Origin of the sequence: Desulfosarcina alkanivorans (assembly GCF_009688945.1) — a bacterium.
In the GTDB taxonomy this organism is placed as follows: domain Bacteria; phylum Desulfobacterota; class Desulfobacteria; order Desulfobacterales; family Desulfosarcinaceae; genus Desulfosarcina; species Desulfosarcina alkanivorans.
On record NZ_AP021874.1, the window covers coordinates 3,051,376 to 3,164,819 of the forward strand.

105 protein-coding genes, 1 tRNA gene and 1 pseudogene (2 of these 107 only partly in view) are annotated in these 113,444 nt (G+C 58.5%); 56 read left to right on the top strand and 51 right to left on the bottom strand.

Annotated elements, in window-relative coordinates; translation table 11 throughout:
* Positions 1-121: the 5' end (the start) of a hypothetical protein gene (locus DSCA_RS13450; RefSeq protein WP_155316915.1), read on the bottom strand. The gene continues 599 nt to the left of window position 1, outside the view; the window shows 121 of its 720 coding nt (coding positions 1-121); the start codon lies at positions 119-121; its stop codon lies beyond the left edge, outside the window.
* A gap of 213 nt (positions 122-334) precedes the next feature.
* On the opposite strand from DSCA_RS13450, the gene DSCA_RS13455 reads away from it, so the two are divergent.
* Complete coding sequence (locus tag DSCA_RS13455) at positions 335-742, top strand: NFACT RNA binding domain-containing protein (protein ID WP_179955322.1); 408 nt, start codon at positions 335-337, stop codon at positions 740-742.
* Positions 743-828: 86 nt separating this feature from the next.
* Entirely contained in the window at positions 829-1,353 is a 525-nt protein-coding gene (locus DSCA_RS13460; RefSeq protein WP_155316917.1) for a gamma carbonic anhydrase family protein, read from the top strand.
* 38 nt (positions 1,354-1,391) lie between these two features.
* Here DSCA_RS13460 and DSCA_RS13465 read toward each other — a convergent pair whose 3' ends face one another.
* A complete protein-coding gene (locus DSCA_RS13465; protein ID WP_155316918.1) occupies positions 1,392-1,676 on the bottom strand; it encodes a hypothetical protein in 285 nt (94 codons plus the stop codon).
* A gap of 529 nt (positions 1,677-2,205) precedes the next feature.
* On the opposite strand from DSCA_RS13465, the gene DSCA_RS13470 reads away from it, so the two are divergent.
* The 5 genes from DSCA_RS13470 (at position 2,206) to DSCA_RS13490 (ending at position 8,456) form a co-directional block, all read left to right on the top strand.
* The gene (locus DSCA_RS13470) at positions 2,206-4,074 is read left to right on the top strand and encodes a DUF342 domain-containing protein (RefSeq protein WP_167527763.1); all 1,869 of its coding nucleotides are present in this window, start codon (positions 2,206-2,208) and stop codon (positions 4,072-4,074) included.
* Positions 4,075-4,288: 214 nt separating this feature from the next.
* Positions 4,289-4,558: an HU family DNA-binding protein gene (locus tag DSCA_RS13475; RefSeq protein ID WP_155316920.1), complete on the top strand. Its 270-nt coding sequence runs from the start codon at positions 4,289-4,291 to the stop codon at positions 4,556-4,558.
* 254 nt (positions 4,559-4,812) lie between these two features.
* Complete coding sequence (locus DSCA_RS13480) at positions 4,813-6,732, top strand: ribonuclease catalytic domain-containing protein (RefSeq protein ID WP_231716481.1); 1,920 nt, start codon at positions 4,813-4,815, stop codon at positions 6,730-6,732.
* Between the two features lie 270 nt (positions 6,733-7,002).
* Entirely contained in the window at positions 7,003-7,638 is a 636-nt protein-coding gene (locus DSCA_RS13485) for a TetR/AcrR family transcriptional regulator (protein WP_155316922.1), read from the top strand.
* Between the two features lie 131 nt (positions 7,639-7,769).
* Complete coding sequence (locus tag DSCA_RS13490; RefSeq protein ID WP_155316923.1) at positions 7,770-8,456, top strand: DUF554 domain-containing protein; 687 nt, start codon at positions 7,770-7,772, stop codon at positions 8,454-8,456.
* A 77-nt stretch (positions 8,457-8,533) separates the two neighbouring features.
* Here the strand turns inward: DSCA_RS13490 and DSCA_RS31975 are convergent, their stop codons facing one another.
* Positions 8,534-9,010 carry a cytochrome c3 family protein gene (locus DSCA_RS31975; protein WP_167527764.1) on the bottom strand — a complete coding sequence of 159 codons (477 nt, stop codon included), beginning with the start codon at positions 9,008-9,010 and terminating at the stop codon, positions 8,534-8,536.
* Between the two features lie 169 nt (positions 9,011-9,179).
* Positions 9,180-11,762 (bottom strand): Lcl domain-containing protein, encoded by a 2,583-nt coding sequence (locus DSCA_RS13500; protein WP_155316925.1) that lies wholly within the window; start codon positions 11,760-11,762, stop codon positions 9,180-9,182.
* Positions 11,763-12,203: 441 nt separating this feature from the next.
* On the opposite strand from DSCA_RS13500, the gene sbtA reads away from it, so the two are divergent.
* From sbtA to DSCA_RS13530, 6 genes are all read left to right on the top strand, one after another.
* Entirely contained in the window at positions 12,204-12,419 is a 216-nt protein-coding gene (gene sbtA / locus DSCA_RS32570; protein ID WP_155316926.1) for an SbtA family thio(seleno)oxazole RiPP natural product precursor, read from the top strand.
* Positions 12,420-12,509: 90 nt separating this feature from the next.
* Positions 12,510-14,120, top strand: a complete 1,611-nt coding sequence (gene sbtM / locus DSCA_RS13510) for a thio(seleno)oxazole modification radical SAM maturase SbtM (RefSeq protein ID WP_155316927.1) — start codon at positions 12,510-12,512, stop codon at positions 14,118-14,120.
* A 420-nt stretch (positions 14,121-14,540) separates the two neighbouring features.
* Positions 14,541-15,563, top strand: coding sequence for a type II asparaginase (locus DSCA_RS13515; RefSeq protein ID WP_155316928.1), 1,023 nt, complete (start codon positions 14,541-14,543; stop codon positions 15,561-15,563).
* A gap of 75 nt (positions 15,564-15,638) precedes the next feature.
* Positions 15,639-16,745 (top strand): DmpA family aminopeptidase, encoded by a 1,107-nt coding sequence (locus DSCA_RS13520; protein ID WP_197904788.1) that lies wholly within the window; start codon positions 15,639-15,641, stop codon positions 16,743-16,745.
* Position 16,746: 1 nt separating this feature from the next.
* On the top strand, positions 16,747-17,181 hold the full coding sequence (locus DSCA_RS13525) for a GNAT family acetyltransferase (RefSeq protein ID WP_155316929.1): 435 nt from the start codon (positions 16,747-16,749) through the stop codon (positions 17,179-17,181).
* Positions 17,182-17,262: 81 nt separating this feature from the next.
* Positions 17,263-17,478 (top strand): hypothetical protein, encoded by a 216-nt coding sequence (locus DSCA_RS13530; RefSeq protein WP_155316930.1) that lies wholly within the window; start codon positions 17,263-17,265, stop codon positions 17,476-17,478.
* A gap of 160 nt (positions 17,479-17,638) precedes the next feature.
* On the opposite strand, the gene DSCA_RS13535 is transcribed toward DSCA_RS13530, so the two are convergent.
* The 3 genes from DSCA_RS13535 to DSCA_RS13545 form a co-directional block, all read right to left on the bottom strand.
* Positions 17,639-18,295 (bottom strand): GntR family transcriptional regulator, encoded by a 657-nt coding sequence (locus DSCA_RS13535; RefSeq protein WP_155316931.1) that lies wholly within the window; start codon positions 18,293-18,295, stop codon positions 17,639-17,641.
* Positions 18,296-18,374: 79 nt separating this feature from the next.
* Positions 18,375-19,292 carry a glycyl-radical enzyme activating protein gene (locus DSCA_RS13540; protein ID WP_155316932.1) on the bottom strand — a complete coding sequence of 306 codons (918 nt, stop codon included), beginning with the start codon at positions 19,290-19,292 and terminating at the stop codon, positions 18,375-18,377.
* 99 nt (positions 19,293-19,391) lie between these two features.
* Complete coding sequence (locus DSCA_RS13545; protein ID WP_155316933.1) at positions 19,392-21,809, bottom strand: glycyl radical protein; 2,418 nt, start codon at positions 21,807-21,809, stop codon at positions 19,392-19,394.
* 265 nt (positions 21,810-22,074) lie between these two features.
* Here DSCA_RS13545 and DSCA_RS13550 point away from each other — a divergent pair, with 265 nt between their 5' ends.
* Complete coding sequence (locus DSCA_RS13550) at positions 22,075-23,238, top strand: 4Fe-4S binding protein (RefSeq protein WP_155316934.1); 1,164 nt, start codon at positions 22,075-22,077, stop codon at positions 23,236-23,238.
* Positions 23,239-23,288: 50 nt separating this feature from the next.
* On the opposite strand, the gene DSCA_RS13555 is transcribed toward DSCA_RS13550, so the two are convergent.
* Positions 23,289-23,768, bottom strand: coding sequence for a hypothetical protein (locus tag DSCA_RS13555; RefSeq protein WP_155316935.1), 480 nt, complete (start codon positions 23,766-23,768; stop codon positions 23,289-23,291).
* A 378-nt stretch (positions 23,769-24,146) separates the two neighbouring features.
* Between DSCA_RS13555 and DSCA_RS13560 the strand changes: the two genes are divergently transcribed.
* Positions 24,147-24,992, top strand: coding sequence for a S1 family peptidase (locus DSCA_RS13560; RefSeq protein ID WP_155316936.1), 846 nt, complete (start codon positions 24,147-24,149; stop codon positions 24,990-24,992).
* Positions 24,993-25,387: 395 nt separating this feature from the next.
* Positions 25,388-26,545, top strand: coding sequence for a peptidoglycan-binding domain-containing protein (locus tag DSCA_RS13565; protein ID WP_155316937.1), 1,158 nt, complete (start codon positions 25,388-25,390; stop codon positions 26,543-26,545).
* Positions 26,546-26,672: 127 nt separating this feature from the next.
* On the opposite strand, the gene DSCA_RS13570 is transcribed toward DSCA_RS13565, so the two are convergent.
* Together DSCA_RS13570 and DSCA_RS13575 are read right to left on the bottom strand one after the other, a co-directional pair.
* The gene (locus tag DSCA_RS13570) at positions 26,673-27,950 is read right to left on the bottom strand and encodes a peptidoglycan -binding protein (RefSeq protein WP_155316938.1); all 1,278 of its coding nucleotides are present in this window, start codon (positions 27,948-27,950) and stop codon (positions 26,673-26,675) included.
* 3 nt (positions 27,951-27,953) lie between these two features.
* Positions 27,954-28,841 (bottom strand): biopolymer transporter ExbB, encoded by an 888-nt coding sequence (locus DSCA_RS13575; protein ID WP_197904789.1) that lies wholly within the window; start codon positions 28,839-28,841, stop codon positions 27,954-27,956.
* Positions 28,842-29,168: 327 nt separating this feature from the next.
* On the opposite strand from DSCA_RS13575, the gene DSCA_RS13580 reads away from it, so the two are divergent.
* Positions 29,169-29,516, top strand: a complete 348-nt coding sequence (locus DSCA_RS13580) for a hypothetical protein (protein WP_155316939.1) — start codon at positions 29,169-29,171, stop codon at positions 29,514-29,516.
* A gap of 174 nt (positions 29,517-29,690) precedes the next feature.
* On the opposite strand, the gene DSCA_RS13585 is transcribed toward DSCA_RS13580, so the two are convergent.
* From DSCA_RS13585 to cooS (DSCA_RS13600), 4 genes are all read right to left on the bottom strand, one after another.
* The gene (locus DSCA_RS13585; protein WP_167527766.1) at positions 29,691-32,930 is read right to left on the bottom strand and encodes an InlB B-repeat-containing protein; all 3,240 of its coding nucleotides are present in this window, start codon (positions 32,928-32,930) and stop codon (positions 29,691-29,693) included.
* An 844-nt stretch (positions 32,931-33,774) separates the two neighbouring features.
* Entirely contained in the window at positions 33,775-35,025 is a 1,251-nt protein-coding gene (locus tag DSCA_RS13590; protein ID WP_155316941.1) for an NAD(P)/FAD-dependent oxidoreductase, read from the bottom strand.
* A 1-nt stretch (position 35,026) separates the two neighbouring features.
* The gene (locus DSCA_RS13595) at positions 35,027-35,533 is read right to left on the bottom strand and encodes a 4Fe-4S dicluster domain-containing protein (protein ID WP_155316942.1); all 507 of its coding nucleotides are present in this window, start codon (positions 35,531-35,533) and stop codon (positions 35,027-35,029) included.
* A gap of 18 nt (positions 35,534-35,551) precedes the next feature.
* Complete coding sequence (gene cooS / locus DSCA_RS13600; RefSeq protein ID WP_155316943.1) at positions 35,552-37,432, bottom strand: anaerobic carbon-monoxide dehydrogenase catalytic subunit; 1,881 nt, start codon at positions 37,430-37,432, stop codon at positions 35,552-35,554.
* 699 nt (positions 37,433-38,131) lie between these two features.
* Between cooS (DSCA_RS13600) and DSCA_RS13605 the strand changes: the two genes are divergently transcribed.
* Together DSCA_RS13605 and DSCA_RS13610 are read left to right on the top strand one after the other, a co-directional pair.
* Positions 38,132-39,142, top strand: coding sequence for a beta-ketoacyl-ACP synthase III (locus DSCA_RS13605; protein ID WP_331457163.1), 1,011 nt, complete (start codon positions 38,132-38,134; stop codon positions 39,140-39,142).
* Between the two features lie 123 nt (positions 39,143-39,265).
* Entirely contained in the window at positions 39,266-40,126 is an 861-nt protein-coding gene (locus tag DSCA_RS13610) for an urea carboxylase-associated family protein (protein WP_155316944.1), read from the top strand.
* A gap of 170 nt (positions 40,127-40,296) precedes the next feature.
* Here DSCA_RS13610 and DSCA_RS13615 read toward each other — a convergent pair whose 3' ends face one another.
* Positions 40,297-40,497, bottom strand: coding sequence for a cold-shock protein (locus DSCA_RS13615; protein ID WP_155316945.1), 201 nt, complete (start codon positions 40,495-40,497; stop codon positions 40,297-40,299).
* A gap of 751 nt (positions 40,498-41,248) precedes the next feature.
* Here DSCA_RS13615 and DSCA_RS13620 point away from each other — a divergent pair.
* Both DSCA_RS13620 and DSCA_RS13625 read left to right on the top strand, forming a co-directional pair.
* Positions 41,249-41,662 (top strand): hypothetical protein, encoded by a 414-nt coding sequence (locus tag DSCA_RS13620; protein WP_155316946.1) that lies wholly within the window; start codon positions 41,249-41,251, stop codon positions 41,660-41,662.
* A gap of 235 nt (positions 41,663-41,897) precedes the next feature.
* A complete protein-coding gene (locus tag DSCA_RS13625; protein ID WP_231716483.1) occupies positions 41,898-43,193 on the top strand; it encodes an N-acetylmuramoyl-L-alanine amidase in 1,296 nt (431 codons plus the stop codon).
* Positions 43,194-43,302: 109 nt separating this feature from the next.
* Here the strand turns inward: DSCA_RS13625 and DSCA_RS13630 are convergent, their stop codons facing one another.
* From DSCA_RS13630 to DSCA_RS13640, 3 genes are all read right to left on the bottom strand, one after another.
* Complete coding sequence (locus DSCA_RS13630; protein ID WP_155316947.1) at positions 43,303-43,794, bottom strand: GFA family protein; 492 nt, start codon at positions 43,792-43,794, stop codon at positions 43,303-43,305.
* Between the two features lie 23 nt (positions 43,795-43,817).
* Positions 43,818-44,069 carry a hypothetical protein gene (locus DSCA_RS13635; RefSeq protein WP_155316948.1) on the bottom strand — a complete coding sequence of 84 codons (252 nt, stop codon included), beginning with the start codon at positions 44,067-44,069 and terminating at the stop codon, positions 43,818-43,820.
* Between the two features lie 1,121 nt (positions 44,070-45,190).
* The gene (locus DSCA_RS13640; protein ID WP_155316949.1) at positions 45,191-45,730 is read right to left on the bottom strand and encodes a hypothetical protein; all 540 of its coding nucleotides are present in this window, start codon (positions 45,728-45,730) and stop codon (positions 45,191-45,193) included.
* A 678-nt stretch (positions 45,731-46,408) separates the two neighbouring features.
* On the opposite strand from DSCA_RS13640, the gene DSCA_RS13645 reads away from it, so the two are divergent.
* From DSCA_RS13645 to DSCA_RS13655, 3 genes are all read left to right on the top strand, one after another.
* Positions 46,409-46,693: an integration host factor subunit alpha gene (locus tag DSCA_RS13645; RefSeq protein ID WP_155316950.1), complete on the top strand. Its 285-nt coding sequence runs from the start codon at positions 46,409-46,411 to the stop codon at positions 46,691-46,693.
* Between the two features lie 248 nt (positions 46,694-46,941).
* A complete protein-coding gene (locus tag DSCA_RS33205; RefSeq protein ID WP_155316951.1) occupies positions 46,942-47,259 on the top strand; it encodes a PilZ domain-containing protein in 318 nt (105 codons plus the stop codon).
* Positions 47,260-47,736: 477 nt separating this feature from the next.
* Entirely contained in the window at positions 47,737-47,934 is a 198-nt protein-coding gene (locus DSCA_RS13655) for a putative quorum-sensing-regulated virulence factor (protein WP_155316952.1), read from the top strand.
* Between the two features lie 8 nt (positions 47,935-47,942).
* Here the strand turns inward: DSCA_RS13655 and DSCA_RS13660 are convergent, their stop codons facing one another.
* From DSCA_RS13660 to tnpC, 4 genes and pseudogenes are all read right to left on the bottom strand, one after another.
* Positions 47,943-48,365 (bottom strand): hypothetical protein, encoded by a 423-nt coding sequence (locus DSCA_RS13660; RefSeq protein WP_155316953.1) that lies wholly within the window; start codon positions 48,363-48,365, stop codon positions 47,943-47,945.
* Positions 48,366-48,657: 292 nt separating this feature from the next.
* The gene (locus DSCA_RS13665; RefSeq protein ID WP_231716594.1) at positions 48,658-49,335 is read right to left on the bottom strand and encodes a transposase; all 678 of its coding nucleotides are present in this window, start codon (positions 49,333-49,335) and stop codon (positions 48,658-48,660) included.
* A 33-nt stretch (positions 49,336-49,368) separates the two neighbouring features.
* Positions 49,369-49,671: pseudogene (locus DSCA_RS32575) on the bottom strand (transposase); the annotation flags it as partial.
* A 186-nt stretch (positions 49,672-49,857) separates the two neighbouring features.
* Positions 49,858-51,249, bottom strand: coding sequence for an IS66 family transposase (gene tnpC / locus DSCA_RS13670; protein ID WP_155314961.1), 1,392 nt, complete (start codon positions 51,247-51,249; stop codon positions 49,858-49,860).
* Between the two features lie 461 nt (positions 51,250-51,710).
* Here tnpC and DSCA_RS13675 point away from each other — a divergent pair, with 461 nt between their 5' ends.
* A complete protein-coding gene (locus DSCA_RS13675) occupies positions 51,711-52,247 on the top strand; it encodes a peptidase associated/transthyretin-like domain-containing protein (protein WP_155316955.1) in 537 nt (178 codons plus the stop codon).
* Complete coding sequence (locus DSCA_RS13680; RefSeq protein WP_155316956.1) at positions 52,213-52,818, top strand: hypothetical protein; 606 nt, start codon at positions 52,213-52,215, stop codon at positions 52,816-52,818. Before DSCA_RS13675 ends, DSCA_RS13680 begins: the two co-directional genes overlap by 35 nt.
* Before the next feature lie 225 nt (positions 52,819-53,043).
* Here the strand turns inward: DSCA_RS13680 and DSCA_RS13685 are convergent.
* The 4 genes from DSCA_RS13685 to DSCA_RS13700 form a co-directional block, all read right to left on the bottom strand.
* Positions 53,044-53,119: transfer RNA gene (locus tag DSCA_RS13685), tRNA-Glu, on the bottom strand.
* Between the two features lie 170 nt (positions 53,120-53,289).
* A complete protein-coding gene (locus DSCA_RS13690; RefSeq protein ID WP_155316957.1) occupies positions 53,290-53,508 on the bottom strand; it encodes a PLDc N-terminal domain-containing protein in 219 nt (72 codons plus the stop codon).
* A gap of 6 nt (positions 53,509-53,514) precedes the next feature.
* The gene (locus DSCA_RS13695; RefSeq protein ID WP_167527767.1) at positions 53,515-54,408 is read right to left on the bottom strand and encodes a lytic murein transglycosylase; all 894 of its coding nucleotides are present in this window, start codon (positions 54,406-54,408) and stop codon (positions 53,515-53,517) included.
* 38 nt (positions 54,409-54,446) lie between these two features.
* Positions 54,447-55,235, bottom strand: a complete 789-nt coding sequence (locus DSCA_RS13700) for a histidinol-phosphatase HisJ family protein (RefSeq protein WP_155316959.1) — start codon at positions 55,233-55,235, stop codon at positions 54,447-54,449.
* A 280-nt stretch (positions 55,236-55,515) separates the two neighbouring features.
* Between DSCA_RS13700 and radA the strand changes: the two genes are divergently transcribed.
* From radA to DSCA_RS13715, 3 genes are all read left to right on the top strand, one after another.
* The gene (gene radA / locus DSCA_RS13705; RefSeq protein WP_155316960.1) at positions 55,516-56,880 is read left to right on the top strand and encodes a DNA repair protein RadA; all 1,365 of its coding nucleotides are present in this window, start codon (positions 55,516-55,518) and stop codon (positions 56,878-56,880) included.
* A 75-nt stretch (positions 56,881-56,955) separates the two neighbouring features.
* Positions 56,956-57,558 carry an RlmE family RNA methyltransferase gene (locus DSCA_RS13710; protein ID WP_155316961.1) on the top strand — a complete coding sequence of 201 codons (603 nt, stop codon included), beginning with the start codon at positions 56,956-56,958 and terminating at the stop codon, positions 57,556-57,558.
* A 166-nt stretch (positions 57,559-57,724) separates the two neighbouring features.
* Positions 57,725-58,468, top strand: a complete 744-nt coding sequence (locus DSCA_RS13715; RefSeq protein WP_155316962.1) for a YebC/PmpR family DNA-binding transcriptional regulator — start codon at positions 57,725-57,727, stop codon at positions 58,466-58,468.
* Between the two features lie 188 nt (positions 58,469-58,656).
* Here DSCA_RS13715 and nadA read toward each other — a convergent pair whose 3' ends face one another.
* From nadA to DSCA_RS13750, 7 genes are all read right to left on the bottom strand, one after another.
* On the bottom strand, positions 58,657-59,553 hold the full coding sequence (gene nadA, locus DSCA_RS13720; protein WP_155316963.1) for a quinolinate synthase NadA: 897 nt from the start codon (positions 59,551-59,553) through the stop codon (positions 58,657-58,659).
* Between the two features lie 59 nt (positions 59,554-59,612).
* Entirely contained in the window at positions 59,613-60,299 is a 687-nt protein-coding gene (locus tag DSCA_RS13725) for a LolA family protein (RefSeq protein WP_167527768.1), read from the bottom strand.
* Positions 60,300-60,414: 115 nt separating this feature from the next.
* Positions 60,415-61,332, bottom strand: a complete 918-nt coding sequence (locus tag DSCA_RS13730) for a hypothetical protein (protein ID WP_155316965.1) — start codon at positions 61,330-61,332, stop codon at positions 60,415-60,417.
* A gap of 215 nt (positions 61,333-61,547) precedes the next feature.
* Positions 61,548-61,865 (bottom strand): Hpt domain-containing protein, encoded by a 318-nt coding sequence (locus DSCA_RS13735; RefSeq protein ID WP_155316966.1) that lies wholly within the window; start codon positions 61,863-61,865, stop codon positions 61,548-61,550.
* Positions 61,862-63,934, bottom strand: coding sequence for a PAS domain-containing hybrid sensor histidine kinase/response regulator (locus DSCA_RS13740; RefSeq protein WP_167527769.1), 2,073 nt, complete (start codon positions 63,932-63,934; stop codon positions 61,862-61,864). The genes DSCA_RS13735 and DSCA_RS13740 overlap by 4 nt, the downstream gene beginning before the upstream one ends.
* Before the next feature lie 251 nt (positions 63,935-64,185).
* On the bottom strand, positions 64,186-65,568 hold the full coding sequence (locus tag DSCA_RS13745) for a sigma-54-dependent transcriptional regulator (protein ID WP_331457164.1): 1,383 nt from the start codon (positions 65,566-65,568) through the stop codon (positions 64,186-64,188).
* Positions 65,565-67,355 carry a two-component system sensor histidine kinase NtrB gene (locus DSCA_RS13750; protein ID WP_155316969.1) on the bottom strand — a complete coding sequence of 597 codons (1,791 nt, stop codon included), beginning with the start codon at positions 67,353-67,355 and terminating at the stop codon, positions 65,565-65,567. Before DSCA_RS13750 ends, DSCA_RS13745 begins: the two co-directional genes overlap by 4 nt.
* Before the next feature lie 298 nt (positions 67,356-67,653).
* Here DSCA_RS13750 and DSCA_RS13755 point away from each other — a divergent pair, with 298 nt between their 5' ends.
* Positions 67,654-68,166, top strand: coding sequence for a Spy/CpxP family protein refolding chaperone (locus DSCA_RS13755; RefSeq protein ID WP_155316970.1), 513 nt, complete (start codon positions 67,654-67,656; stop codon positions 68,164-68,166).
* Between the two features lie 202 nt (positions 68,167-68,368).
* Positions 68,369-68,815 carry a YkgJ family cysteine cluster protein gene (locus DSCA_RS13760; protein WP_155316971.1) on the top strand — a complete coding sequence of 149 codons (447 nt, stop codon included), beginning with the start codon at positions 68,369-68,371 and terminating at the stop codon, positions 68,813-68,815.
* Between the two features lie 49 nt (positions 68,816-68,864).
* Here DSCA_RS13760 and DSCA_RS13765 read toward each other — a convergent pair whose 3' ends face one another.
* Complete coding sequence (locus DSCA_RS13765; RefSeq protein ID WP_155316972.1) at positions 68,865-70,559, bottom strand: acyl-CoA dehydrogenase; 1,695 nt, start codon at positions 70,557-70,559, stop codon at positions 68,865-68,867.
* Positions 70,560-70,761: 202 nt separating this feature from the next.
* Here DSCA_RS13765 and sfsA point away from each other — a divergent pair, with 202 nt between their 5' ends.
* Both sfsA and DSCA_RS13775 read left to right on the top strand, forming a co-directional pair.
* On the top strand, positions 70,762-71,505 hold the full coding sequence (sfsA, locus tag DSCA_RS13770) for a DNA/RNA nuclease SfsA (RefSeq protein ID WP_155316973.1): 744 nt from the start codon (positions 70,762-70,764) through the stop codon (positions 71,503-71,505).
* A gap of 255 nt (positions 71,506-71,760) precedes the next feature.
* The gene (locus DSCA_RS13775) at positions 71,761-72,189 is read left to right on the top strand and encodes a response regulator (RefSeq protein ID WP_155316974.1); all 429 of its coding nucleotides are present in this window, start codon (positions 71,761-71,763) and stop codon (positions 72,187-72,189) included.
* 97 nt (positions 72,190-72,286) lie between these two features.
* Here the strand turns inward: DSCA_RS13775 and ahbA are convergent, their stop codons facing one another.
* From ahbA to resB, 3 genes are all read right to left on the bottom strand, one after another.
* Positions 72,287-72,745 (bottom strand): siroheme decarboxylase subunit alpha, encoded by a 459-nt coding sequence (gene ahbA, locus DSCA_RS13780; RefSeq protein WP_197904790.1) that lies wholly within the window; start codon positions 72,743-72,745, stop codon positions 72,287-72,289.
* Between the two features lie 192 nt (positions 72,746-72,937).
* Positions 72,938-73,777: a c-type cytochrome biogenesis protein CcsB gene (gene ccsB / locus DSCA_RS13785; protein ID WP_155316975.1), complete on the bottom strand. Its 840-nt coding sequence runs from the start codon at positions 73,775-73,777 to the stop codon at positions 72,938-72,940.
* A 25-nt stretch (positions 73,778-73,802) separates the two neighbouring features.
* A complete protein-coding gene (gene resB / locus DSCA_RS13790) occupies positions 73,803-75,227 on the bottom strand; it encodes a cytochrome c biogenesis protein ResB (RefSeq protein ID WP_167527770.1) in 1,425 nt (474 codons plus the stop codon).
* A gap of 585 nt (positions 75,228-75,812) precedes the next feature.
* Here resB and DSCA_RS13795 point away from each other — a divergent pair.
* From DSCA_RS13795 to DSCA_RS13820, 6 genes are all read left to right on the top strand, one after another.
* On the top strand, positions 75,813-76,424 hold the full coding sequence (locus DSCA_RS13795; protein ID WP_155316977.1) for an FmdE family protein: 612 nt from the start codon (positions 75,813-75,815) through the stop codon (positions 76,422-76,424).
* A gap of 29 nt (positions 76,425-76,453) precedes the next feature.
* Positions 76,454-77,524: a molybdopterin-binding protein gene (locus DSCA_RS13800; protein WP_231716484.1), complete on the top strand. Its 1,071-nt coding sequence runs from the start codon at positions 76,454-76,456 to the stop codon at positions 77,522-77,524.
* Positions 77,525-78,286, top strand: coding sequence for a DUF364 domain-containing protein (locus DSCA_RS13805; RefSeq protein ID WP_155316978.1), 762 nt, complete (start codon positions 77,525-77,527; stop codon positions 78,284-78,286). It begins immediately after the preceding gene.
* Positions 78,287-78,573: 287 nt separating this feature from the next.
* A complete protein-coding gene (locus tag DSCA_RS13810; RefSeq protein WP_155316979.1) occupies positions 78,574-79,374 on the top strand; it encodes a 4Fe-4S binding protein in 801 nt (266 codons plus the stop codon).
* Positions 79,362-80,174 (top strand): TIGR02757 family protein, encoded by an 813-nt coding sequence (locus DSCA_RS13815; RefSeq protein WP_155316980.1) that lies wholly within the window; start codon positions 79,362-79,364, stop codon positions 80,172-80,174. Before DSCA_RS13810 ends, DSCA_RS13815 begins: the two co-directional genes overlap by 13 nt.
* Before the next feature lie 201 nt (positions 80,175-80,375).
* A complete protein-coding gene (locus DSCA_RS13820; protein WP_155316981.1) occupies positions 80,376-81,725 on the top strand; it encodes a sigma-54 interaction domain-containing protein in 1,350 nt (449 codons plus the stop codon).
* 190 nt (positions 81,726-81,915) lie between these two features.
* Here DSCA_RS13820 and cooS (DSCA_RS13825) read toward each other — a convergent pair whose 3' ends face one another.
* On the bottom strand, positions 81,916-83,889 hold the full coding sequence (gene cooS / locus DSCA_RS13825) for an anaerobic carbon-monoxide dehydrogenase catalytic subunit (protein ID WP_155316982.1): 1,974 nt from the start codon (positions 83,887-83,889) through the stop codon (positions 81,916-81,918).
* Between the two features lie 200 nt (positions 83,890-84,089).
* Entirely contained in the window at positions 84,090-84,341 is a 252-nt protein-coding gene (locus tag DSCA_RS13830; protein ID WP_155316983.1) for a hypothetical protein, read from the bottom strand.
* A 122-nt stretch (positions 84,342-84,463) separates the two neighbouring features.
* Here DSCA_RS13830 and DSCA_RS13835 point away from each other — a divergent pair, with 122 nt between their 5' ends.
* A complete protein-coding gene (locus tag DSCA_RS13835) occupies positions 84,464-84,718 on the top strand; it encodes a glutaredoxin family protein (RefSeq protein WP_155316984.1) in 255 nt (84 codons plus the stop codon).
* Positions 84,718-85,050 carry a ferredoxin-thioredoxin reductase catalytic domain-containing protein gene (locus tag DSCA_RS13840; protein WP_155316985.1) on the top strand — a complete coding sequence of 111 codons (333 nt, stop codon included), beginning with the start codon at positions 84,718-84,720 and terminating at the stop codon, positions 85,048-85,050. The genes DSCA_RS13835 and DSCA_RS13840 overlap by 1 nt, the downstream gene beginning before the upstream one ends.
* A gap of 25 nt (positions 85,051-85,075) precedes the next feature.
* On the opposite strand, the gene DSCA_RS13845 is transcribed toward DSCA_RS13840, so the two are convergent.
* The gene (locus DSCA_RS13845) at positions 85,076-85,738 is read right to left on the bottom strand and encodes a TetR/AcrR family transcriptional regulator (RefSeq protein ID WP_155316986.1); all 663 of its coding nucleotides are present in this window, start codon (positions 85,736-85,738) and stop codon (positions 85,076-85,078) included.
* A 274-nt stretch (positions 85,739-86,012) separates the two neighbouring features.
* Here DSCA_RS13845 and DSCA_RS13850 point away from each other — a divergent pair, with 274 nt between their 5' ends.
* From DSCA_RS13850 to DSCA_RS13860, 3 genes are all read left to right on the top strand, one after another.
* The gene (locus DSCA_RS13850) at positions 86,013-87,233 is read left to right on the top strand and encodes an alanine racemase (RefSeq protein WP_155316987.1); all 1,221 of its coding nucleotides are present in this window, start codon (positions 86,013-86,015) and stop codon (positions 87,231-87,233) included.
* Positions 87,234-87,320: 87 nt separating this feature from the next.
* Complete coding sequence (locus tag DSCA_RS13855) at positions 87,321-88,733, top strand: GMC family oxidoreductase N-terminal domain-containing protein (RefSeq protein WP_197904791.1); 1,413 nt, start codon at positions 87,321-87,323, stop codon at positions 88,731-88,733.
* On the top strand, positions 88,730-90,673 hold the full coding sequence (locus DSCA_RS13860; protein WP_197904792.1) for an aldehyde dehydrogenase family protein: 1,944 nt from the start codon (positions 88,730-88,732) through the stop codon (positions 90,671-90,673). Before DSCA_RS13855 ends, DSCA_RS13860 begins: the two co-directional genes overlap by 4 nt.
* Positions 90,674-90,737: 64 nt before the next feature.
* On the opposite strand, the gene nqrF is transcribed toward DSCA_RS13860, so the two are convergent.
* The 6 genes from nqrF to DSCA_RS13890 form a co-directional block, all read right to left on the bottom strand.
* Positions 90,738-91,964 (bottom strand): NADH:ubiquinone reductase (Na(+)-transporting) subunit F, encoded by a 1,227-nt coding sequence (gene nqrF / locus DSCA_RS13865; RefSeq protein WP_155316988.1) that lies wholly within the window; start codon positions 91,962-91,964, stop codon positions 90,738-90,740.
* A 160-nt stretch (positions 91,965-92,124) separates the two neighbouring features.
* Entirely contained in the window at positions 92,125-92,733 is a 609-nt protein-coding gene (gene nqrE, locus DSCA_RS13870; protein ID WP_155316989.1) for an NADH:ubiquinone reductase (Na(+)-transporting) subunit E, read from the bottom strand.
* A gap of 111 nt (positions 92,734-92,844) precedes the next feature.
* Positions 92,845-93,462, bottom strand: a complete 618-nt coding sequence (locus tag DSCA_RS13875) for an NADH:ubiquinone reductase (Na(+)-transporting) subunit D (RefSeq protein WP_155316990.1) — start codon at positions 93,460-93,462, stop codon at positions 92,845-92,847.
* Positions 93,463-93,556: 94 nt separating this feature from the next.
* Entirely contained in the window at positions 93,557-94,267 is a 711-nt protein-coding gene (locus DSCA_RS13880; RefSeq protein ID WP_155316991.1) for an FMN-binding protein, read from the bottom strand.
* Positions 94,260-95,453: an NADH:ubiquinone reductase (Na(+)-transporting) subunit B gene (locus tag DSCA_RS13885; RefSeq protein ID WP_155316992.1), complete on the bottom strand. Its 1,194-nt coding sequence runs from the start codon at positions 95,451-95,453 to the stop codon at positions 94,260-94,262. Before DSCA_RS13885 ends, DSCA_RS13880 begins: the two co-directional genes overlap by 8 nt.
* A gap of 219 nt (positions 95,454-95,672) precedes the next feature.
* Entirely contained in the window at positions 95,673-97,016 is a 1,344-nt protein-coding gene (locus tag DSCA_RS13890) for a 4Fe-4S dicluster domain-containing protein (protein ID WP_155316993.1), read from the bottom strand.
* A 406-nt stretch (positions 97,017-97,422) separates the two neighbouring features.
* Between DSCA_RS13890 and DSCA_RS13895 the strand changes: the two genes are divergently transcribed.
* The 6 genes from DSCA_RS13895 (at position 97,423) to DSCA_RS13920 (ending at position 103,543) form a co-directional block, all read left to right on the top strand.
* The gene (locus tag DSCA_RS13895; protein WP_407924246.1) at positions 97,423-97,848 is read left to right on the top strand and encodes a Fur family transcriptional regulator; all 426 of its coding nucleotides are present in this window, start codon (positions 97,423-97,425) and stop codon (positions 97,846-97,848) included.
* Positions 97,849-98,265: 417 nt separating this feature from the next.
* Positions 98,266-99,447, top strand: coding sequence for a citrate/2-methylcitrate synthase (locus DSCA_RS13900; protein WP_155316994.1), 1,182 nt, complete (start codon positions 98,266-98,268; stop codon positions 99,445-99,447).
* A 45-nt stretch (positions 99,448-99,492) separates the two neighbouring features.
* A complete protein-coding gene (locus DSCA_RS13905; protein WP_155316995.1) occupies positions 99,493-100,170 on the top strand; it encodes a rubredoxin-like domain-containing protein in 678 nt (225 codons plus the stop codon).
* A 213-nt stretch (positions 100,171-100,383) separates the two neighbouring features.
* Positions 100,384-101,994: an FAD-dependent oxidoreductase gene (locus DSCA_RS13910; RefSeq protein ID WP_155316996.1), complete on the top strand. Its 1,611-nt coding sequence runs from the start codon at positions 100,384-100,386 to the stop codon at positions 101,992-101,994.
* Positions 101,991-102,533 (top strand): acyl-CoA thioesterase, encoded by a 543-nt coding sequence (locus tag DSCA_RS13915; protein ID WP_155316997.1) that lies wholly within the window; start codon positions 101,991-101,993, stop codon positions 102,531-102,533. The genes DSCA_RS13910 and DSCA_RS13915 overlap by 4 nt, the downstream gene beginning before the upstream one ends.
* A gap of 47 nt (positions 102,534-102,580) precedes the next feature.
* Positions 102,581-103,543 carry an aminoglycoside phosphotransferase family protein gene (locus DSCA_RS13920; protein ID WP_155316998.1) on the top strand — a complete coding sequence of 321 codons (963 nt, stop codon included), beginning with the start codon at positions 102,581-102,583 and terminating at the stop codon, positions 103,541-103,543.
* Here DSCA_RS13920 and DSCA_RS13925 read toward each other — a convergent pair.
* Positions 103,521-104,015, bottom strand: a complete 495-nt coding sequence (locus DSCA_RS13925) for a universal stress protein (RefSeq protein ID WP_231716486.1) — start codon at positions 104,013-104,015, stop codon at positions 103,521-103,523. The genes DSCA_RS13920 and DSCA_RS13925 overlap by 23 nt on opposite strands.
* Before the next feature lie 102 nt (positions 104,016-104,117).
* On the opposite strand from DSCA_RS13925, the gene DSCA_RS13930 reads away from it, so the two are divergent.
* Positions 104,118-104,330, top strand: coding sequence for a hypothetical protein (locus tag DSCA_RS13930; RefSeq protein WP_155316999.1), 213 nt, complete (start codon positions 104,118-104,120; stop codon positions 104,328-104,330).
* 82 nt (positions 104,331-104,412) lie between these two features.
* Here the strand turns inward: DSCA_RS13930 and DSCA_RS13935 are convergent, their stop codons facing one another.
* The gene (locus DSCA_RS13935) at positions 104,413-104,874 is read right to left on the bottom strand and encodes a ferritin-like domain-containing protein (RefSeq protein ID WP_155317000.1); all 462 of its coding nucleotides are present in this window, start codon (positions 104,872-104,874) and stop codon (positions 104,413-104,415) included.
* 267 nt (positions 104,875-105,141) lie between these two features.
* On the opposite strand from DSCA_RS13935, the gene DSCA_RS13940 reads away from it, so the two are divergent.
* Positions 105,142-105,345 (top strand): YgaP family membrane protein, encoded by a 204-nt coding sequence (locus DSCA_RS13940; RefSeq protein WP_155317001.1) that lies wholly within the window; start codon positions 105,142-105,144, stop codon positions 105,343-105,345.
* Positions 105,346-105,712: 367 nt separating this feature from the next.
* Here the strand turns inward: DSCA_RS13940 and DSCA_RS13945 are convergent, their stop codons facing one another.
* Positions 105,713-106,072 (bottom strand): DVU0772 family protein, encoded by a 360-nt coding sequence (locus tag DSCA_RS13945; RefSeq protein WP_155317002.1) that lies wholly within the window; start codon positions 106,070-106,072, stop codon positions 105,713-105,715.
* Positions 106,073-106,592: 520 nt separating this feature from the next.
* Here DSCA_RS13945 and DSCA_RS13950 point away from each other — a divergent pair.
* The 4 genes from DSCA_RS13950 (at position 106,593) to DSCA_RS13965 (ending at position 111,000) form a co-directional block, all read left to right on the top strand.
* Positions 106,593-107,426, top strand: a complete 834-nt coding sequence (locus DSCA_RS13950; protein WP_155317003.1) for an amino acid ABC transporter permease — start codon at positions 106,593-106,595, stop codon at positions 107,424-107,426.
* Positions 107,427-107,524: 98 nt separating this feature from the next.
* Positions 107,525-108,349 carry a transporter substrate-binding domain-containing protein gene (locus tag DSCA_RS13955; RefSeq protein ID WP_155317004.1) on the top strand — a complete coding sequence of 275 codons (825 nt, stop codon included), beginning with the start codon at positions 107,525-107,527 and terminating at the stop codon, positions 108,347-108,349.
* Positions 108,346-109,236 (top strand): amino acid ABC transporter permease, encoded by an 891-nt coding sequence (locus DSCA_RS13960; RefSeq protein WP_155317005.1) that lies wholly within the window; start codon positions 108,346-108,348, stop codon positions 109,234-109,236. The genes DSCA_RS13955 and DSCA_RS13960 overlap by 4 nt, the downstream gene beginning before the upstream one ends.
* A 420-nt stretch (positions 109,237-109,656) precedes the next feature.
* Complete coding sequence (locus tag DSCA_RS13965; protein WP_155317006.1) at positions 109,657-111,000, top strand: L-lactate MFS transporter; 1,344 nt, start codon at positions 109,657-109,659, stop codon at positions 110,998-111,000.
* Positions 111,001-111,216: 216 nt separating this feature from the next.
* On the opposite strand, the gene DSCA_RS13970 is transcribed toward DSCA_RS13965, so the two are convergent.
* Together DSCA_RS13970 and DSCA_RS32580 are read right to left on the bottom strand one after the other, a co-directional pair.
* The gene (locus tag DSCA_RS13970) at positions 111,217-112,389 is read right to left on the bottom strand and encodes an ABC transporter substrate-binding protein (RefSeq protein ID WP_197904793.1); all 1,173 of its coding nucleotides are present in this window, start codon (positions 112,387-112,389) and stop codon (positions 111,217-111,219) included.
* A gap of 220 nt (positions 112,390-112,609) precedes the next feature.
* Positions 112,610-113,444: the final stretch of an ATP-binding cassette domain-containing protein gene (locus DSCA_RS32580; protein WP_155317007.1), read on the bottom strand. 1,271 nt of this gene lie beyond the right edge of the window; 835 of the gene's 2,106 nt are visible here — the last part of the coding sequence; its start codon lies off the right edge, out of view; its stop codon occupies positions 112,610-112,612.

Consider the following 113,444-nt stretch of genomic DNA (forward strand, 5'->3'; position numbering starts at 1 on the left):
TCCAGGCCCGCTGGGTCTGAAACATTTCCCCCGACTTGAGGATCACCATGTCGGCGTCAACCGTGCCGACACCCGTCATCAGGGTGATGGCACAAACCATGTTCAATATTTTTTTATGCATATGTATAAAGGCCAGCCATATTGCCATGCGGCGGTCACTGGCAGAAACAATTAAACCCGTTGGGCATATCAGGATCATTGCCCCGAACACACCGGCCGGATGCCAATCTAACGGTCCGGATGCACCTTGTCAATTCTGGAGGAAAAACCTTTGAATTTCTCATTGCAATGGCATAGCCTTGGGTCGAATTCAGCTTGAATGAAGGAGACGCCATTGACAGACAATCCTGAAAACCGAGGCCATCGGCCTGACCCGCCGCGGGTATGGACCTATACGCTGCCCGGCGGGCACCGGGTCATGGCCGGAAAAACCGATGTGGACAACGACCGCCTCAGCCTTAAAGTGGCCGGTCCCAACGACTGGTGGTTCCACGTGCGCGGTATGCCCGGCAGCCACGTCGTTCTGGTGACCGCCGGGGGCCAGACACCGGACCGGAGCACCCTGAACCAGGCCGCCGCCGTTGCGGCGTATCACAGCAAGGCCAGGACCGGCGGGATCGTGGCGGTGTCCGGCACCCTGGCCCGCCATGTGTCCAAGCCCCGCGGGGCCAAACCCGGCACGGTGCAGATTCGCAAAGAACGGGTTTTCAAGGTCCGGCCGGCCTTGCCTGAACCGGCTTGACCCCTTCTACGGCCGGGTACCGGGATGAAGGGCGACGCAGATTCAGGATTAAAACGAATCAGCCATAATACGGAAAGGAAGCGCAGATGCTCTATCAGTTCGATGGGAAACAGCCGCAGGTGGGAAGCGGCACCTACGTCAGCGAACTGGCCCACGTCATTGGAAATGTCATCATCGGCGACCAGTGTTATATCGGCCACGGCGCCATCATCCGCGGCGATTACGGCCGCATCGTCATCGGCGACGGAACCGCCGTGGAAGAGGGGGTCATCATTCATGCACCGCCAGGCGACACCCAGACCATTGGCCGACGGGTCACCCTGGGGCACGGTGCCATTCTCCACGGCAGGTCCATCGGCGACCGGGCCGTGGTTGGCATGGGGGCGGTGGCCAGTATTTTCAGCCAGGTAGGCGAAGGCAGCATCGTCGCCGAGGGCAGCGTGGTCAAACTCAACAATACCATCCCGGACAGGATGGTGGCGGCAGGCAACCCGGCACGGGTCGTACGCGCGGTCACCGTTCAGGACGAGGAAATGTGGTCCTACGGCAAACAGATCTACATCGACCTGGCCGCCAAATACCTTGAAGAGGGAATGATTCCGGTTGCCTGATCCGTGGAACACCCTGTTCATGCAGGGGTGACGGTTGCCTATTGAATCCAGGGCCTGGACAACCGCCGACCATGGTTGCCGATGAACACCAGGTTCCTGCAACGGCCGCATGCACCGGAAAGGTTGCGAAACAGGACGACCTGGCCAAAAGGGTGGACCGATTTCAACCGGTTGGTGTTGATAAAGACCTGATCCACATCCGGGCCGCAGGCTTTCAGGGTGTTGATCAGTTCATGGGCGGAGGTGCCGTCGAAGTCTCCATCGAGGGTGAGATGGACACTGCTTTTGCTTTTTAGCTGGAAAATCTTGAAATTCATGGCCATCGGTTGCCTTCCTTTCCGCCGCCGTCCGGCGGCATCATCCGTTTGCCAGAACACGAATCCAGCGGTGGACGACAGAAACGTCACACCGGGGAGGGGTGAAGCGGCGGGAAGGTCGGAACAGGCAATTCCATCTCAGAAGAACAACCATCGACAACGCAGTTTCTGCGGGCACAGTAATCAGATTCAAGGTGCCGCTTCACAGCGTGAAGTTACAGCAACGATGGTGCCATCTTTAAGAAATACCGGCCCACTCAATTTATTCCAATTAATATAAGATGGTTAAAACAGACAGGCTTGACTCCGGACAACATTCGCCGGGGTTCAATTAGGAAAAATTATACCTATTGTCCGTGAAAACCAGGTAACATGGAACCCGCACCGGCACGCCAGGCGCCATCCCGATGGGATTATGGGCTAAAGTTTTCGGCGAACCATCCGATGATAGGCCCAGTTGAAGCTGTATTTATGGGCCCCGGCCTTTAACGACAGACCATCTGTGAATGCATCTGCAGCGATGGGAATGGTTTTTATGACCGGAGAACAAGGGATCGATAAAAAGTTTGGTGTTATTGCCGTAGAGTTGAATTTCGTCGGCCAGGAAAAAGTGGACAAAGCCCTGGTGGTCCAAAATCGCATCTTCGAGAAGACGAGTGTGAGCATGCCCATCGGTGAGATTTTGATGGAAATGGGCGTCCTTTCATCCGAGGAAAGAAGCGAAATCCTTCGGGTTCAAAATGAGGTTGAAGGTCAACCCCAGACAGATAAAGAACCCGCGCCGCCTGAAAGGAAAGGCAAGCCCTCCCGGTCCGCCCCAAAAAAAGGCAGCAACCTGGATATCAGCGTTTCCAAGGATAAACTGAAGGCGACGGCCTATATCGAAGGCGAAGTGCCGGCAAGGGAATTCAATGTCAATGATGTCAAGATCATGCTGCATTCGCAAGGCATCCTTTACGGCATCGCCGACGACACCCTCATCGAAGCTTTTTTGAGGGGGGAATTCAGTGTCGGTGAAGGCTGGACCATTGCAACCGGCACCGAACCGGTTCCCGACGCCCCGCCGCAGATTGTTTACCATTTCGACACGGACCCGCTTAAAATAGGCACAATGACCGAAGACGGCCTGATGGACTGGAAAGACCGCGGACGGTTGCCCCAGGTAAAGGAAGGCGACCTGCTCGCCGAAAAAAATCCGGGCCCCAAAGGCAAAGAGGGAATGGATGTATACGGGAAGAAAATTCCCATCCCCAAATCACGGGAGCAGCGGTTCAAGTGCGGGAAAGGCGCCCGGCGGTCTCCGGACGGCATGCAGGTACACGCCGCCTCGTCCGGCATCCCCAAACTGTCATGCAGCGGCGAAATTGCAGTGATGCCGACCCTTCACATTCAAGGGGACATATCACTGGAAACCGGCCATGTGGAATTTGACGGGCATATCGAGGTTGCCGGGGCCGTCGAAAAAGGTTACCGGGTGAAAGGGGGAAGCCTGCATGCCAATGAAATACGCGATGCCCAAATCGATATCGACGGCGACATTTCGGCGATGAATGGAATTTTTGGTGCCACCATAAAAGCCGGCGGGAACCTTAAAGCCGGACATATTCACAATTCCGACATCATCCTGGCCGGAGACATGGCCGTGGAAAAAGAGATTATCGAAGCAACCATCGAAGCCAATGGCCGCTGCCTGATCAACGACGGGATCATTATTTCATCCGCCGTTTCCGCTAAGATGGGAATTACCGCCATGGACATCGGCACGGAGGCCTCCAAATCCAGCGAATTGATCGTGGGAATTGACCGGCAGATGGAAAGAGACGCCGAGGCCATCAAAAATGAAATCCAGGCGGTCAAGACCGAACGCGAAACGCTGCCGACCCGACTCGAAGCCCTGAGAAACCGCTCCGACGAAATCGGCACGCAACTCGGCGAAGTGGCCCAGCATCAGGACAAATGCATGGTGCAGCACCGGCGTCTTCAGGAAAAAATCGAAGCCGGCCTGCTCAAACAGGGCAGTGCCGCTGCGGAAAAGCTTCAAAAAACCATTTCAGAATTGAAGACCAGACAGGATGCCTATGACCTGGAGGTGGCCCAACTCATGGAAGCGGATGAAACCATCGATCAGGAAATCAAGACAACCGAGAAGGCAATCACCGAAAGCGCCGCGACCCTGCAGGAATTAAACACGCGATTGGGCACGATCACCGAAGCCCAGAAGACGAGCGTCGGTCTGGCGGCGGTCAAAATCGGGGGGAACCTCTTTTCGGGAACCCGGATCACCGGTCCACACAGTACCATGGTGGTCCAGGAGAACCTCAAGCGCCTGTCGGTTGTTGAAACGGATAAACCGGACCATGAGGGGGTGAAACGCTGGCGATTCGAGATCAACCCTTTCCGGTAGCCCGCCGGGTACCGCGGATATGCCCCAAGATCAACGCCACAGGGATTTTTCCATCCTGACGGGAACGATAGGGGCTCGGCAGAACAACGTCAGGACCCGGTTTTTCACGGCCCGGCAGGAGGCCGTTTAATCTCTTGACGGAGCATGTATTTGCAGATATAGGTGCCCACTTCAGTGGTCTATGCGTCTATACTTTTAATGGAGGAAAAAGAACATGAATAAAGGTGATTTAATCAACGAAGTGGCCAGACTCGTATCAACCAAAAAACAGGCTCAGGAAATTGTTGACTGTGTTTTTTCCACTGTCACCGACACCCTGAAAAAAAATGAGGCCGTGCAGATTGCCGGTTTCGGCAGCTTCAAAACCACCAAGCGTGAAGCCAGAATCGGCCGCAATCCCCAGACCGGCGCCGAGATAAAGATCGAAGCCAGAATGGTGCCCAAATTCGTACCGGCCAAAGCGCTGAAGGATGCCGTAAAATAAAATCCCCGTTAATTCGTTGCGGTTGAAGGCAGGGCAGGTGGCCCTGCCTTTTTTATTACCGCCACCCTGAGTATCCAACGGATCTTAGCCGTTGTCCCCAGCACGGCAACGGTTCGTTCGTCAACGCCGCAGCGTCTGTTCGCGTCGCGGCTACGCGTTGACTTTCATTATGGGGGTTGCTAATACTGTCGGCTATGGAATCGGGTGAAATTGTAGAATATATTGATGACCAAAAGATAATCTGCGCGGTGGTGATGGAGAGCGGCAACCAGCGATTACGGCTGCTCACCGAGCACAACCGGGAGGTTAAAATCGCCGCGCAACGGTTGTCGCACCGCGGAAAAACGCGCCTGGAACAAAATTCGGGAAGAAACCGGATGGTGGAGTGGCTCCGCGAGTTGTCCATCAAGCGAAACGCCATTGCCGGCGAAGTCCAGGTCGAAGAGCTCTGGGAAATCCTCAACCATGAGCAGGCATGGATCGATTTGAAAACCATGACCGGCCTGTGCTTTCCGGAAGATGCCGACGACGACCATGAATCGGGAGTGATCCGGGCCCTGTTCAAGAGCCGGCGCCATTTCAAATTCAAGCCCGACCGATTCCTGCCCCACACCGAAGCACAGGTGGCCGCCATCCTTGCAATGGATAAAAAAGCGGCCCGACAGGAGCGGCTCGTCGCCGCCGGTGCCGAATGGATCAGATCGGTGCAGGCGGGCTCGACGGTCGAAATGACCCAATGCCACCGGGAGTTGGCGGAAATATTCCAATCCTATTACCTGGCCGAAAAGGAAAGCCCCCATTTCCACACTGCGCGGGCCATAATGAAAAAAGCCGGCCTCACCTCACCGGAAGCCATTTTCAGCCACCTGGTCGCCGTGGGGGTATGGACGCCCGATGAGAATGTGGATCTGATGCGGTATAAAATTCCCACGGACTTCTCGCCGTCGGTGCTCGAACTGGCTCAATCCGTGCCGGCGGCAGACGCGTTCATCGGCAGCGGCCGGGTGGACCTCACCCACCTGAACACCATCACCATCGACGGCCAGTCCACGCTTGATTTTGACGACGCTTTGAGCTTCGAAACCCGGGACGACCACTTTCTCGTGGGGATCCATATTTCCGATGTGGCCCAGTACATTAAAAAGGGCGATCTGCTGGACCGGGAGGCACGGTCGCGGGGCAGTTCCATCTACATGCCGGACAACCGGATTTCCATGGCGCCGCCGCTTCTGGCGGAGCACCGCTTAAGCCTGAAAAAGGACCACATCCGGCCGGCCATCAGCACCATGGTGAAAATCGGCCTGTCCGGCGACATCATCAGCTATGATATTTTTCCATCCATCATCCGGGTTGACCAGCAGCTCAGCTATTTCGAGGCCAACATCAGTGCCGAAGAGGGCCAGGCCATCGCCGCCCTCTACGACATCGCCATCCGGTTCAGGGAAACGCGTCTGAGCCAGGGTGCCATCCAGATCACCCTTCCGGAAATCAACGTCTGGCTGGATGACTCCGGAATGCCCGTGGTCAATCGGGTCAATCGAGAAAGTCCGGGACGAATGCTGATCGCCGAAATGATGATCCTGTCCAACTGGCTGTCCGCACGATTTCTGGCGGAAAACAAAACGCCGGCCATTTTCAGGTCGCAGCCCAAGCCCAAAGACCGCATTCTAAAAAACGGCACCGGCACCCTGTTCCAGAATTGGATGCAGCGCAAACTGCTGAACCGTTTTGTTCTGCGGCCCGGGCCCGAGCACCACTGCGGGCTGGGGCTCGACGCCTACGTCACCGCCACCTCGCCCATCAGGAAATACTTCGACCTGGTCACCCAGCGCCAGCTCCGGGCGGTGCTGGGTCTTGAACGGGCATACACGGAAAAGGAAATCGAGGAAATTATCGGGCAGCTGGCCCAGCCGATGGCCGACGTCGGGCGGATCCAATTTCGCAGAAACCGCTACTGGCTGCTCAAGCACCTGGAAGGCCGGATCGGTGAGAAAGAGGAAGCCATCGTCCTGCAGCGCCGGCGAAATGCCTATGCCATCCTGCTAAAGGCGTACATGATCGAGTGCCCCCTGCCCCAATCCAGCGGTATCGACCTGAAGCCCGAAGACCTGGTGCAGGTGACCATTCAGCATGTCAACGCGCGCAACAACACCCTTTCCGTGTTTATGGGGTAGTCCATCGGAGTTCGTCGTGTTTCCACGCCCGTCATTCCTGCCATCGGGCATTCCCCGCGTCTACCTTGCGCTCTGTTTTTCTCACCTGTTGACTTTTTGGGTTACAGACTTAACTTGAGACGGTTCGTTGCCACGGTCCGCCTTCAGGAAAAGCCTTAAGACTGCATCAGCAGCGCAACGGCGAGATTCGGGACTTTTTCCTTGACCCTCGAAAAATTATTCACTATAGAGACATTTTCAAAATAAATCACATTCAGAAAGCCACTGCTCATGGGAATTCAAGAACGGAAAGAGAGAGAAAAAGAACGGCGTCGGCAGCAGATCATCGTCGCGGCAAAACGGGTGTTTTCGGAAAAAGGGTTCAACAAGGCGACCATGGAGGATATAGCCAAAGAGGCGGAATTGAGCCCGGGCACCCTCTATCTGTACTTTAAGAACAAGGAAGAACTTTACGCATCGTTGTCCCTGCGGATTCTCCAATACCTCCACATCCGGGTCACCCACGTCAACAAGGAGACAAGCCTGTCCCCCGACCAGAAACTGGCCGCCCTCATGGAAGCCATGTACGACGTATACGACTTCGACCCGCTGATCATTATCAACATGTTCCACCTTCAATCCAGCGAAACCCTGAAGAACCTGTCCGAATCGCTGCTGACGGAAATCAAGGAACTGTCCAAGAAATCCATCGGGGCCATCGCCAAGATTTTCGAAGAAGGAATGGACAAAGGAATTTACGTCGATCGTCATCCCGTGGCCCTGGCCGACATCTTCTGGTCCATGTTCTCCGGCGTTGTGCTGTGGGAAGCCAGCAAAAAGATCATCAGCTCGGAAAAGGATTATCTGAAATCCACACTGGCCACGGCATTTGAACTTTTTGAACGGGGGATACGGAAAGCGGACTGAAGCCCCGGGCATTGTTTGCGTCTACCGGGGGATCAATCCACCATGGGCCTTTCAGCCAGGCCGGCACCTCTTGCCGGTCTGAGTGAAAGGCCCATCATTTTTTCAATGGTCAGACAGGAAGTGAGCGCACGATGATCGGCACGCTGGTAAATGCAGCAGCTATAATGGCAGGCGGTACCTTGGGCCTGCTCCTGAAAAAGGGCATCAAAGAACGCTACAAGGCAACCCTCATGCAGGCCATCAGCCTCAGCGTTGTCCTGATCGGTATCCGTTCCGCGCTGAAAGCGACGGACCTTCTCGGCATCATCATCTGTATGGCCATCGGCAGCCTGCTGGGGGAGGCCATGCGGATCGAGGGTCGCCTGGAGGCCCTGGGGGACTATGCCCAGAAACACATCGGCCGGTCTGCCAATGGCGGTTTTTCAAAGGGATTCGTAACGGCCAGCCTGGTTTTTTGTGTGGGATCGATGGCGATCGTGGGGGCACTGGAAAGCGGGCTGGCGGGCAACCATGACACCCTGTTTGCCAAATCGCTGCTGGACGGCATCACATCGGTCGTATTTGCCTCCACGTTCGGAAGCGGGGTGCTTTTCTCCGCCGTACCGGTATTGGTCTACCAGGGCGCCATCACGGCAGGGGCGTCACTGCTCAAGCCCTTTCTCACCGGCGACGTGATCGCCCAGATGTCCGGTGTCGGCGGCCTGCTGATCGCGGCCATCGGCCTCAACATGCTCAAGGTGGCCCGCATCAGGATCGGCAACATGCTGCCGGCCATCTTCCTGCCGTTGATCTATTACATGGTGGCCCAGATTTTTTAGTGGCAATAAAAAACCCCCGCCGGCGGGCGGGGGTTTTTCAGTCTGTCGATATGTCGGCGCGTGCCGGGGCCGTCGCCCTACTCTTTAGGATGGCACCCGATGCAGCCGGTGGGGCCGGTGGCCGGCAATTGGCCGTCGATAGCGGCAAGGGTGTTGGCCATCTCCTGGATTTCCAGCTTCATGGTCTTGTGGCACCCGATGCACTGGCCGTGGTAAGCGTTCTTGTAGTATCGGAAGGCCTGGTCCTTATCGATGATCTTGGACCCTTCTTTCCTTGGCAGGGTATCCAGGTCATGGCAACCGGCGGTCATGCAGCCGGTGATCGGTTCCGTGCCTTCCCAGGTGTGGTGACAGTTGTTGCAGGCAATCACCATGTGAAGGCCATGCTGGAACTCCACGGCGGCCCGCTTGGCCTCGACGGTATCCGGCGGCTCCAGAACGATCGTTCCCATGGTCACACACATCTCTTCATCACCGGCGACGGCAATTCCCAGTGAGGCACAGGCAATCATCCCGATGAGCAACAACACCCCCACAAACGATAGGCTACGCATACGCTTCCCCTCCTGAAGTCTTATCTTGGGCTTTTGTCGTTGAAAAATGAAGCAGATATAAACCCAAATGGAAAATTTTTCAATGAATAAATGCCGGCATGCCCGATCCGCCCGCCCGGGCCTTTCCCGACGGCCCGGTTCCGCAGATCGCACCGGGCAAGGCCGCCGTTTATCTGCGAACAGCGCGGACGGCACCGCAGCTGTCCTCGTTTTCCGAAACCCTCTTGAACTCGGTTTCCGGTACCGACGTGACCACATCGACCACGTGATGATACCCCCGCACGAATGATTCGGAAGTCCAGTACCACGCGGCCCCGGTCCCGGGGAAAAAAGGTTTGTTTTTGTAAAGGGTGGCCAATTCGCCGGCGGTCGGAAGGCGCCAGTCCGAATGGCCGCCGGTGCGCAACTCCGCAACGTATGCGCTGGCTTCTCTGTGGGTGATACATTTTCCGAGGTCCAGGTGGGAATCCAGCAGACACCAGGTGAGCCCGGTGACCCGGTCGGAAAAGGTACCGTTCCGGCGGTCGACGAACCGGCTCGCTACCGGGCTGAGCTGTCTGGCCACCTGAGCCTCGAGCGCTTTGATCCGCCGGGCTTCATTGGCGCGCTTGGCCTGTTCGGCCTGTTGTCTGGCCAACAGGTCACGCCGGGCCGCTTCTTCACGCCGGGCCCGGATGGCGTCCTGTAGTTCCGGTTCGAGCTGCGACCTGAGGTTTCTGGCCCGCACGGCGTAGCGCCCTGCAGGGTGGTTATCCAGGTACATGTCCAGGCGCTTGATCCGGCTGAAAATGTCGTTGACCGGATTCTTGGCATAGGCCGCTGCATTCTCCCAGGCCGCCTGCCTGGCCAGGTCTGCGTCCAGTGCAGCGATCAGCCCGGCGACCGCCTCTTTCTGGGTGGTCGCCGGCCGTTCGGCAAGATAGTCGGTATAGACCTTCCGGGCGCCGGCGATATCGTCAGCCAAAAGGGCCGCCCGGGCCGCCAGCGCCGCCACGTCCTTCTTGTCCTGAAGCACGGTTCGCAACGCCATGACCTTTTCCGCAAAGACATCATTGGAAAAAGCGGACAGGAACCGGTCGCACTGGTCGATGCAATCGTCCCAGTCTTCGCGGTCATCGCAGCCACCGGTCTGCTCCTCAAGCAGGCCGTAATATTCTTTGGCCAGGTCGCCGATCATCCGTTCCACGGCCTCCCGCTCCGTACCGTCGGGAAACTGCGCCAGATATTCCCGATAGGCGGCATAGCGCTCCAGAAAATCAGTGGCGGCAACCTTTTTCAGATCTTCGAAGTAAGCGGTCCCCAGCAGCTGCCGGATGCCGCCAATGGCGTCATTGATCTGGTCGACATAATCGCTTTGCGGATACTTCGATAAAAAGGCCGTATAGAGGGAAAGCGCTTTTTTCTCGAATTTTTCATCGATCGGCAGTCGGTTGACATCCAAAATCGTCTTTTCGTAGTCCCGCTTTTCAATTTCCAGATAGGCCTCGTTCAACCGGCCTTCCAGTTCCGATCGATGGGCATCCTCGGGATACGCTTTGAGGTACTGCATCATCAGTACAATCTGGGCATCCAGGGCTTTGGTGACCGTCAGGTCCGCGATCAGCTGGTCGTAACGGCGGTTGACCTGCCTTTTTCTGAGCAGCTTGCCGCCGCCGGTGACCACGATGGCAAAAACAATCACCACCCCCAGCACAATGAGCAGTTTTAGGGTCCTGCTCATCTGGTCCTGCTTGCCCACCGAATGGTCGGTGGCCTTTTTAAAGGGAACATGGACCAGGGGATCAGGCTGAGGCGGTGGGGCGGCCGCCGGGGGGGCGGACTCCTGCGGAGCCGGCCGGGAAACTTTTTTCACCGGCTTTTTTTTCGACCGGAGCTCCTTTTTCGTTCCGGGCGGTTCGACCGGCGGCGTTTTTTCCGCTTTCTGGGGGGGGGACGGCGCGATACCGGATTCGTCTTTAATTTTCAGACTCTCCATCATCACGTGCATGAGGGGGTCGTGAATCTCTCTGACCCGGTCGGGGTCGGCCGCTTCAATCTGAATGGCGGCATTGTCCCAACTGATGATCCGGTAGGCGGCATCGTTGCCGGTTTGTCCTTCAAACGCCGCCGCGATCAGACTGCCGCCATCGAGATAGAGATGACCGGTGCGCTCGCCGCTGGTCACCTTCAGCGTGTAAGTGGCCTCTTCCATCTCCGACATCTGTAGAAACGAAGGCAGGCTGATGCCATGGATCTGACCGCCCACCCCGGAAACGGTTTCAATCTTTTTTTTACTGATAAACTTTTGAACCAGGGTGCTCAACCGGCTGTAGTCCGCATCGCTCATGCTGGAGGAACAAAACCCCAGAAGGATCTCGGTCTTATCCGCGTCCCGGGTCCAGGGCCACAAGGCGCCGTAAAACGCGCCGGTTTTCAGTTTGTTGAGAAAAAGAACCTGATCCTTGCGAATGCCGCCTAAATATTTCACCGTGGGCTCAAAACGCAGGCTGACGGGGAGGCCTTTGCCCGGCGGCTTGGCCGGCGGACCGAAGAATTCGGAAAGGGTCTCGATCAACTCCTGGATGGAATACCCCGACGCGGTCACCTGGTAAAGGCTTCGCGATTCCTCGTAAAACCGGATAGCCATATCCGGAAGGTCATCGATACCCTTTGCCAGCGTCAGAAACCCGACCAGGGCCGCTTCGTTATTGGCAAGATCCCGGATTTCCTTGCTGTCCCCGGCCAGAAACTCCTTGATCAGCGGTACCCCCATGCGTTATCGCGTCCTCTATCTGTCTGTTGGTATCATACCGATGGCCGGGCATTTACAGCGTACAGCGCCCCGTCCATTGTCCATGAAACGTTGGGAACCAGAGATTCCAAATCATGATGAAAAAGGAAACCCATCCCCGATGGGGTTTATTTTTTCCAATGATCAATAGCAAATGGGAATTAATCTTGTCAAAGCCAAGATCACCGGAACCCGGATTAACCGCTATTTTATTACACTCCCGAAAAAACCGGCCAGGCCACTGCCGGCTGGATGCAATCCCTGGCAATTGACAGCATCGAAACGATCTGATAGTTTTTGATAATTCCCTTCAATAGTTGAATAGACGTTATCAATACCGGCAAATCCTATCGACGATCCGTCTGTCCCAGTTCCGCCCCAGGGGAAAAAGAAGTATCACCCTTAACCTCGGAGGAGGCAACCATGGATGTAGACGACCTGAAAAAAATTCTGGCGGGCTTTTGTGTCGCCGGTCTGATTGCAGGGTCCACCTTCACCCTGAACGGCTGCGCATCCGGCAAAAGCGCCTGAAGTGGCGAAAAGGCTGGAGCCGGTGGCTCCACAAGCGGGTGAAGTGGCGGTTCTTCCGGTGCCGGTGGCACCGACGATGAAAAGAAACCGCCCGCAAAAAGCGGCTGAAGCTGATTGGCATCACGCAGGTTGCGTGACCGATCCGTACAGGCCCGATTCGATTAACGACCCGATTGTTTCAAGATAAACGAACCTTAATTGCATCCCTCACCACTTGCCACATACGAAAATATTTTCTCCACCTGCCGCCGCACCCTCGGCAGTCACACCTGGGGCAGGGTGCTGGCGGCAATGGACGAAGACCTGACAGCTGAGGCCTTTCCCGACACGGTCGCCAGCTTGAGCCCATCCATGGATCTGCCCGGCTACCTCGTCGACCTGGCTCGCCTGGAATGGCTGCTGCACCAGAAACAGATCGCCGCCGATGAGCCCATCCCGCAGGCCAGGACCGTTTCGCCCAATCCCACCCTCACCATCGTCCCCGTCCGCTGGAAGCACCTGGCGGCATTCATCCGGTCGAATGCCCAAGGAGCCCGCCCACACAAGGAAGCGGCGTATGTGATGATCTGGCGACACCCGAAGTCCGGTGAACTGCACTATCGGGAACCGGCGGCCATCGACCTGCTGGCACTCAAACTCGTCGTGGAGCAGATCGACCCCCTGGCGGCGGCCGAAGAAGGCAAGGTGACCCCGGGAGATATCCAGAACGCCATCGATCAGGCCATTGCCCGGGGTGTTCTCCTGGCTCCCGGCACACGCATCCGGCGCACACCGATGCCGGCGGGAAGGATGGATTCATCCCTCGAACCGTTTCTGGCCACCGATGCCTTCACACTCCAGTGGCACGTCACCCAGGCCTGTGACCTGCACTGCAGACACTGCTACGATCGAAGCGACCGAAAACCGATGCCCGCGGAGATGGCCATGGCCATCCTGAATATGTTTTATGACTTCTGCCGCCGGATGCATGTGCGGGGACAGGTGACCTTCACCGGAGGCAACCCCCTGCTCTATCCCCACTTCGACCAGGTCTACCGCAAGGCATCGGACTATGGTTTCGGCATTGCCATCCTGGGCAATCCCACGCCCATCGACCGCATCGGGAAACTGATGGAAATTGCCCCCCCCCTTTACTTTCAGATCAGTCTGGAGGGGCTGGCGGAGCACAACGATTATATTCGCGGCAAGGGCCATTTCAACAGGTCACTGGCCTTTCTGGACGCGCTCCGATCGCTGGGCATCTACACCATGGTGATGCTTACCCTGACCCGGGACAACCTGGACCAGGTGCTGCCCCTGGCTGAACTGCTGCGCAAACGGGCCGACTTTTTCACCTTCAATCGCCTGTCCACCGTCGGGGAAGGCGCCGCGCTCCTGATGCCGGAGACCGGTGCCTTCGAATCTTTTTTGAGACGATACGCGACCGCCGCCGCCCGCAACCCGAAAATGGGACTCAAAGACAACCTGATCAACATCATCCGACGGGAAAACGACCAGGCGCCGTTCGGCGGCTGCACCGGTCACGGCTGCGGCGCCGCCTTCAATTTCATGGCGCTGCTGCCCGATGGCGAGGTACACGCCTGCAGGAAATTTCCTTCGCTGATCGGCAACGTGCTGGAAAACGACCTTTACGACATTTATCACACCCCGCTGGCCCGGCGCTATCGCACCGGCAGCCAGGCCTGTCGGAATTGCGGCCTCAATATCGTGTGTCGCGGCTGCCTGGCCATCACCCACAGCCTGGGACTGGATATCTTCACGGACAAAGACCCCTTCTGCTTCGCCCCCCCATCGATCACGGGCAAATAGAGGGGCCGATACGGGCCCTTTCCCGGGTCCCCCCTGATCAGGTCCAGCCGGATGGGACATTCCGCCTTTCCACTGCATCCAGAAAAAACCGTCCGCTGGCGCCGCTGTCCGGAACAATGGCTGCGGCCTCGATGCGCAAAAAAGATTTTCGATCTCTTTTCACCGCCAAGGGCAAAAGCGGCCTGGACCTGCCCCTCGCGGCCAGGTTCATGGGGGCTCCCGGCGGGAACATGCGGGTGGGTTCCGAAAAAGGGGAGCCCCCCTCAAAATGCACTTTCCTTTGAAAAATGAATGGATTATACTGATGAGAAAAGATGAGATAACGGGGTTGAACGGCATTATGGAAAACAGGCCGTCTGCCCCTGACGATCCGTTTCCCCATGTTGCCGGTCCAGCACCGGCACGCGACAGGCCGGCCCCATGCAAACCCGGAAAAACAGACATCCGCCGAACAAGCGGCCGTGCGTGATGATTCTCGCCACCGGCGGCACCATTGCGGGGTCGGCCGAATCGGGAACCCAGGCCGGATACACCTCCGGCCGGGTGGCCGTCGATACGATGATCGCCGCCGTTCCGGGGTTGCCCGCCATTGCCCGGATCCAGGGTGAGCAAGTGGCCAACGTGGGCTCCCAGGACATGACGTTTGCCATCATGATCGACCTGGCCGACCGGATCAACACCCTGCTGGGGGACGGCGTGGCTGACGGCGTGGTCGTCACCCACGGCACCGACACCATGGAAGAGACGGCCTATTTTCTCAATTTGACGGTTCGCAGCAAAAAGCCGGTGGTCCTGACCGGATCCATGCGCCCTGCCACCGCCGTAAGTGCCGACGGACCGCTGAACCTATACAATGCCGTTGCCGTCGCCGCGGATCCGGATGCCGCCGGGCGCGGGACCCTTGTGGTAATGAACGACCGGATCCATGGCGCCCATTCGCTGACCAAGAGCAACACCACGTCGGTGGAGACCTTCATTTCTCCCATCAACGGACTGATCGGGACGGTCAACTACGGAACAACCGAGTATTTCCGCCGCCCGGTCCGCCGGCACACCTGCCAAAGCGAATTCTCCCTGACCGGCGTCACGTCGCTGCCCCGCGTGGACATCATCTACGCCTGTGCCGACATGCCGGCCGATCTGGTCGACGGCTCGGTGGAAAGAGGGGCCAGGGGGATCGTGATCGCCGGCGACGGCAACGGCAACATGAACGCGGCCACCGTCGAGCGGGCGGCCCGGGCGGCGAAAAAGGGGATACTGATCGTTCGCAGTTCCCGTGTCCCCACCGGAAAAGTGGGCCGCAACGTTGAGATCGACGATGACCACCTGCGGTTTATCGCCTCGGATGAACTCAACCCGGCCAAGGCCAGAATCCTGCTCATGCTGGCCCTGCTGAACAAACGCAGCCGGGAAGAGATTCAGCGGCTTTTTTACGCCTATTGACCGGCTGCCGGCAACGGCAAGGATCCGCAACGCACAGCCATCCGGACCTTGCCCCAACAGCAGGAAAACGACCCGTTGAAATGGCTGCATATGGAATCCGTGAGAAAACGAGCCAGGCAGATGGGGATCGCACCGGGCATTTTGCCGACGGGTCCCCTCAATGCCATCACCGACGTTCACCCCGTCCGGGTGGGCCAGGTGACCCTGATCGAAGGCGGAGGTGTCCGCACCGGGGCCACGGCCGTCCTGCCCCATCCGGACAACGTCTATCAGAACCGGGTGCCCGCGGGCATCGCCGTTGGGAACGGGTACGGCAAGCTGATGGGCAGCACCCAGATCCGGGAACTGGGCGAAATCGAAACCCCCGTCGTTCTGACCAACACCTTGTCGGCGCCCCGGGCGGCCGACGCCATTGTCGACTGGGTGTTGACGCTTCCGGGAAACGAGGCCGTGACGACCGTCAATCCGGTGGTGGGCGAAACCAATGACAGCCGGCTGAACGACATCCGGCGCCGCAGATTGACGGCCGCGATGATCCACCGGGCGATCCGGGAGGCGGCCCCGGGCCCGGTCGCGGAGGGAAGCGTGGGCGCCGGCACCGGAACTATGGCCTTTGGCTGGAAAGGCGGCATCGGCACCAGCTCCCGGGTCGTCCCGAAAAGCCTGGGCGGGTACACGGTCGGCCTCCTGGTGCAATCCAATTTCGGTGGTGTGCTCCAGGTCCTGGGCCGGCCGGTGGGCCGGGCACTGGGCCGGTACTATCTCAAGGACGAGCTGGACGGCGGCGATGCTGACGGCTCGATCATGATGATCCTGGCGACCGACGCCCCCCTGTCGGACCGCAACCTGGCCCGATTGGCCCGGCGCGCCCTGTTCGGCCTGGCGCGCACCGGAGCGTCTTTCGCCAACGGCTCCGGCGACTATGCCATCGCCTTTTCCGTTGCCGATGGCGTGCGCCGCACCCCGACACGGCGGCGGGTCCGGTCCGCCATTGCCGATCTGCCCAACGACCTGCTTTCTCCGCTTTTCCAAGCCGCTATCGAATCGACGGAAGAGGCTATCCTCAACGCCTTGTTCACCGCCACGACCATCAATGGACACAATGGCTCGATCGGTGAAGCCATCCCCCTGGACCGGGTGATGGCGGCGCTGAACGGCCACGGCATCGAAACGCCCCCATGACATGAAAATTCGCAGCTATCATCCCGAAGACAGAGGGGCCGTCATCCGTCTGTGGCGCGACTGCGGCCTCGTCGTTCCCCAAAACGATCCCGGCAAGGACATCGACAGAAAACTGACGGTCAATCCGGAGTGGTTCCTCATCGGCGAACGGGACGGCAGGATCATCGCCACCTGCATGGCCGGCTATGACGGCCACCGGGGCTGGATCAACTACCTGGCGGTGGCGCCCGGCCACCGGCGTCAGGGCGCCGCACGGCGGATCATGCAAGCGGCTGAGGCACGCCTGGGGGCCGCCGGCTGTCCAAAAATCAACCTCCAGGTCAGGGTCTCCAACCGCCGCGCAATGGCCTTCTACCGATCGATCGGGTTCACGGTTGACGAGGTGGTCAGCATGGGCAAACGGCTCGAGCCGGATCATCCCGGGAAGATCGGTTGAAACATTTTACGGCCTTGCCCAAAAACGGCGCGGGAATTGCTTTATCCCTGGTTCATAACTACCGGATTATGGAGAGGACCCATGGGAAAAGGCGACAAACGGTTGCTGGCGCTGGCAATTGCACTGATTTCATTAGCGATGGTATGGTTTGCGCAATTCAGCCAGGCCCAGCAGAATGCCATTTACACCGATTCGATCGTTCAAATCCTTGACGCAACGAAAACGGCGCATGGCGAACCCATGGCGTTGAAAATACCTCCCCCCTCCGCCCGTCGCATTTACGGACTGGGAGGATAATCCCACGATGCCGGCATCCGCGACGTTTCGCGGCTGCGCCCGTGGTATCGCCGCCGGTCGTCTGGGACCGTCACGACATGGCTGCAGCCGCGCCGGGCGGTTGTCCCGCTGCCGGGTGAAACCAAAGGGTGGCATTGAGTGAAAAAACAGCCCGGATGTGTCAGGAAAGAAAAGAAACCAGATTCCCTGACGCCTTGGCGAGATGTCTTTTCAGGACCGAGATTGCCTGTCGGACGTTTTTCTCACGGCAGGCCTCCAGGATTGCCCAGTGTTCGTTTTGCGAGATGCCGGCTGCCGATAGACTGTCCAGGTAGATGATCAGGTAGCGCAGCACATTGTTGTGCAGCCTTTGGATGGCATTCAACAGCAGCGGCATCCGTGCCGCCCGGTACAAAGTGGCATGGAATTCCCAGTTCAGATCTCCCCATTCCGTTTTGTCGGCCCCGCCGTCGATAATTTCCAGAACGCCCCGGGCGCGAATCAGGTCCGCCGGGCGAATCCGTAATATGGCCTTTTCGAGGGCCACCGTCTCCAGGGCGATCCGCATCGTATAGATTTCCTGCACCTCATCGGCCGAAAGTGGCGAGACCACAGCCCCCCGTTTGGGCATGAAGGCCACCAATCCTTCAGCCTTGAGCTGCACCAGGGCCTCGCGCAGGGGAATCTTGCTCACCCCCAGTTGCTCGGCGAGGATATCCTGTCGCAGCGGGTCATTGGCCTTGTACCGGCCCTGTATGATTTTGGAACGCAGGGCATCGGCGATCCAGTCCGCCGTGCTGCCCGTTTTTTCGGGAAGTCTTGAACGTGTCGCGCTCATCGTCGTCTACCTGTCATGAACAGTCATCGTTTCCACCTTCCCCATCGGACCCACGGCTGCCGGGCGTAAAGGCGACGGGTCAACCCGGTTCCGGAGGGCAGAACGGCAGGCCCGGGCATCCGGCCGGCAGGCGGTGGGCCTGCATGCGGGCCAGGATCAATTGGATGGCGCCATGTTCCGGGGCCGTCATGGCCGCGTCGAAGGAAAGGCCCAATCCCTTGTATTTTCCAGCCCCCAGGGGATGATAGGGAAGCAGTTCAATTCCGACCAGGTGCCTGAGGCGCCGGCACAGCCGGATAACGCCGTCGATGTTTTCCCGTGTATCCGTGAGACCGCGGACAAGCGGGATCCGGACCGTCAGCCCGCGCCCCATGGCATCCAGGCGCATGATGGTCTCGATGATGGTGGTATTGGAGACCCCGGTCAGCCGCTTGTGGATGGCATCGTTCGTGTGCTTCAGGTCAATGAAAATGGCATCGATCCAGTCGAAGATGGCCCGGGCGTCCTCAAAAGCAAAAAAACCGCTGGTTTCAACAGCCGTCCGGATGCCGGCAAGGGAACAGCCCCGGGCCAGGCGTCTCAACATCTCCATCTGGGCAAAGGGTTCGCCGCCGGAGAAGGTCACCCCGCCGCCAGAGCTGCGGTAAAACACCGCATCGCGTTCGAGAATCCGGCTGACCGCTTCGACCGTCAGGTCCTGCCCGACGCGTTCCCTGGCATTTTGCGGACAGGCCTTTTCACAGCGGCCGCATGCCACGCAGGCGTCCCGGTCAAACTCGAGGGAGGCCCCGTTCAGGCGGTTGGCGCCCGCCTCACAGACATCGATGCAGGCCCCGCATCCGGAGCACCGTTCTTCCATGAAAAAAAGCTGCGTTTCAAAAGACCAGGACTCGGGATTGCTGCACCATCGGCACCGCAACGGGCACCCTTTGAAAAATACCGTCGTCCGGATGCCCGGCCCGTCGTGAAGGCTCCAGCGCTGGATATTGAATATCATATTTTCAGTCCGGAATCAGGATCCTTTCCGGGCAGGCCCCGCTGACCGCATGCCCCTGCCATGGCGGTTGCACGCCCTCAGGCCGCCAATTCGGTTTACTCACATGGCGGCGTAGGACGTCCGCTGGATAATCGCGTCCTGCACTTCCCTGGACAGGGTCACGAACCGCGCACTGTAACCGGCGACCCTGACCAGCAGATGCCGGTATTGGTCCGGGTGCGCCTGTGCCGCCAGCAAGGTCTTTCGATCAAAGACATTGAACTGGACATGAAAGGCGTCCAGCTCGAAATACCCCCTGATCAGGGCGGCGAGCTGGTTCAGGCCCCCCTGCGTCTTGAGCGTATCCGGAGCGAGCTTGATGTTCAGCAGGGTGCCGCCGGCATGCCGGCCATGGTTGATCTTGGCCGTCGACCGCATGGCGGCGGTGGGGCTGGTCACATCCGTACCCGCATGGGGCGAGCACCCTTCGGTCAGCGGATCCCCGGAGCGCCTGCCGCAGGGCGTGGCGCCCACGGCTTTTCCGGCGGGGATATAATTGGAAATGCCCATGAAGGCGGAGTTGAAGGGACTGCCGTAACGATCTGTATACCGGTTGATCTCCTGATGATAAAAATTGCTGATATCAATGGCGAACCGATCCACATCGTCATCGTCATTGCCGAATTTCGGGCAGGCCAGTGCCTGTCGGCGCAGGTCCTCGAAGCCCTCCCAGTTGCGGTCCAGGGCCTCATCCAGCGTTTTAAGATCGGTCAGCCGCCGGTCGAACACCAGGCGTTTGATCGCCGCCAGGCTATTGACCGTATCGGCGATACCGATGCCGGTCAGGACCGGTCCCACATGATAGCGGGCGCCGCCGTGCACCAGATCGCGGCCGGACTGCATGCAGCCGTCGGTAAATGATGAGAAAAAAGGCCGCGGTGCGCGTTCGGCCTGCACCTGCTGGGCAACCAGGGTGGCGATAACGGCATGTTTGATCATGTGTTTGAGCTGCTCCAGATAGGCGTCCATGACCGCCTCAAAATCCTTCAGCACCGCCGTGCCCCCGGTTGCCACGGCCAGGGATCTGCCATCGCTGCGGCGCCTGCCGTTGGTCAGGACAAATTCGACCCCCGCCGCCAGGTTGATGTTGCAGGCCGATGTCCACTCGCTGATTTTTCGCGAGTGGGGAACCACACAGCCACAATTGCTCCAGTCCATGGCATCTTGGGGGGAAAGCCCCACGCCGGTCAGCATCTGGGTGCCGATGCGGTCGTTGTGGATGGCCGGGAACCCCGTCCCCTCGCGGACCAGTTCGCAGACCCGCATGAGGAACTGGTGGGGACAGCCCGGGTGGACCCGGACACTCAAACCGGGTTGATGCAATTTTACCCGGCCGGTGGCCTGCAGACACATATAGGTGAGATCGTTGGTCCCATCGGTGCCATCGTCTTTTCGGCCGCCGACGGTCAGGTTCTGGAAGGCATTGTAACCGGCAAAATAGCTGGCCGTATTTTTGGACACGAACCAGATCCATTCCGACAGTTTGACCCACAGGCAATCGATCAGCTCCTGGGCCTTTTCCCGGGTGATGCCCCCGGCTTCCATGTCACGGGCGTAAAACGGATGCATGAACTGGTCGAACCGTCCGATATTCAGGGCCACTGCATTCTCGAACAGCGAATTCCCCAGCTGGACGGTCCACAGCATCTGGATGGCCTCCCAGAACGTTTCAGGCGGGTTTCCCGGAACCTGCCGGCAGTTATGGGCGATGGCCAGCAGTTCCTTTTTCCGTCGGCCGTCCGGCTCCTGAAAGGCCATCTGCTCGGCCTGCCGCGCATACCGTTCGTTCAGGTGGATGATGCCGCGGGCGCAGACGATGACGGCATGGTAAAAATTCGACTTCTCGATATCTTCCGGGATCGTCATATCCAGGTCTGCGATCCGCTGCCGCGCATCCGCGATGATGCCGTTGAAGCCTTTAACGAACACAATATCCTGGTAGTCCGGTGTAATCTCACCGACCGCGCATCGCCATTTTGAATCGTTGTCTACAATACCCGTATCCACGGCGATGGCTGCAGTTTCCGCGGGAAGCCTTGCCAGGAAAGCGTCCTCGATGGATTTGCCCTTCCAGAAAGGCAGAATGTCGTCCACCAGTTCCCTGAGGTCTTCCCCGTTGATGGCATAGGGATCCTGGTCTCGCCGGTCGATGCTCCCGATCTCCTCCTCGATCCACTGCCAGGAGATGTCGGGACTCACACCGGCCGACCGTCGAAAGGTTCCTGATGACCCGACGATGAGCTCATGGTCAAAAATAGTCACCGGAATCCGCTTGCAGATGTTGCCGAATGCCCGCGCTTTCTGCAGTATCGCCGGTGCACCGGGATTTTCAGCGTATGATTCGGTAACGGACCGGGCTCGAACGATACAGACGTGCGGGTCCGCCTGGTCGTATGCCTCGCGCAGGCGACCGATGCGGTCGCCCGCCGGGAGAACGGAAGCCTCCCCTGCCTTTTTCTTTTTCGCAACCGACGTCATCACCGGCCCTCCCCTGGGTTGATTATAATATAATCGTATACGATTATGATTCAATTAATGAAATCGGCTGCAATCTGTCAAGCCTTTTTACATGCATGACATGGGGAAAGCGTTGCCAATATATTGATGGTAGACGGCAGCCGTCGAGATGGCTGGCCGGCAGCGATGGCGGGGGAGCCTTGCTTTCATCGGGTGATTCGGATAGGGTGCCCGGCATTGAATCCCACGCCAACCTTGAGTTCAATCACCGAAAGGGAGCGGAGCCATGACACCACTGACATTATCGGAAAAAATCAGGCGCGCCACCGGCGTTATCTGCAGGCAGGGGCTGGTTCAATTTCCGGTCACCGACACGGCCGTCGCCATCATCCGGCAGGTCGTGGGGGACCAAGAAGATGAATTGGACCTGATCGATGCCTTCCGTGAGCGGCCGTCCCAGACCATGGACCAGCTGGTTGCGTCGAGCGGACTTTCGGAGGCGGCCATCACGCGGCTGACCGACAGCCTGGCCGGAAAAGGGCTGGTGTTCAATCAGCCCAGTTCCAGCGGGATCATGGTTTACCGCCTCCTGCCGCTGATGATGGTCGGGCTGATGGAGTACCGGTTCATGGGCGAGCTGACCGGCAGCGACGGGGAAAAAGCCCTCGCCGGACTCTTTGAACGGCTGCTGGCGGAACTGCGGGAGCAGACCCAGGGCAATTACGACGCCCTGATGCCCCTGTTCGCGGCGGCCCCGGCCATCGACCGGACCGTGCCGGCCGACCGGACGGCCGAGGGCCGGAAGATCCGGGTGATCCCGGTGGAAAAGCCCGTCGAGGGGGCCGACGAGGTCATCCTGCCCAGCCAGACGGTCGAAGCCATCATCAACAAGTTCGACGACATCGCCGTGGGCCACTGCTTCTGCCGCCAGCGCCGCAGCCTGCTGGGAGAACCGTGCAGCACCAACGCACCGGTGTTGAACTGTTTTTCATTCGGCAAATCCGCACGCCACACCAGCGCCCAGGGCTTTGCCAAAAAAGTCACCCGCGAAGAAGCCCTCCGGATTCTCAGGGAAGCCCAGCAGGCCGGCCTGATCCACAAGGCCTTTCACCCCGGATCCCGGGAATCCAGCCCGGAAACCAGCATCTGCAACTGCTGCAAGGATTGCTGCGACACCCTGCGGCTCTGGCGGGACGGCAGCCTGCCGATGATCAATTCCACCTACCACCTGTCCGTCATCGACCGCGATGCCTGCAGCGGGTGCGGCACCTGCCTTGAATGGTGCCCCACCGATGCCATCGAGATCGACGAAGACGGTGTGGCCCGGCGGGATGAAAACGCCTGCCTCGGATGCGGGGTCTGCGCCCGGTTCTGCCCGGAATCGGCGATTTCGCTCCAGGAGGGTTTTCGCAAGGTCTTCATCCTGCCGCCCCGGCTGCGCAGCGCGTAAATAGCCCCGCGGGATACGGCCGATGGTTTAAACTGAAGGACCGGTCCGCGTTAGGGTGTCTGGCGATACCCGGTATCGTCGTAATACGTCACCCGTTCCGGCCGGCTGTCCCCATTGCCTTCAATTGCATGGGCCAGCTGATCCTCGCTGTCGTCCGGCTCTGGACGAATCGGGTCGACGGCCTTCAATTCATGGGATTGCGGCGGGGTTGCCGCCACCAGTTTGAATTCGTCGGAGGGTATGAAGGACAGGCTCCCCGGCGCCTTGGGGACGTGCAGCTGATAGGGTTCGGCAATCTCGGCCATGTCCGATTCATTGCCATCCTTGTCGATGGCCGTCACGCCAAACATGACCGGTCCGTCCGACAGGGTGACATCATCGGGAAGGGCGATCTCGGTGACGTTGCCCACCTTGATGAATTTGGAATCGTAACCGACGACGGTGCCCTTTGACCAGTAAAGCTTATAGCCGATGACCGTGTCTGAATCAGAAGCGTCCCAGGATAACTTGTATTTCCGAATCTTAGCCATTGAGCCCCCCTCCCTGCATCAGCGGGTTGAACAATCAGGTGCCGGTGTGATGAAATGCGCATGCGGCCATGTTCTTTGTCTGAGAAGCGACGACACTGGTGTAGTATGCCGTCATCTGCCTGTCAACCATCCACCGCTTCCGGTTCAGTATCGCTGGTACGGATCCGAAAAAAAGGGCCCGAAAAGGACTGCCATGTCATTTTTTCCACCCTTGCTGTGCATGATTGTTGACGATTCTGGAAAGTTCTGTCTGGATGCATTCAACCTTAGCTTTTGTAATCATTAGGTTATTTAGAAATTTCTCCAGGAAGGCCCATTTTGTGCTTTACCATTGGGGACACGACGGTCAATCCCTTTAGGAAAGGATCCATCAAACGAATGCACGTATTTTTCAACCTTTACAATGCCGGGATTTCGCTTCTGGTCTGGTCCCTGATCGTTTCAGGCCTTCATGCCCCCCTGTGCGAGGCGACCCCCCACCACCCCCGGGAAGCGGCGTTTCCAAGCGGCCCTGAAACGAATCCAACGGAAGGCAATGGCCGGGCCCCGGCCGCCGTTGCTGTGGTGTCAGAATCCGTCGGGACCGCGTGGCCGATGGCCTGCGGTTATCTGGTCACCAACAACCATGTGGTTTCGGATGCCGAATCGATCACCCTTATCGATCGGGCCGGCACGGCGTTTATCGCCTGGCCGGTGCTTCAGGATGAAATGCACGACATCGCGTTTTTGGAAGTGGCCGATGAAAAGGCCCTGCCCCCCGCCCTGCCCCTGGCCGGTTCCCCGACGGACCTCGATACCCGCGTGTTTACCGTGGGGTTCCCCGCTGAAGAACAATCGGTTCAGGGCCCCAGGCGATCCCAGGGCCGAATTTGCGGGTTACAGGGCACAGGCGCAGACGATGCCAGCTATCGGACCAGTGTTTCTGTTCGTCATGGCAACAGCGGCGGGCCTCTGATGAATTTGACCGGTGAGGTGGTCGGCGTGGTCAGATCGATGCTGGCCTACCGTGACGCCGCATCCGAACAGGTGCATGTCCTGGAAAACGCGAGCTGTGCCGTAAAGGTCGATGCCGTAAAATCGCTGCTTCAATTCCTTCCGCAAAAAAAACCGGCGCTGAGGCCTATGGCCGATACGGCCGGCGATACGGAGGCGCTCTACGATGCGGTATCGGATTCGGTACTGCGAGTGGTGGCCCGACGCTGGGAGAGTGCTCCCGTCGACTGACGGCCCCACCGGAGCATGAATCAGACCGGACCGCCATCGACAGCGTCTTCGCCCCCCTGCGCGCATCCCCCCGGGCCATCGTTTTAAAAGCGCTCCGGCGGCCCCCCATTCAGCGATTGCAGGCCAGGTTTGACGGTCGACCCAACGGTCGGCCGCTGGCCCGCCACCGGGTGCGCGATATGCTCACCTGCCTGCGCCAAATCCCCCGAGAGGCGCAAACGGCCCCTGCGGGCCGGCATCCTCGAATATTTTTTTTATACATACATTTCAATTGGTTTACTTCGAATACGACCATGGCAGGCGCACCATGGCAAACGATTTGCTCATGGGAAAGGGCGAGGTCTGTTACAGCGCAAACCCAATAAACCCATACGACATCTTTTGGAGGTATCAATATGAAATCGAATGCACACAGGATCTTTGCCGTTTTGCTTCTGGCAACGTTTTCCGTCTGGGTCGGCTGCTCCCATAACGCACCGCCCGAACTGAGCAACCTGCAGAAGGAACTGAACGAAAAAGAAAACGAAATCAACCGCCTGGCCAGCGAAAACAGCAAAAAAGACAGTGAGATAAGCTTGTTGGCCAACGAAAACAGCAAAAAAGACAATCAGCTGAAAGCCTACGAGGAGCGGATTGACCAGCAGGCCAAAAACGCTGCCATGCAGGACGCATCTTCTCCGGAGGCATCCTTGTACCCCCCCGAGGCCAACCCGGGCGAGTGCTTTGCAAGGGTCTTTGTTCCGCCCACCTATGCAACGGCATCCGAACGCGTACTCACACGCAGCGCCTCCGAACGACTGGAGATCGTCCCGGCCCGTTATGAATGGGTGGAGGAAAAAGTGATGGTCAAAGCCGCCTCGGAGCGCATCGAAGTGATTCCCGCCAAATACGGGTGGAAAGAGGAGCAGGTTTTGGTCAAAGCCGCCTCGAGCCGACTGGAGCAGATTCCCGCCAAGTACGAGCGGGTGGAAAGCAAAGTGCTGGCCAAAGAGGCCCATGTGGTGTGGAAAAAAGGACGGGGGCCGATCGAAAAGGTCGACAACACAACCGGAGAAATCATGTGCCTCGTAGAGGTGCCGGCTTCCTACAAGACCGTCAAAAAGACGGTCATGGTCACCCCCCCGGGAACCCGCAAGGTCGATATCCCGGCGGAATTCAAGACCGTCAGGAAGCGGGTGATGCTCGAACCGCCCCAGGAACGCACCATCACCATTCCGGCCGAGTATGAAACGGTCAAGGTCCGCAAGATGGTATCCGGTCCCCAGGAACGCAGAATCCCGGTGGCGGAAGAATACCAGACCGTGACGAAAACCGTAAAAACTGACGACGGCCACATGGAATGGCGCCGCATCATGTGCGAGACCAACGTGACGCCCGACGTCGTCACCAACATTCAGCGGACGCTTCACAATGCCGGGTATGACCCCGGACCGATCGACGGCGTGCTGGGCCGGCAGACAGCGTCCGCACTCAAATCCTACCAGCGGGATCATCGGATGGCGGAAGGCGGTTTGACATACGAAACCGTCAAAAAGCTGGGAATAACGCTGTAATCAAAGGCACCCCGATCACTGATGTGGGACCTGACCGTAACAAGTCCCCCTGGCCGGCGCCGGTCAGGGGGACTTTTTCGTTGCACGGACCGCCAGGGATCCTGTGGCGGGGTCCGCCGAAGCGGATTCAGCGTGCGGTCAACTTGATTTCAATGCGTCGGTTTTTGCGGTAGGCCGCCGGCGTGTCGGCCGGATCGAGGGGGTGGAACTTACTGAAACCGGCCGCGGCCATGTGGGATTCGGGAATGCCCTGGGTAGACAGAAAGCGAACCACCGAGACGGCCCGGCTGGTGGACAGCTCCCAGTTGGAGGGAAACCGGCCGGAAGTCACCGGCACCCGATCGGTGTGGCCGTCAATCCTCAGGATCCAGTCGATCTCCGGCGGAATCCTGCCGGCCAGGTCGTTGAGGGTCGCGGCCAGCTGGGTGAGATGCCGGGTGCCCGCTTCTCCAAGTGCCGCCGAGCCGGATGAAAAGAGCAGTTCGGCCTGGAAGACGAAGCGGTCCCCCTCGATGCGGATGAGGGGGTTGTCACCCAGCACCGTTCTCAGGCGGCCGAAGAATTCCGAGCGATAGGATTCCAGTGTGTTGATCCGGCGGGCCAGCGCCAGGTTGAGGCGTTTGCCCAGATCCTTGATTTCCGTATCCTTGCCGGCGCTCTCGCTGCGGGCCAGGTCCAGGGCGCGACTGATCTTTTCCAGCCGGGCCTTCAGAGCGGCGACGCTCTGGTTCAACCGCGCGATCTGGGCCCTCGCGCTGGCGGACAGGCGGCGCTCCTCACCAAGGGCCTGCTTCTGTTCGCCGATCAGCGCGGTGAGGGCCTGGATGCGGATCTGCTTTTCCTCGATGGTCCGCTGGGCCAGCAGGGTGCGCTCCCGGGCGTCGGCCATACCGGCCTCCAGGGATTTGGAACGGTCCCGCAGGGCCCCGATCTCAGCCCGGCCGGATTGCAGTGCGGTGGACATGCTGCCGATGCGCGCCTCCAGTTCCCGGCGCAGGCGCCGCAGGGCATCGATGTCTTCCTGCAGGCTCCCGATCAACATCAGCTGCTGAGCGATCCGCGCCTGATCCGCCTCGGCACCGGACGCCATCGCCGCGACCCGGTCATCGAGCATCGCTTTGGTGTCGGTGAGCATGCTGACGGTAACGGAAAGTTCGGCCGCATCGGCCGCCAGCCGGCGGTTGCGCTCTTCTTCGAGGCCCAGATGGAAGGTCAGTTCGTCGACCTGGCGCTGCAGGACGGCCAGCTCGCTCTCCTGGCCGGAAAGGACCTGGCTCAACAGGAATTGGGCGACGGAGAAGATCAGAACGAGAAAGATGACCACCATGAGAAGCGCGCTGAGCGCGTCCACATAACCGGGCCAGACATTGAAGGTGCGCGGGGAACGCTTGGCGATGGCGGACATGGCTCAGGCACCCGCCGCCGCAACCGCGCGCTTGCCGGTCGGGCGCACGGCGGGAGACCGGTCCGACAGCACCCGGGCGACCATGCGGTTGTTCTCGCGAAGCTCCCGGGTCATCAGGACCAGCTGGTCCTTGATATCCCCGGAGCCCTCCTGCGACGGCAGCACGCCCAGTCCCGTTGCGCGCCCCTCTGACGTGTCGATCAGATGCGTGACCCCGGAAAGCCACTCCTCGAGTTCATTGAAGAAGCGGTTCTGGGCATGCCCCGCCTGGAGATCGATAAATCCGAGCACCAGCGAACCGCCGAGCCCGAACAGCGAAGAACTGAAGGCCGTCCCCATGCCGCTCAGGGGCCCCTGCAGACCGGCCTTGAGGTTCTCGAACACCGCTGAAAAATCGTTGCGGGCCACCTCCAGCCCCTCGATGACCTGCCAGACCGACGAGATGGTCCCCAGAAGTCCCCAGAAAGTCCCCAACAGGCCCAGGAACACCAGGAGACCGATCATATAGCGGGACACTTCGCGTGATTCGTCCAGGCGCCCGCGGATCCCGTCCAGAACGGTCCGCATGGAAAACGCCGAGAGGGAGAAATGATCCCGGTTGAGCCCTTCCAGCTGTTTGGCCAGGGGCTTCATCAGGCGGGTGGGATCGGAAACCGAAATGCCGATGTTGCCTGTGCGGAACATCTTGATCCAGCGCAGCTCCGGCTCCAGGGCAAACACCTGGCGCATGTTGATGGCGATGCCGGTAACCAGGGCCGCCAGGATCAGCAGGTTGAACCCCCAGTTGGCCATGAAGGCCATTTTCAGGGGGACGAACATCAGCAGGCAGACAACGGCGACAATCGCCAGATAGAGGGTCATCCAAAACAGTTGATGGCGCGGGTGGTTCATCGGGCTCCCTTTGTGTCGGTCCGTGATCGACGTGCACGGTCCGGGTTGCATGTTTTCAATCGGGGCGGGCACCGACCCGCTTGCAGAAATATTATCAAATAGCATGCCACATCCGGGGTCTTAGATTTCACATGGAATATCAAAGCGTTGGAAAAGGGGGCGCCGAAAGTCCGCCGGCGGCTTGACGAGGGGCGTCAGAAAGCGGTCACCATCCCGGAGACGGCGCCTCAATTTTTTGACGAAGAGACCGATATAGGAAACAGGACAAATAAATTTTTCCGCGTCACCCTGCCAGACGGGTACTGCGGAAACAGGAGTGTGTTGGAGATGACCCTGAGATTTACCGTTTTCGTCTTTATCTTTCTGTCGATGGCCGCCATGCCGGCAGCGGCCACGCAGACAGCCGTTATTCCCGCCTATGCATGCGTATCGGCGTCTCCTTCGTCAATGAAAGCCTATCAGCGCTTTATCGACAGCCAGAACAATGCCGCCGCAAAAAAACTGCTTCGTTCCAGAAAAATCTTTCTTTCACCGCGTGACATCAAGGTGGAAGTGGTGGCGGTTGACGATAACATCGCCAAGGTGAGGCTGAGCCGCCTGGATGAAAACGCCCGGCCGGTCACGCTGTATTTCTGGACACCGGCCGAACAGTTGAAATTGATACCACCGCAATAAAGCCGTCCGCCCTGCTTCGGGAATCAACAACGGCACTGCCTCTTACATGGGTCAGAAACGGGACCTGGACATCCAGGGACGGCCGCCACGCTCAAAACATCCCTGCCCCGCAATCGAAAAAAAGGCAGGGTCGAAATCATCGACCCTGCCTCGCCGTCTTCTTTGCAAATAGCCCTAATCCTCCAGTAGCAGCAGGGGCACCCATGGCATGGCTTTCCGGCCGCTTGCGTCGGAAACCCCCGGATCGGTTTCTTCGCTGTCGACCCGGCCATTGTGGTTAGTGTCTTCCTGGCCATCGAGCCAGCCGTCGCTGTCGGAATCATCGTCCAACGGATCGGTTGTCGTTAACGGATCGAGGTCGGCCTGAAAAACACCGGTGTCGGTGTCATCGGTGATGTCCGCCAGCGTATAGCCGGCTTCCGTACCGTCCTGCAGCCCGTCTCCGTCCGTGTCCGCATTGCACGGATCGGTTTCTCCGGCATCCACCGTACCGTTCTGGTTGGCATCCTCGATCGCGTCCGCGATGCCGTCGTCGTCCGTGTCGGCGTCGTCGGGGTCGGTACAGGAGAAGAGAACGGTAACGGTCTGGTTGCTGTCCATGACCACGGTATTGGTTGTGGCGGTGGAATTATCGTCATCGGTCCCGCTCCAGGACATGACGTGATAGCCGGTGTCCGGTGTGGCGGTGAGGGTCACGGTCTCTCCCTCATCGTAGGTGCCGGAGGCGGGCGACACCGTGCCGTTTCCACCGGAAACGGTTGCGGTCAGGTCGTATGTCGTGGCCGGAATGCCTTCAAAGCTGACGGTGACGGTTTTGGGGCCATTCATGACCACGGTATTGGTTGTGGCGGTGGAATTGTCGTCGCTGGTGCCGCTCCAGGCGGCCACCTGGTAGCCGTCATCCGGTTCGGCCGTCAGAAGGACCTCCGTACCGTCATAATAGGTGCCGCCGGTAGGGGTGACCGTACCGAAGCCGCCGAAGACCGTGGCCGTCAGGGTATAGGTCGGCGTGGAAATGAGGGTTTCATAGGCCCCCAGGTCATAGCCCATGCCCTGGGGGCGTTCATTCCCCTCCAGGTCATCGCAGGGGGCCGTCAGACTGTAAGTGGCATAGGATTCGATGCCCACGTCCAGCAGACCCGACTCCGGGCTGAGATGATAGTCGCTGTCGCCACCGGCAAGGGGATCGCCGTCCGGCCCGTTGTAGTCTGTAAAATCGGGGCTGACGGCCATGTTGCCGATCTTTTGCGGGGCGCCGGCATTGTGCCAGCTGGCATCGAGCATCGAAAAATTGTTGTAGAGCAGTTTCAGGTTGTTGAAACTGGAGCCGGCTATCCCGTCGTAATAAACGAATTCAATGTCGCTGTATCCGCCGCCGTCCAGCACATTGCCCATGAAAATCGAGTTCATGACGGCGGCGTAGCTGTTGCGGTAGGCCAGATAGAGCCCGGCACCATGGCTGCTGGCCGTGTTGCCGGCGATGGTGCAGTTGATCATGTCCGTGTCGCTGGCCTCGTCGCTGTAAAGCCCGCCGCCGCTGGCGGCATGATTGTTGGCAATCACGCAATTGGTGATCTCCGGCCGGGCGTAATTGATGCTGCTGTTTTGCCCGCTGTAGATGCCCCCGCCGTTTTTCGACGCGCTGTTCAGGATGATGGTGCAGCCGCTGATGCGGGCATCGTTGCGCTCGTTGTTGTGAATGCCGCCCCCGTGGCCGGCCGTGATGTTGCCGCGGATGGTGCAGCCGGTGATCAGCGGTGAAAAACCGGCGTCGTTGTAGATGCCGCCGCCGCCGCCGTCCGTGCTCCGACTGGTGGTGTTCCCTGAAATCAGGCAGTCGCTGATGGTCGTGCTGTTGCTGGAGATGGTGTAGATGCCGCCGCCGTTTTCGCCGGCCGTATTGTTCAGGATGGTGCAGCCGTTGAGGTTGGTGGTCCGGCTGCAGTATACCCCGCCGCCGCTGCCGGTGGCGCTGCTGTTTTGTATGCTGCTGTTGGCAACGGTGGCCCCATCGGCGGAAACCAGGATCGCGCCGCCATTTACCGCACTGCCATGGGTAAAGGTGAAACCGTCCACCGTGGCGGCGGCATTCATGTTCATGCAGCGAACGGTATCCTGACCGTCGATGACGGTGGGACGGGCCACCCAGTCGCGGCTGTCTCGCTGTATCTCGGTGCCGGCGAAACCGCCGTAGACAAACAGGATCTTGTCCACGTCGACCTCGGCCGACAGCCCGTAGGTGTGCGACCGGACCCAGATCTCGTCATTTTCAGTGGCCGCATCGATGGCCGCCTGCAGGCTGGCCTTGGCCGTGGCCCAGGTGGTGCCGTCATTGCCGTCATCGCCGTCAAGCCCGTCCACATAGAAATCGGCGAAGAACACCTGACTGGGATCGTATTCATCGGCGCCGATATCGACCACTGCAGAGCCGTTGGCATCGCCGTCCAGCTGGCGGGCGTCCCCGTCCACGTCCACGGCCAGCAGGGTCGTCGACGAGGTCCCCTGGTCGATGCAGGAGGAACCGGGGCCGATATGGTAGTTGCCGTTGTCCGGATCGATCAGGAGCGGGTCCGTGTAAACCTGGGCGTCACCGAGATAATAGCCGGCACAACAATTGTTGCTTCCCTCCGGCCCATCTGTCGACGCATATTTTACCTCCACGTCTGGCCGGCTGCCCCCCGTATTTCCCCAAAAAATGCAGTTGTAGAGCGCGTGCTTGGTGCCGGTGTACCCCTGTATGTAGAAGGCACCGCCGGAGTATGCGATGTTGCGGGTAAAGGTGCAGTTGATGAAGCGTGCCGAGCCGTTGTAGGCATTTACCGCGCCTCCGAATGCCAGGGCTGTGTTGTGGGCAAAGACGCAGTTGTTGAAGGTGGGCGTGGCGAACAATACGTAGGCGGCACCACCGCCGTTGTACCCGACACTTGATGTATCGGATTCCGTCGACTGGTTATGGGTGATCATGCAATTTTGAAAGATTGGCGAACCACCGGAAATCCACATGGCTCCGGCTCTGTTGGCACTCCCGTTGGTAATCGTCAGCCCGTCCAGGGTTGCCGAGGCACTGACCTGCAGTATCCTGATGGCTCCGCCGCCGTCCAGGATGGTTTCATTGGCGGCGAAATTCCGCTGGTCGGCATCGGTTTCGTTGCCGGTGAAACCGCCCAGGACGGCAATGGCTTTGCTCAGATAAATCGTCGAAGACGGCAGGTAGCGCCCCGCCTGCACCCAGACATCATCACCGGCTGACGCGGCGGCCACCGCCTCGGCCACACCGGCAAAGGCGCCCTCCCAGCTGGTGCCGTCACCCGACTCGGCGACATCCGAACGCACAAACCAGGTCGCGGCGAAACCGTCGGCACCGGCAGATAAAATGAGGGACACGATCAAGACGGACATAACCGCCGTTTTCACTGCTGCAGCCATCCTCAACCCAGCGTTTCTTTGGTAGCAGACAACTCGACCTGGCATCGCAATCTCCTTTTAGTTTAGGTTGGCGCCGTGGAACCGGCATCAGCCGTCTCAAAAACAGGTTGTGGCCCAGGGTCAACGCACGGCCGGGGTTCAACCCGCGGGCATACGCCAATTTAGCGGGGGCATGAAACCCGCCAACCACGCTGAAATGGTGTCGAAAAACATGTTTGAGACAGCTGTTAAACGAAGGCGATCATGCACAGGGCCACCTCCATGATCGCTGCATATATGTAGGGCTGAGACACCGGCGCGACGGCCATGCCCGCCATTTCAACAGGTATCGGACGCCGGCACGGGCCGGCGGGAAAACAAAGAGAAGAAGGACCTTGTCCACCATCGTCCGGGTGACGGGATGTGCGCACCCCGGCTTGAAACTGAAGATTCGGCCGGTAAGGGAAGGCGCTGGCACAGGGCACCCTGTGTTGGTCGTCTGAAGGCAGGTGACGGGGAACCGCCACCCGGGGGCGGGACATGTGGCAGACACACAGTGGCTACGAGCGCGCGGCAAGGAATGGTCCTGATCGTTTGAGTTGCTGAATTCTGCGAAAACCAGATCGAGAATCCTGAAAAAGCAAAAAACATACCAGGATATCAATATTAATTATATACTGCTATTTCTTATAGTTATCACCCTTCAGAATTTCAGGTAGGTAATAGGGGAAATATTTATTATGAATCCTCGTCAATAATATGAAATTTTTTACCCTTTTGCGCAGGGTCGACCGATGCCATGGACATCCACCACTGTGCGCCCCTTGCGCAGCCGAATCCCCCCAGGCGGGGGTTAGGGCATGAAATGCCCGTAGTGCAGGGTGTGGTCGATGATCTGGCGCTTGACTGCGGTCACGTCCATCCGTTCCCGGATTACGGTGCGGTATAGCCCGGCATTGGTGATGTCGCCCACGAAAACGCCGCCCACCAGCCGGCGGCCGGCCGCATCGAACACCAGCTTGCGGAAGGTGGTCGCCGTGGCCTTGCGGTGAATTTCATAGTCGCCGCCCGCGGTGTGGACCACCCCCATGGCCACGAAGGGTTCGTCGGCCACCTGGGTGGCGTTGAGGATGCCGAAGGTGCCGCCGTAGGCCGTTGGGGTACCCGCCATGTTCAGGCCGGCGCAGCGGCCCATCTCCACCGCATTGGTCCACAGGGCCGTCATCACCGGCGCCCCGGTAACCGGGTCGCGGGTCACGGCGACATCACCGGCGGCGTATGTTCCCGGCAGGCTGGCAGCCGCGTAGCGGTCCGCCACGATGCCTCCCGCCACCCGGACCCCGCTGCCGGCCAGAAATTCCACGTTGGGCCGCACGCCCTTGCCGATGCAGACCATCTGGCAGGCCAGCGTGTGCCCATTGTCCAGGGCCACCCCGGTGACACCGGTGGCGTCGGACACGATCCCGGTGGCCGCCACACCGGTCAGGATGGACAGGCCGGCGGCGTCCAGGGCCTTGCGGATCAGGGTCGCGTCATCGGGCTCCATGAGTTGGCTGAGCACCTCGGGAGAGTAGACCGCCAGGGTCACCTTGACCCCCCGTTCCAGCAGGGCGAAGGCGGCTTTGAGGTTCAGCAGCCCGCCGCCCAGCATCACGGCGTGGTCGGTTCGGTCGATGCGCAGGGCCATGCGGCGCGCGTCGGCCAGGGTCCGCATGGCAAAGACCCCCTCGGCGCGGGTGCCTTCAATGTCAGGCGGCACATGGGGCCGGCTGCCGGTGGCGAAGAGGATCTTTTCATATCCGTGGCGACTGCCGTCTTCCAGTGCGACGCTGCGGCCGGCGGCATCCACCGAGGCCACCCGCGCACCGGTCCGCACGTGGATGTCCGCCCCGGTGTAGGGGCCGCAGCCGGCCAGGGTCATTTCACCGGCCTGTTTTTTTCCAGAGACCAGAAACGGAATCAGGGGACGGAAATAGGGTTCATCCGCTTCTTCTGACAACACTGTGATCACGCCCCGGGGATCCCGCTCACGGATGGCCTGGGCAGCCGCCATACCGGCCGCACTGCCCCCCACGATCACATATCGACTCTGCTGTCGAGCCATATCAGCCCCCTTCCGCCTTGAGCAGTTCCCTGGAGGCGTGCTGGCGAACCGTTTCGGAATAGTCGGGCACCGTTTGATAGACCAGCGCACCGGTGGGGCAGGCGCTGACGCAGGCGGGAATATCCCGGTCCGGGCAGCGGTCGCAGCGATAGGCCTTGTGGGCCTCCAGGTGCCGGCCGATGACCCCGTAGGGGCAGACCATCACACAGGTCCAGCAGCCGATGCACTTGTCCGTGTCGGTGCGCACGACCCCGTCGGCATCGCGGTGAATGGCGCCGCTGATACAGGCATGCATGCACGGCGCGTCCTCGCAGTGCCGGCAGACCAGCGGGACCTTGCGGTCCGGCGCCACCCACTCCACGTATACGCGACTCTTGGGACGCGGGGTTTCCGCGATGGCGCCGAACAGGGTCTTGCTCGCGGAATGTTCCACTGCACATGCCGTTATACAGGAACGGCACCCCACACAGCGATCCGTCCTGACGAATATTTCCTTGGGCTGAGACATGACCTCCTCCTCTTGGTTTTAGATGCCCAGCGCTTTGCGCTTTTCATCCATGTGGGCGATCATCAGGCCGGCGCCTTTCACCGGGTCGGTTTCCACGGCAAAGGCCGCCCCGACCACGTCGTTGGCTGCCTGGGTCAGCACCTCGGTCACCATGGGGCTGCCCAGAACCGGCGGCACCGTTCCCAGAACCGTGAAAATCCCCGATGAGACCACGTAGGCCCCGATGCTGACGGCCTTCTCGCTCATCCACTCGGGCGCCGCCCCGGCCACCGGCAGGTCGCTGATATCCACGCCCAGGGCATTGGCCACGGCGGCACAGACCGTCAGGATGCGGCTGATGTCGACGCACGAGCCCATGTGCAGTACGGGCGGCACACCCAGGGCCTGGCAAACCCCTTTGAGGCCGCTGCCGGCGTCTTCGGCGGCCTCGGGCAGCATCAACCCCACCTTGGCACAGGCTATGGCGTTGCACCCGGTGGTCACCACCAGGACGTCGTTTTTGATCAGCTCGCGCACCAGGCCGACGTGGCCCTCGTCGTGCCTGATCTTGGGGTTGTTGCACCCCACCACCCCGGCAATGCCCCGGATCGCGCCGGACTTGATGGCATCGAGCAGCGGGTCGAGCGTTCCCCCCAGGGCCTTGATGATGGCCTCGGCGCTGAAGCCGACCATGCAGGCGGTTTTCTCGTCGGGGATGAAGACCTTTTCAGGGACCCGGTTGGCGTAGTTGTCCAAGGCCGAGCCCACGATCTCCCGGGCGATGGACAGGGCGTCTTCCTCGTTGAACTGCTTGTGCACGGCCCCCGGAAACTTGGCCTTGGGCGAGGTGGAGATAAACCGGGTGTGGAAACATTCGCACAGGTCGCCCAGGGCCGGCATGATGCACTGCACATCCACGATCATGGCGTCCACGGCCCCGGTGATGATGGCCAGTTCCTGCTGCATGAAATTTCCGGCCATGGGAATGCCGTGGCGCATGATGATCTCGTTGCCCGTGCAGCACATGCCCACCACATTGATGCCTTTGGCGCCGGCGGCTTCGGCCCGGGCCACCAGCGCCGGATCGCCGGCCGCGGCCAGGATCATCTCGGACAGCACCGGTTCGTGCCCGTGGGCCACGATGTTGACGTGGTCCGCTTTGAGCACCCCCAGGTTGGCCTCGGAACGCACCGGTTCCGGTGTGCCGAAGAGCACGTCTGAAATCTCGGTGGCCACCATGGAACCGCCCCAGCCATCGGCAATGGATGCCTTGAGACCCTGCAGGATCAGGTTGACCGCGTCGTTGTCCACGCCGATGTGGGTGCGGTGCATGATCTCAACGATCTCCCGGTCGATGCCCCGCGGATCGATGCCCATTTTGTGCCACTGGTCCACCCGTTGTTGCGGCGCCCGGCGGGTGAACTGCAGGGGCCCCTCCTGTTTTCCGAATTCGGCATACACCGCCCGCGCCAGGTCCAGGGCGATCTCTTCCTTGCTGCGATCCGCGGTAGGGATGCCGTATTCTTCGGCCAGGGCGGCCAGCTTGGTTTCATCCCTGATCTCGTATCCGCCGCTCTTGCCCTCGGCGGTCAGCAACAGGGTGTGGGCCAGGTCGCGGCCGTGATCGGAATGAGCCGCCGCGCCGCCGGCAATCATGCGAATGAGGTTGCGGGCCACGATGATGTCGGCCGTGGCCCCGCAGATGCCCCGCTGGGGCCCTTCGTCTTCGAAGGGGCTGATCCGGCAGGGGCCCATGTTGCAGTTGCGGCAGCAGACCCCCAGTTCTCCGAAGCCACACTCGGGAAGCATTTTCTCATAGCGGTCCCAGACCGTCTCCATGCCGAGTTGGTCGGCCCGGTCGAGCATCTGGTGGACCGCCGGGTCAATACTCTTTTCCAGAATCTTGTCATTGAAAGCCATCGGGTTCCCCTCCTGTATTGATGGAAAAAGCGCCATAAAAAAATTTGTCAGGGCCGTTGCCCTCGGACGGGTGATGCCCGGGACGGAAGCCACCGTTCATCATTCCGATGTCGGATCAGGCCCCCCTGCCACCCGCCATCGGTCAGGAACCGGGCAGCGGGCCCGAAAAAAAAGCCGGCTTTTCCCTGGTCGGGAACACCCGGCTTTTTCTCATCGATGCGATTCGATCGAGTGTCCATAGTCAGAATACAACCTGCCGTTTCAGCCGGCGGCCCGCTTCCCCGTTCGCAGGCAGATCGGATGAAGTGCTTGTTATGGTCTTATTCTCATAATTTATATAGAAAACCCGTCCCCGGTAAGTCAAGTTTAATCTGGCTGCTTGTTCTGGCCGGAGACGGGCTTCGGTGCCTGCTGCGGTCGGCTTGGAAAAAGATGACGCGGCCCCGTCATTGCCCGCCCGAACCGGATCGGCGCTGGAATCTCGGGAAACATCCGACTTGATTGTGCCCTGAGGATCAGGTAGGTGTAGCCGCAGGGTTATCCGTTGAATCCGTCTGGCATCTGTTGCCGCGGCGGCCAGGGGATGAAATGATATATTCTTCCTCACCACCTGCAGTCAATATCAATCCGGCGAAAGGGGCCGGCTGATCCGGCCTGGCCTCGGCATCATGATTTCGCCCGCAACCGTTGGATCTTGCCATGATGAAACAGTCGATAATCAAAAGCACCGGCAGGTACGTACCCGATCGCCACGTGTCCAATGACGATTTGACCGGCCTGATGGACACCTCGGATGAATGGATTCGCCAACGCACGGGGATCGAGGCCAGGTACTGGGTCAACGCGGATGATGCGGTGGGCACGTCGGACCTGGCCCTCGAAGCGTCGAGGATCGCACTGGAAAGAGCCGCCTGGCAACCCGCCGATCTGGATCTGATCGTCTTTGCCACCATGACATCGGATGTCTACGTGCCCGGTTCAGGTGTCATCCTGCAGCACAAACTGGGGGCTGGGAAAGTCCCGGCACTCGACATTCGCCAGCAGTGCACCGGCTTTCTGCATGGACTGGAATTGTGCGATGCATACGTCAAAAGCGGCAAGGCCCAGCGGATCCTGCTGGTCGGGGCCGAAACCCAGAGCCGGTTTCTGGAACTGAACACGCAGAACCGCGATACCGCCGTCATTTTTGCGGACGGTGCCGGCGCGGTCTGCATCCAGGCCCGGGAGGCAGACCAGGCGGCCGGTATTCTGGCCTCGGTCTTTCATGCGGACGGGAAATATGCCGGTGTGCTTCGGGTGGGGGTGCCCTCCCGGAAAAGCGGTCCGGTCATGAATGCCGAGGTCCAGGCCCGGCAGGAGTATTTCCCTTACATGGACGGAAAGACCGTTTTCAAACTGGCGGTCACCCGGCTGCCGAAAGTGGCCCGGGAGCTTCTTGACAGGGCCGGCATGCAACTGGCGGATCTCGACATGGTTGTCCCCCATCAGGCCAACCTGCGGATCAATGAATCCTTCAGGGAGCGCATGAATATCCCTGTGGAGAAAATGTTCAACAACATTCAGCGCTATGGAAATACAACCGCGGCCACGATTCCCATTGCGTTTGACGAACTGATGGAAAAAGGGATGCTCGGGTCCGGGGACAATGTGATGTTCATCGGCCTGGGCGCCGGACTCACCTGGGGCGGCGTGATTTACCGGCTGCCCTGACGTACGAACCCGGCGGTTTAAACCAGGGGACAGGGTCGAAGAAAGGAAAGATGGGAGCCTTCATGTTTCCGCAGGCCGTGCCCCTGGGACGAGTTGCACCGCCCCCGACCTTAGAGGTGACCGATGAAACGCACCCCCCGACACCAGGCCCCGGCCGATGCCGACGACCGCAAGGCGGTCCAGCCCGTGATCTGCTATCCGGTCGAAAGCCTGCCTCCGGCGGACATGGACACCTATGCCGCCGCCCGCCGATCGATGGAATTTGGTGACGCGGTGGTGGTCCCGCCTCGCAGCGCCCGGACGTTTCGCGTACCGGCGGGAAATTTTTTCCGGATCATCAGCGTGGACGGCCCCCAGGTGGGCGACCTGAACCTCTGGGCGGCGGATGACCTGTCGGAACGGTTTTACAGCGGCAAGACCCGCGCCCTGCATGGCACCCACCTGAGCACCGGCGACCGGATGTGGAGCAGCTTTCCCCACATGCGCCCCATGGCGACGATCACCTGTGACACGCTCGACTGGTATGGGTTCGATGCTTTTGGCGCCGGTGTGCATGACGTGATCGGCACCCGCTGCGATCCCTATACGAGCCGGTTGCTGAGCGGCCGGGACTATCACCAGTGCTGCCATTCCAACCTGATCCGTGCCCTGGCCGCCGAAACCGGGCTGCCTCTCGACCAGGCCGAGGCCCACGTGCACGACGTGCTCAACGTCTTCATGTGCACGGGGTTCACCCATGACACCCACCAGTATTTCATGAAGGCAAGTCCCGTTCGTCCCGGCGACTTCCTTGAATTTTTCGCCGAAATCGACCTGTTGGGCGCACTGTCCGCCTGTCCCGGCGGCAATTGCGCAGCGGAGCACTCCAGCGACAGGGCGGCCTGTTACCCGCTGAAGGTCGAGATCTGGCAGCCCGATCCGAAGCGACTGGCTGGATGGGTCCCCCCCGCCCCCTCAGCCTACTCGCGCAGCCACGGGGGATGAGCGATCTTAAGGTACGTGGCCGTCATGCCCGACGGCGGGCAATCCTGCTTTGTCCATGCGGGCATTACAAGGGCTGAAAACGCGACGGGACCGTCATCGGTCGGTGAATAAAAAAAGGGGACCCCTTCAAACCGTTGAAGGGGTCCCCTTTTAAAATGAAAAACGAAGTGTCAGACCACAGTCACGTTGGCTGCGGCAGGACCCTTGGGACCCTGCTCAATGTCAAAGGTGACCCGGTCTCCCTCGTTGAGAGATCTGAATCCGGTGGCGTTGATTGCCGAATGATGAACGAAAACATCCGGTCCGTCTTCCTGCTCGATGAAACCAAAACCTTTGCTGTCATTAAACCACTTCACAATACCAGTTGCCATGCAAACTTCCTCCTACCGATAAAAAAATTAATCATTGCTTCAAACTTCAGGAGTCATGGTGACAAATGGATCAATCCTTTAGCAAGAAACCGGACCGCCAACACCGACGGACCTTCATGATAGCAATGCCATATCACGCAAAAGAAAAAATGCAAGTCAATTTTCATTTTTTAGCATAGATTCAGGACATATCAATCGTATCGGGCGGTGACATGGGGTCATGCTGACGCATATGCGCCACACCCCGCGTGAATTCCCCCGGCGTCCCCATTGGCCCGGCCCCTTCCGATTTTGCGAAAAAGACATTTATGATAATTCTTTTAGACAGTTATACCCTTTCAAAGGTCAATCTGCAAAGGTGGCACGCACTTTGGAAAGAATCACGCAGGACGGGAATGCTGTCGGATTGGAATGACCGTTACTGCACATGGCCACAGCCTCGGTACAGCGCAGCCGCATTTCACGACAGCCCGGTCGCTGCGGGTACGGCAACCAGGCGAGGCAGGGTTAACATTGCTGGAAATAACCGGTAAGGCTCATGACTGCAAAAAGAAGATACGCTATTTCGTCTGCCGCCGGACCGGAGCGGTAATCCTGAACCAGCTGCCGGCGGCCTGCCCGATTCGGGGCGGCCCCCCTTCCGCGTATGTCGAACTGGTCGAATTTGAACCACCCGGCCCGATGGCGACGTGCAGCCCGACCGATGATGTCGCCAAGGTTGGATAAAAAGCCCTCAATATGGAGGTCTGCAATGAAAACAAGAATGATCATTTACACCGCGGTTGTGTTCGCAATGGGCCTGATCTTTTATCAGAATCGCGAATTTTACCTGAGCGAACAGCACCTTTCGCTGAACCTGCTCTTTACCGAATCCGGAAGGGTGTCCATTGCCAATGCCACCCAGGTCCTTTTCTTCTTCCTGGCCGGCATCGTGCTGGCGTCGGTCTCATTTTACCACGACCGGCTCAAGATGCGCCGGGAGATAAACAACCTGAAAACCGCCTTTCAGTCATGCGCGGCGCAGGTGACCGAGATGAAGCCCGCCGAATGCCCCCAGCCCTGGAGTAAACGGATCAAGCTGCCGGCAACGCTTGGCGGCAGGAAGAAAACCGCGGAGAAAGACGAGAGTCCCGTTGACGATGGGCTCGGGCTCATTCCCGGCTGACGGCCGCCTCGGGCGGAACCGGAAGATGCCCCCCAAGGGCAGGGACAAAACGATATCCCATGCCATGGCCGGCCGGCCGATGGTTGCTGACGGCCGGCCGGCGGTCAGGCGGGAGAGGTAAGGCCGAGGGGTTTCACCGTCGAGGGACTGACCGCCGGTTTTTGCCCCCCGATCAACCCGAATTGCGGTTCACCGGTTGACAGCCGGCGTGGCCTCTTCGTATAGATGCCTCGCGATGACAACATTTTTGTTTGGGTGCCATAAACGGATCATGCTGGCGGCGGCGGTCTGCACAGCCCTTTTTTTTATCACGCCGTCCCTGTCCAACGCCTTTTCCCGGACGGAGCGCGACAGGTTTCAGCGTTCCATCGTCGATTACCGCCCGCGGTTGAACCCCGGATTCAACAAGGTCAAACGCAAGAGCACGCGCTACATCATTGTCCACACCTCGGAACTCGGGCTGGAATACACGCTGAGGGTCGTCTCCAAGGGAAAACACTTTCGCAATGGCCGACGCACCTTCGGGGGGCACACCCACTATGTGATTGCCCGCAACGGCCGCACGTATCGCATCATGGACAAGCAATGGGTGGCCGATCATGCCGGCCGCAGCATGTGGAACGGCCAGACCGACCTGAGCCGGATGTCGATTGGCATCGAACTGGTCGGCTATCATTACGCGCCCATCACCGACCGGCAGTATCGGTCGGTGGGCCTGCTGATCGACATTTTAAAGGGTGTTTACCGCCTGGATGACCGGGCCGTGCTGACCCACAGCCAGATTGCCTACGGCCGGCCCAACCGCTGGCATAAACGCGACCATCGCGGACGCAAACGCTGCGCCAAAAACTTTATCCGCGCCAGGGCTGGTCTGGGGCCGACCTGGAGCCATGATCCCGATGTGCGCGCCGGGCGGCTCATGGCCGATGCCCAGTTGGCCAAAGTATTCTACGGCCGCCGGGCAAAGGTTGGCGAAGTCGATGAAGGCAATCTCATTTCCAGGGAAAATACCGCATGGCTGATCGCCGGCGAGGATTTCGACAGCAGGTCAACCGTATACCGGTTTCCTGACGGCCGCCTGTACAGCGGCGATCAGATCACGGCCGGGGTCGGCTGGAACCGGATACCGGCCAAAACGGTGGTCCTGCTCAACCAGACGGCCAGCCTGGACGGACTGAGAAGCGCGGGGCCGGTGAAGACCATTGCGGACGGCAACACGGCATGGTCCCTGGCGGGAAGATCTTACAACCACAGGACGACCATCTATTTTCTCCCCTCAGGCCGGATAAAAAATGGTTCGATGATATCCGATTGGGACGATCTGCCGGCCAAGACCCGATTGATCATCGGCTACCAGGGGCCGTTTCCGGTACGCAAGGACCGATCGGCCTATCGCATCGCCGGCACCGGCTACAAAGACCGGAAAACCCTTTACTTCCTGCCACCCGGGCAGATCCTGAGCGGCAACAAGATAAAAGACTTCAGCCGGCTTCAAGCCGGAACGCTGGTCTTCCTTCCTGCGGCGCTGTGATCCGCCGGCGACCGCTTTGGGCTTGGCGGATCGATCTCCGAAAGAATACTGAGCACAGGCCATCCGGTCGAAACCGATGGCAAGCGCATCGCCCGCCCGGAAGGATCGATCACATGCGGTCTGAGTAATTTTTATGCCCGGACCACTTGGGCAGATTGTCGTTGATGTCGACAACCCGCAGGCCATAGAAGATGTGGCAGGTGGGCTTGAAGGACGCCGGTATCCTGGAGATATGCCCGAAGTCGAAAAGGGATGGAAAGGCGAGCCACATCCGGCGGCCTTCGTCGGCGATCGGCGTTCCACAGCGGCCGCAACTGACTTTGCAAGGCAGGATTCGATCATACTCAAGGCGTTCGCTGTTGAAGAACCGGAGGTGATCGATCCCTGCCGTTATTCTCACGTCCCGCTTGTGAAAAATCGCCGCCCACTGCATGGGCGCCCCGTGCAGTTTCTGGCAGGTCAGGCAGTGGCAGATTTTAGCATCCACGGGATCCGCACACACCTCGTACGCGACCGCACCGCAATGGCAGCGGGCATGGTATTTGGGAATAAACCCCTTATCCCCGACACTGGCGTAATCCGGTCCGAATTCTGTTTTCATGAAATGAGGGACGCTCTCAATATTTAAAGTTTTGTCTGATCAAGCGACAGATTTTCTTCAGCGGCGATCCGCCTGCCGCGTTCCACCGAATGGCTGACAGATGTAATCGACAGGCCTAATTGCCGTGCAAGAGATGACATGCTCACACCCAACAGGTCAACAGACCAGCAACAAAAAAGGCTGCGGGCTTTTACGGTCAACCGGTTTTTTCCGGGCGCCCGGATTCGTTTTTCTTCGATATTTAAAAAGATCGGCAACGTATCGGGCCACGGCATCCGTATCGATTCCCTTGGCCCGTAAAAGCTGTTTGTGATGATAGGCTTCCCGGGCCGTATCAAGCACCTGCGCGACAAAATCGCTATCACCTGAAATCCGTTCGTCGCCCTTCATGTATACGTTGGCCCGTTAAAATACCGCTGGCAACAAAATTCTGATATTTCTGCCTTGCCGCCTTAACCGTATTGCCGGACTGCCTGAGCACATGCGCTGTATTTTGCCATGGACAATCCCTTTGGCCCATTAACGCCCGGTGTCCGCAATAAGGATACTTGGCCAGCCCTGAGGAAATATTTAAAGTCTATATATTGAGAACGTCCCTTATTTACCTGACAGGGGGCGGTGAGTGTCGATGCTGAACAAGTTTTAACTGCAGAAAACAAAGGAAGCCGGCCTTATGGCCGGCCCCTGTCACCACGCGGAGCAACCCTGTTTGGTTTAAAGAAGCGCACCCGTCAACTTTGTTGGACTGAATTGCCCTCCCGTGGCTAAGCCAATTAGCTAAAATATCATGTTAATCCATCCATATAAGACCTTTTGGACAGAAGCAATTGGTATCACTACCCAATTTTAAGGTTGCCCATGGGTAATTCTACCCATACAGCAGTGCGTCCATCACGATGCGGTACCAGGGAATTGAGGATCGGAAAGCTCATGATGGGTTCCTAAAAAAATCCAGCATAGCACAGCTTGCCGATGAGATTTCCTCACTCTCCGGTATGCCTTGAATGTCTGTTGTAGGCGGTCAATATGGAAAAGATGACAAAATGAGAAAGGATGTCATGCCCGGGATCAGGAAGGTTTTACGGGAGACTCACCGGGTGAGATGTTATCAATAGAAAGGGCAGGCCTGTTTCCAGATCTGCCCCAGCGCACCCATTGGATAAACCGATCATGAACCCGCAGTCGGCTTCCACATACAAAATAAGCACCACTTGATCGCTTGCAACTCCAGAAAAATCAATACCGTTAACAGGAGCAGGTATCGCCGGGCGGAGCAACATCATCGTTATCTGAAAGTCAGCCGAATGGGATTTATGTTGAGCCGTGCAAGGCGTTAAAAAATTAAAGATGGCATCGTTCCTGGATTTCCGATCAACTGATTTTCGCCCCCCAGCACCTACTTACCCAGCCACCTCAGAATCCCTCTGAACAAAGACGCACTGTGGCCGATCTGCACATAAGCCTCCTGCCTGGAAATCATCCGGCCCTCCTTTTCCAGTTGGTATCCCAGATTCAGCGACAGATTGGCAATCCTGGCGACCTCCTGGGCAAGATCGTCCTCGGACTGAATAACAATCGGATAAACTTCGATCAGCGGCAACTTGTAAAGGACTTCCCCGTTGATGACAGCGTCGGTGGCAACGTGGTTCCGTTTGTTGTAATCGTTGTACAGCGTATTGTGCAGCGGCTGACTGAGATCCCCGACGTAGTGGGCGCAGAATGCCAGATGGTATTCAGCGTATTTATCCTGTCGTGTCGTGGTCCGGTACTCCCTGATGGCGCCCAGAATCGCACCGTAGAGGTGCCCATTGAGGGCACCGGACCTGTTGTAAAGGCGTACCTGGCTCAGAACCATCCTGGGGGTCACAATGGTCCCCGGTTTGTTGTTCACGTGGTGGTTCCTGTTTTCAATGTTGCCGGCCTTCAGTTTAACCATGTCGGCGCCGGTTGCGTTGTACCACTTTTCGTACCCTGCCGCTTTAGCTATAGCAAGGTGCGTTTCATCGTGCCAGGCCCACGCTTGCATGGAAAAAGCCATCAAAAACAAAACCGGAACCAATGTGATTGATTTTTTCATTCGCCTGGGACCTCGACAGTTGTTTGGTAACTGGCAATCAGCGCCCCGTCCTCACGCCACACCCAGCAGGTATTTCTCACTCGCCCATAGCCATTTTCAGGTAAACGTCCTGGTCACCAGGTTCATGAATCACGGCACTCCATGCCCCTGAAACGGCTGCAGGGGCCAATGCCGTCAACAGTGACAACAGATGGCAGCATCTCCTTCTCCCACCGACCAGATTCTAAAAAGCACTTGACGATTCGGTGCTCGGGTTTGCCAGTCACACCAACCGGTACCACAGGATCTGGTCCCCTGCCACCATTGTAAAAAGCATAATAAGCAGGTGTACCTGGAAGGCCGCAAGTCTGCCTGAAATCTCTCATGGCAGTCCAATGCTGTGTCTTTTATATTTCCGGCAGTGTATCAATCCGGCAGACATTCTGAGACATATCCCTCCACATACCAGATTGTCAAGAATAACCAACCCTTGACAAGGGCTGCGATCTCTGAGATTTTGGTATCATTCCCACCGACCACTTACCCGGAGATCCATTTATGGCATTAACGAAACACACCATCGTCGAACAGATGCAGAATCAACTCGGCTTTCCCAAGAATCAATCCGTTGAAGTCACAGAGACCCTGCTTGAACTGATCAAGGCATCCCTGGAATCTGGTGATGATGTGCTGGTGAGTGGTTTCGGAAAATTCTGTGTCAAGGAAAAAGCGGAACGGAGGGGCCGGAATCCGGCTACCGGTGAGGATAAGATCCTGGCGGCACGAAGGGTGGTGACGTTCAAGTGTTCCGGCAAGTTGCGGGGAAGGATCAACGGCGGATAAATCCCGGAAATGGAACAGCACCCATGGTCTCGGTTCAGGCCTGAAAAATAATTGCATACAGCGTTGGAAAAGGAGGTGCTTGCAAGGGACGTCACCAAGAAGATTGAAACTGGTGGATTATCCAGCAGCATAAGCAGCAGGATCGCTGCCTGGTATTCCATCTTTACCCGGTTCCCAAATATTGTCCATGACAGTTACCATTAAAACTGGAATTGCACGTTTAACCGGATCTGGAAGGAAATAGACAAATGGGCAACAGTCCTAACAGACGTGAATATCAACGGCACACCGCACTATTCAGTGCGAAGTACACCGTTAAGTCCGGAACTTATCGCGATTTAATCGGTAACGTAAGTGCTGGAGGCATTTTCATTTACACGCGGCGGGATATCATCGATGGACAGAGAATAACGCTTCGATTCCCGATTATCGCCTTCGACCAAAAGCCCAGCGTTCTGGGCACTGTGGTTCGGTCCCAGGACAAAGGTTTTGCAGTGAAGTTTGACAGTCCGATTGAAGAAAGGATTCCCAGGGGCAGTCAACGTCTTCAAAGAAACGCCGTTTGAAGTCATTTATGTTGACTTATCCCCACGCAGAAACCATCGGCAGCGGTCCAGACGACAGGCGCTGCCGGATCCCCTTCGAGCCGAAAAATGGCCCAGGCGTCTGCGCACGGTTGAATCCAGGCAAGCCCATCCACCGATGCCATGGACTTTCACCCCCTCACTGAAAAGATGGTGGCGGACAAATCGCCCTTTCTTTAAGTGATGCCCGCGCCAGATTCCGGGAATTTGCCAGCGACATAAATTATATCTTCGCTGCCCATAATGCCCGGTTCGAAATGAACATGCAGGAGAAAAAATTATGCCCGTTTAACCGGTCCGGTCCGCAGAAGGGGGAGGAATAGTGCCGGTAACATTTCCAAGTCTAATCTTCAGTACCTCCGATCCTATCTGGGACTTGAGATCAATGCCACGGCCCATGATGCCCTTGGGGACATCCTGGTCCTGGAATCTGTGTCCTGGAGGATCCATGCTAAGTTCGTGGCAAACGGACTGCGCAACCCGAATCATGAAATGATCAAGATAAGCAACAACCCGATCCTGATACCACGTATGCCCTTCGGTAAGCATAAGGGGATGCCATTTTCTGAGATTCCAAGGGATTATCTGGAATGGCTGTCAGGCACTGAACTGGATGAGGATATGGCCTATACGGTGAAAAAGCATCTGGGGGTTTGACTATTTGATTATCGATTGCTTATCTTGTGAAGGACTTCTGGTTGAAAAGAGCTATTCAAATAGGTTTCCTGCAATGTCCCATTCAGTCTATCTGGCACGTATTTAACGGGAACTGAAAATGGTCCCAGTTCATCTTCAAGACAGGTAAGTGTAAAGTCTTCACAGAGTATAACGCCGTTCTCAAAAACACCAGTAGCTGTAACGACGCCCCTTCCACCTTCACATCCACTATAGAATGTTTCATATCCGACTATTTGAAAGACCCCGTCTTCATTCAACGTTATTGAACGTTGCACCTCAGAGCCATCATCTGGATCGATCCCTTGCCATAATCCAATGAAATAAAAGTTATGGAAAAATGTTTCCGCATGTGCTGCGGTTGTAAAAATAACAAAAAATGCTACGCCAAGGATTACAATCAATCGTTTCATTTCCCCCTCCCCCTTTTTTTACGGCCTTTTTCCCCAGATGCTTATAACGATCTGTCATTCAACACGATTTGGATAGGGTGTGGTGAGTGAACGGTGGCTTTCGTTTGGGCAAGAAATGAATAGGAGCAACAAACAGCTCAACTACGGATATATAATGTTTCAGGTTTATTACAAGCGATGGTATCTTTTCGCGCAACACCCGGGGTCAGGATACCTTCGTTCATTTATGATTGTAAACGAATTTATTTCACAATGGAAGATATGGGGGACGTATGGGGGACGCTCTCAATATTTAAAGTTTTGAGTGATCAAACGATAGGTTTTCTTCAGCGGCGATCCGCCGACCGCGTTCCACGGATTGGCTGACAGATGTAACCGACAGCCCCAATTGCCGTGCAAGCGATGACATGCTTTCGCCTAACTGGTCCACTGACCAGCAGCAAAAAAGACTGCGGGCTTTTACCGTCAACCGATTTTTTCCAGGTGCCCAGATACGTTTTTCATCGATGCTTAAAAGATTGGCAATATATCGGGCGACGGCATACGTATCGATGCACTTGGCCTGTAAAACCTTTTTGCGGTGATAGGCTTCCTGCGCTGTATCGAGAACATGCGCGACAAAATCGCTGTCGCCGAGAATCCGTTCATCGCCTTTCATGTATACGTTGGCTTGCCGTAAAGCTTTAACTGTTTCCCATCCCCCCATCGATCGAACCAGCCCCCCACCGATCAGGTCCGGTCGTTGGCCTGCGGAAATACCGCGGGCGACAAATGCCCGGTACTTCTGCCTGGCATGCTTAACCGTACTTCCGAAAAGTTTGAGTACATGCGCTGTATTTTGCCATGGACATTTCCCTTTGCCCATTAATGCCCGGTGCCCGCTGTAAGAATAGCTGGCCAATTCACGCAAATCGTTGACCAGTTTGGCTCGCAAAGGATTTAGATGAATGTATCGCACCAGTTCCAGCAAGTAGGTATCTTCCTGGCACAAAATGGATTTGTAACGATTTTGAAACAGATGGCCGCTGCGCCGGTGGCGCCGATTGTATGTCGCGGCATGACCGGTCAACAATCGGCGCATGACGGTCGCCACGGGCGCATCACCGGTACGAAGCAGCAGATGGAAATGGTTCGGGATCAGCGCCCAGGCAAAACAGCATGTTTGCGTCTGCGCGATAATGGTTTCCAGGCGTTCAAGGAATTGGTCACGATCATGATCGTCATCGAAGATATTACGGCGACCGATTCCGCGAGCAATTATATGGTGCAGAGCGCCCGGAGCATCGATTCTGGACTGGCGTGGCATGGATTGGTGATACTAAAATCGTGGGAATTTATAAAGTTTAAATAGTGAGAGCGTCCCATATTTTCCAGGCTTGGATTTGCTCTGTGTGCCACCCACCGGTTAATACCGATGGGATAGAATGGAATGATCTCAGCCACTGCTATTATGATCGAAAATGTACGCGTTCACGGGATATTCCCGTATGAATCAAATCCAGGAAAGGTCAGGCATTATATTACGAAAGTAGGAAGCAATACATTCCACGAGAAATGGGAACGTGGGCTTTTCATTTAAACGGCAGGTCTCTTTCAGTGACAAGATCCGCTCGACCCACCGATTACCCTTTTCGCTTTGGGTTCCCAGACTGCGTTTTCGCCACAGCACACCAAAACGTAAGGCCCGCTCAGCGCGATTATTTGTAGGTTCGACGCCATGGTGATCGAGAAAGGTCCACAGACTGTCCATTTCCCGTACGATCTGACGGGCAAGTCTACCAGCATCGGTCTTGTCCTCCTCCCAAAGGGAGACGGTGAACAAGAAGAACGTATAAAAATCCGACCACTGTTTTGAGTCGGGAGGTTCTTTGGCAAACGATACCAGTTGCCTCAGCCAGGCGGCGACGATTTCTCCGAAGCGGCGAAGGTCGGGTTTCTTTCTTTCCGTCAGGGCATCGGCCTTGCGGATCAGGTGAGCCAGGCAGGTTTGGCGGTGCACCCATTTTTGGTATAGGCCGTATCCATCACTGACCAGAATGCCGTTCCAATCCTGGATTAAGTTTTCGAAGGCCTCCTTAGACCGGTGTGGGTCGATACGATAAAATGCCACCCGTTCATTTACCATGGCCCACAGCCAGTGCAGATCATTTTGCTTAAACCAGGATGTTTCGTCGATGTAGTTACACCAAAAGCGTCGGGCGATCTGGCCGATGCGTTCGTAGACTGGCAATAGCGCATTTGAGGTGCGGTCGACAATTTTCTGGATGGTTCCGGTGGCAATGGGAATGTCTAATACAGATTCGCACAACTTTTTGACATCGTTTCGGCTCATGCCCTTGATGCCGCTCAGTTCACCGATAAAGGCGGTAAAACGAGGACCGTAACCGGTGGACATCTCAGGTGGCAGCATGGCTTTGACCACGTTACCGCAGTTAGGGCAATCGCATTGCTGGAGAAGATAGTGATTGACTTGCATTTCGATTTCGGGAAGCTCAATATGTTGATGTACGTAAAACGTTTTCATCTTTTCCTGATCGAAAGCCGAATGCCCGCATGAGCAACGTTGCGGGGTCAACCAATAGCTCTCGGTCGGGTCCAGCACTTGCTGCTGGTGCGGCTTATGGCCTTTCTGACCGCCTTTAGCCTTTTTGCTCTTTTTTTGCTTTCTCTTCTTCCTCGCAAAAGGTGGATCGGAAGACGGTGGCTTGCTGGAGTTGTGAGAATTTTTCCGGGTCCGAACCTCGAGCTTCTCGAGCCGTTTTTCGTGGAGTGCAATCCGCTGTTCCATATCGAAAAGCGTCCGTTCCAGAGCCATGATGTAATGACGCACCGGCTCTGGCGTCAGTTGCCAATCGAGTTCCGAAAAAGGTCTTTTGAGTGCCATGAAAAGCACCCTATCATAGCCAAAAAGAAAAATCTAGATTTATTTTGAATTATTCCAGATGGTTAGGAGCCTTACTTTTGTGTATTGATTTCGGGGACTTGCGAAGCCAATCGGACCATCAAAGTACCCCGTGAATGCTTACTCGAAAATAATGCGGTAAAGCCCAAGCGGTTTCAATACTTCGATCAATCGATATCGGTAAGCATTTGTATCGATATTAATTTTTTTTCTTTATTTTAAGTATGTTTATAATTATCGAATCGCTTAGATATCGATAAAGATTCATCGATGAAATCGTTGTACATCCTAAAGCATCACATATCGATCATCTTTTCGAACTATATATAAAGGGATAAAAACTACTGATCCTTTGAATTGATATAAATGGGCTATGCTATAGTTTAGGTTTTTATTTGGAATAAGTAACCCCTTGGGTGTTCGTGCCCAAGATGCCACCAAGTATGGTGGTCATCTTTATATCGCCATTAATGCTTGCTTCCTGCGGGATGCATTACAACATCAAGGGCAGTGTTATTGATGCTCAAACCAAAAAGCCGGTAGTGGGTGCGGTTATTGCTGTGAAATGGTTCAGATACAAACTTGCTCCCATCGGTTTGCCGACTCCAAAAGAACGATACGGTACCACTGAAGAAATCACTGATAGCCAAGGAAGTTTTAAAATTCCCAACTATCCCTTTGGATCTCATTTCATAGGGATCTACAAAAAAGGATATGTCTGCTGGAGTAGCGATAGTGTTTTCAACCCACATGGAAAAGACGAAGACGAGATGATTGTAAGAAGATGGCTTGATGTCAAGCACGGCATGGTTATTAAGCTTGAGCCAAAAACTGAAGGGTTCCCTGAGGTGGAACATGCGAGTTTCGTCTGCATGGATGTCGATATTAAATTGTCGTCACCAACACCTATGTTTGACAAAGTCACACAGGAAGAATCCGAGACATATGAAAACTACATATACAAAAGAAACACGAAGTAAAGCTAAAGTAGTTTGCCGTCTGTTTGATAGCCGGTATCGTTTGGCCATTTTGGTTCTTATCATATTGCCTTTCCTGCTCGCCTCCTGTGGCCTCAAGCCTTTGTACTATGATGGTATCTATCATGGTAGAGTCATTGACTCAAAAAGCAATGAGCCTATTGAAGGGGCAGTTGTACTTGGTGTTTGGTACAAGGAGTTCTGGACTGCTGGGGGAACAATACGCGAGTTTTATGATACCCGTGAGACTGTTACCGATGAAAACGGAGAGTTCAAGGTATGGGGAATGGGTCCGAGGGTCATGACCTTTCTGGAAGGAATGTATGTTGTTGTTTTAAAGGTGGGCTATGAAAACGTCGGTCTAAGAAGTTGGGAGTCATTAAAAAATTCGATCTATTACAGAGATCGAGTGAAATGGGATGGAGGCAAAGCAGTTATCCCCTTGGACAAGTGGAACATTGAGCAGCGACGAAAAAGATTCAGTGTCCGTGTTGGGGCAATTCCCGATGAGAAACAGCGGCTCCTGCTCGATGAAATTAGTAAGGAGAAAGCAGAGATAAAGAAGCAGCCTTGATTGGTTCGGTTTTACCTCCCCGCATTAAGGAACTAAACATAGCTGTGCCGACCCTAAACCCTGAAAATCGCATTTTACACTCAAAAAAGGGCCGGTGGGCTGGAAATTGGCAGAAACGTCAAAACACCAATACTCGGGCTGTGGGAGGGAAATACGGTGGGAAAATCAAAAAGTTCAAAATAGACAAGGGGTCAGCATTACTACCTAACCCCCTGTTTTTATTGTTGGTGATCCCAGCGGGATTCGAACCCGCGTTACCGGCGTGAGAGGCCGGCGTCCTAAACCACTAGACGATGGGACCATTTGGAAAAACAGCCGTTCAATATAGAAAACACGATGCTTTGTCAAACACTATTTATTCCGGGGCAGCCCACGGGATGGCGTGATCGTTACCAGCAGATCCACTTGGATTCCCGTCTTCACGGGAATGACACCAATGGGCGACCGAGTATAAACCAAACCTGTTCGCAATCAGTCCGCCGGCGCATCGACGGCGGGACGTTTGCCCTTGCGGAAGCCGACAAGGAAATAGACCATGACCCCGATGAAGGGAACCATGGCCACAAGCAGGCCCCACAGGGCTTTCATCTGGATGGAACCGAAGTCCTTGCGGGCGATATCCAGGATGGCCGCACAGGTCAGCAGGAAAAAAAACACGCCGGTAAGAACCACGAACATGCCGGTACTCATGATGGATCAGCCTTTCAATTTTTCCGCAACGTCGAGGATGGTGTTCACGTAATACTTGCTGTGGTTGTAGTGGTAAACCACCTTGAAGGCTTTTTCGCGTGAGATCCCCGGTTTCCAGCCGTAGTGTTTCAGGTAACCGGCAATGCTGGCGATGGCGTCGGCATGCACAAACAGGTCGATGCGGCCGTCGGCGTTGCCGTCTTTGCCGTATGGGGCGATATTGCTGGGCATGAACTGGGAAATCCCCATGGCGCCGGCATAGGACCCCTTGATCGTCGTGGGGTCCATGGATTCTTTTTCCGTATAGGTCAGGAACGCCTTCAACTCCCGGTAGGCCCAGCGGGACTTCTGGTCCGCTTTCTTTTCAAACTTCTGGCGCGACATTCGCCGGTCGTTGTCGGGCAGGCTGTTCCAGATCGTCTCGCGGGGCTTGTCGTCGGCCATGGCCGCCAGGGTGGACAGGGTGTTGATCACCGATCTCTTTCCCGTGTACGTGCCCAGCTTGGTTTCCACCAGGATGATGGCGGTGATCACTTCCTTGTCCACGCCATAAGTCGCCTGGGCGGCATCCAGCGCCGTCTGGTGCGCCTGCATGTATTTCCTGGCCGAGGAGACATTCCAGACGCGGGTGAACTGCTTGTAGTTCAGCTTGGATTCGTTGTGCATAAAATAAGCGCTGACGCCGCCTTTTTCGAAGGAAACATCCGGGCTGGCGAAAATCTCCCTGATGCGCTCACTGTCGAAGCCGTCTGCGATCAGCCGCTTTTCGAGTGTATCAAAGGGCCACGGCGCATCGTCGGAAAAGGCAGGCGCCACCAGTCCGGCCAGCAAGACCATCAGCATGGCAAAACCGGATGAAACCAGGCGGCCGTATCTTCTGTGAAGGGTCGTTTCGGGCATCGGCCTTGCTCTCCTCTTTTTAATTCTGATCATGGGCCTCAGAGCGGAACGATTTCCCGCTCCCGGTGGGAAAACCCGGTCAGATGCCGGTAACCGGCCGCGTTCAGCAGGTCCCGGGCCCGATCGAACTCCCTGCCCACCGATTCGGGCGCGTGGGCATCGGAACCCGTCACCACGGGAATCTCGAGGCGGGCACACCGGCGAAGCAGGTCCGGCGATGGAAAGGCCTCTTTCACGGGATGGTGCAACCCGCTGGTGTTCAACTCCACGGCCAGATGGTTTTCCCGGATCTTTGCCAAAACGCCCTCAAAACCGTCGCGTACAGACGGTGATGGGCGTTGGTTGTACTTTTTGGGCAGATCGAGATGACATACCACATCAAAGTAATCATAATCCAGCATAGATTCCAATACGCCAAGGTACCTGGTGTATACGTCGTCGGCGACCCGTTCCCCGCTGGCCCATGCCGAGCGCCGGGAGACCACATCTTCACCGTCGAGAAAATGGACGCTGCCGCCGACCACATCCAGGTCGAAGGTGTCCACGATTTCCCGGCAGCGGTCCACATGGCGGGGTGAAAAATCGATCTCCAGCCCGACGCGAACGGTGATCCGGTCCCGGTACTGGCGTGCCAGACGGCGTGCCTGATACACATACATGGGCACTTCCCGTGGAAACATGGCGTTGGGACGCCCCGCCTCCTGGAAGGTCAGGTGGTCCAGGAAACAAATGGTGGAAAGGCCCCGGTCAACCGCCGCCCGGACATATTGCTCCATGGTGCCGGCGGCGTGGTTGCAAAGGCTTGTGTGGACGTGGTAGTCGATCATTAAAGTAACGGCTTCGTAAGAGATCCGATATCTGCGTTAGGCTTCATCCCTCGTCATTGCGGAGTACTTTGAAGTACGCCTCATTCCTCGGGACTCGCAAGCCTTGATCTCGAATTTCTTACGAAGCCGTATGGAATGTGTGGTGGTGCCGGTGTATCGTTTCGATGGCGGCACTTTCTTTACGGGTTGATTGACATGGCAGCTCATACCGTGTCAAACCATCGCCTGGCAATGACAACGAAATTGAACGATTCAGCTAATATAAACACGATCGGCTCCCATGGCACGAAAAAGCGCAAAAACTCTCTTTGTCTGCCAGGCCTGCGGGTATGAATCCGCCAAGTGGATGGGCCGCTGTACCGAATGCGGCGGATGGGACACCTTTGCCGAAGAGGTGCGCCGGCCGGCCGCGCCCGGCAACAAGACCATGGCCGTCAAGGGCAACCGCCCGGTGCCCATCAATGCCGTGGAGATCATCGACGAGGAACGCATGTCCACCGGCATGGCCGAGTTCGACCGGGTGCTGGGCGGCGGCCTGGTGGCCGGGACCCTGATCCTGATCGGCGGTGACCCGGGCATCGGCAAATCCACGATCATGCTCCAGGCCCTGCACGGCATCGCCAGCACGGGCCGCAAGGTGCTCTACGTTTCCGGAGAGGAATCGGTTCGCCAGCTGCGCCTGCGCAGCAGACGGCTGAAAACGGTGTCGTCCACCCTGCTGGTGGTATCGGAAATCGATATCGATGCGGTCATGGCCATGGTGGACGCCGAACGGCCGGACGTGCTGGTGGTGGATTCGATCCAGACCGTGTTCAGCCCGGAGATCACATCGGCACCGGGCAGCGTGAGCCAGGTGCGCGAGTCCACCATGCGGCTGATGCTCATGGCCAAGCGAACGGGCATCCCCACCTTTCTGGTGGGCCACGTGACCAAGGAAGGCGCCATAGCCGGGCCGCGGCTGCTCGAACACATGGTCGACACGGTGCTGTATTTCGAAGGCGATCGCAACCACGTGTTCCGCATCCTGCGGGCGGTGAAGAACCGCTTCGGCTCCACCAACGAAATCGGCGTCTTCGAGATGAAGGAAAGCGGCCTGGAGGAGGTGGCCAACCCGTCGGCCGTGTTCCTGTCCGAGCGGCCGGAAAACGCCGCCGGCTCCGTGGTCACGGCCAGCATGGAGGGCACCCGCCCCATCCTGGTGGAACTCCAGGCCCTGGCGTCGAGCACCAGCTTCGGCACGCCCCGGCGGACCATCCTGGGCCTCGACCAGAACCGGGTGGCCCTGCTGGTGGCGGTCATGGAAAAACAGCTGGGCATGCACCTGATGGGCCACGACATCTTCATGAACGTGGCCGGCGGCGTCAAAATCATGGAGCCGGCCGTGGACATGGGCATCGTATCGGCGGTCGCCTCCAGCTTCCTGGACCGGCCCATCCGCAAGGATACCATGGTGCTCGGCGAGGTGGGCCTGGCCGGCGAAGTGCGGGCCGTGGGCAACGTGGACATCCGCATCTCCGAAGCCAGGAAAATGGGCTTCACCCGCTGCGTGGCCCCGGCGGGCAGCCTGAAACGGCTGGGACCCATCGAGGGCATCGCCCTCGAAGGGGTGGCCACCGTAGCTGCCGCCGTGGAGTTGCTTTTCTGACAACACACTCATTATATTGGGTATTGGGTCCACCCCGGGCCGGGGTTTAACTTGACTTGAAATGGTCGAAAAGATATGAAGCGAACAAACAAGAAAAAGAACCCGTGGGCGGACCATTACACCCGCCAGGCCCAGAAGGACCATTTTGCGGCCCGCTCGGTGTACAAACTTCAGGAAATCCAGAAAAAGCACCGCATCCTGAGCCGGCGGGCACGGATTCTGGATCTGGGTTGTGCACCGGGGTCCTGGCTGCAGTTTGCCGCCCGGACGGTCGGCCCCGGCGGCCGGCTGGTGGGCATCGATCTGACACCGGTCACCATCGCGCTGCCCGACAACGTAACCGTGATCACCGGCGATGTGGCCGACCTGGAAGGCCACCTGGCCAAACTGGGTCAGACCCGCTTCGATGTGGTACTCAGCGACATGGCACCGGCCACCTCGGGCAACCGGCACGTGGATGAAGCCCGCTCCGTGGGACTGTGCGAGACGGCATTGTGGGTTGCCGACCAGACCCTGGTGCCCGGCGGCGGCTTCGTCTGCAAGATTTTCCAGGGAAGCGATTTCAAGGCTTTTGCCGATCAAGTCAGACAACGTTTTGACCGGCAGGTGACATTCCGCCCCCAGAGCACGCGTAAAGCCAGCCGGGAAGTGTTCGTCATCGGACTGGGTAAGAAATGACGGTTTCGGAAAAAGCCCGATATCTGCGTTACGCGTCATCCCCCGTCATTGGGACGCACAGCGGGCAGGCCTCATTTGACGGGGTTCGCAGGACTTGATCTCGGCCTTTTTGCGAGACCGTCTGAATAAAACGGGTTACCCGTCGAAAAAATAGAAGGAGAGAAAAATGTCAGGACACAACAAGTGGTCTTCCATCAAGCACCGCAAAGGCGCCCAGGATGCCAAAAGAGGAAAGATCTTCACCAAATTGATCAAGGAAATTACCGTGGCCGCCCGGACGGGTGGAGGCGATCTGGACGCCAACCCGCGCCTGCGCACCGCCGTGGCCGCCGCCAAGGCGGAAAACATGCCCAAGGACAACATCGAACGGGCCATCAAAAAGGGCACCGGGGAACTGGAAGGGGTCAGCTACGAGGAGAGCTCCTATGAAGGCTACGGTCCCGGCGGCGCCGCCATACTCGTGGAATCGCTGACCGACAACAAGAACCGCGCCGTGGCCGAAATCCGCCACATCTTCAACAAGTACGGCGGCAACATGGGCGAGAACGGCTGCGTGGCCTGGATGTTCGACAAGAAGGGCTACTTCAACGTGGACAAGGCCGCGGTGGGCGAAGACAGGCTCATGGAAATCGCCCTGGAGGCCGGCGCCGAAGACGTCCGCGAAGAGGACGATACGTTCGAGGTCATCACCGCACCCGAAGATTTCGATGCCGTCAAGGAGGCCCTCGAGGGCGCGGCCATCCCCTTCAGCGACGAAGAGGTGACCATGCTGCCCCAGAACATGAGCCCCCTGGAGGGCAAAGAGGCCGAACGCATGCTCAAGCTCATGGACGCCATGGACGACTGCGATGACGTCCAGAAGGTCTACACCAACGCCGACATTCCCGACGACATGGTGGATGCCATGTAAACGCCTGGCACCATGCGATCTCCAGAGTTGAAAAGACCGGTACCACCAAATGGGTGGTGACCGGTCTTTTTCTTTTCGCGCTTCTCCGGCAACCGCCGGCCGGCTTCCGATTCAGCCGGCAGGACGGTTAAAATGGTCAACGGATCGGTGTTGCGTTTTAAGTGTTTCAGCCTTCTCGCTGAACCCCTTTAACGCGACAACGCGATCATGCGCGTCACCGCGGACAGGGCCGGGACGCGGACCTCCTCGGGTACCTTCACCTGGCCGGACAGGTTTTCCAGGCAGGCCAGGATATCCCGGGGGGTGATCATTTTCATGTCCGGGCACACCATCTTTTCCGAGGCCGCGTAAAAGGTCTTGGCGGGGAGCTTCTGCCCCAGGGGGTGGAGCAGGCCCACCTCGGTTCCCACGATAAACTCGGTGGCGTCAGACTCGGCGGCAAAGCGGATCATCCCCGATGTGCTCAGGGCCGCATCCGCGATCTCGACCACCTCGGGCCGGCATTCGGGGTGGACCATGAACAGGGCCTCCGGATGGGCGGCCCTGGCGGCCCGGACATCGGCCACCGTCAACCGGTCGTGGATGGGGCAGCACCCGTCCCACAGGTGAATCGTCTTTTCCGTGTGCCGGGCCGTGTTGCGGGCCAGGTTGCGGTCCGGGGTCATGAGCAGTTCATCGGCATCCAGGCTGGCCACCACCTCGGCGGCATTGGCCGAGGTACAGCAGATGGTGGACAGGGCCTTGACTGCGGCCGGAGAGTTCACGTAGGTCACCACCGGCATTTCCGGCATCGTCCGGAGGCGCGCGCTCAATTCCATGGGGGTGATCATGTCGGCCATGGGGCAGCCGGCCTCTGCTCTCGGCAGCAGCACGGTTTTGTCCGGGGAAAGAATCGAGGCCGTCTCGGCCATGAAATGCACCCCGCAGAAAACAATGATCTCCGCATCGGTATCGGCGGCCCGGATGCTCAGCTCGAGCGAGTCCCCGCACAGGTCGGCAAGGTCCTGGATCTCGGGCGGCTGATAGTTGTGGGCCAGCAGAACGGCCTTTTTTTCATCGAGCAGTGCTCTGATTTTCTCTTTCATCGGTTGAGCCTTTCACTGAACGGTCCCGGGGGGTGCGGACGAAGCGGCATCTGCGGTGCTCACGGGTTCATCTGCACCACGTCGGCCCCCTCCGGCACGTCGAAACGAAAAAGCGCCTCCGGCGGCAGGTCGCCGAAGCTGACGTTTTTCAGTTCTATGCGGGTTTCGTCCCCGTATACGTTGAAGGTGGTAATCCGGACCAGGTCGAAGCTGGTTTTATCAATATCCAGGTTGACGGCCATCAGATCCACCGAGGATTTATTGGGCACCAGCCGGAGACGATACAGGCCGGGCGCATCGACCGGTTCCAGGGATATCTGGAAATTCTTGCGGACCGTCTTGATATTGGACAGAAAACCGGCCCCCTTGCCCTCTCCGAAAAAAGAGGGGGCCTTGCCCACCAGCACCTGGTTATCTTCAGGCCGGAACACCCACAGGTCATTGCCGTCGGTGATGATGGTCTGGGGATCCGGCACCAGGTACTCCCAGCGCATTTTTCCCGGCTGCCGGACCATCAGCCTGCCGGAGGCCGTGTCGGTGACCGCCATGGCCTTGAGGATGGATTCCTGGTCGAAATCCGCCGTGAATCCGGGCACGTTGTAGCGCGCCTCCACGCCGGCGATAATCGTGTCGATGGTATGGTCGGCGTCTGACGCCGAGGATGGCGGTACCGGCACGCAAGCGATGGCCAGTATGAAAACAGCCAGGCGGATGAGGTCCATCCCATCAATCTTCAAGCGGTTCATAAGGCCCCTTTCCTTTGCGGTCGTCGATATGTCAGCAGTTCCACGGTGCCCATCGGCGACGATCTGAGTAACCCATTTCTCATGGTTTGTAAACCTGTCCCGGGCAATCATCGAATCATCGCAGCAGGGATTGGACGGCGGCCTCGGGGGTATCCAGATCCGACACCTGCCGGATCGGTTCTACCATGGGCAGTGCTATGGTTTCGGTTTTGCCATACATCTGGAAGCAGGCCCGGTCGATCAGCCGCATCTGGTGCATCAGTTCATCAGGCGACGCGTGGGGGCTGCGAACCCCCTGAAGCATGAGGGTTTCCATGTTGGACCGCTGCAGCAGTTTCTCGAAACGACGGGCCTGCTGAAAACTGCGGAACAGATGCCGCTTGTGCCCGGCCAGCAATTCGTAGGCGTCGTCCCCATCTCCGGCAGTCCCGATCAGGGAGAGCACCAGATCCAGGCAGGCCAGGTAGTCGGGGTCGCTGTCGGCCACGCGTTCGAAAAACCGGGCCAGGAAAGTCCGCAGGCAGGATGTCCAGCGGATGCCGGCATTTCTGAGCCGCACCTTGACCGACCTGCCCGGCACGGCCGACACGCTGCCGTCGATGGCCGCCGCCACCCGGGGATCGATCTGCCAGGCGATGTTCAACCGTTCCAGGTAATGCGCCTTGATAAAATCGGGGACCTGGACGCGGACCACCGGCCTGCCGTCGGGAAGGCCGACCGGGGCGACGATCGCCCGGGCCATCAGACGGTCAAGGCAGACCGCTTCCTCCTCCGGTGAGAACCGCGCCTGCTCCAGCAGCGGCTCCAGGTCAGCCTGAACGTCCTGATCCGGAGAAAAGATCAGGTCCAGCAGGCTGTCCCGATCGCAGTCGGCGTCATCGGTCAAAAAAGCGGCCAGGCTGGCGGGTGTGGGGGAAAACAGGGAGGTTTCGATGTAGGCGAGCACCTCTGTGGTGAGGCGTCCGCCATTTTCTATGCAGGTGCTGATGCGGGCGAGCAGGTCGCCCTGATGGTCATGGATGGGCTCGATCATAACCAATGATTATATCAGGTTTGACCTCAAAATACTATCCATGCCACCGGCCGGCCGGCAATGCCAGCCCCCCCGGAAACGCGGCCTGGCGATCCGAAAAAAACGCCAGACGCGTCGGCGTCCGCTGGCGGACGTCGACCCGCCAGGCACGGCGCCTGAAGGTTCGCGGTGACCGGGGACCCGAGCCGCCGAAGCGAAAAAATGGTAATTTCCGGTCAGGCATGAACACACCCGGCGATGTCGTCGAACAATTCCCTTAGGGTTTCCACGTCAGCGGAAACCGAATCCAGCTGATTTTCGGCGGCGGCCCGTTCGATCCGTTTGGCCAGTTCGTGGACATTCACAATGCCCATGTTGCCGGCCGCCCCGTTGATGGTGTGGGCCCTTCTGGCCACCTGCCGGGCGTCCCCGGCGCTGAAGGCGGTCTTCAAAAGGGCATAGTCAGCCCGCCCGGTGTCCAGGAACAGGCTGACCAGTTCACGATATTCATCTTCATCCAGCCCGAGTTTGTCGCCCAATACTTTAAAATTCATCCAGACTCCTTACTGAAAACATTTTTTTCGATAATTGCAAACACCGCCTCCCGCTTGATGGGCTTGGTGATGTAGTCGTTCATGCCCGCTTCCAGGCACCTTTCCCGGTCCCCTTTCATGGCATGGGCGGTCATGGCGATGATGGGCACCTTGTCAAATCCTTTCCGGCGGATGGCCTGGGTGGCCTCCTTTCCATCCATTTCCGGCATCTGGACATCCATGAAAATCAGATCGAAGGCATCCGGATCGGCGGTGTAGGTGTCCAGGGCTTCCACCCCGTTGCTGGCGACGTCCACCTGGTACCCCGCCTTCCCCAGCATCAGTCTGGCCAGTTTCTGGTTGACCAGGTTGTCTTCCACCAGAAGTATCCGCACCGAGTGCTTGAGGTCTTCCCTGACCGAATACTGGGTGTGGATCTTCTCTAGGCGATCCGTCCGGGCACCGGGCTGCCCGGCATTGTCCCGTAGCACGCGCCCGATCATCTGCAGCAACTTTTCCCGGCGGGCCGGCTTGCTTAAAAACCCGTTGAACCCGGCCTTTTCGCAGCGATGCGCATCCCGCTCCAGCGAACTGGAAAGGGCGATCAACGGCATCCGGGAAAGGGGGGCCTGCGCGGACCGGATCCCGGCGGCCACCGCAAACCCGTCTGTATCCGGCATGCGGATATCCGAGATGCACAGGTCAAAGGGCGCTCCTTTTTCCACGGCCGCCTGCAGCACGGGCAGCACGTCATTGCCCCGCTGCGTCACGACGGTCGCCATGCCGGCCGTACTCAAAACCTGTTCCAGGATCCGCCCATTGGCGGCATTGTCATCCGCCACCAGCACGCGCAATCCCTCGAGAGACACCGGCGGCACCCGGCGGGCCTGCTTGTCTTCGCATTTTTGCAGCCAGGCGGTAAAATGAAAGGTACTGCCTTCACCCGAACGGCTCTGCACCCATACGTCCCCGCCCATCAGGTTGGAAATCTGTTTGCAGATGGACAGCCCCAGTCCGGTGCCGCCGTATTTGCGCGTGGTGGACCCATCGGCCTGCTGGAAGGGTTCGAAAATAACCGCCTGTTTCTCTTCGGGAATGCCGACGCCCGTATCGCGGATGGCGGCGTGCAGCATCACGGATTCCGGCGTCTCTTCGGCCAGGTGCATGGACAATTCTATTTCGCCGGCCTCGGTAAATTTCGGTGCATTGCCCAGCAGGTTGGTGATGACCTGGCGAAACCTGAGCGGATCGCCCTTGACCATGGCCGGCATGTGGTCGTCGACCCGGCAAAGCAGCTCCACCGGGCGGTTTCCGATTTTCGGCCGGACCAGATCACAGACGTCGTAGGCCAGCAGTTCGGGGTCAAACGCAATCGTTTCGAAATCGAGTTCCCCGGATTCGATCTTGGAAAAATCGAGGATGTCGTTGATCAGAGAAAGCAGGGCGATACCGCTGCGCTTGATGGTCTGGGTGTAATCCACCTGCATGTCGCTGAGTTCGCTATCCAGCAAAAGATCGGTAAATCCGATCACCCCGTTCATGGGCGTACGGATCTCATGGCTCATATTGGCCAGGAACTGGCTTTTGGCCCGGTTGGCGGTCTCGGCGGCGTCCTTGGCTTTTTTCAGTTCCTCTTCCGCCAGCTTGCGCTCCGTGATGTCCTCCACGGTTCCGGTGTAACGCCCGCCCGCATCGGAGAACACCGGTTCCGAATGTAGGTGTATCCACCTGACCGCCCCATTGGGCCGCACGATCCGGCAGTCCATGGAAAAGGCATCCATCTCGTCCAGGGCGCGTGCCCACGCCGAAGAAACGGCTTCACGATCGTCGGCATGCAGGAACTCGATCCATTCCAGGGTCAGGCTCTCCACCAGGCTGAGGCCGAAGATCTCCTGGTAACTCGTATTGGTGTATTGGCAGCTGCCTTCTTCATCGATCTCGAAAACGCCGAAGTGAATGGTTTCCGAAATCAGCCGGAACCGCTCCTCGCTGCCGTGAACCGCTTCCTGGGATTTCCGGTAGCGCCTGTTTTCTTCTTCCAGAACCTTGTTTTTTTTAACCAGTTCGAGGATCGTCGCAGCACGGGGCATCGGGCTCGTTTCCATTCCTGTAGGAAGACGGCGATGGTGGCGCCCACCGCCGCCGGCCATTTCTCCGGCCAGCCGGGCGGCGGCGGTTCGTCCGGACCCAACGGACAGAAAAAACCGCCTTCATTTTCATCCGGTGACTCCTATATCGGCCTGCAAAGGAGGGACTTTAATTTTTCCGGACCCCGTATTCGGCAGCCTTCCATCCGCGATTCAACGATCTTTGCCGCAATGGGCGACCGGATGGCGGCGGGTCATTTTCCTTTTGTCGAAGCAAGGTTGTATCGCTTCAATTTCTCCCTGAGGGTCTTGCGGGTAATTCCCAGCCGCCTGGCCGCTTCGCTCTTGTTTCCGCCTGCCGATGCCAGGGTGTTGACGATGGCGTCCCGCTCAATCTGCTCCAGGGGGACATCGACGGCGAAAGCTCCCGGTGGTGTATCCGGATCGCCATCCCCGGGGTTCGGTTCCAGGGCGGCGAAATCATTCCGGTCCAGGCAGGCTGACCGGGCCAGCACAACGGCGCGTTCGATGGTATTCATCAATTCACGCACATTTCCCGGCCAGGGATGGCGGATCAGCAGGTCCATGGCCCGCGGGGAAAAACGATCCACGACTTTGCGGTTTTTTTCCGCGAAGCGAGCCAGGAAATGGGTGGCCAGCAGGGGGATGTCTTCCCGGCGTTCCCTCAGCGGCGGGGTTTTCAGTTCCACCACGTTCAGGCGATAATAGAGATCTTCCCTGAAGGTGCCGGCCCTGACCATCTTCATCAGATCCCGGTTGGTGGCCACGACAAGGCGGACATCCACGGAGAGGGTCTCTTCGCCGCCCACCCGGGTCAGCTCCCGCTCCTGAATCACACGCAGCAGTTTCACCTGCATGGAAACGGGCATTTCACCGACTTCATCCAGAAACAGGCTGCCCCCGTCGGCCTGCACAAAGCGTCCCTCCTTGCGGCGGTCCGCACCGGTGAAGGCGCCTTTTTCATGGCCGAAAAGCTCCGATTCCAGCAGGGTGTCGGTAATGGCGGCGCAGTTGACCTTGACCAGCGGCCCGTCCCGCCGGGGGCTGTTGTGGTGAATGGCAGCGGCCACCAGCTCCTTTCCCGTCCCCGATTCGCCGGTAACCATCACCGTGGCCTCGGAGACCGCCACCTGGGCGACGGTCTCCATCAGCCGAACCATGGCCGGGCTGCTGCCGACGATGTCCGGGGCCTGCAAACCGCCCGCCAGCTGATGTTTGAGCCGCCGGTTTTCCGCCCTGAGGCGAATGTGCTCCAGGGCCCGTGCCAGGGTCAGCCTGAGCTTATCGAAATCCAGGGGCTTGATCAGATAATCGTAGGCACCCTTTTTGAGGGCATCCACCGCCATCTCCACGGATGCGTAGGCTGTCATCAGCACAATGGGGATCGCCGGATTGATGGTTTTGATCCGTTCCAGGGCTTCCAATCCGGAAACACGGACCATGCGGATGTCCATCAGCACCAGATCCACGGGCTGGGCCCGGACCGCATCGACGGCCGCCTCCCCGTCGTCCGCATCCACGATCTCGTATCCCCACCCACCGACCAGGGTGTTCAGCATGGTGCGGTGGGCCGCATCATCGTCGACCACCAGCACCCGGTATGTGTCAGCCATCATGCCTCCCTTGCCGCCGGCAGGACGATCTGAAAGGCCGTTCCCCCGCCGGGCCGGCCGTCCACCAGGATCTCTCCCCGGTGCGCCTTGATGATATTGTGAGCGATGGCAAGCCCCAGGCCGGTACCGCTCCGCTTGGTGGAAAAATAGGGTTCGAAAATGTGGGGCTGGTCCGTGGGATCGATCCCCACGCCGGTGTCGAGGACCTGGATGCGGGTGCTGCCGTCGGCCTGCCCGGATGCCCTGACCGTCAATGTTCCCCCGTCGGGCATGGCATCCAGGCTGTTGAGCAGGAGGTTGAGCACCACCTGGCTCATGCGGTCGGCGTCCATACGCGCAGACAGGCTGTCGTCGGCCAGATCCAGGACCATGGTGACGCCGGATTCGCGACTCTGGCGATCCACCAGCCGGAATGCGTCCCGGAAAAAAGGCTCGAGCGGCACCACCTGAAAATGAAGCCGGACAGGACGCGAAAAGTCCAGCAATTGCCCCACCACCCGGTTGAGCCGGTCGACCTCCTGGATCATGATGGCGGCGATCTGCTGGTCCTTTTCGGATTGCCGGTATTTTTCCCTGAAGTAGGTGGCAAACCCCTTGATTGAACTCAACGGGTTGCGGATCTCGTGCGCCACACCGGCGGCCAGACGACCCACCGACGCCAGGCGCCGGTTTTCTTCCAGCTCCTGATGGAGGGCGCGTATTTCGGTGAGGTCCTTGAACAGGATCACCTGAGCGAAGCACTCCCCGTTTTCGTCTGTCAGGCGGGCGGCACTCACGTCCATGGGGATGCGGCGGCCGTCGGCGACCGGACAGAGAATCTCCTTTTCCACCGGCCGGCCGGCATCCGCCAGCGTATCGGCCAATACGCCCGGTATGACACCGCTGGCGGCATGACCGATCACACGGGCGGCACGGACCGACAGCGTGGTTTCGGCGACGGAATTCAGCGCAGTCACCCGGCCGCTGCGGTCCAACGCCACCAACCCGATGGGCATGCGCGACACCAGGTTGTCGGAAAACACCTTTTCCCGCGCCAGGGATGTCCGGGCGGAACGGTAGTTCTGGGTCAGAAAAAGCAGCATCACCCCGGCGCATCCGACCAGCAGGAGCACGAGGGCCATCACCACGGTGTGGCGCACGTCGGCGCGATGGGCGGCGTCCAGAGCATCGGTCCTGAAGCCGGCAAAAATGACCATGGCCGGGGCCTCCCGTTCCGGCGGGGCCATGCGCATCATGTGCCCGTGCATGGAACGCTTCGATGGTCTGGCCAGTGGGGCGAACTTCCCGAAAATCTCCACAACGGCCTCATTTTCCGCCGATGTGGTCCGGCGCCAGGCCAGCTTGCCCGACGCATACACGGACTCGAGATCCAGGGTGCCCCCATAATCGGTCCCCAGCCGATCCATCCGGCTGTGGGCAACCACGGTACCGTCGATGCCAACCACCAGAAGGTAGGCAATGTCCGGCTGGGCGGCGGTTTCGACCAGCAGGCGCTGCAATTTGAAGCCGCTGCCGTGCCCCCCGCGCAGACCCATTCGGGTACCGGCTTCAAACGACCGGATCAGTGCGCCCCCCTTTTCAATCATCAGGCGGATGCTCTGGCGCTTCTGGCGATTGATGTTCTCCAGAGACATCAGGGCCACAATGGGCAGCAGGACCAGCACCGCTCCGAGTATGATCCAGGGTGAAAAACCCGAAAGAAAGATCCTGTATTTTTGTCTGTCCATCATCATCCCGATTGTCGAATACAAAAACGCTGCCAGCGTGCTGATAATCTCAGGAAGCCGCATCCATCGCCTTCCCGACCGAACCGGATGAAAACCGTCCCGGAAAAACCGGCACCTTTTTACCCGGACCGGCAATCCGGGCTGGTTACTTTCGACCCGCTCCAACCAATGCCTGGTGCCGTAATCCGATGGGGCCAAAAATTGAAAACGGTTTTTTAGGTATTAGATTTAGAAGGTTACGATTTTTCCAGCCGAAAATCAAACGGAAATGGCACCAGCCTTGCTCAAGAAAATTATCGACAGTGAAACCCGGCATCAATTGGACCATCTTCATCTTTTTTAACCATGAAAGGAGTCAATCATGAAAACCAGCAACATGAAAATCGCAATTGCCGGCCTGGCCGCCGTCGCCATCATCGCCGTGGGTGCCAACGCCATGGCGGGCAAAGGAATGGGATATCAGGCCGATGAACAGGGAGGCGGGGGCTACGGCGGGCAACACCGCCGGGGCGACTGCGCCTACGGTCAGATGAACGCGGACGTCACCCCCGAACAACGCGAACAGCTGGATGCCGAGCGGCAGGCATTTTTCGAGACCACCAAAAACGAACGGCAGGATCTGCATGCCAAGCGGCTGGCATTGCGTGCGGAAATGGCCAAGCGCCAACCGGATGTGAAAAAAGCCTCGGGCCTGCAGCGGGAAATCACCGAACTGCGGGGGAGCCTGGACCAGAAACGCCTGGACCATATTATGGCCATGCGCAAGATCAGTCCCGATGCCGGCCGGGGATGCATGATGGAAGGCCGGGGCATGGGCCACCACGGCAAGCGTCATGGCATGGGTTACGGAACGGGGAACTGCCCGAACCAATAAAAAACAGCTGTGATCGCTGAATGACCGCGGCGCCGGGGGCCTCCCCCGGCGCCGCCGTTTTCTGCCCACACAACCGCTTTCAGCCGGGATCGGCGCAAAACCGGAAAGGCCACCGGTCATCCCACCCATCCGATTTGGGTTGGATTCCGCCGCGCGGATCTGATATGGCCATGGCCATTCAGCAGGTGAATGGAGCCGTCCGATGAACCCCCTGTACCAGCGTCCCTACTTTTTCGATGCGGGCATCCGCTTCCAGTGCAAGCGCTGTGGTGCCTGCTGCACCGGCGCCCCCGGTATTGTTCGGGTCAATGAACGGGAGGTCGCCGGCATGGCCGCTTACCTGGGTATGTCGGATTCCGGGGTGGTCGACGCGTATCTGTCTCCCCGGGAAAACGGATACCGGGTCCGGGAAGCCCCTGACGGCCGCTGCCTGTTTTTCGAAAGCGGCTGCCGGATCTATCCCGTCCGCCCCCTGCAGTGCCGGACGTTTCCCTTCTGGTTTGCCAACCTGCGTTCCGAAGCCCGGTGGGAAGCCGTCCGCCGTGAATGCCCGGGCATCGGCGCCGGCCGTCGCTACACCCGAACCGACATCCTGGATATCCTGCAGCAGGGGATGCGATTGTTTACGAAGGCATCATCTGTTGGGTGAAATCAAAATTGCTGCTAACAACTGGATCAGAGAATCCTTTTGATGGTTTTTAGTCGTTCATGCGGTATGCCCCTTTGAGGGCGTACACCTCTTTCTCCCAGATGCGGTTGAAGCGCTGCGGGTCGGCTACCGGCTTTTTGATCATCCGCATACAGACCGCCATCTGCGTGTCCGTACTGCTGGTCTTGCTGTAGAGCTGCAGGGCGAACCTGGAGAAATCCCGTACCATGAAATCGAAGATCTGGTCCATCAGGTCGTCCGCCACCCCTTCAATGCCCGCTTTTTCGATAAGCAGCTGGCCGTAGGCCACCAGGGTGAACAGCTCGCCCATGTTGAGCAGAAAATCGATGTCCTTGATCTGTTCCCGGTCCGGTGCGGCGGTGGCCAGCAGTTCCACCAGCAGGTCGATCTGCTCCTTGAATACCCGGACGTTGGGAAGATCGATGCTGTCGTAGGCAATATGGTAATCGTGGAACTGGATTTTACCCAGCCCCTTGGTGGGGCCCTGGTTGAAGAGGAAATCATCATGGACCGCCGCGTCCATTTTCCCGATTTCCGGGAACTGGCCGGGATTGAAAAAGTAGTTGGCCATGAACTTGACGATCAGGGCCATGTTCACATGGACAGTGCCTTCCAGCTTGGGCAGGGCGCGGATGTCCCGGGCCGCCATTTCGAAGTAGGTGTCCTTTTCAAAGCCCTTGGCCGCGATCACGTCCCACAGCAGGTTGATCACCTCCTCGCCCTGGGTGGTCACCTTCATCTTCACCATGGGGTTGTAGAGCAGATAGCGCCGGTCGTCGGCCGACGCACTGCGCATGTAGTCCGCAGCCCGGGAAGCAAACATGCGCATGGCGCACAAACGCGCATAGGCATCCACAAACAGCTGGCGGATGTGGGGGAAATCGGTCACATAATGATGGAACAGGTAGCGGCCGGCCGCATGGTCGATGGCCTCGTAAAACGCGTGGGTGCAGATGCCGATGGAGGCCCAGCCCAGGTTGTACTTGCCCACGTTGATGGTGTTCAGGGAGGAGTCCCATGCCTCACTGCCCGTGGTGAGGATGTCGTCGTCGGTCAAGGGGTAGCCATGAAGGGCGTACTCGGAGACGTACATCTGGGAGTTGACCACATTCTGGACGCATTCGTAGCAGTCGTGTTTGGGGTCCACGACGAAAAAGGCGTATTCATCGGTTTCCGAATTCTTGGCAAACGTGGAGACCAGGGCCGCCTCATTGCCGTTGCCGATGTAGTACTTGCCGCCGTCGGCCCGGTATTGCCCGTCACCCATGGGCGTCAGGGCCATATCACTGGCGTACAGGTCGGCACCGTGCTCTTTTTCCGACAGGCCGAAGGCGAAAATGCCGCCGTCTTCCAGCAGTCTGGCGGTCTTTTCCTTGACCGCTTCGTTTTTGCCCATCCAGATGGGGCCCAGACCCAGAATGGACACCTGCCAGGCGTACCAGTAGGCCAGGCTGTAAAAACCGAGGATCTCGTTGAAATCCATGTTGCGAAAGGTGTCCCAGCGGCATCCCTCGCCGCCGTATGGGGTCGGGGTCAGCAGGGAGGCGAAGATCCCCTCTTTTTTGACGAACTGCAGGAAATCGTCGTACCAGACCCGTTCGTGGTCGTCTTCCTTGAGCTTTTTCTTGCCCTTGGTTTCAAAAAAATCGATGGTCTTTTTCATGATCTCCCTGGATCGCCGGTCCAGGTGGTCGAACTGCGCCTTCTTGGGATTGAACAGCATGGGTAGCCCTCCTCACAACGCTTTTTTCCGCACACGTCAACCGTGCGGATGTTTCCCGGCCATGGGAGACCGGTCATGTTGGCAACGTTAACATTGTTCACCTATCCCAGAAAAAGAGGTCCTGTCAATGGATTACTGGCCAAACCGCCCGCCGTCTGTTATTTTGTCGCCCACCGATGTCAACGCAACCGAAAGGCGATAAATGACAGAGCCCGACAGCCCTGACAAAATGGGGATGATCCCCTGGCCGGAATTGATCCCCGGGACGTTGATCCGGCGCTACAAACGGTTTCTTGCGGACGTCCGTCTGGACAGCGGGGAAACCGTTACCGCCCACTGCCCCAACTCGGGAAGCATGACGGCCTGCTGCCAGCCGGGCCGGCCGGTTTATCTCTCCTGTCACGACAATCCCAGACGCAAGCTCAAGTATACCTGGGAACTGATACACATGCCCGGATCCCTGGTAGGGGTGAACACCCAGATACCCAACCGGCTCACCGCCCACGCCATTGAGACGGGCGATGTGGCTGAATTGAGCGGCTACGACACGCTCAGGCGCGAAGTCCCCGCGGGCAGACACTCGCGGATCGACATCCTGCTGGAGTCAGAGGATCGCCGCCCCTGCTACGTGGAGGTCAAAAACTGCACCCTGGTAAACGGCGGCGCGGCCACGTTTCCCGATGCGGTGACCGTTCGGGGCCAAAAGCATCTGGTCGAACTCCAGGACCTGGTGGCCGCCGGATATCGATGCGCCATGTTTTTCCTGATTCAACGCATGGACGCCCGATCCTTTTCGCCCGCCGACCACATCGATCCCCAGTACGGGAAAAAGCTGCGTCAGGCATCGCAAAACGGCGTAGAGATCCTGGTATACGATGTCTGGATCGATCTTCACGGCATCCGGCTGAACCGGCGGATCCCCTATGAACTGGGGCCGCTGCCCTGAACGATAGAAGGCCTCCTGGCCGGTGCACGCCAAAAGTGGCATTCGGAAAATCACCGCCCGGCAGGTTTCCAGCATGCCGGGCAGACCGTCGGGGATGGCTGCGCCTGTTAAAATTAAGTTTGAAATTTCAGGGATTTTGGACTATTATACCGCCTGGTTAAGCCAAGTTTGACCGCTGCCAGACAGGATCCGGACCGGTTCGCCACCCGGGTCACCGCCTTCAGGATACCGAAGTAAAACGATGAGGACGCTGCAATGAATAGCGATGCCGCCGGCAATACAAAACAAGGCCTAAAGGTGCTCCTGGTTGACGATGAAAAGATGGTGCTCGAGGTGGGGAAAGCCATCCTCCAGCGGCTGGGCCATGAAGTCGTTGCCGCCGAGAGCGGAGAGGAGGCCCTGGAGCAGTTCGGCCGGCAGGCCGAATCCATCGGATGCGTGGTATTGGACCTGACCATGCCGGGAATGAACGGCAGGGCGACATTCCAGGCATTGCGGGAACTGAACCCCGAACTGCCCATCATCATTGCCAGCGGCCTGGCCGCCGACCAGGTTGCCGGTCATTTCGACGACATGCCGCCGACAGCCGTTATCCAGAAACCCTACCAGATTGCCGATCTCTCGAACACGATCCAGCGCATTCTCCAGGACAGCCCGTCATGCGCACCGCCGCCAACCGGCTGATCCGCCCCTGCACGGAAAAAAGGGGTCCCCCGCAACCATCCTTGTGGAGGACGATGCCTCGCAGGGATATCAAAAAACAACCGACAGTGGACCAACATCAGACATCGAACTTGGCCTTGATCTTGAAAACGTGGGTGGCGGGCAGATTGAGGATCCGCTCGACGCCAGTTTTCTCGGCTATCCGGGCCAGATTCTCACGGATCACGGCCATGGATGGGGCGATAAAGGTGAACCACACGTTGAATGAATTTTCCCGAAGGTAGTTGTGGGTCACCCCGGGAAAACCGTTTACCGTCCGGGCAAACAACTCCAGCTTCTCTTCGGGAACCCGGGCCGTGCACAGGGTGCTGACGAACCCGACCTTTCCCGGAACGAAGTTCCCGCCGATTCGCCGGATGATGCCTTTTTCCTTGAGCCGCGAGACCCGCTTGAGCACCCTGGCCTCGGTGGTTCCCAGTTCCCGGGCAATGGACGCGAAGGGCCGGGGGGTCAACGGGAATCGTGTCTGAATACGATTAAGAATCGTTTTGTCCAGTTGATCCATTTCTATAGTCATATCAGAGTAATCCCTCAATCGATGGTGTCTTTCCAAAGGTGGTGGCCTGTGGGTCCCCGCTGTCCGGGATCTACGACACGCCAAGGCCGCAGCATTTTTCCAACCGCAGGCGCAGCAGCGCTACGTCGAGGATTGCAAAATTGTGAGCACACCGGCATGAGCCGCAAGATGCCATCTCTGAATAGACACACGCTATACTTTTCCATAACTGTGAAGCCCCGGCAGCAGGTTGACGCCGAAATAAGTGAACAGCACCGCCGCAAAACCGACGAGGGACAGATAGGCGATCTGCTTTCCCTGCCACCCGCGCATGAGGCGGGCATGCAGCAGGCTGGCATAGATGAACCAGGTGATCAGGGACCAGGTTTCTTTGGGGTCCCAGGACCAGTAACTGCCCCAGGCGGAGTTGGCCCACACCGCGCCGGTGATGATCCCGCCGGTGAGAAAAAGAAACCCGAACAGCACCATCTGGTGGGTCAGTTCATCGAGCACATCCAGTTTGGGAATATGACCGATGATCCCCCCGCCCTTTTCAGGATCCCTTGCCTTGATCAGGTACATGATGCTCATCCCGAAGGCGATGGCAAAGGCGGCGTAGCCGAAAAAACAGGTGGCGACATGGGCGATAAGCCAGTTGCTCTTCAGGGCCGGCACCAGCGGTTGGATGCGGTCGCTGATATTGGGCGACATGGATGCGTAAGCCATGGCCAGAAATACAATCGGCGTGACAAAGGCACCGATCAGCGCGTTCTTGTATTTAAACTCCAGGAAGAGGTAGATCACGCCGGCCGTCCATGAGAAAAACACCAGCGATTCATACAGGTTGGAAAGTGGTGCGTGCCCGATTCCCATCTGGTAGGACTCCACCCAGCGCAGAAGGAGGCCGGCGGTGGTCACCAGCACAGCCGCCAATACCGTCCATCGGGCAGGCACGGTCAACCGGGTTCTCCTGAAAATCAGGGCCGCCAGGTAAAAAAACGCGGCCAGAGCAAAAACAAAGGTCGAAATGGAGAGTAGCTGTGAACTGCTCATAGGCAATGTTGAACTCCTTTTTGTGTCAAAGGGCCTCGGTCATGGCGGTATAAATCTTCTCGGTGGTATTTTTCATGGCCAGCTTGTTGCGGTTGGCCGTAACGGCGAAGGTGACCCGACTGTTGTTACGAAGCTGCTCGATCACGATGCACACCTGCTGGTGAGACAGGTAAAACGTCACGAAGCAGCCGGCCAGCATCAAGATAAACCCGGTGTAGACCAGCCACACGCCGGGATCACGCGTCACCTGCAGGCCGGTATAATAGCGCTCCCCGGCGGGCTGCTGGGGTACAAATTTCTCCTGGGGCTGGTTGGCCACGGCAATGATCACATCGCCGCCGCGCATCTTGTCGAAATTGGCAAACTTCAGGGGAAGCAGTATTTCCACCGTTTCACCGGTCGCCGGGGTGAGCAGTCCCTTCAGGGCCGCCCCCACATCCATTTCGCGGAAGGCGGCGTCCGCCTCATAGGACATGAAGACAAACTTTCCCAGGCCCTCCGGAATGGTTACCGGTTCGCCCACCCTGGCGGTCAGGGTGTAGCTCATGCCCGATGCACGGCTGGTAAAACTGAGGGAATAGGCGTCCGCCGGTCCGGAATCCGGCACGACCGGCCGGGGCATCTTTTCGGGCGGCAGTTTTCCGTAACTGGACTGAAAGATATTGATTCCCCGGAAACGAAGGGGATCGTTGACGATGATGTCTTTTTGCTTCAGCGTCTTGCCCCCGTCGAGGATGGACAGCGAGGAGCGGTATTCTTTGGGGGCACCGGTTTCATACAACGTCAGGTTGAAGTCGTCACAGCGGATCTGAAAATCGAGGCGGTGAATCTGCCCCGTGTTGCGGATGCGGATGACATCCGTGGCTTCACCCTCGGGAATATTGACATACCCCTCGAAACCGAAAAAAGATCCGACCAGTCCGCCGACAAGCAGAAAAATCACGCTCAGGTGAACGACGTAGACCCCCAACCGGGACAAGCGCCCCTTTTCCCCATAGATCACCGCCCCGTCATCGGATCGGGTGACCCTGCAGTGGCGGTAGCGGCGGGCAATCAGCGGCTCAAAGCGTTTAACCAGTTCCCCGGCATCCCGCTTGTCGGTGAAAGTCCGGGCGTCCGACCGCCGGGTAAATCGCTCCGGGCGAACCTTGGGATGCCGGTTGAAAATCAGCCGCCAGCTGCCGCTGAGCCGGTCAATGGAACAGACCACGATATTGACGGTCAAGAGCAGAAGCAGCCCCTGGAACCACCACGAGTGGTACATATCGAAAATTCCCAGGGTGCTGAGCAATTGGTAACGAAAGGCCCCGTAGGCATGCAGATAGGCGTCCGGGTTTTCGTTCTGGGGAATAACGGTGCCAATGATGGAGGTAAGCGCCAGAGACAGCAAAAGGACAATGGTCAGGGTGACGGAACAGAAAAATTTCCACAGTGGGTTCGCGTTCTTCAAAAACAGCTCCTTTTAGTATACGGCGGTTGCGTCCTTTCCGCTGAATCAGGGATCGGTGACCGCCTGCGGAAAGCACCTGCCGCAAGATGCGGGTCGCCATGCAAGGCACCGATTGCATAAAATAATGCCCGCACGGGCACGAAACCGTAAAATAACAACAGCTGGTGCCATGACAAGCCCGATGATCGCACCGAGGCGCTATTTAAACAGAAAATGGCCGGTTAAAAAAGCGTTATCTTCAATAACGGGAATTTGTTCTAAACGCCCTGGGGTCCGGGGAGGGAAGAAAACCGCCCGCCCCCGCCAAAGGGCATCTCCGCCATGAAACGCGCTGACTGGCCGGAATCAGAATTATAGGATGCTGGATCACGGCCAGGCCGGCTGCCACCGCTGCCGCGCGGCCAAAATCAGGGCATCGTGTTCAACCGCAGGTATGGGCTCCGGTTGTTGAGGATTGAAATCCCCGCCCAAGGCCGATTCTGGCCGAAATGCGCTGTTGTGAAGGTCGCAGGGTCGTGAAAAAGGTTTTTTTTGGGCCTGGGTTATGTTAATGCAGACATATTCAAAAAAAATACCGAGGAAGCCATGGACGATTTCAAAACGCTGCTCGAAGGCTCGGCCCGGGCCCACGGCCACCTGTGCCCCGGTCAGGTGGTGGGGGTGCGCATGGCCATGCTGGGGTGCCGGCTCATCGGCTTGGACAATCCCAGACAGCTGCCCCAGATCAAGAAACTGATCGTATACGTGGAAATTGACCGCTGTGCCACCGACGCCATCGCCTACGTCACCGGCGTCAAGCTGGGCCGCCGCTCCCTGAAATTTGTGGACAACGGCATCATGGCCGCCACCTTCGTCAACCTGGATGGCGGCAAGGCCTTCCGCATTGTTTCCACCGAGTCCTCGCGGGACCTGGCCCATGTTTATGCACCGGGCATCGAGGATGTCCGGCAGCAGCAGCGCGATGCGTATATGAACATGCCCGATGACGTGCTGTTCACCGTCATGCCGGTCTGGGTGGATGTGCCCGTGCACGATCTGCCGGGTCCCTCCCGGTTCAAGGCCCGCTGCGCGTCATGCGGGGCCACGATCCGTGACAAAAAGGAGATTCTGGTGGGCGACCGGGTACTCTGCCGCCCCTGCGCCCGGGGCACCTATTACCGGCCGCTTGAAAACCGCATGCAACTGAAAACCGCATAACGATCACTCATTCTGAAGGGAAAGCGTCCATGTGCCAGTCCCGCCACGCCCGCCGGATCAATGGCGGCATGACCAAAATTACTGTTGAAGAGGCTGTCGGCACCCGCCTGGCGCACGATATCACCGAGATCCGCCCCGGCGAATTCAAAGGCCCGTCCTTTCGGCGGGGGCACAAGGTTCAGGAACAGGATGTCTGCCGGCTCATGCGCCTGGGCAAGCGTCACCTGTACGTCCTGGACCTGGGTGCCGACCAGGTCCATGAAGACGACGCCGTGGTGGAGCTGGCCACGGCCCTGGCCGGCCCCGGCATCACCTTCGGCCGCAAGCCCAGTGAAGGCAAACTGCAGCTGACCGCCGCCTACACCGGCCTGCTGAAGATCAACACCGACGCCCTGGTGGCCTTCAACATGATTGCCGACGTCATGTGCGCGGCCATGCACAGCAACGTCCCCGTATCCCGGGGGCAGATCGTGGCCGGCACCCGGGCCATCCCCCTGGTTATCGACAGGTCGGTGCTCGACCGGGCCGTGGCGCTGGCCCGTGAGCAGGCACCCGTCTTCAGTGTCAAATACTATCCGCTTAAAAAAATCCGCCTGCTGATCACCGGCAATGAGGTCTACGATGGCCTCATCGAAGACCGGTTTGAATCCATCGTCAACCAGAAGCTGACCGCTTTCGGTGCATCCTTGCTTGAAACCGTGTTCCTGCCTGACGACGCCCGGCGGATTGCCGACACCGTGAAGCGGTTTGCCGCCTCGGACACGGACATGATCATTACCACCGGGGGTATGTCGGTGGACCCGGACGACGTGACCCGGCACGGTATCCGACAGGCGGGGGTGGATACCCTTTATTATGGTTCAGCCGTACTCCCGGGGGCCATGTTCCAGCTGGCCTACAGAGGGGAGATGCCCATCGTGGGCATCCCGGCCTGCGCCCTTTACCATCAAACGACGATTTTCGATCTGGTGCTGCCCCGGCTGCTGGCCGGGGAGCGGCTGGACGACCGGGACCTGGCCCGCTTTGCCGTTGGCGGCCTGTGCCTGGACTGCCCGGTGTGCCGGTATCCGGCGTGTCCTATGGGTAAAACCGGCTGTTAGATGGAACTGAATCGAAAACTATACGCCTGCATGTCCGCCGCGGCAGCGCGGGTCACGATCGACCAGGTCACCATCGGTCTGGGGTATACGGCGGTAACCACCTCGGATGGGGGGATCGGTATCGCCGCCACATGCGTGGCCCGCGACGGCGGCTGCGCCGGCCAACGCGATGCCACCGATTTCGAAGGCCGGCCGGCCATCGACCTGCTTGGGCAGATAATGGAAGCGGCGCCCATGGGCCGAACCATGGCCCTGGCAACCGTCAATGCCCTGAACCACCGGTATGCACGCAAGCTGCCCGAAGATCCGGGCAACACCCTGCTTTTCGATCATTTCAACATCCGTTCCGGTGCCCGGGTGGCCATGGTCGGCTACTTCCCACCGCTGGTCCGCCGGTTGGAAAAACAAAAGATCTCCCTGTCGGTGGTCGACGATGCCAGGGGGATGGGGGACAAAAAAACCTTCTACGGGCAACTCGACGGCTGGGCCGATGTGCTGCTGATCACGGCCACCAGCATCATCAACAATTCCACGGAAACCGTTCTTGCCCACGCCGGACCGGACCTGAAAACCGTCCTGCTGGGCCCCTCCACACCCATGGTTCCGGAGGCATACGGCCACCTGCCCGTCCACATGCTTGCGGGGACTGACGTCACCGACGTGCAGGGGGCCCTGAAAATCGTTCGCCACGGTGGCGGCACCCGGGCCCTGAAACCCGTCTCGCGAAAAATTTATTGGCTGGCTGACACTGACCCTCGGTAGACTTGATACCCACCGCGATTTCAATCTTTCCCTTTCATTTTTCTGCCCGGGTATTAGTTTAGTCACGCAGTAAAAAGTTTTTACAGGCCACACATGTCCATGTGTCCGAAAGGTACCGAAAAGGCGTTGGAGCGGCTTCCAGACGCGATGCAACAGGATCATCGCGGCTGGAAGCCGCTCCAACGATAAACGACCCGGTTCTGATTGAGGCTTCCCTGGAAGCCGCATTTCCGGCGGGATCGCAAAAAATCCGAACACGAAACAGCGCCAAAAGGAAACCATCAACGATGCAATGGACCGATGAAGCCGACGCAGCCGTAAAAAAAGTACCCTTTTTCGTTCGCAAAAAAGTCCGCAGCCGGGTGGAAAAGGAAGTGACCGAAGCCGGAAAGACCCGGGTGACCCTGTCCGATGTGAAGACCACCCAGGCCCGATACCTCAAAAAAATGAGCAGCGAGGTCAAAGGCTACCAGCTGGATGCCTGCTTCGGCGGCAGTGGGTGTCCCCACCGGACCACCACCAGCGAAGTCCTGGTCGAACGGATCGAACGGGTCATGGCCGGCGCCGACCTGCTGGGTTTTCTGCGATCGCGGGTGCAGGGCGGCCTGAAGTTTCACCACGAATTTCGCATCAGCATTGCCGATTGCCCCAACGCCTGCTCCCAGCCCCAGATCAAGGACGTGGGCATCATCGGCGCGGCAACGCCCGAATTCACCGACATTCCCTGCACCGCCTGCGGCGCCTGCAGCGATGCATGCAAGGAAAACGCGGTCCAGCTGTCGGCGACCGGGGCGGCCGTCGCTGTCGACGCCGCCCGTTGCGTCCATTGCGGCAGTTGCATGGCCGCCTGTCCGACGGGAACGCTGACGACGGGCAAAAAGGGCTACCGGGTGCTGATCGGCGGCAAGCTGGGCCGCCATCCCCGTCTGGCGAGGGAACTGCCGGGCATTCACGATGCGGAAACCGTGGTGCGGATGATCGCTGATTTTCTGGCATTTTATAAATCCCGCAGCACGCATGGTCAGCGTTTTGCCCAACTGCTCACCGATGCGGATATCGACGCATTTACCGACAAATGGGCATCCTGAAACCGGTCACGCCGTCTCACCTTCTGGTGGACCGGCTGGAACAGATTTACCGGCAGTACCATCGACGGGCCTATGTCGACCCGGATCCCCTGACCTTTCTCTACGACTGGGACCATGTGAGAGATCGGGAAATCGTGGGGCTGGTGGCCGCCAGCCTGGCCTACGGCCGGGTGGTCCAGATCCTGAAAAGCGTGTCGGCGGTGCTGGAAAAAATCGGGCCGTCCCCCTACCATTTCGTCACCCGCCGGTCGCTGAAAAGCATGCGGGAGACCTTTTTGGGATTCCGGCACCGCTTTGCCGACGGAGACCAGATGGCAGCCCTGCTGTATGCCGCCGGTCGGGTTATCCGGCAGTTCGGCAGCCTGGAAAACGGGCTCGCCGAGGGCCTGGCGACGGACGGGAAAAACCTCCATGCAGCCCTCGGTCATTTATATCGCCAGCTGACCCGCGGCCGCAGCAGTCCCGGCCACCTGCTGCCGGACCCCGGCAAAGGCAGCGCCTGCAAACGGCTTCATCTCTATCTGCGCTGGATGGTCCGCAAGGATCAGGTGGATCCGGGCGGATGGCAATGTGTGGCACCGTCCGATCTGATCGTTCCTCTGGATATCCACATGCACACCGTCGGCCGCCGACTCGGATTTACCCGCAGGCGACAGGCCGACCTGCGCACGGCCCTTGAAATTACCGACGGCTTCAAGGAAATCTGTAGCCAAGACCCCGTCCGGTTCGACTTTTCCCTCACGCGGCTGGGCATCAGGTCAGAACTGGACATGACGAGCCTGCCTTTGCACCCGGCCTGACACCACCTGTCCGATCGCCTCCATTTCTATTGATCCCGACGGGTTCGGCCCGATATCGACCGGCTGGTGAGTATTCCATTTGGGTTGAACATTTCCACTATTGGTGTTATCTTGCCCTCGCTATTCACGGGTTGTCCGATTGTGGGCGGGCTTCGTTTCGTTATCCGTCACACCTGATTTCCGACTTCATGCAGAGCTAAAATGAGCGCCCTGACCATCGACCACATACTGTCCAACCGGAAAAATCTGGAGCGGATCCTGGACAACATGAAAGATGGCATCATCGCCCACGACCTGAACCGGCGTATTTTTTATTTCAACAAAGAGGCCGAAGCGATAACCGGGTACCGCAGGGAGGACGTCGTTGGCAAAGACTGTCATGAAGCCCTGGGCGGGCCTTTTTGCGGCAGCCGGTGTTCCTTTTGCGACGGGAACCCCATTTTTCTCGATACCGCCGAATACCCCGTCAACATTGTCACCCGTGATGGGGAACCCCGGCGGCTGGAAATGACGGCCACCATGATGCGTGACGAGCAGGACAGGGAAGTGGGCGTGCTGGCCACATTCAGAGATGTCACCGACCTTTTTGAACTGAGAGTCAAAGCCAGAGAAATGACCGGATTTTCCAATATCATCGGCTGCGACGACAAAATGGTGGATGTGTTCCGGCAGATCAAAGACGTCTCCGGCTACGACTACCCCGTGCACATCTTTGGTGAAACCGGTACCGGCAAGGAGCTGGTGGCCAATGCCATTCACGTGGAAAGCCTGCGGGCCGGGAGCCCCTTTGTTCCCATCAACTGCGGGGCGCTGCCCGAGGGCCTGATCGAAAGTGAGCTGTTCGGCCATGTGAAGGGTGCGTTTTCCGGAGCCATCCGGGACAAGAAAGGCCGGTTTGAGCTGGCCGACCAGGGCACCATTTTTCTCGATGAAATCGCCGAACTGCCCAAGCTGCTTCAGGTGAAGCTGCTGCGGTTCCTTCAGGAAGGGACTTTTGAGAAGGTCGGTGGAGAAAAAACCGTATCGGTGAATGTACGTGTGGTCAGTGCCACCAACAAAGATTTGAAAAAAGAAGTCAAAAAAGGAAGCTTCCGCGAGGACCTTTTTTACCGGCTCAACGTCATCCCCATCCACATACCTCCCATCCGGGAACGCAAATCCGACATCCCGCTGCTGGTGGACCACTTTCTGTCCCAGGCACCAACGATCAAGGGGCAACGCCCGGTCCGCATGGCCCAGGACGCCCTGAACGCCCTCATGGACTACACCTGGCCGGGCAACGTTCGCGAACTGCAAAACGCCGTCCAGTTTGCCATCGTCCGCTGCAAGGGCAAGGTCATCCGACCCGAAGACCTGCCCATTGAACTCAAGGGCATGGTTTGCGAGAAACCGAAACGCGGTCCCGTTCGCAAGCTGGATGCCGGACGGGTCAGGGCGGCGCTGACCAAAACCGGCGGAAACAAAGCCCGCGCGGCCAAAGTCCTGGGCGTCGGCCGGGCCACCTTGTACCGGTTTCTGGGCGACCACCCCCAGGTGCTGTCCGACGATTAGCCTTCCAGCACGAAATTACACCCTTTCGGTGGTCCATCCCATCCGAAAACAGGGACACGGTTATGCGAAACCGGCACGGCTGGCACCCGTTGTTGTGCCATTGCAGTGAACAGGCAAGGGTCGGAGTATATAAATAAAGGGGCTCGATACCGAGCCCCTTTGATTTTTGCTGATAACGTGAAACGTCCGGTTAGGCGGCGTCGATATCCCGCCGGTCGGACATGTCCATGAGCACACGCTCCCGGGCCTTGTCGATACCCAGGGCCTGGCGCTTTTTATCGATGTGGGCGATCATCATCCTGGCCATCTCGTGGGGATCGGGGTTGAACCCCCACTTGCCCATGCCCATCTCTTCCAGCCCTTCGAAGAGCAGTTTTTCGAAATTGGTGCCCTTGGTGACCGGAAATGTGACGCCGAAAACGGTATAGACGCCGGAAGCCACAAAGTACTGGCCGATGGCGATGGCCTTTTCACTCATGTATTCGGGGGCGGCACCCGCGACCGGCAGGTCGGCGATACTGTCCCCCAGGCCGCCGGTACGCACCATTTCGGAGCAGGCGATGAGGATGCGGGTATTGTCCACGCAGGACCCCAGGCCCAGAACGGGCGGCATGCCGACGGTTTCACAGACTTCAGCCAGTCCCGGTCCGGCCAGGGCGGCGGCTTCCGGAGAGGTCAGCCCGGCCTTGGCCAGTGCGATCTGCGAACAGCCCGTCTGGACCACCAGCACGTCGTTCTTGATCAGTTCCCTGACCAGTTCCACATGCACGTAATCCTGCTTCACACGCGGGTTGGTGCAGCCGACCACGCCGGCCACGCCACGGATGCGCCCGTTGATGATATTCTCGTTCAGCGGGGTATAGGACGCGCGGAAGGAACCGCCCAGCATGTAGTTGATGTACTCGTGAGAAAAACCGTGAACACCGATGCCCACTTTCTTGGGAATTTCGACGGGAAACTTGCGGTTTTTAAACCGGCTGATGGCGCGGATAACGATCTCGTCGGTGCACTTCTGGGGATTGTGCTCATCCAGTTCAATATGGGTGGCCCCCTCGAGATGGCAGCGCGGGTTGGTGGTAATCAGCTCTGTTTCATAACACTCGGCCACCTTGACCAGGCCCTGCTGGATACACTGGACGTCGACGGCCATGGCATCTACGGCGCCGGTCACCAGAATCGGTTCGGTGGAGGAAAAGTTGCCGGCATGGGGTATGCCGTGACGTGACATCACCTCTGCCCCGGAGCAGCACATACCGACCAGGTTGATGCCCTTGGCACCGGCCTCATTGGCCGACTCGAGCAGCGAGGGGGCATTGACCGATGCCAGCATGGATTCGAACAGGTTGGGCTCATGGCCATGCACGATCACATTGACGTGGTCCTCTTTGAGTACGCCCATGTTGACTTCCACGCTGACCGGAGACGGGGTGCCGAAAAGGATGTCGCTGATCTCGGTAGCGACCATCGAGCCTCCCCAGCCGTCAGCCAGCGCCGTCCGGCAGATCTGTTTGATCAGGTTGGTGTGGTCCTGGTCCATGCCGATGTGGGTGCGGCTCATCATCTCCATGATCTCACGCATGGCCCCCCGGGGGACAATGCCGTGCTTGCGCCACATCTCCAGTGTCTTCGGAGGAACACGCTTGGCAAAGGGAAGCTCCCCCTCCACCTGGGTATAGGTCTTTTCCAACTCGTGGTAGAGATCCATGGCAATGTCCTGGACACTGCGATCCTCGGTCTCGATGCCGATCTCCTTGGAAATCGATACCAGCTTGTTTACGTCCTTGATCCGGTAATCCTTGATTTTTCCTTGAACCACATCACGGAAAATGTCCAGCATGGCCATGCCGTGATCATTGTGGCAGGCGGTTCCGGTAGCAACCATGCGACCGAAGTTACGGGCCTGGATGGCATCGATGTTCGCCCCGCAGACGCCGACTTTTCCGTACGGATCTTTTGCATTCAGCCGGCAGGGCCCCATGAAGCAGTGCTTGCAGCAGGCCGAATCGGCACCGATGGGGCAGGCCTTCATACCGGCAGCCCTGTCAAACTGAGTTTCAACACCGTCGCGCCGGGCTTTGGCGAGCATCTGCTGGGTGGCATCGCAAATCGTCAGGTCCTTGAGTTCGATCTCTTTTTTGGGTTTTAAGGCTTTCTTCTCGACCATGGTCCCTCCTTCGTGGAAAGATTATGTGTGGGTAAAAAAATCACTGTCAATGACATCGGCTCATGATTTTATGGCTGAAAACGCTTCATCCGACGTGAAATCAAGTCAGGGTATTTGCAATGCATACGCCCTTATCAGGAATGATTACTGTTTCAAATAAAAAAATTATCGCCATCTGTCAAGCACTGTTTCCATTTTTCTCACTGTTTATCCCCCGGGTGCCGGGCTGCATGCCTCCCCTGTTCGGAGATAGGGTGAGATGCCGAGATGGCCGGGCACCCGGACCGACGGGTCGATAAAGCAACAATGGCAACGCGATTGGGCCGCCGGACAACGCAGCGATCCGGGATCGCCCCCGGCGATGGAACCGCCAGCGTATCCATGAACAGGGGTACTTCGTAAAATACCGCCGGATCGCTGCAGCCGGCCGTGTACATTGTGCCCGGTTTCACTGATTTCCCTTGACCGATTCACGGCGGACCTTTAAGGTAAGGGGCTCACCCACCCAACTGGTTGATAGGGTCGGGGCCATCAGCACGCGCATACGCCCCGCACCTATGGAAAGGATATGGTCATGTCTGAAAAACCTGTGAAAGTCTTTTCACTGAGCACCTGCAGCCATTGTAAATCCACCAAACGCCTGCTGGACGAATGTACCATTCAATATGATTTCGTGGATGTGGACCTGCTGGACGGAGAAGAACGCAAAGCCATTCTGGCCGATGTGAAAAAATTCAACCCGCGATGTTCGTTTCCCACGGTGATCATCGGCGACGAAGTCATCGTCGGTTACAAGGAAGACAAAATCAAGGAGGCGCTGGGACTGTGATGGATGCAACGGTTCTTTATGAAAAACTGAAAAAAGTGCAGGAGCCCAAAGGGTACTACTTCAGCAACAACCATGAACGGGTCATGGAACTGCTGGAGGCATTGCTCGTCAACAAGGAGCGCTACGGCTATATGGTCTGCCCCTGCCGGCTGGCTTCGGGGGACCGGGACAATGACCGCGATATCATCTGCCCCTGCGACTACCGGGAGCCCGATGTGGCCGAATTCGGGTCCTGTTACTGCAACCTTTATGTTTCCAGGCAGTGGAACGACGGCGACATCGATCAGGAATACGTGCCCGAGCGTCGGCCCCCTGAAAAAATGTTTTTCTAACGCCTGACGAACCGGCCGGCATGCCTCATGCCGGCCGGTTCTGTGCCAGCAGCCCCGCCTTGATAAAGCCCATCACGCCACGGACAATTTTTTCGTCATCCACCAATGCGTCGGCACCGATGAATATTTTCATCCGTTCTTTGAAGTATTCGGACGTGTAGGAATACTGAAGCATGAGGATCAGATTGTCGATGCACAGCGCAGCCACGCGCGGGTCCAGTCGGTTGTCGATCTCTCCGTTGGCCATTGCATGCCGGATCAACGCGTCGTAAAACCGGGCCGAAATGCTTTCCATTCTGCCGGACAGCTTCCGGGACAGGTGGGACAACCCCTCGGAGGTCAAATCCAGGTATATCTGGTGCAGTTGCGGGTAATCCCGAGCGTATCGCTGGGCCGCGCGCACCATTTTCTCAATCTTCAGGAAAATGCCGCCCGGCGCCCGCTCGATGTCGTCCAGCACCCCTTCCAGCAGGCTGTGGGCCCGCTCGATGATCGTCAGAAAGAGATCCTCCTTGGAGGCGAAATATTTATACATGGCCCCGATGCTGATACCGGCCTTTTTGGCAATCACGTTGATGTTGGCGCCGGGAAATCCGTTGGCGGCGAATTCAGCCACCGCCGCATCCAGAATCCGTTGCTGTTTTTCTTCGGGAATCCGAGTAAATGTGTCTTTGTGATATTTTTGCATAAGTTGCCGGCCGCGCTATCCGCCACTCCGTTGTATACGGGAAGGCGGTTTCGGACGAACCGCCTCCAGATAGAGAATGATTACTCACTCACTGCCTTGAAGTCAAGTCGGGATCAGCCTTCCAGAGGATGCTTGTCCTTTACTTTTCCCTTGACAATCGATTGAAAACCGATCAGTTTAACAGTGGTGAGTGAGTATTCACTTTCCATGATCAAGCCTTGGTATCCCCACCTGTCTGAAATTGATGGCCAGCCACTTGGCAGGAGTGTGAACCATGCCCGAAAAATCCGCCCGGGACTACCACTACTATCGCGACATCATCAAGGGCCGGCGCCTGCCCCTGGCATTCGTGGACCTTGACCGCTTTGACGCCAACGTCGCCTATGTGGCCGGCACCCAGAAACGAAGCGGCAAAACGATCCGGGTGGCCTCCAAGTCGATCCGCTGCCCGGATCTGATTGGTCGGGTGTTCGATAAAGGCGGCCCCGCCTTCAGGGGGATCCTGGCCTTTACCGTCGAGGAGGCGGCGCTCCTGGCGGCCCGGGGGTTCGACGATATTATCGTGGCCTACCCCACCGTCCAGCGATCGGACATGGACCTGATCGCAAGCGTCGCCGCCGGAGGGCCCCGCATCGCCCTGGTGGTCGATTCCCTTGCCCAGCTGCAGTGTCTGGCGCAGGCCGGGCGGCAATCCGGGCAGGTGCTGGAGGCCTGCCTGGAGATCGACATGTCATACCGCCCCATGGGCCGATCCATTCACCTGGGCGTTCGCCGAAGCCCCCTGAGGGAGGCCGATCAGGCCGTCAGGCTGGCCCGCCGGGCGACCGATCTCGAGGGCGTGCGGATTACGGCCGTCATGGGCTATGAGGCGCAGATCGCCTCGGTCAACGACAGCGTCCCCGGCCAGGGGCTGAAAAACGCTGTCCTCCGCATGGTAAAGCAGCGTTCCATGACGGAGTTGATGAAGCGGCGGCAGGCCGTCATTCAGGCCCTTGAGGAGGCAGGATGCACCATCAACATCGTAAACGGCGGCGGCAGCGGCAGCCTGAAGGCCACGGCCATGGACAGCGCCGTCACTGAAGTTACCGCCGGATCGGCATTTTTCGCCCCCGGGCTGTTCCGGCATTTCCACGAGGTCACCTTCCAGCCGTCGGCATTTTTCGCCCTTCAGGTGGTGCGCCGGCCGGCCCCCCGCTTGATCACCTGCCTGGGCGGCGGCTATGTGGCATCCGGTGAGGTCGGCCCGAACAAGCTGCCCCGGCCGATGCTGCCCCCGGGGCTGGCCTATATCGGCATGGAAGGGGCCGGCGAAGTACAGACGCCCCTGAAACTGCCCGCCGGTGCCCACGCCCCCGACATCGGCGACCCGGTCTTCTTCCAGCACGCCAAAGCCGGCGAACTGTGCGAACGGTTCAACCACCTGCTGCTGGTCAAGGACGGCGGTATTGTGGACCGGGTGGACACCTACCGGGGAATGGGCCATGCATTTCTTTGATCGGCCAGGTTAGAGCAATGGAAGGCCGCCCCTTGGCCACTGAATCCTCGACCCCTTGAACCCTTTATTCATTCCAGGAGGACCATCGTGACCCCTCACCGACCCACGCGCCATGACTATATCATTGTCGGCGCCGGCATTTCGGGACCTTTCATCGCCCACGAACTGTGCCGGGCCGGCGCCGATTGCCTGATGATCGAAGCGGGCAGGCACTACAGCCGCCGCACCTATCCACGCAATGACCTGGACGGTACGGCCCAGCTCTACTGGTCGGGCGGCCTGGAGCTGGGCACCGACGCCCGGCTGGTCTTCCTGCGCCCCAAGGTGGTCGGCGGCGGGTCGGTGGTCAACCAGGCCCTGGTGGACCGTTTCGATGCGGAGGCCTTTGACAGCTGGCGCCGGGATTCCGGCGTGGATTTCTTCAATGAGGACGCCATGGCACCCTGGTATGACGCAGCCGAGGCGGAAATCGCCATCCAGACCATCCCCGGCGAATACCGCAACCGCAACGCGGATGTTTTTGAGCAGGGTTTCCAGCGCCTGGGCTACCAGCTGGCCCCCCTTCGGCGGGCGCAGAAGGATTGCCATTACGAGCAGGGCAACTGCTGCATCGAATGTCTCAACGGCTGCCGCATCGGCAGCAAGCAGAGCACCCCGGAAACGGTTCTCAAAAAAGCCCTGGAACGGGGACTCGAGCTGCGGGCGGAGACCGAAGCCGTTAAGATTGATGCCTCCACAAAGGACGTTTGGGTCACCTGCCGGACAGCGGACGGCGGCACCGCCACCTACCGGGGGCGCAACCTGGTCCTGGCCTCCGGGGCGATCGGCAACGCCCGCTTGCTGCTGAATTCAGGCTTCGGCAAAGGGCTGCCCGCCGTCGGCCGCAACTTTTTCTGCCACCCCCAGTACATGAATTTCGGCGTATACGACCAGCCGGTCCGGTCCCACCTGGGTGCCTTTCAGGCCTTCAAGTCAGACGATGCGGGCTTCAGAAAAAACGGTTTCAAGCTGGAGAACGTCTACGCCGGTCCCGCGGCCATCGCACTGCTGCTCAGCGGATTCGGCCGGCAGCATCAGCGGGCCATGGAACGCCTGTCCCATTTCGCCTGCATCGAGGTGTGCACCCGGGACACCCATCCCGGACGCATCAAGGTCAACCGCCGGGGCAAGGTCATCATCGTCAAGGAACAGAACCGGGAGGACCTGGAGCGCTACCGCAGGGGGCTTGCGGTGATCGATGAGATTTTCCAGACCACCGGGGCAAAGGAAATGATCCACGGCAAAATGGGCATCGGCCTGCACCTGATGGGCGGATGCGGGATGGGAACCGATCCGGCGCGTTCGGTGGTGAATCCCGGATTTCGACTCCACGGCCATAAACACATCTACTGCGCCGACTCCAGCATGTTCCCCAACGCCCCGGGCATCAACCCCTCACTGACCATCATGGCCCTTTCCAAAAAGGCGGCCGCACAACTGATAAAGGATGGCAACCAATGAAGATATCAAAATATTTCAGCCGGAATCAGCTTCTTGGACTGAGCCGGGCCGGCGATGTGATGGTTCCCGGAACGGATGTCTCGCCCTCCTTTTCGCAAACCGGCTGCATCGACCATGTGGACCGCATGGCGGCGTACCTGACCGCCGAAGACCTCGGCGGGCTGCGCATGCTCCTGGCCGTGTTCCGGTATGCGCCCGGGTGGATGATCCGTCTGCTGATGACCACCTGCGCCAACAATGACCGCTTCCCCGGTTTTCTGGGCAGCACCTTGAGGACCATCGAGGTCGGCATCAAGGGAATGGTCATGAGCCTTTACTACTCCAACCTGACCGGCGAGGCTTACGAGGGCGACAAGGTCTTCGACATTATCGGCTGGGATGCCAAGCTGGTAATGTCCCATGAGGATGCGCCGCCGGAATCCAAACATCCCGATATCGCCTACGACCACCCTGATCGGTCGGACGTCTCGGGAATCGTTGACCGGGCCCGGAAGGCCCAGCCTGATATTCTCTCCTGGGGGGTCAAAAAGCGGCTTGAATTCATCACCCGGCTGAAGGCGGTCATCATCGACCGGCAGACGGAGATCCTGGACCGCATCCAGGCGGATGCCTGCAAATCACGCACCGATGCCCTGACCGCTGAAATTTTCGGCACCCTGGACCATCTGGACTATCTGGAAAAAAATGCCGTCAAGATGCTCGCGGACCGCAAGGTGCCCACCCCGTTCGCCCTGATGGGCAAAAAATCGAAAATCTACTTCGAGCCCATGGGCACCACGCTGATCATCTCCCCCTGGAACTATCCCTTCTACCAGGCCATCGTTCCCATCACCCTCTCTTTCGTGGTCGGCAACGCCGTCATCTATAAACCCTCCAGCGCCACGCCCCTGAAGGGACTGGTGGAGGACCTGCTCGCTGAAGCCGGTTTCGATCCCGCGTGGGTCCAGGTGGTATACGGTCCCGGGAGGGAACTGGGCCGCCTGCTCATCGACCGGCGTCCGGACAAGATCTTTTTCATCGGCAGCCAGCGTGCCGGACGCCAGATCATGGCGCAGGCGGCAGAGCACCTGATTCCGGTGGAATTGGAAATGGGCGGCAAGGACCCCATGATCGTCTTCGAAGACGCCGACCTCGAGCGTGCCGCGGCCGGTGCCGTCTGGGGCGCCTTCACCAATACCGGGCAGTCCTGCACCTCCGTCGAAAAACTCTACGTCCAGGACAGCATCTACGATCAATTCAAAGCCATTTTGGTGGGTGAGACCCAAAAACTCACCCAGGGCACGGACAGTGACGGCGGATCGGACATCGGCCCCATGACCACGCAGGCCCAGGTAGAAGTGATCGCCGAGCAGATCGACGACGCACGGAAAAATGGGGCGACACTGCTTACCGGCGGAAGTTGGGACGGCGCCTCGCCGGCCATCCCGCCGATCGTTGTGGAAGGCAGCACCGAAGACATGCTGATCAACCGGGAGGAAACCTTCGGCCCGGTGCTGCCCATCTTTGCCTTTCACCACGAAGCCGACGTCATCCGGCGGGCCAACGGCGACGAATTCGGCCTGTCGGCCAGCGTCTGGTCGGCCGATCTGCAGCGCGCCGACCGGGTTGCCCGGGCCATCGTGACGGGCAATGTCTCCATCAACAATGTCATGCTCACCGAAGGCAACCACGCCCTGCCCTTCGGCGGTGCCAAGAAGAGCGGCATCGGGCGATACAAAGGAGAATTCGGGTTCTACTGCTTCGCCAACATCAAATCGGTCCTGGTGGACAAGAACAGTGGCAAGATGGAGGCCAACTGGTTTCCCTACACCCGGCGCAAATTCCAGCTGTTCACCGAGCTGACCACCCATATCTACACGCCAGGCATCTGGTCCTTCATAAAGGCTGCCGTCAGCGGCCTCAAGCTGGAGGGGTATGTCAAGAAGCAGGGGAAAAAGTAGCTTGGCAGGGCATTGACCGTCGATTTCATCTGCAATGACGGGATCTTTCGGTAATGCCGGTAAATCAGGAAAATTTGTCGTAGGCGATCATCTCCGGCTCCACCCCCAGGCTGTCGAGCATGTCCTCCACGGCCTGGACCATCATGGGCGGCCCGCACAGGTAGTATTCGATCTCCGTGGGATCCTTGTGTTTGACCAGGTAAGTGTCGTGAAGTTGCTGGTGGATGTAGCCGGTCATCCCCTCCCAGTTGTCCTCGGGCATGGGGTTGGACAGGGCCACGTGGTAGGAGAAGTTGGAAAATTTTTCGGCCAGCCCCTTGAATTCATCATCGAAAAAAAGTTCCAGTTTGGAGCGGGCCCCGTACCAGAAAGAGAGGGTTCGATCGGTGTTCAGCCGCAGCAGCTGGTCCAGAATCTGGCTGCGCAGGGGGGCCATACCGGCACCGCCGCCCACAAAGCACATCTCCCGGTCGTTTGGCTTGACGGCAAACTCGCCGAAGGGACCGCTCAGGGTCACTTTGTCGCCGGGTTTGAGGCTGAAAATATAGGTGGAGCCGGTCCCCGGCGGCAGGTTCATGGCTCCCGGCGGGGGTGTGGCGATGCGGATGGTGAAGCGCAGCCGGGTGGCTTCCAGGGGCGGGTTGGCCAGTGAGTAAGCCCGGAACACCGGCGCCAGGTTTTTGCCCCGCAGCCCCCACAGATTGAACCGGTCCCAGTCGGGCCGGTAGCGCTCGGCCACCCGGATCCGGAAATGCTCAAAGGGAATCTCGTATTCCGGGATGTCGATCTGGATATAGGCGCCGGCCGTGAAGTTCAGCTGTTCATTGTCGTCCAGTTCCAGGACCAGATCCTTGATGAAGGTGGCCACGTTCTCGTTGGAAACCACGGTGGCCGTGTATTTTTTTACGGATAAGATTTCATCGGGAATGCGTATTTTCAGGTCTTCCTTGACCTTCATCTGGCAGGCCAGGCGGATGTTGTCCTTTCTCTCCTTGCGTGACAGGTGGGCCAGTTCGGTGGGCAGCGGCCCCCGGGACCCCTCTTCCACCTTGCACTTGCACATCCCGCAGGCGCCCCCGCCGCCGCAGCCGGAGGGAATGAAAATGCCGTTGTCCGACAGGGCGGACAACAGCGTCCGTCCCGACGGTGCGTCGATACTCTTGTCCTCGTCCGCATTGATGACCACCCGGTTGCTGCCCTTCTGGACCACCCTGCCCTCGACAAAAAGCAGCAGCCCCACGAGAATAAGAATCACTGCCAGAAAAACAGCGGTTGCGGTAAGATAGATCAACGGTCTCTCCTTCTTTCAGCGCCTGTTCGAAAATCTTGCGTCTGCTTCGGCAACATGGCGGAAAGGGAGTCATAAGCGGCGCACACGCGAAGCATGCGAGCATTTTGAGCCCTTTTCCAACGCCGTTGGCAAGGCCCGGACAGGGTTGTCGGGCAGACGCTCATAGGGTGATTCCTGAAAAAAGCATGAACCCCATGGCCATCAGTCCGGTGACGATCATGATGATTCCGAAGCCTTCCAACCCCCGGGGCACGTCGGCATAGCGCAATTTGATGCGGATGGCGGCCATGGAGACGATGGCCATCAGCCAGCCCACACCGGAACCGAAACCGAAGACCACCGTTTCAATGAACGTGTAGTCGCGCTCGACCATGAACAGCGACGCCCCCAGAATGGCGCAGTTGACCGCAATCAGCGGCAGGAACACCCCCAGGGCCATGTACAGCGCCGGAGAATAGCGGTCGATCACCATCTCCACCATCTGGACGAGGGCGGCGATGACGGCGATAAAGGTGATGAACTTCAAAAAACTCAGGTCGACGGACGCCAGGCCGGCCCACCTCAGCGCCCCGGGAGACAGCAGGTACTGGAACACCAGCCAGTTCACCGGTGCGGTGATGGAGAGAACGAACACCACGGCAAAACCCAGCCCGATGGCCGTGTCCATGTTTTTGGATACCGCCACGAAGGAGCACATCCCCAGGAAGTAGGAGAGCAGGATGTTGCCCACGAACACCGAATTGAGAAACAGGCCGATCAGGTTTTCCATATCCGTCATTCCCCGGCCGCAAACGGCCGTTCATCATTTCATTTATTGAAATTTTAGATTTGGTGATTGTGATTTATTTGCCTGACCTCACCATTCCATCCAACCATCAACCTAACTTTTTATTACACTCTTCTGCAGCCAGACAAGCAGGCCGATGATGATGAACGCCGCCGGTGCCAGCTGCATGAATCCCATGTTCATGTAGCCGTGGTCGTATAGCACCTGGGGAACGACCGGAAACCCGAAGAGTTTGCCGGCCCCCAGCAGTTCGCGGATAAAGGCCACAGACACCAGCACCAGTCCATAACCGGCGCCGTTGCCCAGTCCGTCCGCAAACGACTGCAGCGGCGGATTGCCCAGGGCGTATGTTTCCGCCCGCCCCATGACGATGCAGTTGGTGATGATCAGCCCGACGAAAACAGAGAGCTGCTTGCTGATGTCGTAAAAATAGGCCCGCAGCACCTCATCGGCCAGGATCACCAGCGAGGCGATCACGGACAATTCCACGATCATGCGCACGTTCCTGGGGATCACGTTGCGCATGGCCGAAATGGTAAAGCTCGAAAAAGCCGTGACAAAGGTCATGGCCAGGGCCATGACGAGGGCGGTGTTCAGCTGCACCGTAACGGCCAGGGCCGAACAGATGCCCAGGCTCTGGATAAACACCGGGTTGTTCTTGACCACCGGTTCGGAAAAGGCCTTGAAAGTCGGCGATTGGGTTATTTTCATGCTGACGGGTCCACCTTTTGACAAGAAGTGCGCCTTGCGGGATCAGGCGCGTTGAAAACAGTAAACCGATATAAACCGCGGGTATGCCTTGCGGTCAGCCGTCCGACGGCAGGGCGACCGGCCCGGCCCGAAATTGTTCGGCCAGCGGCTCGTAGTCCAGCAGGACATCCTTCAGGCCGCCGGTGAGGAATTTGCCGGTGAGCGTGGCACCGGAAATGCCGTCCACAAAGTTGACCTGACGGTCCTCGGCAACCGCATCGGCCACCTTCCCCTTGGCGATGCCCACGGCGGAAAACCGGCCGGACGCATCCACGATCTTTTTTCCCACGAAGTTTTGCTGGAACCAGGGTTTTTCGATTTCACCGCCCAGGCCCGGCGTCTCGTTGTGGCTGTAGACGGAAAATCCGGCCACGGTCTCGCCGTCGTTTTCGATGGCCATGTATCCGCGAATGGTGCCCCACAGGCCGCGGGAATCGACCGGAAGGATGTAGGCGGCCGGCTCGCTGTCCTTGACGTAGAAACAGACCGGCAGCGCATCAGCATCCGCCTGGCCCGCGACGATCCGTCCGGTGCCGTCCACGGCGTAGCAGCGGATATTGTTCCGGTAGGACTGTTCGATCTGCGCCGCGGTCGAGGGGCCAACGGGATCGACCAGCCCTACGGACATCAGAATATTTTTCTGCCGGTCCAGGGCCACGTTGCGCATTTTGCGCTCCTTGAGGCCGGTGGCGGCGCCGGTGAGCAGCAGGCTGCAGACCAGGGCAACCAGGGCGGAGAAACCGATGGATTTCAACTGATCAGACATTGGGCACCCTTTTTCTCAGCCGCGCCTTGATGACGAAATGATCCATCAGCGGTGCAAAAAGATTCATGAACAAGATGGCCAGCATCACCCCTTCCGGATAGGCCGGGTTGAACACCCGGATGGCCACGGTCAGCGCACCGATGGCAAATCCATACAGCCACCGGGAGAGGTTCATGCCCGGGCCCGAGACCGGATCAGTGGCCATATAGACAATGCCGAAAGCAAAGCTGCCCATGACCAGGTGCCAGGCCGGATGCACGGAAAACATGCGGGCCGCCTCACCACCGGAGGAAAGGTTGATCAGATATCCCGGATAGGCCACCGCCAGCACCCCGAGGATGCCGCCGACCATGATGCGGTAATTGCCCACCCCGGTCACCACCAGGAATCCGGCGCCGAGCAGGCACATGAGGGCCGAGGTCTCGCAGGCACTGCCGGGAAGGTTGCCGATAAAAAGCCGCCCGAAGGTGTATCCGGCGTCATTCAGGATGCGGGAGGCCGCCTCTCCGGAAGCGGCCAGGGGCAAAAGGGCCAGCGGGGTGGCCGCCGTTACGGCATCCACCGCCTGCCGGCCGGTCTGTTCAACCAGGGTCCAGACCCGGTCGCCGGACATGTTGGCCGGATAGGCGAAAAAGAGAAAGGCCCGCGCGGTCAGCGCCGGATTGAGAATATTCCTGCCCGTGCCCCCAAAAATTTCCTTGCCGATCACCACGCCGAAGGAGATCCCCACGGCCACCTGCCACAAGGGGGTGGTGGGCGGCAGGGTCATGGGAAACAGCAGGCCGGTGACCAGGAAGCCCTCGCTGATAGTGTGCCCCCGAACCGAAGCGAACAGAAGTTCCCAGAACAGGCCCACGGCGTAGGAGACCATGAGCATGGGCAGCACCACCCACGCCCCCCGCACCATCGCCGGCACCAGGCCCACATCCAGCCCCGAAGCCAGCCCGGTCTGGTAGCCGGTGTTGTACATGCCATAAAAAAAGGGCGGCATCAGCGAAATGATAACAAAGGTCATGAACCGCTTCAGGTCCAGGCTGTCCCGCACATGGGCGTCGGCCGTGGTGGTCAGTGCAGGGGCGAAGGCGACCGTTTCGATGGCATCGAACAGGGGGTGCAGCTTTTCCAGTCGCCCGCCGGATTCAAAGTGCGGCCGGGTGGTGTTGAACAGGCGTTTAAGGGCTTTCATGTTTTAGTGTCTACCTATAAAGACAAGTTGGATTCTTGTAAAAACAACAGGGCATGGATTCAATACGAAGGCCAAATGTCAAAGCGCAAATGCCAATAGAAGGATATGCGGGCCGATTTCATTGAAAACAGGCAGTATTCCTTCATTTGACATTTAGCATTTGGCCTTTGACATTCATGTGCAGATGTATTGTTTTCCCTCAACCCGCAGTCTCGGCAATCAGGCGATCTCCTTATAGTATTGGGCTTTTGCCTTCCGGAACACCTCGCGCAGCTCAATCTTGGACGGGCAGGCATAGGTACACAAACCGCATTCGGCACAATCCAGCAGGCCATGGGCGAGGGCCTCTTCCACCTCGTCGGCCACCAGGCACTTCATGGTGAACTGGGGCAGAATGTCCACCGGGCAGATCCGGGCACAGGTGCCGCAGTTGACGCAGGCCCGCACCTCCCCGTGCTGGCCGCAGTCCATGGGAAAAGGCCTGCGGCGGAAGGCGGACAGGAAGGCCGTGGAGTAACTGGGTTTGCTGAAGCCCGGACGGATGAAACCGAAAGGCTCTTCCCGGTCTCCGTCATCGACCAGATTCAGGGCATTCTGGTAAAACCCCATGAAACTGTCGACACCGCCGGTAAGGCCGGTAAACACCCCGCCCACGATATACCGGGCATCCGGCACCCCGAGAGCACCCCCACCGCCCAGCAGCCGCAGCGGCACACCGGCACGGGTCGAGACATGTCCACCGGCGGGCGCCAGGCTCCCGCCCACCGACATGATCCGCTGAACGGGATAGCGGCCGGTCCTCAAAAATTCACCGAGCAGGATCACGTCCTGGCCGTCGATAAACCAGGAGCGATTCTGCTGCGCACCGGTTTTGGTCCGGTACAGTTGAACACCGGGGTTCCCGGACGGATAGCAACCGGAAAAACGCCGGACAGCCGTCTGGTCGGGCAGGACCGCCAGGACCGCCTCGTCACCGGTATGGTTGACGATCACCTGGTCGCACAATCGGGTGAGCAGTTCGAGTCCCGAGCCGAAGCATTCTTCCCTGCCCTGGAGGTAAACGGCCGGGTCGGGTGCAAACGGCTCGTCGTCGCCCAGGCGAACCAGGATAGCCGGCGGCGGCGTGTCCTGGTCGGCCAGATCCATGAAGGGCAGGACTCTGAAAAACGGCCACATCCCGCCGGCAAGCAGGATGCCCACCAGTGCCTCCCGCGAAACGGCGCTCAACTTATCGGCTCCGGGCACTTCGAAAGAGGCCATGGGTTCATCGCTGTCCAGGGCGATAATGATCTGCCGGATGACCCGCCGGGGGCCGAATACGATGCGGGTCACCTGGCCGCCGCCGGGCGAGAGAAACCGGACGCGGGTATTGCGCTTGTCCTCGAAAAGAGGGGAGCCAATGGCTACCGAATCCCCCTCCTGGACCAGAAGCCGGGGCTTGATGAAGGGGATCTGTTCGGGGACCATGCCCACATGTCGCGGGGCATCCAGCAGGCGAAGCTGTCGGCTGGGAGCACCGGCAATCGATGGTGAAAATCCCTTTTTCAGGTGTATGGCATTCATCCGTCAACCTTGGTAGTGGCACACTAGGGTGCGAAATTGAAAACGTAGTCCGGTCTGACCGGTCGTTGCGACAAAACAGGTGCAGGATCGGATTTTGGCCTGCCGGCGGCATGCATAAGGTCAACGCAACATTCATGCCGTGGGGAAAGGCATGATAAAATGGACCATCGATGAACTGCGCCCGGCCGTGTCAGCCAGAATCCGGAAATTATTCTGGCATGTTTTTCGTTGATCTGCAAGCCGGGAATCCGCCCTGAGAGGATGGATGGTTAAGCAATCCCGGCAACAGGGCGTCCGGAGCGTCCCGCCGTTTATCGCGCCTGATGCCCCCCCGGTGGTGTGGTCATCCCCCTTGACATATGCTCGATTTCAGCTTAGGAAAATAACAGACCTTTTTCTGGAGATCATGGGCGTGGAAATCGACAAAAAAACGAGAATGACCCGACAGCGGCGGGTAATCTTGGAAGAGATCCGTAAAATCAACAACCATCCCGCCGCTGATGAAATCTACGAACGGGTGCGCAAACGGCTGCCCCGGATCAGTCTGGGCACTGTCTATCGAAACCTCGATGTGCTCTGCGAACTGGGTGAAATCCAGCGACTGGAATTATCCGGGGCGATGAAACGGTATGACGGCGTCGCCAAAAAACATTATCATATCCGCTGCGTCTGCTGCGGTCGCGTAGACGACGCACCCATCGCACCGCTCAATGAGCTGGAAGACGACCTCTACGGCACCACCGTCTACGAAATCATCGGGCACAACCTGGAATTCACCGGATTGTGTCCCCAGTGCGCCATTGCACGGCACCAGCGGCAGGCGGCCAGCTGACCGCGGCCCGGAAACCGCAATATTCCCTTTATTCCAGACCTTTGTATTATGATACGGTCATGTATCGCCCGAAACATGAGACAATCGCAGAGGTCTGATGCCGATGCGGCGCGGACAACTGACGTCCGCTTAATGCCCGTGAACCGCACCGGCAACTGATTCGACCCGGGCCAAAGCCGGCGCACAGGATCGGGCATCGTCCCCTGGCATAAAATTTGTAGTGTTAACATGACGTTCTTCCGAAAAGGATATTTTCCGCGATCGAGGCCTGCTGGAAGGTTCACCGCAGGCGTGTGATCGAACGGCCGAGGCTTGAACATCGGGCAATAACGCCTTGCCGCGGACGGGACCAGGGCTATCCGGCCCGATACGCTGAACCCCTTACGCTTTGACCCCAGACCAGAAAAGAGGTGACCCATGGAAGATGCCTGCAAACCGGTTCTCAACACAGGACTAAGGGGCGTGACCATCGCCAGCACGAAAATCAGCGATGTCAACGGCGCCGAGGGAAAGCTGGTCTACCGGGGATACCGGGCCCGGGACCTGGCCGGGAAAACCTCATTCGAGGAAGTGGTCTACCTGCTGCTGTTCGAACGGCTTCCCGACCGGAAGGCCCTGGCGGACTTCAGGCAGCAGATCGCCGAACAGCGCGCGGTACCCGAGGAAATTCTCACCGCCATGAAAGCCATGCCCACCGATGCGCTGCCCATGGATGTGCTCCAGGCAACCGTCCCCATGATGGCCAGCTTTGACCCGGACATTCGCCAGGCGGATATCGACAGCACCACCCGCATGGCCGTTCGCCTGATCGCCAGGTTCGCCACCATCGTGGCAGCCTGGGACCGGATCCGCAACGGCAAGGCACCGATTGCCCCGGCCCCCGGCCTGAGCCAGGCGGCCAATTTCCTTTACATGCTGAACGGCGAGGTGCCCGATGACGAACTGGCCGGCTTTTTCGACACCTGCCTGGTGCTCCACGCCGAACACTCCTTCAATGCCTCGACCTTTGCCGCACGGGAAGTGGCCTCCACCAAGGCCCACATATACGCAGCGGTGACCGCCGGCGTCGGCTCTCTTTCAGGTCCCCTTCATGGCGGCGCCAACACCCGGGTGATGCAGATGCTGCTGGAAATCGGCGATGTGGACAAGGTGGACGATTACGTCACCAGAATCCTCGACACCGGCGGTGTCATCATGGGGCTGGGCCATGCCGTCTATCAGGTGGACGACCCCCGGGCCAAGATCCTCGCCCCCATGTCCCTGACCCTGGGCAAACGGGCCGGAGACACCCGCTGGTACGATCTGTCCAAGGCATTGGAAACCAAGGGCAAAGCCGCCTTCAAAAAGAAAAAAGGCAAGGACATTTTCGTCAATGTCGATTTTTACAGCGCATCCCTGTACTACTACATGGGCATTGCCGTGGACCTGTTTTCTCCCATTTTCGCCATCTCCCGCATCGCCGGATGGTCGGCCCATGTGATTGAAGAGTTGTATGGCGGGGCGGCGGCCAAACCCACCCTGTACCGGCCCGAGTCCGATTATGTCGGCGATTACTGCGGTCCCGACGAATGTGCCTTCGTTCCCATGGATGAGCGCTGACGGCAACACCCCCACTCACCCCCAATATGAGGTTCCACACAGAAAATGAAAAAATGGAAATGCATTGTCTGCGGCTACATTCACACCGGCGATGACCCCCCCGAGAAATGCCCGGTCTGCGGGGCCCCCAAAAGCAAATTCGTCGAGGTCACCGAACCCGAAGCCCCGACACCGGAACCGGCGGTGGCCGCAGCCCCCGAAATCGAACCGGTGGTCGATCGGCCGGAACCGTCCGAGCCGGCAGCGGCGGCCGAACCCGAACCGGTCTCACCGTTCGAGGATTCCCGCTACCGACGGCTGTTCGAGCTGATGACCCGCTACCACGGCCACCCGATCAGCGTGCATATTCCCAATGGCCTGCTGCCCGTTGCCATCCTCTTTATCTTCCTGTCGGCCCTGTTCAGCGTCAAGGGCATGACCCTGGCCGCGACCTACAATCTCGGCGTGGTGGCCCTGTCCATGCCGCTGGTATTGTTTTCCGGGTGGGTGGATTGGCAGAATCGTTTCAACGGCGCCATCACCCATGTCTTCATTGTCAAGATCGCCTGCGGCATCATCGTTTCCGTCACCGCCTGGTTCCTTTTCATCTGGCTGTTGGTCAATCCGGCCGTCGTCACCACGCCCCAGCCGTCCCGGGTTGCCTTTTTTATGATCAACCTTATTATGCTGGGTGCAGCGAGTACCGCCGGATGGTATGGCGGAAAACTGGTTTTCAGGGACTGAACCGGGCAGGCATTCAAAACCGGCAGATTATGTTCAAACCGTTTGAATCCGTCGCCGGCAACGGGCATGGAAACCGGATTGTGGGGTTCAGGATTCGAAGCGATGGACGTGCACACGAACAGGGTATATCGACCATGAATCCCCGGGTTTCCCGACTGGCCGTTTATCAATTCCGGCCCTGAAGGGTCATGCGACGATCAAGGAGACGCAACTATGAACCAAGCACAGAATATGGACGACGCACAGATGCGGCAGGTCCAGATGGAACTGTCAAGAATTCTCAGCGGGCTCAAACATGAGATTCCCATCCTGCTGTTTACCCAGGGCGGGAAAAACGAGGTCTTCAATGACGCCGCCCGGCAGGCCCTGCGCTTTTTCCGGCAAATGACCGACAAGATCGTTCTGCGCGAATTTGACCTGAGTCATGAGACGGCCCGGCAGATGGGCATCGACCACTCTCCCACCCTGGTGTTTGATCCGGACCGGCATAATGTCCGCTGGCTGGGGGCCCCCCTGGGCGAAGAGGGCCGCATCTTCCTGGAGGTCCTGCTGCGCATCGGCACCGGCAAGAGCGACCTCAACGAAGCGGCCATGGGCGTACTGAAGAAAATCGACCAGCCCCGCCATGTGAAGGTCTTCGTCAGCGCATCCTGCCCCTATTGCCCCCAGCAGGCACTGAACGCTCTCAAGGCGGCCGTGGCCCGCCCCGAATTGATTTCCCTGGAGATCATCGACATTCAGGCCAACCCTGATCTGGCCGAACAGTACGGGGCCCATTCGGTGCCCCAGACGTTTACCAACGATGTACTCACCGCGTTGGGCGCCCAGACCGAAGAACTGTTCATGGCCTCCATGGATAAAATGGAACAGCAGACCATCTTCATCCCCGAAAGCGACGCAGCGGAGGTGGAATGCCAGCTGGTGATCATCGGCGGCGGCCCCGCCGGCCTCACTGCCGGCATCTATGCGGCCCGCAGCGGCCTCAAGTCCGTGGTGGTTGAAAAGGGTGTGCTGGGCGGCCAGGTGGCCCTGACCCCGGTGGTGGAAAACTATCCCGGCATGAAGGAAGTGGGCGGCAAGACCCTGGTGGATATCATGGTCACGCACGCCCTGGAATACGTGCAGATCTTCCCCGGCGAGGAGGTCGTGGACATCATCCCCGGAGAGCCGCACACTGTCCAGACCTCCCGGAGAAAATTCAAGACACAGGCCGTGCTCATCGCCACCGGCGCCTCCCACCGGCATCTGGGGGTTCCGGGAGAGGAGCGATTCTCAGGACGGGGAGTCAGCTATTGTGCCACCTGTGACGGGCCCCTTTTCAAAGGCAAACGGGTCTTCATGGTGGGCGGCGGCAACAGCGCCGCCACCGAAGCCCTGCACCTGCACAACATGGGGGTGGCCGTTACCCTGGTGCACCGCCGGGACCGCCTCAAGGCTCAGGAAGTGCTGGTCCAGAAGCTGATCGACAGCAACATTCCCATCCTCTTCGACACCGAGGTCAAGGAAATCCGGGGCGAAAACCGGGTCACCGAAGTGGTGCTGCTGGATAAGGCCAGCGGAAAAACCGCCGTCAAGCCGGCCGACGGCGTCTTTCTGGCCATCGGCTACGATCCGGCGGTCGACCTGGCCGCCAAGGTGGGGCTGGAACTCAACGACGAAGGCTACATCAAGCACAAGGAGTTTCGCACCAGCATCCCGGGCATCTACGTTGCCGGTGATGTGGCAGGCGGCTTCAAGCAGATCGTCACCGCCGCCGGTTACGGATCCGAAGCGGCCCTGGCCATTTTCGAAGACATCATCAATCCCTACTGGAAGGAAAAATGACCGGCTGCCCGGATACAGGGTTGCCGCCGCAACCGCCCAAAACCGCAGCGTACAGCCGGGTGACCATGTCGCACATGATGCTGCCCCAGGATGCCAACCCGGCAGGCATTGTCCACGGCGGCGTCGTCATGAAGCACATCGATGACGCAGCGGGGGTGGTGGCCATTCGGCATACCCGCTGCAACGTGGTCACCGCCTCCATCGACCGGCTGGATTTTCACAACCCGGCGTTCATCGGGAACCTGCTGACCCTCAAGGCCAGCTTGAACCTGGTGGGCAAGACCTCCATGGAGGTGGGGGTTCGCGTGGAGACCGAAGATCTTAAAACCGGTGAAATCCGGCATACGGCATCGGCCTATCTGAGCTTCGTTGCCCTGGACGACAATTTTCACCCCCGGCCGGTGCCGCCGCTGGTTCTCGAAACCGATGAGGACCGGCGACGCAACCGCCAGGCCCAGGCACGGCGGCGGGTACGCCTGGCTGAAAAAACCCGCGAAACCTCCTGCCGGACCGACCCGCAAACCTGCCATCCGGCCTGAAGGCACGGCGGCGGATGCCCTGAAGACAAGATTCCGGACCCTAAGATATGAGAACGGACAAGCCCGCTCCGCTGGCGGCACTCTCGCGCCAGTGGGGAATCAGGTTTACCCGGCTGCGCCCCGATCTTCCCCTTGCCGGCAGTCCGGAGCGCACCCTCTGGCGAAGCGTGGTGGAAACGGATGCCACCCGCCTGTTCGTGCTGGAAAAAATTCCGTCACGCATGTACGCCCGCAAGCGGCAAATCATCAATACCCTGAAACAGCTTGGTGAACACGGGCTGTCCCAGATCGCCCCCTACCGGCCGGATGCCTGCGGCGAAACGATTCCCCTGGTCGACCACGGCCTCTGGCAGCTGTGTCCCTTTATGCCCGGTATCGACCTGGAGCGCCCCGCCTATGCCATGCACGGATGGCGGGGTGAGGCGGCAGCGGCATTTCTCACCCGACTCCACGGCGCCTGTTCGGAAACACCCGCTGCAACGGGCTCCCCCCCGTTTTCCATTGCCGCTTACAGCCGTGACCTGTACACCACATTGGGTCGAAAAAAACCCGAAATAGCGGCGACCTATCGCCCGTTCATCGACCATTTGAATAGAACCCTTTTCCCCATACACGACCGCCTTCCCGCTGCCTTTTGCCATGGCGACTACCATCCCCTCAACATCATCTGGGGGCAGCGGTCCATCCGGGCGGTCATCGACTGGGAGTTTTGCGGCACCAAGCCGGAAATCTACGACCTTGCCAACCTGCTGGGATGCCTGGGCATGGAAGATCCGGAGAGTCTGGGGGGGGCGTTCGTGCAGCGGCTGATCAGCCGGCTGAGACGATCGGGCATCTATTCCGACATGAGCTGGAAGGCGTTGCCGGACCTGATGCTGGCCATCCGTTTTGCCTGGCTCAGCGAATGGATGCGAAAACGTGACCTGCCGATGATCCGGATGGAGGCCGACTACATGGCGCTCCTGCTGGCTCACGGGAGGGATTTTTTTAACTTTTTTCCGGCAGTCTGACCACCATCACCGGTATCGTACTTCTTCTCACCACCCTACGGGCGGTACCGCCCATGAGCGCTTCCTTGAACATGCCGAACCCCTTGGTACCCATGACGATGGCATCGGCGCCGTTGAGTTCCGCCTGATTAAGGATTTCGTCGGCGGCAATGCCCTCCTTCACGATAATCTTGTCTACCTGGAAACTGCAGGCGTCCACCTCGGTGCTGATATCATCACAGAAGCTGTTGAGCCGCCCTTTGATACGGGAAACGAAGTCCGCCTGCTTCTCCTCCTGGAGCTTTTTCCATTTCTCTTCACCAACATACCCGTGAATCTGCAGGAAGGTTTCCGCGGTGAGTTTTTCGATGACATGAAGAATGGTAATTCGTGCCCCGTACTGCTGGGCCAGACTGGCGGCGTAACTGTATGCGTAGCGTGCATTTTCGGACAAGTCGGTCGCGTAAAGAATATTTTTGATCTGTGGCAGCATAATCTCTCCTGGCAGCTGGTTACCAAATGTATGAAATAAGTGTGGATTTGATGTCACCTAAACTACGCTCTTGTTTATCCCGGAACCACATCCAGTATCTTCATGGCGGTACCCCCCCGGCACGGTGCCAATACCGCCAACTTTACCCTGCTGGGATTCGGGGATCCCGTCTTCGATCGCCACGACAATCATGGCCCCGGCGGCAAAGGGCGGGGTACCGGGAAGCATGGGTTGGGAAACCATGACCGCGGCGGCGCCAACGATCCCGGTCACCGGCGCCACCAATCCGGGCAACTGACCATGCCGCAGGATTGAATCGTGGCAGGTATTCGATCATACGTGTCCTGATTATATGGGCGGCCTGACAGAAAACAAGCCCTGACGCGCTGCGAGCGGATCAGTCCCCCAATTCGGCCATGTGATCGTCATATAAGGTTTCAAATGTCTGTTTGTGCCTGGCCTCTTCCTGGGCCAGCAGCTTAAACAGCTTGATGCAGTCCGCATCGTCGGTTTTGGTCGCCAGGGCGTTGTAGAGCCGCAGGGCCTTTTCCTCACGCTTCATGGCCAGCCTGAGGATTTCGGCAAAGTCCATGCCCGGTTCGTATTTCATGTCCACGATATAATCGCTGCGCTTGATATCCGGGATCCACTTGTAGTCGTATTCCACCACGGAACGGTTGCCCTTCTTGAACTCCTCCAACAGGGTCTGGTGCTTTCTTTCCTCTTCAGCAAACTCGGCAAGGGTTTTTTTGGATGCCGGAAAGGTTTCCCTATCCACCAGTTTCTGGTAAAAGTTAACTGCCTGCTTTTCCCTTTCGATGGCGAAATCGAGGATCTCTTCGAAGGAATTGAAATTCATGGTACCCCCTTGATGGTTCAATTGGTGATCGTCTGCACGAAAAAAATGGCGACGGTCAATGACGTCGCGTGAAACAGCCGGTTCGGCTCAGGCCCACGCAACATACTAAAAAAGCAACTAACATGCCATTGTTTTTTACCATTTCGCTTGCACGGACAGCGGAGAACGGGTGGCCAGGGATACATTTCCCAAAAAAATGTAACAAATTGGTGTTTCTCAATCTCTTTAGCCCAAAAACACCGTTAACACAACTCATGGAGGACCACGATGACCATAGACCGCGTTATACTGGCCTTTGCCGGCGCAATGATCCTGATCACCCTGCTGCTGTCTCAAATTCACAGTGCATACTGGCTCTGGTTTACCGCCTTTGTGGGCGCCAACCTGCTGCAATCGAGTTTTACCGGGTTCTGTCCCCTGGTGAAAATTCTCAAACCGTTGGGGGTTAAACCGGGCCCGGCTTTCGACTGAAGCCGGGGAGCGCTCACCGGCAGCGTGCACGGAACTGGCGGGCCTGGAGACTTGCCTGCGGCACCTTTCGGACAGGCCGAAGGGCAAAAGGGAGGTGCCCGGGCAAGGGGGTCCGTCCGATGCGGCAACGTGTCCGGGCGGTCATATCACAGCCCATGGGGTGGGCGAACAGTTGGTTTTTAAGCATGGAGGTGGTGCTTCAGGGAAAATCGAGGGCCTGCACCCCAGCCGGCGGGCGGCAACCGGGGATCATCCGGCGCTGTTCAAGCCTGAGGGCAACGACGGCCGAAAGAAAACCGGCGCCCTTTGGGATCAGGTCCAGAGAGCGCCGGTACCGGTAAGGATGCATTGACATAACACTCAGGGGTCAATGCACATTGAGCTTGTGCTTAAGCCAGGATTTGACCTCGCCTTCAACGGCCCACACGCCCTTGTGCCTGCCCTGGGCATGCAGGAAGCGTTGTTTCAAGTCCTTGGGCATCCTGATTTTAGCCAGTTCCACGGCCTCGTCACTGTTCCGGCGGATAAAATAGATCACCGGTTCTTCCTTCCAGGTGTTGACCACGAAATAGTGGGAAACATCATCCTTGGATCGGATCACGTAGTTCCCACGGGCCCAGTTGTTTCCCCATTCCAGGTATAGGCGAACCGCCTCTTCCGGTGTCATCTCCCAGTCAATGGAATTGACCAGATCCGTGTTGCGTTTGATTTCCTCAATGTTCATCATGTCAGCACTCCAGATGGTTTAATTGGCCGGCATGCGCCGGTGTGATTGAAGGTTGTTATTCTCGTCTCTTTTGACTACAATGACGCCAGAACCATGCCAATGTTGTCCCGCTGCCTCTTCGATGGCCCCAACCCGAAAAATTTCCTTGTATTTGCCATAGTTGGGGAATCATTCCGTAAAAGCGGAAGCGATGCCTGAGCCAACGGTCCCCCGGGGACGGCCAGCCGGCATGTTCGGCATTCTAAAAATAGAGACACTATTGTCTCTTTTAAAAAATAATACCTGAAACAAAATCTTCAAGATGCCACAGCGCGAGGGCATGATTGGGTGTCGAAACAGAGACCGGCACCGGCAAAAAACTTGCATTTTTCGTAAAATGGCACATATTTACCCCAGATTCGCCCACGACCTCCCGCCGCCGCGAGGTCGCTCGTGACGAGATGCGTTTCAATTAAACGCAGACCATCGACCCCATTGGGCGCAACATTCATTTCAAGGCGCTGAGACCCGATTATTGTTCATGAATGCTTGTAATAATCCTTTTGCCGAAAACGTCATCCGATCCGGCCGGCGGCAGTTCATTTTCGACTGGTTCCGGGTGACGGCCACGGCGGGCCTGCTCGTCTGGATCATCTATGCAAGCGGGGCGGGCCTGGGCTACAACTGGCAGTGGTACCGGGTGCCCCGATATCTGTATTCTTTTTCAGATGGGCATTTTCTGGCCGGCCCCCTGCTGAAAGGGCTTTTGGTAACGCTGAAGGTGTCCGCCGTATCGCTGGTGCTGTCCAGCCTTTTCGGGCTGATCACCGCGGTTTGCCGGCTGTCCGGATCGTTTACCCTGCGGGCACTGGCACGGGTGTACCTGGAACTGATCCGCAACACCCCTTTGCTGGTGCAGCTGTTTTTTATCTATTTCGTGTTTTCGCCCATGGTGGATCTCAGCCGGTTTGCATCGGCAGTGCTGGCGTTGAGCCTGTTCGAAGGGGCCTATGCCTCGGAAATTATTCGCGCCGGCATCCTGGCCGTTCCCCGGGGGCAGTGGGAAGCCGCAGGCAGCATCGGCCTGGGCCGTTACCGCACCTACCGGCACATCGTGCTGCCCCAGGCCCTGCGCCACATGACCCCGCCCCTGGTGAGCCAGGCCGTCTCCCTGATCAAAGACTCCGCCCTGGTGAGCACCATCGCGATCTACGACCTGACCATGAAGGGCCAGGAGATTATCGCCGAGACCTATCTGGTATTCGAGTTGTGGTTCACCATTGCGGCCATCTACCTGATCCTGACCCTGTCCCTGTCGCTGGCCACCCAGGCCATGGAAAGGCGACTGGCTGCGGCGGGTTCCGGCATGTCGTGATGGGAGCTGAAGGGGGCCGGGCGAAAAAACATAGCGTTTGGCGACAAGCGACCGTGAGTACCGACAACCCATTGATCGATAAGGAAAGGAGCGCAAGCATGAAAATTGTGAGACCGTTGGCCCGCAGTGTCTTTCTGGCAATTCTGGTTTTCACCCTGGCCGGTGTCCCCGGCGCCACTGCCGCCGACAGCACGGACAGTGTCGTGGAACAGGTCATCCAACGCGGGGTATTGCGGGTGGGCATGTCCACCTTCGTGCCCTGGGCCATGAAAGACAAGACCGGCAAGCTGATCGGTTTTGAGATCGACGTGGCCACGCGCCTGGCCGAGGACATGGGGGTCAAGATCGAATTCATCCCCACCAAATGGTCCGGCATCATCCCGGCCCTGCTCACCGGCAAGTTCGACGTCATCATCGGCGGCATGGGCATCCTTCCCAGCCGGAACCTCAAGGTCAACTTCACGACCCCCTACGATTTTACGGGCATGTCGCTGGTGGCCAGCAAAAAGAAAGCCGCCGGCATGACGGGTATCGAGGCCTTCAACAGGCCCGGCGTCGTGATTGCGGCCCGTCTGGGATCCACCGCCGTGACCGCCGCCAAGAAATATATGCCCGAGGCCGAGATCCGCATGTTCGACGACGAGGCCCAGGCCTACCAGGAAGTCATCAACGGCCGGGTGCATGCCGTGGTCGGCTCGGCCCCCACACCGGCGTTTCAGGCCATCAAGTATCCGGATAAACTTTTCCTGCCCATCGATGGCACCTTTACCCGCGAGCCCATCGGCTTTGCCGTACGCAAAGGCGATGTGGACACGCTGAACTATTTCAACAACTGGATCGGCTACGTGTCGGCCGAAGGCTGGCTGAAAGACCGCAAAGCGTTCTGGTTTGAAACCAAGGATTGGGAATCACAGATCCAGTGATCGGCAAAAAGATACGAATCACATGGACGGACCTGATCCTGCTGGCCGGGATCGGGTCCGTCGTGGTGTGGCTGGTCTATCAGGCCACCGTACAGGCCCAGTACAAATGGAACTGGCAGGCCATCCCCCAGTACCTGCTGCGCATCGATGAGAGCAGCGGACGCTGGGTACCCGGCCTGATTCTCCAGGGGGTTCTGGTCACCCTGCGGCTGAGCATCTGGGCCACGGTGCTGGCCCTGGTCATCGGCACGGTCATGGGCCTGTTCAGGACCGGCTGCAGCCGCTATCGCCGAATGATCGGAAGCGGTTATGTGGAGATGATCCGCAACATCCCCGTGCTGGTCTGGATCTTTATCTTTTATTATTTTATCGGGGACCGGCTCCTGCCCGCCATCGGAATCGACCGGGCGATGCTCATGGACGGCGGGCCCCTGTCGGGCATCCTGAGCCTGGTCATGGCCGAACCCTCCCGGGTGCCCATCTTCATCTCCGGCGCCGTGGCCCTGGCGGTTTACGAGGGCGCCTACATCACCGAAATCATCCGCGCGGGCATCCAGTCCATCGACAAGGGGCAGTGGGAGGCCTCCTCCGGGTTAGGCTTCACGCGGGCCCAGCAACTGCGCTACATCATCTTCCCCCAGGCCCTGCGGCGGATCATGCCGCCCCTGGCCGGTCAGTTCATTTCCACCATCAAGGATTCGGCCATCGTCTCGGTGATCTCCATCCAGGAGCTGACCTTCCAGGGCATGGAACTGATGGCCGCCACCTTCCTCACCTTCGAAGTCTGGATCACCATCCTGGGCATCTACTTCGTGCTCTGCCTGACCTGCTCCCTGCTGGTGGAGCGATTCGAGTTGGTCCTGAAAAAAGAAGCCCGGCCCGCCTAGCATAGCCGCCCAGGCAGTTACAACTTTTATTGTAATTTCAACAAAGGTTGTAATCTGACGATTATAATTCATATCATCAGGTTATAGTGGCTTGGACCGCAACCGCACAACATAGATTGTAATCATGGCGCCCCGGCAGCTCTGAAGGGCCTGCCCGATTCCATCGCAATCGCCCTGTGCCACCCTCCCTCGGCACTGCCCATTTTTTTTCTAAGTAGCTAAAATTTAGGTTTATTATAGCCCAACCAATCTTGGAAAAGGGATGTGGGAAGGAATTTTTAAATCCCGTTTATTTAAGGTGGCACAGATATTGTTAAGATACTGAATGATATTTATTTAAATATTTGAAACCAGCAAAATGAATCTTTTGTTTCACTGAATTTCATTCATTTTGCCAAACCGAGAAACGAGGGAGGAAGAATGTCGGTACAACCAGCTGCGAAGGTCCCATTGAAGGGATGGATTACAACATTTGCCGGAACCACCATCAACCTGTGTCTGGGCATCCTGTATGCATGGAGCATATGGAAAAAGGCGCTGGTCAACGTAGATCGTGCGGGAGAGGTGATGACAGGTATCGATGCGGGTTGGACCTATCTCACCAACGCCCAGGCGGCAACCCCGTTTTCCATCTGTGTCGTCCTTTTTGCCCTGCTGATGATTCCCGGCGGACGGATCCAGGACAAATTCGGACCGAAGATCGGTGCCACGGCGGGCGGCCTTTTCCTGGCCCTGGGCTGCGTGGTCGCCGCCTTGATGAAAAGCCAGATGGGCCTGATCATCGGCTTCGGTGTCCTGGGCGGAATCGGCATGGGACTGGGCTATGCGGCGCCTACGCCGGCAGCCCTGAAATGGTTCGGCCCCCATAAACGGGGCTTGATTGCCGGCACCGTCGTGGCCGGATACGGTGGCGCGGCCATCTATATCGGTGGACTCGGTCAGTATTTCATCGACCAGTACGGCATCAGCGGCAGCTTTTTTGCCCTGGGCGGCATCTTTGCCGTGGTCACCATTTTGTGCGGGCAACTTTTGTTTACGCCGCCCAAAGATTATGTGCCCCCCATGCCGGCCAATGCCAGGGCTGCAGCCGCAACGCAGGACAGCACCAAACACGATTGGACCCCCAAGGAGATCTTCAAATCCTGGCAGTTCTATGCCCTGGTCCTCATGTTTACCATATCCACCCAATCCGGCCTCCTGATTATCGCCAATGCGGCCGGTCTTTTGAAAAAGGCGGCCGCCGACGTGCCTTTCCTGGCCGCCAATGCCTGGATCCTGGTATCCTTCGGCGGTCTGGTCAACGCTTCGGGGCGGGTAGGAACCGGTTTTTATTCGGATAAGATCGGCCGGGTGAATGCCTACTGCCTGAACTGCGCCATATCTGCAGGTTGTATGTTCATCCTGCCCTATGTGATTGCCGAACAGAATATCGTACTGCTTTTTCTGGTCGTGGGCGTCGCCTACTGGCAGTATGGTGGCGGGCTCTCGCTGATGCCTTCATTCACCGCCGATTTCTTCGGGTCCAAATACCTCGGTTTCAATTACGGCCTGGTCTTCATCGGCTGGGGCATGGGTTTTTTCATGACCAGCCTGGGCGGAACCATTGAGGATATCACGGGCAGCCTGCGATGGGCGTTTTACATGTCGGCCGGCCTGCTGATGCTGGGCGTCGTCATCGCCTACCTCACCAATCGGCCCAAGCACTCAGAAGAAAAAGTGCCTGTCATGGCCAGTGAGATGCTGGCCGAAAAAGTCAACGAATAAGACCCGCCGAGCAGCATCTTCGGTTTAAGGTCTACGAACCATCATCGAAAAGAGAAAAGCCGGGATCTGATCCCGGCTTTTCTATATCGGCCCGCCGGATGTGGCTCCGTTGCCGCCCCTTGGTCCTCCCGTCGGAGCCGGTCAGGCGTCCTCATCCTGAAAAAACGGAGGACCATGAAGGCCGCCCGGACGGGACAGGGACGGGACCGTGCGGGTTTATTCGGCCATGACGAACTGGCCGCCCTTGACCTGTACGACCACCATGGAATCCACGTCCAGGCCGTTGTGGTCCTCCGGGGTGAGGTTGTAGACGCCGGAAATGCCCACATAGCCCCGGGTCTGCTCGATGGCGGCACGCAGGTCATCAGCCCGGGTGCCGGCCTGCTTCATGGCGCCGGCCACGAGCATGATGGCATCCCAGGCATACCCGGAATGGGTGTTGATGGGAAACTGCCTGTGGTAACCGTATTCATCGGTGTAGAGCCGCACAAACTCCTGGATGACCGGTTTCTGGGGATCGGTATCCGGCAAAGCATCGACGACCATCAACTTGGTGGCCGGCATGCGGTCGCCCTCGGAGGCCTTGCCGGCCAGTTCGATATACTTGGGATCGGGCAGGCCGTGGCACTGGAACAGGGGCAGGTCGATGCCCAGCTGGGCCTTGTTTTTGGAAACGATGGATCCGGCCGGTCCGATGGTCCAGACCACCAGGGCCTGGGGCCCGGCGTTCTTGGCATTGGTCAGCTGGGCGGTCATGTCGGTGTCCTTGGGGCCGAACGCCTCCTGGGCCACGATTTCAAGGCCGAAGTCAGGGGCCAGCCGGGTCAGCCAGCGCACCCCGTCCTTGCCGAAGCCGTCCGATGCGGTCAGCAGGGCAATCCTGGTCAGACCTTTGTCCTTGAGGTACATGTACAGCCGCTTGACGGCTACCGAGGACCGTTGGGGAGACTTGAACACCCAGTCGAATGGCCCCAGCTTGGGGCCGCCCATGATTACCGGGTCGCCGCCCACGGTCATGAAGGCCGGGGTCTTGCCCGCATGGATGATCTTCTTGACGGCCATGCCCGTGCCGGTGCGGGTGGGGCCGATGATCGCGGCAACCTTGTCCTTGTAGATGAACTTTTTGGCAATGTTCACGGCTTTGGCCGGATCGCCCTCGGTGTCGCCGACGACCAGCTCGATGGGCGTACCGTTGACCCCGCCCTCCTGATTGATCTTGTCGACCACCATGTCGGCCACCAGTTTGGTGGGCGTGCCGATAAAAGAGGCCGGACCGGACAGGTCGAAAAAAGCACCGATCTTGATCGTATCTGCGGCAGCAGCGCTGCCCCCGGCAAACACCATCATCACAGCTATGGCTGAGGCCACCAGTCGATTCATCCGTCTCATCTTCTCCTCCTTTTCTCTATTGATAGGCGGTTTTAGCAAGTCTTGCGTCTCCAAGAGGATCCAAAACAGTTTAAACCGATGTTTGTTCAGAATTGGTGGATAACGGTCCAGATCAAGGCCGCAGCATGTTTCAGACCGGAGGCGCAGCAGCGCTGCGTCGAGGATCTGAAACATGTGAGAACGCCGATATGGACCGTAAGACGCCGGTTATGAATAAACATCAGACGATTTCGTCGGTAATTCTGCTATCAAACACCCGCTGGCTCTTACGCTGCGTCCGCGGCAGCTGCCCGTAGTCCACCAGTTCAACCTCGATGGAGACCAGCAGCTGCCGTTTGACCTGGTAGACGGTTTCATGCACCAGCTCCGCCGTCCGGCCGGCCTCCACCCCCTCGCCCCGTTCGATCTTCAGCTGCAAGAAGTCCCTGCCGGAGCGCTCATCCCGGGTCAGGTGGATCTGGTATTCGGAGCCCAGTCCGGGAATCGCCGAGAGGATGGTGTCGATGGTCGAGGGGTAGATGTTGACCCCCCTGAATTTGATGGTGTCGTCGCTGCGCCCCTTGATGCGCGAGTGCCGGGGCATGACGGAACCGCAGGTGCACCGGTCGGGGATGATGCGGGTGATATCCCGGGTCCGGTAGCGGATCAGCGGGGCGGCCTCCTTGCACAGGGTGGTGACCACCATTTCGCCCCACTCGCCGTCGGGCACCGGCTGAAGGGTTTCCGGATCGACGATTTCCAGAATGTAGTAATCGCCCCAGTAGTGGATGCAGTCATGATCCCCGCATTCGATGCCCGCGCCGGGGCCGTATAGCTCGGTAAGGCCGGTGATGTCGAAAAGCTCGGCGCCGCCGAACAGTTCGGAGATCTTTTGGCGCATGGATCGGGAGCTGCGCTCGGAGCCGTAGATGATTTTGCGGATGCTGATCTGGTCGGCGATGCCGCGGCGTTGAATCTCCTCGGCCAGGAGCAGCGCCATGGAGGCCGTACTGCAAAATACCGTGGAGCGCACATCCTGCATGAACTGGATGTGCATGTCGATATTGCCCGGCCCC

What these genes read in the sequence shown, in the direction of transcription:
- DSCA_RS13460 (WP_155316917.1), top strand. Translation starts at nt 829, where the DNA reads ATGCTCTATCAGTTCGATGGGAAACAGCCGCAGGTGGGAAGCGGCACC.
- DSCA_RS13465 (WP_155316918.1), bottom strand. Translation starts at nt 1,676, where the DNA reads ATGGCCATGAATTTCAAGATTTTCCAGCTAAAAAGCAAAAGCAGTGTC.
- DSCA_RS13470 (WP_167527763.1), top strand. Translation starts at nt 2,206, where the DNA reads ATGACCGGAGAACAAGGGATCGATAAAAAGTTTGGTGTTATTGCCGTA.
- DSCA_RS13475 (WP_155316920.1), top strand. Translation starts at nt 4,289, where the DNA reads ATGAATAAAGGTGATTTAATCAACGAAGTGGCCAGACTCGTATCAACC.
- DSCA_RS13480 (WP_231716481.1), top strand. Translation starts at nt 4,813, where the DNA reads ATGGAGAGCGGCAACCAGCGATTACGGCTGCTCACCGAGCACAACCGG.
- DSCA_RS13485 (WP_155316922.1), top strand. Translation starts at nt 7,003, where the DNA reads ATGGGAATTCAAGAACGGAAAGAGAGAGAAAAAGAACGGCGTCGGCAG.
- DSCA_RS13490 (WP_155316923.1), top strand. Translation starts at nt 7,770, where the DNA reads ATGATCGGCACGCTGGTAAATGCAGCAGCTATAATGGCAGGCGGTACC.
- DSCA_RS31975 (WP_167527764.1), bottom strand. Translation starts at nt 9,010, where the DNA reads ATGCGTAGCCTATCGTTTGTGGGGGTGTTGTTGCTCATCGGGATGATT.
- DSCA_RS13500 (WP_155316925.1), bottom strand. Translation starts at nt 11,762, where the DNA reads ATGGGGGTACCGCTGATCAAGGAGTTTCTGGCCGGGGACAGCAAGGAA.
- DSCA_RS13515 (WP_155316928.1), top strand. Translation starts at nt 14,541, where the DNA reads ATGCAAACCCGGAAAAACAGACATCCGCCGAACAAGCGGCCGTGCGTG.
- DSCA_RS13525 (WP_155316929.1), top strand. Translation starts at nt 16,747, where the DNA reads ATGAAAATTCGCAGCTATCATCCCGAAGACAGAGGGGCCGTCATCCGT.
- DSCA_RS13530 (WP_155316930.1), top strand. Translation starts at nt 17,263, where the DNA reads ATGGGAAAAGGCGACAAACGGTTGCTGGCGCTGGCAATTGCACTGATT.
- DSCA_RS13535 (WP_155316931.1), bottom strand. Translation starts at nt 18,295, where the DNA reads ATGAGCGCGACACGTTCAAGACTTCCCGAAAAAACGGGCAGCACGGCG.
- DSCA_RS13540 (WP_155316932.1), bottom strand. Translation starts at nt 19,292, where the DNA reads ATGATATTCAATATCCAGCGCTGGAGCCTTCACGACGGGCCGGGCATC.
- DSCA_RS13545 (WP_155316933.1), bottom strand. Translation starts at nt 21,809, where the DNA reads ATGACGTCGGTTGCGAAAAAGAAAAAGGCAGGGGAGGCTTCCGTTCTC.
- DSCA_RS13550 (WP_155316934.1), top strand. Translation starts at nt 22,075, where the DNA reads ATGACACCACTGACATTATCGGAAAAAATCAGGCGCGCCACCGGCGTT.
- DSCA_RS13555 (WP_155316935.1), bottom strand. Translation starts at nt 23,768, where the DNA reads ATGGCTAAGATTCGGAAATACAAGTTATCCTGGGACGCTTCTGATTCA.
- DSCA_RS13560 (WP_155316936.1), top strand. Translation starts at nt 24,147, where the DNA reads ATGCACGTATTTTTCAACCTTTACAATGCCGGGATTTCGCTTCTGGTC.
- DSCA_RS13565 (WP_155316937.1), top strand. Translation starts at nt 25,388, where the DNA reads ATGAAATCGAATGCACACAGGATCTTTGCCGTTTTGCTTCTGGCAACG.
- DSCA_RS13570 (WP_155316938.1), bottom strand. Translation starts at nt 27,950, where the DNA reads ATGTCCGCCATCGCCAAGCGTTCCCCGCGCACCTTCAATGTCTGGCCC.
- DSCA_RS13575 (WP_197904789.1), bottom strand. Translation starts at nt 28,841, where the DNA reads ATGAACCACCCGCGCCATCAACTGTTTTGGATGACCCTCTATCTGGCG.
- DSCA_RS13580 (WP_155316939.1), top strand. Translation starts at nt 29,169, where the DNA reads ATGACCCTGAGATTTACCGTTTTCGTCTTTATCTTTCTGTCGATGGCC.
- DSCA_RS13590 (WP_155316941.1), bottom strand. Translation starts at nt 35,025, where the DNA reads ATGGCTCGACAGCAGAGTCGATATGTGATCGTGGGGGGCAGTGCGGCC.
- DSCA_RS13595 (WP_155316942.1), bottom strand. Translation starts at nt 35,533, where the DNA reads ATGTCTCAGCCCAAGGAAATATTCGTCAGGACGGATCGCTGTGTGGGG.
- cooS (WP_155316943.1), bottom strand. Translation starts at nt 37,432, where the DNA reads ATGGCTTTCAATGACAAGATTCTGGAAAAGAGTATTGACCCGGCGGTC.
- DSCA_RS13605 (WP_331457163.1), top strand. Translation starts at nt 38,132, where the DNA reads ATGATGAAACAGTCGATAATCAAAAGCACCGGCAGGTACGTACCCGAT.
- DSCA_RS13610 (WP_155316944.1), top strand. Translation starts at nt 39,266, where the DNA reads ATGAAACGCACCCCCCGACACCAGGCCCCGGCCGATGCCGACGACCGC.
- DSCA_RS13615 (WP_155316945.1), bottom strand. Translation starts at nt 40,497, where the DNA reads ATGGCAACTGGTATTGTGAAGTGGTTTAATGACAGCAAAGGTTTTGGT.
- DSCA_RS13620 (WP_155316946.1), top strand. Translation starts at nt 41,249, where the DNA reads ATGAAAACAAGAATGATCATTTACACCGCGGTTGTGTTCGCAATGGGC.
- DSCA_RS13625 (WP_231716483.1), top strand. Translation starts at nt 41,898, where the DNA reads ATGACAACATTTTTGTTTGGGTGCCATAAACGGATCATGCTGGCGGCG.
- DSCA_RS13630 (WP_155316947.1), bottom strand. Translation starts at nt 43,794, where the DNA reads ATGAAAACAGAATTCGGACCGGATTACGCCAGTGTCGGGGATAAGGGG.
- DSCA_RS13635 (WP_155316948.1), bottom strand. Translation starts at nt 44,069, where the DNA reads ATGCCGTGGCCCGATACGTTGCCGATCTTTTTAAATATCGAAGAAAAA.
- DSCA_RS13640 (WP_155316949.1), bottom strand. Translation starts at nt 45,730, where the DNA reads ATGGTTAAACTGAAGGCCGGCAACATTGAAAACAGGAACCACCACGTG.
- DSCA_RS13645 (WP_155316950.1), top strand. Translation starts at nt 46,409, where the DNA reads ATGGCATTAACGAAACACACCATCGTCGAACAGATGCAGAATCAACTC.
- DSCA_RS33205 (WP_155316951.1), top strand. Translation starts at nt 46,942, where the DNA reads ATGGGCAACAGTCCTAACAGACGTGAATATCAACGGCACACCGCACTA.
- DSCA_RS13660 (WP_155316953.1), bottom strand. Translation starts at nt 48,365, where the DNA reads ATGAAACGATTGATTGTAATCCTTGGCGTAGCATTTTTTGTTATTTTT.
- tnpC (WP_155314961.1), bottom strand. Translation starts at nt 51,249, where the DNA reads ATGGCACTCAAAAGACCTTTTTCGGAACTCGATTGGCAACTGACGCCA.
- DSCA_RS13675 (WP_155316955.1), top strand. Translation starts at nt 51,711, where the DNA reads ATGGTGGTCATCTTTATATCGCCATTAATGCTTGCTTCCTGCGGGATG.
- DSCA_RS13680 (WP_155316956.1), top strand. Translation starts at nt 52,213, where the DNA reads ATGAAAACTACATATACAAAAGAAACACGAAGTAAAGCTAAAGTAGTT.
- DSCA_RS13690 (WP_155316957.1), bottom strand. Translation starts at nt 53,508, where the DNA reads ATGAGTACCGGCATGTTCGTGGTTCTTACCGGCGTGTTTTTTTTCCTG.
- DSCA_RS13695 (WP_167527767.1), bottom strand. Translation starts at nt 54,408, where the DNA reads ATGCCCGAAACGACCCTTCACAGAAGATACGGCCGCCTGGTTTCATCC.
- DSCA_RS13700 (WP_155316959.1), bottom strand. Translation starts at nt 55,235, where the DNA reads ATGATCGACTACCACGTCCACACAAGCCTTTGCAACCACGCCGCCGGC.
- radA (WP_155316960.1), top strand. Translation starts at nt 55,516, where the DNA reads ATGGCACGAAAAAGCGCAAAAACTCTCTTTGTCTGCCAGGCCTGCGGG.
- DSCA_RS13710 (WP_155316961.1), top strand. Translation starts at nt 56,956, where the DNA reads ATGAAGCGAACAAACAAGAAAAAGAACCCGTGGGCGGACCATTACACC.
- DSCA_RS13715 (WP_155316962.1), top strand. Translation starts at nt 57,725, where the DNA reads ATGTCAGGACACAACAAGTGGTCTTCCATCAAGCACCGCAAAGGCGCC.
- nadA (WP_155316963.1), bottom strand. Translation starts at nt 59,553, where the DNA reads ATGAAAGAGAAAATCAGAGCACTGCTCGATGAAAAAAAGGCCGTTCTG.
- DSCA_RS13725 (WP_167527768.1), bottom strand. Translation starts at nt 60,299, where the DNA reads ATGAACCGCTTGAAGATTGATGGGATGGACCTCATCCGCCTGGCTGTT.
- DSCA_RS13730 (WP_155316965.1), bottom strand. Translation starts at nt 61,332, where the DNA reads ATGATCGAGCCCATCCATGACCATCAGGGCGACCTGCTCGCCCGCATC.
- DSCA_RS13735 (WP_155316966.1), bottom strand. Translation starts at nt 61,865, where the DNA reads ATGAATTTTAAAGTATTGGGCGACAAACTCGGGCTGGATGAAGATGAA.
- DSCA_RS13740 (WP_167527769.1), bottom strand. Translation starts at nt 63,934, where the DNA reads ATGCCCCGTGCTGCGACGATCCTCGAACTGGTTAAAAAAAACAAGGTT.
- DSCA_RS13745 (WP_331457164.1), bottom strand. Translation starts at nt 65,568, where the DNA reads ATGATGGCTGACACATACCGGGTGCTGGTGGTCGACGATGATGCGGCC.
- DSCA_RS13750 (WP_155316969.1), bottom strand. Translation starts at nt 67,355, where the DNA reads ATGCGGCTTCCTGAGATTATCAGCACGCTGGCAGCGTTTTTGTATTCG.
- DSCA_RS13755 (WP_155316970.1), top strand. Translation starts at nt 67,654, where the DNA reads ATGAAAACCAGCAACATGAAAATCGCAATTGCCGGCCTGGCCGCCGTC.
- DSCA_RS13760 (WP_155316971.1), top strand. Translation starts at nt 68,369, where the DNA reads ATGAACCCCCTGTACCAGCGTCCCTACTTTTTCGATGCGGGCATCCGC.
- DSCA_RS13765 (WP_155316972.1), bottom strand. Translation starts at nt 70,559, where the DNA reads ATGCTGTTCAATCCCAAGAAGGCGCAGTTCGACCACCTGGACCGGCGA.
- sfsA (WP_155316973.1), top strand. Translation starts at nt 70,762, where the DNA reads ATGACAGAGCCCGACAGCCCTGACAAAATGGGGATGATCCCCTGGCCG.
- DSCA_RS13775 (WP_155316974.1), top strand. Translation starts at nt 71,761, where the DNA reads ATGAATAGCGATGCCGCCGGCAATACAAAACAAGGCCTAAAGGTGCTC.
- ahbA (WP_197904790.1), bottom strand. Translation starts at nt 72,745, where the DNA reads ATGACTATAGAAATGGATCAACTGGACAAAACGATTCTTAATCGTATT.
- ccsB (WP_155316975.1), bottom strand. Translation starts at nt 73,777, where the DNA reads ATGAGCAGTTCACAGCTACTCTCCATTTCGACCTTTGTTTTTGCTCTG.
- DSCA_RS13795 (WP_155316977.1), top strand. Translation starts at nt 75,813, where the DNA reads ATGGACGATTTCAAAACGCTGCTCGAAGGCTCGGCCCGGGCCCACGGC.
- DSCA_RS13800 (WP_231716484.1), top strand. Translation starts at nt 76,454, where the DNA reads ATGTGCCAGTCCCGCCACGCCCGCCGGATCAATGGCGGCATGACCAAA.
- DSCA_RS13805 (WP_155316978.1), top strand. Translation starts at nt 77,525, where the DNA reads ATGGAACTGAATCGAAAACTATACGCCTGCATGTCCGCCGCGGCAGCG.
- DSCA_RS13810 (WP_155316979.1), top strand. Translation starts at nt 78,574, where the DNA reads ATGCAATGGACCGATGAAGCCGACGCAGCCGTAAAAAAAGTACCCTTT.
- DSCA_RS13815 (WP_155316980.1), top strand. Translation starts at nt 79,362, where the DNA reads ATGGGCATCCTGAAACCGGTCACGCCGTCTCACCTTCTGGTGGACCGG.
- DSCA_RS13820 (WP_155316981.1), top strand. Translation starts at nt 80,376, where the DNA reads ATGAGCGCCCTGACCATCGACCACATACTGTCCAACCGGAAAAATCTG.
- cooS (WP_155316982.1), bottom strand. Translation starts at nt 83,889, where the DNA reads ATGGTCGAGAAGAAAGCCTTAAAACCCAAAAAAGAGATCGAACTCAAG.
- DSCA_RS13835 (WP_155316984.1), top strand. Translation starts at nt 84,464, where the DNA reads ATGTCTGAAAAACCTGTGAAAGTCTTTTCACTGAGCACCTGCAGCCAT.
- DSCA_RS13840 (WP_155316985.1), top strand. Translation starts at nt 84,718, where the DNA reads ATGGATGCAACGGTTCTTTATGAAAAACTGAAAAAAGTGCAGGAGCCC.
- DSCA_RS13845 (WP_155316986.1), bottom strand. Translation starts at nt 85,738, where the DNA reads ATGCAAAAATATCACAAAGACACATTTACTCGGATTCCCGAAGAAAAA.
- DSCA_RS13850 (WP_155316987.1), top strand. Translation starts at nt 86,013, where the DNA reads ATGCCCGAAAAATCCGCCCGGGACTACCACTACTATCGCGACATCATC.
- DSCA_RS13860 (WP_197904792.1), top strand. Translation starts at nt 88,730, where the DNA reads ATGAAGATATCAAAATATTTCAGCCGGAATCAGCTTCTTGGACTGAGC.
- nqrE (WP_155316989.1), bottom strand. Translation starts at nt 92,733, where the DNA reads ATGGAAAACCTGATCGGCCTGTTTCTCAATTCGGTGTTCGTGGGCAAC.
- DSCA_RS13875 (WP_155316990.1), bottom strand. Translation starts at nt 93,462, where the DNA reads ATGAAAATAACCCAATCGCCGACTTTCAAGGCCTTTTCCGAACCGGTG.
- DSCA_RS13880 (WP_155316991.1), bottom strand. Translation starts at nt 94,267, where the DNA reads ATGTCTGATCAGTTGAAATCCATCGGTTTCTCCGCCCTGGTTGCCCTG.
- DSCA_RS13885 (WP_155316992.1), bottom strand. Translation starts at nt 95,453, where the DNA reads ATGAAAGCCCTTAAACGCCTGTTCAACACCACCCGGCCGCACTTTGAA.
- DSCA_RS13890 (WP_155316993.1), bottom strand. Translation starts at nt 97,016, where the DNA reads ATGAATGCCATACACCTGAAAAAGGGATTTTCACCATCGATTGCCGGT.
- DSCA_RS13895 (WP_407924246.1), top strand. Translation starts at nt 97,423, where the DNA reads ATGGGCGTGGAAATCGACAAAAAAACGAGAATGACCCGACAGCGGCGG.
- DSCA_RS13900 (WP_155316994.1), top strand. Translation starts at nt 98,266, where the DNA reads ATGGAAGATGCCTGCAAACCGGTTCTCAACACAGGACTAAGGGGCGTG.
- DSCA_RS13905 (WP_155316995.1), top strand. Translation starts at nt 99,493, where the DNA reads ATGAAAAAATGGAAATGCATTGTCTGCGGCTACATTCACACCGGCGAT.
- DSCA_RS13910 (WP_155316996.1), top strand. Translation starts at nt 100,384, where the DNA reads ATGAACCAAGCACAGAATATGGACGACGCACAGATGCGGCAGGTCCAG.
- DSCA_RS13915 (WP_155316997.1), top strand. Translation starts at nt 101,991, where the DNA reads ATGACCGGCTGCCCGGATACAGGGTTGCCGCCGCAACCGCCCAAAACC.
- DSCA_RS13920 (WP_155316998.1), top strand. Translation starts at nt 102,581, where the DNA reads ATGAGAACGGACAAGCCCGCTCCGCTGGCGGCACTCTCGCGCCAGTGG.
- DSCA_RS13925 (WP_231716486.1), bottom strand. Translation starts at nt 104,015, where the DNA reads ATGCTGCCACAGATCAAAAATATTCTTTACGCGACCGACTTGTCCGAA.
- DSCA_RS13930 (WP_155316999.1), top strand. Translation starts at nt 104,118, where the DNA reads ATGGCGGTACCCCCCCGGCACGGTGCCAATACCGCCAACTTTACCCTG.
- DSCA_RS13935 (WP_155317000.1), bottom strand. Translation starts at nt 104,874, where the DNA reads ATGAATTTCAATTCCTTCGAAGAGATCCTCGATTTCGCCATCGAAAGG.
- DSCA_RS13940 (WP_155317001.1), top strand. Translation starts at nt 105,142, where the DNA reads ATGACCATAGACCGCGTTATACTGGCCTTTGCCGGCGCAATGATCCTG.
- DSCA_RS13945 (WP_155317002.1), bottom strand. Translation starts at nt 106,072, where the DNA reads ATGATGAACATTGAGGAAATCAAACGCAACACGGATCTGGTCAATTCC.
- DSCA_RS13950 (WP_155317003.1), top strand. Translation starts at nt 106,593, where the DNA reads ATGAATGCTTGTAATAATCCTTTTGCCGAAAACGTCATCCGATCCGGC.
- DSCA_RS13955 (WP_155317004.1), top strand. Translation starts at nt 107,525, where the DNA reads ATGAAAATTGTGAGACCGTTGGCCCGCAGTGTCTTTCTGGCAATTCTG.
- DSCA_RS13965 (WP_155317006.1), top strand. Translation starts at nt 109,657, where the DNA reads ATGTCGGTACAACCAGCTGCGAAGGTCCCATTGAAGGGATGGATTACA.
- DSCA_RS13970 (WP_197904793.1), bottom strand. Translation starts at nt 112,389, where the DNA reads ATGAGACGGATGAATCGACTGGTGGCCTCAGCCATAGCTGTGATGATG.